Raw genomic sequence first — 111,355 nt, 5'->3', positions numbered from 1 at the left:
GAAACCCTGGGGGCCATCGTGGCGGCCGTGAAGTCGGCCCTGGAACAGTCGCCCCCCGAACTCGCCTCCGACATTGCCGAGCGTGGCCTGGTGCTCACCGGTGGCGGTGCGCTGCTGCGCGACCTGGACAAACTGATTGCCGAGGAGACCGGCCTGCCGGTGGTCGTGGCGGAAGACCCGCTGACCTGCGTGGCGCGTGGCGGTGGCAAGGCCCTGGAGATGATCGACCAGCGTACTTTCGAGCTGCTCTCCAGCGACTGACCGGGGAGGTTCCCTATCAAGCCGCTGTTCTCGCACGGATCGGTGCCCTGGGGTCGCATGCTGGTGTGTGCGATCCTCGCCATCGCCCTGATGTTCGCCGACCTGCGCTTCTCGCGCATGGATTCGGTGCGTGCGCAACTCTCCACCCTGGTGGCGCCGGTACAGTGGGTGGTCAGTCTGCCCAGCGATGTTCTCAACTGGGGCGCGCTGGTGCTCTCCGATCAACGCGAGCTGGTGGCGGAAAATCGCCGCCTGCGCGAGCAGGTACTCAGCCTCTCGCACCGGGTGCAGCGCATGGCCAGCCTGACGGCGGAAAATGTGCGTCTGCGCGAGCTGCTCTCGGCCAGCCAGGAAGACGATATTCCCTTCATAACCGGTGAGCTGCTCTCACTGGACCCCGACCCCTTCACGCACCGCATGGTGCTCGATCGTGGCCGGCGCAATGACGTCTTCGTCGGCCAGCCGGTCATGGATGCCTCGGGCCTGGTCGGTCAGGTGACATCGGTATCGGCCTACTCGAGTCGCGTGCTGCTGGTCACCGATGCCAGCCATGCGCTGCCCGTCCAGGTGAATCGCAATGGCCTGCGCTTCGTGGCGCAGGGTGCCGGGCGCGACCAGCGCCTCAATGTACTGCATGTGCCCGACACGGCCGACATCCGCGAGAATGATCTGCTGGTCACCTCTGGTCTGGCCGGCCGCTTCCCGCCGGGCTTCCCGGTGGCGCGTGTCGAAGAGGTGGTGCATGATCCGGGGGAACCCTTTGCCAGGGTTGAGGCCAACCCTCTGGCCAAGCTGCAGCGCTCGCGCCACTTCCTGTTGCTGTTTCCGCCCGAGCCGCGCAACGACGAGGGGCGCGGTGGCTGGGAGGCGACGCTGGACCCGGTCGCCGTCGAGATGGCACGCCAGGTGGCCGGTGATGTCGAGCCGGAGGAGGCCCCCTGAATGGCACGCGCGACTCCGACCCCCATGATCTGGGTATGGCTATCGATGCTGCTGGCGCTGTGCCTTCAGGTGATGCCCCTGGCCGACGGCTGGCAGATCTGGCGGCCCGACTGGCTGGGGCTGATGCTCATCTACTGGTGCATGAAGACGCCGCAACGGGTCGGGGTCGTGCATGGCTTCGTGCTGGGCATTCTGCTGGACCTCATCGAGGGCGTGCCGCTGGGTCAGAATGCGTTGCTGCTGGCCTTGCTGGCCTTTCTCTGTGCACTGGTCTATCCACGTTTCCGGGCCTATTCGCTGTTGCAGCAGGCCGTGTTGATCCTGGTGCTGCTGGGCTCCGTGCAGCTCGTGGAGCAATGGCTGCGAACCCTGCTGGGGCCCTTCTCGATCCATCTGTCCTTCCTGCTGCCCTCCTTGATCGGGGCCGTGCTGTGGCCCTGGCTGACGACCCTGTTCCGGGCGATGCGTCGCCGGGTCACCCATTCATGACGGGAGCGTGACATGACCCTGGACCCTCGGCCTTACCTGCGACTGGCGTCGGCCTCGCCGCGCCGCCGGGAATTGCTCACCAGCATCGGCGTGAGCGTCGAGGTCAGCCCTGTCGACCTGGATGAGACACCGCTACCGGGGGAGGCGCCGCGCGACCATGTCCTGCGCCTGGCTCGCGACAAGGCCGTTGCCGGCCATGCGGCGGGCGGCCCGGCGACCCTGGGTGCCGATACCGTGGTGGTCGTGGATGGCCGGGTTCTCGGCAAGCCGCGCGATGCCGGGCACGCCCGATCCATGCTGGAGACCCTGGCCGGGCGCAGCCATGAGGTGATGACCGGCGTCGCGGTGCAGGGCCCCGCCGGTCTGCTCACCCGCTGCGTGGTGAGCCGAGTGACGCTGCGGGATATCCCGGCGGCGGAGATGGCGGCCTACTGGCGTACCGGCGAGCCGCTCGACAAGGCCGGGGGCTACGCCATTCAGGGGTTCGGTAGCGTCTTCGTGACGCACCTCGAGGGTAGCTACTCGGCGGTGGTGGGACTGCCCCTGTGCGAAACCGCGGAGATCCTGCGTCGCCAGGCCGTGCCGCTGTGGAATCTTCCTGTGTCATAATGACTTGAACAACTTCGGGGTCGCTGACCGGCCGGTTTGCCAGATGCTGCGTTGCGCGGGACAAGACCCGCGAAACGGGACGCGATTCAAGGGCGGCCGTGGCACGGATGCGTCTTCAGGACTCTTCTCAAGATAAGGACTTCGCATGAGCGGTGAAGTACTCATCAATCTGACGCCGATGGAGACCCGCGTGGCCGTGGTGGAAAACGGCGTGCTTCAGGAAGCCTTCATCGAGCGGGCGCGGCGACGCGGTATTGTCGGCAACATCTACCAGGGGCGCGTGGTTCGGGTACTGCCCGGGATGCAGGCCGCCTTCATCGATATCGGGCTCGATCGGGCCGCCTTCATCCATGCGCATGAGGTCATGCCGCCGGGCACGCCGGCGGACGAGCAGGCCTCGATTTCCCAGCTGCTCCAGGAGGGGCAGTCGCTGGTGGTACAGGTCACCAAGGATCCCATCGGCTCCAAGGGAGCGCGCCTGACCACACATCTCTCGGTGCCGTCGCGCTACCTGGTCTACATGCCGGATTCACCGCACAACGGCGTCTCCCAGCGCATCGAGGACGAAGGCGAGCGCGAGCGCCTGCGTGCCCAGGTGGAGGCGGCGCTCGGCGAGCAGACCCTGGAGGTCCAGGGCGGCTTCATCGTGCGCACTGCCGCGGAAGGCGTGACCGACGAGGAACTCGCCGGCGACATGCACTTCCTGCTGCGGCTGTGGCGCAAGGTCAGCGAGCGGCGTGTCAGTGCGCCGGCGCCCAGTGTCATCTATGATGATCTGCCGCTGTTCATGCGGACCCTGCGTGATGTGATGCGCGATGACATCGAGAAGGTGCGCATCGACTCCCGCGAGAATCATGTCAAGCTGCTCGAGTTCGCCGAAGAGTTCATGCCGGACGCGCTGAATCGCATCGAGCACTATGCCGGGGAACGCCCCATCTTCGACCTGTTCAGCGTCGAGGACGAGATCCAGAAGGCGCTGGCGCGCAAGGTCCAGCTCAAGTCAGGGGGCTACCTGGTCATCGACCCGACCGAGGCGATGACCACCATCGACGTCAACACCGGCGGTTTCGTGGGCCATCGCAACCTCGAGGAAACCATCTTCAAGACCAATCTCGAGGCGGCGACGACCATTGCCCGGCAGCTGCGCCTGCGCAATCTCGGCGGCATCATCATCATCGACTTCATCGACATGGATGATACCGAGCATCAGCGCCAGGTGCTGCGCGTGCTGGAAAAGGCGCTGGAGCGCGATCACGCCAAGACCAAGTGCACCGGCGTGACCGAACTGGGCCTGGTGCAGCTGACCCGCAAGCGCACCCGCGAGAGCCTGGAGCAGACCCTGTGCGAGCCGTGCCCGGTCTGTGAGGGGCGCGGTACCCTCAAGACACCGGAGTCGGTGTGCTACGAGATCTTCCGCGAGATCCTGCGCGAGGAGCGCGCCTACAGCGCCGAGACCTATACCGTGCTGGCGGCGCAGTCGGTGGTCGACCGCCTGCTCGACGAAGAGTCGGCCGCGGTGGCGGATCTCGAGGAATTCATCGGCAAGACCATCCGCTTTCAGGTGGAGTCGCATTATTCCCAGGAGCAGTACGACATCGTACTGATGTGAACCATGTCGCCGAGTCGCCTTGTCCTCCGTTGGTCCTTGACGCTGCTGGCCCTGGCGTTGTCGCTGGTGGCCGTGCTGCTGCTGGTGCTGCGTCTGCTGCTGGGGCAGGTCGATCACTGGGCACCGGAGATCGAGTCGCAGCTCGCGTCGCGGTTTTCCAGCGAGGTGTCGCTGGCCCGGGCGCAGGGCGGGGTGGCCGGGCTCGACCCCTGGCTGGCCGTCAGCGATCTGGATTTCCGCTCGCGTCAGGGGCTCGGCAATGTGCCCCTGCTGGAGATCGAGAAAGCCCGGCTGCGGCTGGACACGGCGGCCAGCCTCGGGCAGGGCATGCCGGTCCTCGCCCAGTCGCACCTGGCCGGTATCACCCTGCATCTGTATCAGAATGAAGACCTGGGCTGGCAATGGCCGGCACCCGCCGATGTACCGCCGGAACTGATGCCCAGTGGTTCCTTCGATCTATCGCGCCTGGATTTCTGGGTCGGCGTGCTGTTACGCCAGCGGGCCTGGGCGGATGATCTGCGCGTCGTCTTGCATGGCCGCCAGCGCCAGATGGTGCTGGAGGCGCCCCGGCTGCTGGTGACCGGCGACAGTGGGCAGACGCATCTGGAAGGTGAAGTGCGTCTGCGTGATCGTCCCGGCACGGCCTTCAAGGCGGTGATGGATGTCAACTGGCAGGGCGCAGGCGGCGGGTTCGATGCTTCGCTGCAGGCCGACATGCAGCTCGACAGCCTCATCGGGGTGGCCGAGGTGATGGGTATCGATGACATCCTGCGCCTCGATGATGCCGAGGGCCAGGCACGGCTCTGGGGGCGCTGGCAGGCGGGGCGCCTGGCCGATGTGCGTGTCGATCTCGACTCGCCGCGCCTGCGCTTGAGCCGTGACAGTGCCCCGGCGGCGGATGGTGACAGTACCGGGATCGCGCTGGAAGACGTATCGCTTCAGGGCAAGTGGTTGCGTGACGACAGCGGGCAGGGCTGGGAAGCCTGGTTCGCCAGTCATGCCCGCAGCGTGGGGGCGCCGCCGCAGAGCGGCCCTCCAGTGCCGCGTTACTGGCATGCCAGCGGCGAGGGTCAGGACTGGTGGGCCAGGGGTAGCCACTTCGAGCTGGACGCCTTGACGGCCTGGCATGATCGCTTTCCCCTGCCCGAGAGCCTGACGCGCAGCGTCGAGGCGCTGTCGCCCAGTGGCCGGGTGGCGGGACTGGCGTTCGGTCACCGGGATGGCCAGTGGCGGGCTCGAGCGAGTGCCACCGATGTATCCGTCTCCCCCTGGGAGGATGCCCCCGGCGGCGGCCCGGCGGACCTCTGGCTCGAGGCCGATGGCAGCAAGGGACGCGTGCGCTTCGTGGATAGTGGCAATGCCCGGCTGTCCTTTCCTGGCATCTTCGCCGCGCCCATGCAGCTCACCAGTGCCAGCGGCGAGGTGGTCTGGTCCTTTGCCGGCCCTCGCCGCTCGGTCAGCGGCCGGAACCTGCAGGCCGTGTGGAATGGCGCCCGTGTCGAGGGCGGCTTCGGCCTGGCGATGGACGAGCAGGAGCGGGGTGGCTTCGGACTGCAGCTGGCCTTCGAGAATGTCGACGCCCTGGACCGGCCGCTGACCGACTGGCTGCCGATGCCGCTACTACGCAATGAGGTCGATGCCGAGCTGGCCGACTGGCTTGCCGGCGGAGTGGCCGGCCGCGTGCCGCAGGGTGCCCTGAGCCTGCATGTGCCCTTCGATGGCCAGCCCGATGATGCACCCGACGCGTCAGGGAAGGACGGGCCGCCGCTGCAGCTGGAACTGACGGTCGAGCAGGGCCACCTGCCCTTCGACCCGGCCTGGCCGGCGCTGGACAACGTCCAGGGGCAGCTGAGCGTGGATGGCGGAAGCCTGAGTGCCCGCCTGACGCGCGCCGAGAGCCTGGGGATCGAGACCCGCGATGCCAGTGTCAGCCTGGGCGAGGACGAGGTGCTGAACGTTGAGGCCCCCCTGGAAGCCTCGGTGGCCGCGCTGTCGCGCTATCTGGCCGCCCTGCCGGCAGCAGGCCAGGAAGCCGTCGCCGACTGGGAAGGGGAAGGCGAAATCACGGGGCAGCTGGATGTCAGTCTGCCGCTGTCGCGTCCGCAAGCCCTGTCGGCGGCCTTCGAAGGTCGGGCCTCGGTACCCCGCCTGAGTCATGTGCCGACTGGGCTGACCTTCGAATCACTGCAGGGCCCGATTGCCTGGCACCAGCAAGGAGAGGATGGGACCCCGAGCGGCGAGTTGAACGGGCGGCTGCTGGGCGGCCCCTTCAAGGCCACGATGGATAGCGATGCCGCGGGTGTCGATCTTTCGGGCAGGGTCTCGGCCGAGGCACTGCTCGCCCTGGGGGCGCCCTCCGCAGCGGGGTCCTTGATGCGGGGAGACGCCGCCTGGCGGGGGCAGATCGCGCTCGGGGAAGCGACGCCGAGTCTGTCCCTGAGCAGTGACCTGCAGGGGCTGGGGATCGACCTGCCGGCGCCCCTTGGCAAGGCGCCCGGTGAAACGCGGCCGCTGCGTCTGAACATGCAGCTCGGTGAGCCCATGCAGCTGAGCGGCAACCTGGGAGAGCGTCTCGGGTTGCGCTGGCAGGGCGGCGAGGCGCCACGCGGCCGGCTATGGGTCGGCGGCAATCCTCCTGCCGGCTGGCCATCCGAGCCGGGCTGGTCGGTGACCGCCGATCTGCCACGCTTCGCCCCGGCGACCTGGGGCAAGGCACTGTCGCCGCTGGCAGGCGCCGGCTCCGGTGCGGCCACGAGTGGTGCCAGTGCGGTGTCACGGGTCAGGGTGCAGACCGATTGCCTGCGCATCGAGGAGCGCTGCCTGGGCGCGCTGAGCCTTGACGGAGGGCCCGATGGCCAGGGCTGGCGCTTCGATCTGGATGGCAGCCTGATGGCCGGGCAGCTCGCTTATCGGCCACAGCAGCATCAGCCGCTGGAGATCGACCTGCAGCGCCTGCGTCTCGATGAGGTGGTGCCGGACAATCAGGCGGTGACGGCCTCCGGGCAGGGGAGCGGCCAGTTGCTCCAGGAGATCGATGTACCGGCACCGCCGGCCCCCATGCTGGAAGGCGTCGGACAATGGCCGGCGGGGCAGTTGAGGGTGGCGTCCCTGCACTGGCAGTCGCGGACCTTCGGGCCCTTCCAGGCCAGCTGGCGTAGCACACCGAACCAATTGACCCTGGATCCGGTCGAACTGACACTGGGCGAGATCGAGGCCCGGGGTAATCTGACCTGGGAAGCCTCGGGGCCGGAGGCCAGCCTGACGCGCTCGCGACTGAGCCTGAGCGGCGGGGATCTGGGATCTGCCCTCGAGGTCCTCGGCCAGCCCGTGGCGGTGACCAGCAGCGAAACGCGCGTCGACAGTCAGCTGGCCTGGCCGGGCGCGCCCTGGCAGTTCGCCCTGGCCCGTTCGCGGGGCGACCTGGGCGTCGAGTTGCGTGATGGTCGTTTCGCCAATCTGGAGTCGCCCTCGGCCAGGGTGGTCGGGCTGCTCAATGTGGATAACCTGCTGCGGCGGTTGCGCCTGGACTTCTCGGATGTCACCGGCAGCGGTACTGCCTTCGACAGTGTCAGCGGCGAGGCAACCCTGTATGGTGGGGTGCTGGAAACACGTGGTCCGGTAACGATCGATGGCACGGCCACCGACTTCACGCTGAACGGCAGCGTCGACCTGGTGCGTCGTGAACTCGATCAGCGACTGGGGATTACCGTGCCCGTCAGCAACAATCTACCCTTGGCGGCCGTGGTCGCCGGCGCCCCGATCGTGGGGGGCGCGCTCTTCGTCGCCGACAAGCTGTTCGGCGACACTATCGACCGTGTGACGCAAATTCATTACCGCGTGCGAGGGCCATGGACTTCGCCGCGCCTCTCTCTGGAAAGTACCGAATGACAGCACAGACGTCTTCCATGCTCGATCAAGCCCGTGAGGTATTGCTCGCGCCCGGTGGTCTCGATCTCGGCTCGCTCGATGCCGGGGTGGGGCATGCCATGGGGCCGGGCATCGATTATGCCGACCTGTATTTCCAGCGCAGCTGGCACGAGGGCTGGTCGCTCGAGGACGGCGAGGTCAAGGAGGCCAGCTACAACATCGATGGTGGTGTCGGCGTGCGCGCCATGGCCGGCGAGAAGACCGGCTTCGCCTACTCCAATCAGATCACCGCCGATGCGCTGGCCGAGACGGGGCAGACGGCCTCGCGTATCGTGCGCAGCGGTCAGCGCCAGAACACCGGGGCGGGCATTCAGGTCAGCGCCACGCCGTTCTATGCCGGTATCGACCCGCTGACGGGGCTGTCCGCCGACGACAAGATCGCCATGCTCAAGCTCGCCGATCGCGTGGCGCGTGCCGCCGACCCGGCGGTCGAGCAGGTGAGTGCCTCGCTGTCCGGCGTGCACGAAGTGGTGCTCGTGCGTGCCAGCGATGGCACCCAGGCGGTGGACATTCGCCCCCTGGTGCGCTTCAACGTCAGTGTCATCGTGGTGCGCAATGGTCGTCGTGAGCGCGGCAGTGCCGGAGGCGGCGGCCGCTACCCGATGTCGCGTCTGCGCGATGACAACGTCGCCGAACGCTTCGCCAGGGAAGCCGTGCGTCAGGCGCTGGTCAATCTCGAGGCGGTGGATGCGCCGGCCGGCCAGATGCCCGTCGTGCTCGGGGCCGGCTGGCCCGGGATCCTGCTGCACGAAGCCGTGGGCCATGGCCTGGAAGGCGACTTCAACCGCAAGGGCAGCTCGGCCTTCGCCGGCCGCATGGGCGAGCGCGTGGCGGCGCCCGGTGTCACGGTGGTCGATGATGCGACCCTGGCCGATCGGCGCGGCTCGATGAGTGTCGATGACGAGGGCACCCCGGGACAGTACACCCCCCTGATCGAGGACGGCATCCTGACCGGCTACATGCAGGACAAGCTCAACGCCCGCCTGATGGGCATGGCGCCCACCGGCAATGCCCGGCGCGAGTCCTTCGCCCACCTGCCCATGCCGCGCATGACCAATACCTACATGCAGGCCGGCGAGGATGACCCGGAAGACATCATCCGCAGTGTCGATCGCGGTATCTATGCCGTCAGCTTCGGGGGCGGTCAGGTGGATATCACCTCGGGCAAGTTCGTGTTCTCGGCCAACGAGGCCTACCTGATCGAGAACGGCCGCATCACGGCCCCGGTCAAGGGCGCTACCCTGATCGGCAACGGCCCCGAAGCCATGGGCCGAGTCTCGATGATCGGCCATGACATGGAACTGGACAGCGGCGTCGGCGTCTGCGGCAAGGAGGGACAGGGCGTCCCGGTCGGGGTGGGACAGCCGACCCTCAAGCTCGACGAACTGACCGTCGGCGGGACGGAGTCCTAGCAGAAGAGATAAGAGGGAAGAGGGAAGAGGGAAGAGAACAATAGAGGACTGGTCCGCGGCACAGGTCTTGGCGCCGGCCGCGAATTTCTTCCTTCTTCAAGGCGCGCAGCGCCGCACTTCAAGCGGCGTAGCCGCGCTCTTCCCTCTTGCAGCGGCGTAGCCGCTAGACCCCGGCTGTCTCGCGGATCAGCTTGAACAGCCGGCGGGCGCTGGTGGGGGGCTTGCCCTGGTCGCGTTCGCGGCGGGCGTTGCGGATCAACTGGCGCAGGGCCTGGCGGTCGGTGTCCGGGTAGTCCTCGATGAAGGCGGCGACGGCGTCATCCCCTTCATCGATCAGGCGGTCGCGCCATTTCTCCAGGCGATGGAAGGCGTGATCGCGCTGCAGCTGTTCGCGTTCGAGGCTGTCGAAGACCGCCTGGATGCCGTCGAGATCTTCCCGACGCATCAGCTTGCCGATGTACTGCATGTGGCGGCGGCGGGCTTCACGGCTGCGGATGCGGCCGGTTTCCTCGATGGCGGCCAGCAGTTCGTCGGAAAGGGGAAAGCGCGCGCGCTCGGCCGCCTGCATGGCGATCAACTGCTCGCCGAGGGCCTGCAGGGCATGCATCTCGCGCTTCTGCTGAGACTTGCTGGGCCGCTCGTCGGCCGGAGAATCATCCTGGGTCATGCCGTGTCCTGTATGGCGTCGGGTCGTGAAGGCAACACGCTGCGTGGCGCAAGAGAACCAGTATACCAGCCCGCCACAGCGGGATGGCAAAACACGCTATGAAGAGTGCCGGCCTGCGGGCCGGCCGAGTGAGGAGACAGATCGATGACACAGGCTTTCGATGCCGCCGCCCAGCAGGCCCTGCTGGAAACCCGGGCCGAAGCGGCCCTGGCCCTGGCACGCCGGCTGGGAGCCGATGCCTGCGAGGTCGGCGCCAGTGTCGATCAGGGGATCGGCGTCAGCGTGCGGGAGGGCGACGTGGAGACCGTCGAACTGTCCCGCGATCAGGGCATCGCGGTGACCGTCTATGTCGGCCAGCGCAAGGGCAGCGCCTCCTCGTCGGATGCCAGCGAGGCATCCGTGCGCGACGTGGTGGAAAAGGCCCTGGCCATTGCCCGCTATACCGGCGAGGACCCTGCCGCTGGTCTGGCGGACGCCGAGCTGATGGCGACCTCCTTTCCGGACCTGCAGGTGCATCACCCCTGGCCACTCACGACCGAGGAGGCCATCGAACTGGCCCTGACCTGTGAAAGCGCCGGTCGTGGTGTCGAGGGCATTCGCAGCTCGGAAGGCGCGAGCCTGTCCAGCGGCGAAGGGGTGCATGTCTACGGCAACAGCCATGGCTTTCTGGGCAGCCAGCGTGGCAGCCGGCATTCGCTGTCGTGCCTGCTGATCGCCGAGGATGCCGCCGGCATGCAGCGTGACTATGACTTCACCACGGCCCGTGATCCGCGCGCCCTGCGCGATGCCGCGGAAGTGGGCCGGAGCGCCGCGGATCGCACCCTGCGCCGGCTCGGTGCCCAGGGGCTTGCCACCGGGCGCATGCCGGTGATGTTCGATCCGTCCCTGGCCTCCGGGCTGGTGGGCCACCTGATGGGGGCCATTGCCGGCGGTGCCCAGTTCCGCCAGGCCTCCTTCCTGTGCGAGCGCCTGAACACCATGCTGTTTCCCGAGTGGTTCTCGCTAAGTGAGCGGCCCATGGAAGTCGGCGCCATGGCCAGCAGCCCCTTCGATGGGGATGGCGTCCAGACCCGGGACAATGTCTTCATCGACCAGGGGCGCCTGGCCAGCTACATGCTGTCGGCCTACAGCGCCCGTCGCCTGGGCATGTCGACCACGGGCAACGCCGGCGGCGCGCGCAACCTGCGCATCGAGGCGCCGCTTGAGTCCCAGCAGGCCCTGTTGTCACGCATGGACAAGGGCGTGCTGGTGACCGAGCTGATGGGGCAGGGCGTGAACGGCGTGACCGGCGACTACTCGCGCGGCGCCGCCGGTTTCTGGGTCGAGAACGGCCGGATTCAGCACCCGGTGGAGGAATTCACCATCGCCGGCAACCTGGAGACGATGTTCCAGGGGCTGGTGGGCATCGGCGACGACATCGATACCCGCGGCAGCATCCACACCGGCAGCTGGCTGATCGACGAGATGACCATCGCCGGCGGGTAAGCCCGAGGCGCGGCAGTGCCGCTTGAAGAGGAAAGAATGCGGCTGGCGCCGCTTGAAGAAGGAAGAACGGCGCTACGCGCCTTGAAGAGGTAAGAACGCGGCTCGCGCCGCTTGAAGAGGGAAGAAAACCCTTGACGCCACAAACCCAGGCACCAGCCTGGCTTCTTCCTTCTTCCTTCTTCCTTCTTCCTTCTTCCTTCTTCCTTCTTCCTTCTTCCTTCTTCCTTCTCAGGCTTCCTCATCGAACCGTGCGTCGAACAGTTGCTCCAGCGCGTCGAGCACCGCTTCGCCGTCTTCGCCGTCGGCTTCCAGGGTCAGTTCGGTGCCGCAGGGCGCGGCGAGCATCAGCAGCGACATGACATTGGCGGCGTCGGCGCTCTGGGCGCCGTTGGAGACCGTTACGCTGGCGTTGTAGGCCTGGCAGCATTGCACCAGTCGCGTGGCGGCGCGGGCATGCAGGCCGCGCTTGTTGGTCAGGGTGAGCTTGCGGCTGGCCACGTCCTCAGGGTTCCTTCTCGCAGTCGTCCGGTGCGGGGGCCGTTTCCGGAGAGAGACGGCTGAGTTGTATGCCCAGTTCCCGGTGGCGGAGACGCACGCCGGGATAGTGCGTGGCCAGGTCGTGGGCCAGGCGCTCGGCCAGGTAGACGGAGCGATGCTGGCCGCCGGTGCAGCCGATGGCCACGGTCAGATAGCTGCGCTGACTGGCCTGATAGCGGGGCAGCCAGCGTTCCACCCAGGCGCGGATGTCGGTCTGCATTTCCTCGACCATGGCGTAGCCGGCGAGGAAGTCGACCACATTGCGGTCGCGCCCGGTGGACTCGCGCAGCGACGGGTCCCAGTACGGGTTGGGCAGGCAGCGCGCATCGAAGACGATGTCGGCGTCCAGGGGCACGCCGCGCTTGAAGCCGAAGGATTCGACCGTCAGGGCCAGGGCCTCCGAGCCGCGATCGGCGAGCTGGTCGGCGATGCGGCTGCGCAGTTCGTGCACCGACAGGCGCGAGGTATCGATCACCAGATCGGCCAGGTCGCGAATCTCGGTCAGGGCGCTTTCTTCATGATCGATGGCCTCGGCCAGCGTCATGCGGTTGTTGCGCGTCAAGGGGTGGCGTCGGCGCGTGGCCGAGTAGCGTTCCAGCAGGATGCGCGCATCCGTGGTGAGGTAGACGACCTGGCACTGAATGTCTCGCTGGCGCAGCTCCTGCAGCAGGCTGGGGAAGCGCTGCAGGGCGTGCGGCAGGTTGCGGGCATCGATGCTCACGGCCACCGAGGGGTTGAGCTGGTCGCTGCGCAGTTCGTCGACCAGGGAGCCAAGCAGCATGGCCGGCAGGTTGTCGATGGCATAGAAGCCGAGGTCCTCGAGCGCCTGCAGGGCAATCGATTTCCCCGAGCCTGAGCGGCCACTGATGATGACGATCTGCATGGCGGTCTCCTGGAAGAGGCTTGGGGCGAGGCCGCATAGGGGGCCGTCAGGCGGAAGACTGTCGGCGGATCGCTTCGACCAGACATTCGTGAAGGGCGTGCTGACTGTCGGCACGCCGCAGGGCGTGGCGCGTATCGGCGTCGTTCATCACCGCGGCGGCCTGGCCGAGCAGTGCCAGATGGGCATCATCGGCGGCTTCGGGCACCAGCAGGACGAACACCAGGTCGACCGGCTCGCCATCCACGGCGTCGAAGTCGATGGCATCGGCCAACTTCAGGAAGCCGGCGATGGGCGCCTTGCAGTGGGGGTTCCGCGAGTGCGGAATGGCCACGCCGTGGCCGATCCCGGTACTGCCCAGGCGCTCCCGGCCGATCAGGCGGCTGAAGACCTCCTGGCTGTCCAGGCTGGGTGTATTCTGGGCGATGAAGGTGCTGAAGAATTCCAGCACCCGTTTTTTGCTCCCCCCGGGCACATCGAAGAGGGTGCGCTCGGGGGGCAGGATGGTTTCCAGAGTCATGATGGGTCAGCGCACGCTGGCGGCGCCCTGGGCGCGTGCCTGGGATTTTTCCTTGTGCTTCACCAGTTGCCTGTCGAGCTTGTCGGCCAGGGCATCGATGGCGGCATACATGTCGCTGTCCTTGGCCTCGGCGTGCAGGTCGGCGCCGGCGGCGTGAAGGGTACAGGCGGCTTGCTGGCGTTCCTTCTCCACGGAGAGTGTCACTTGTACGGTCGTGATGTTGTCGTAATGACGTTCGAGACGCGCGAGCTTCTCTTGTACATAGTCCCGCAGGGCGTCGGTCAATTCCACATGATGGCCGGTGAGGTTGACTTGCATGACACGCTCCTTGCTCCATGGGTTGTGGCTTGATTGTAACCCTTTTTGGAGTCGTGCAAACCCCCTGTCGCCCGCTGGCCGCGTACGCTGTCGTCAACGTTCAACGCAGGCGCTTGCGTTGGCTCGAGGAAGGGATGTGCATGGACTCGCGATACTTGGCCACGGTGCGTCGTGCCACCTCGATGCCTTCCTCGGCGAGGAGGCTGACCAGCTTGTTGTCGGACAGCGGCTTGCGCGGCGTCTCGTCCTGGATCAGCTTGCGGATGCGGGCGCGGATGGCGGTGCTGGAGTGGGCCTCGTCACCATCGCCGACATGACTGGAAAAGAAGTACTTGAGCTCGAAGACGCCGCGTGGGGTGTGAATGTACTTCTGGGTGGTGACCCGGGAGATCGTCGATTCGTGCATTTCCACTGTCTGGGCGATATCGGCCAGGATCAGCGGTTTCATGGCCTCCTCGCCATGCTCCAGAAAGTCGATCTGGCGCACCATGACCTCATGGCCGACCCGCAGCAGGGTGTCGTTGCGGCTGGCCAGGCTCTTGAGCAGCCAGCGGGCTTCCTGCAGGTGGTCCTTGAGGAACTGGTTGTCCTGGCTCTTGTCGGCGCGGCGGATGAGCGCCGCGTAATCGGGCTGTATGCGCAGGCGGGGCAGGGCGTCAGGATTGAGTTCGACCTGCCAGCCCTGGTCGCCGCGTCGCGCGATCAGGTCGGGAATGACATAGTCATCGCCGCCGGCGGTGAAGGCGCTCCCGGGTCGCGGGTCAAGCTCTCGAATCAGCGCGATGACCTCATCGAGCGCCGCGTCGTCCAGGCTCAGGCGGCGCTTCAGCAGGCGTCGGTCATCACTGGCCAGGGCCTCGAGAAACTGGCGGGCCAGGCGCCTGGCCTGGGGCAGATGGGGCGTATCCCGAGGCAGGGCGGCGAGCTGCAGCAGCAGGCATTCGCTAAGGTCGCGGGCGAGGACACCGGTCGGTTCGAACTGCTGTAGCCGCTGCAGCACCCTCTCCATGTCCTGGTCCGTCAGCGCGTCCAGTCCCTGGGCGCGCAATCCTTCACGGATGTCTTCCAGCGGCTGGTCGAGGTAGCCATCGTCGTTCACGGCGTCGATCAGGCTCTCGGCCACCCGTGTGTCGGGCTCCTGCATGCCGCTCATGGCGAGCTGCCAGGTCAGGTGCCCCTGCAGGCTCTGGCCGGCGGCCTGGCGTTCGAAGTCCGGCGCCTCGCCACTGCCCGTGCTGCCCAGCCCGGCATCCTGATAGGTGTCCGACCAGTCACTGTCGACGGTCAGTTGATCGGGAATTTCACTGGCCCAGTCGTCTTCCGGCGTGTCGCTCACGGCCTGTTCGCCGAAGTCTTCCTCGAGCTCCAGCATGGGGTTGGATTCCAGGGCCTGCTGGACTTCCTGGCGCAGGTCGAGTGTCGAGAGCTGCAGCAGAGCGATGGCCTGTTGCAGCTGAGGCGTCATGGTCAGCTGGGTGCCGAGCCGCAGTTGCAGAGAAGCCTTCATGGCCATAGACGAGGGGTCCGGGTGACGGTCTTGGAGCTTCTACCCTAATCCGGCGAGGTGCTTCATGCAAGACTCGGGCCAAATGGAGTGGCCCCGGTGGCTCGATTCATGATTCTTGACGATGCTGTGTTGCACGGGCGGCTGGCGATCGGGGGCCGAGCCCCGGCGTGCGGGGTCAGAGGCGGAAGTCCTGGCCCAGGTAGACGTCACGCACGCGCTGGTTGGCGAGAATCGTCTCGGCATCGCCCTCGGCAATGATCTGACCGTCGCCCACGATATAGGCGCCGTCGCAGATATCCAGTGTCTCGCGCACATTGTGGTCGGTGATCAGTACGCCGATGCCACGGGTCTTCAGCTGGCGAATGATGCCCTTGATCTCGCCCACCGAGATCGGATCCACCCCGGCGAAGGGTTCGTCCAGCAGGATGAAGTCGGGCTCGGTGGCCAGGGCGCGGGCGATCTCCACGCGGCGACGTTCGCCTCCGGACAGGCTCATGCCGGCGTTGTCGCGGATATGTGTCACGTGGAAGTCCTCGAGCAGGGACTCCAGCCGCTGGCGACGACCACTGCGGTCGAGATCCTTGCGTGTCTCGAGGATCGCCATGATGTTGTCGGCCACGCTCAGCTTGCGAAAGATCGAGGCTTCCTGGGGCAGGTAGCCGATGCCGGCGCGGGCCCGTTCGTGCATGGCGGCGTTCGACAGGTCATGGTCGTCGATGCCGACTCGGCCGGCGTCGGCACGCACCAGTCCCACGATCATGTAGAAGGAAGTGGTCTTGCCGGCCCCGTTGGGGCCGAGCAGGCCGATGACATGGCCCTGGCCGATTTCCAGGCTTATGTCGTGGACGACCCGGCGGCGCTTGTAGCTCTTGGCCAGGTGGCTAGCGTGCAGCGTCTTCATTGGCCTTCCTGCTGTTCGGGCTCCAGGGTCATGCGCACGCGCTGGTTGCCCTCCACGCCTTCCGCCGAGGAGCGCGCCTGGACGACCCGGCGGTCGAGGAAATATTCCAGATAGCCGCCATTGAAGGTGTCGTCGCCCTTGTGCAGTTCGGCCTGGTCGACCAGTTCCAGGCGGCGTTCCGCGACATGGTAGACGATGCGCCTGGCCCAGCCCTGGACGAGATCGGCATCGGGCGCCGGCTTCTGCTCGATGTAGGCCCGTCCGCCGGTGGCAATGGCCCGCGAGAGCTGACCGGCATCATTGCGGCGAATTTCCACGCGCTCACCCTGCAGTTTCATGCTGCCCTGCTGGATGCGCACCTCGCCCTGATAGACGGCCGTGCCGGCTTGATCATCGAGCTCGAGGCGGTCGGCTTCCACCTGGATAGGGGCACTGGCATCGCCCTCGAGGGCCAGTGCCTGCGGGACTGGCGTCAGCAGCAGCGTCACTGCCAGGCCCAGCAGCGGGGGCAGGGTCGGTCGCATCATGGCGCGGGGTCCTCATCGGTTGCCGGCGGATGGTGGCCGCGGACATTGTCGGTCAGTCGGGCCCGGTTGTCATCGAGCCAGACATCGAAACGTTCGGCCTGCATGCGTTGCGGCGGCTGGCGCAGGGTGACCGGCGCTTCGCTCCAGGCATGAGCCGTATCGGCATTGTAGTGCAGGACCCGGGTCGTCAGCTGCCAGCGCTCCTCGGGTGCTGCCAGGCGCACATTGCCGCTGAGCACCAGTGGCGAGCCGCCGCTTTCCAGGCGGCCCTGTTCGGCGCGTGCCGTCCAGTGGCGCCCGCTGTCATCGCGCAGCCGCAGGTCCGGGCTTTCCAGTCGGGTGACATCGTCGCCGGGCGTGTGGGACAGGCGTGGCGCCTGCAGCTGCTGATGCGGGAGTCCCTGGGCGTCATAGCGCGTCGCCTCGAGGTCCTCGATATAATAATCGGGCTCGCCGGACGTGCTCGGTGGCAGCGGTCCGTGCGAGTCGCTCTGGCGCTGGTCGAGCAGTGTCAGGCCGCCGCCCAGGGCCAGCAGCAGCACAAACAGCCAGGTTCGAAAGCCGGGTCTGGGGAGTCGCATGATGTTACCCCGGATCCTTCAGGTGGCGGGCGAGCATGGCCTCCCAGTCTCCCCGGGCCTGGAGCAGGGCATCGCAGATCTCGCGGACGGCGCCGTGGCCACCCGGGCGCTCGGTGACCCAGTCGGCATGGGCGGCGATATAGGGCGGCGCATTGGGTACGCTGATACCGACCCCGGCATGATGGATAGGGGCCAGGTCGGGCAGGTCGTCGCCACAATAGGCCACCTCGTCGAGTTCGAGCCCGAGTTCGTGGCTCAGCCGGCGCAGCACGGGCAGCTTGTGCTTGATGCCCTGATGAAGGTGCGCAATTCCCAGTGCCGTGGCCCGCTCGGTGACCATGGAAGAGTCGCGTCCGGTGATCAGGGCCACGCGCACGCCGACTTCCTGCAGCATCTTGATGCCCTGGCCGTCCAGGGTGTGAAAGGCCTTGGTTTCGCTGCCGTCGGACTGGAAGTAGAGCCGGCCATCGGACAGCACGCCATCCACGTCCAGGGCCAGCAGTCGTATCCTGGCCATGCGCTCGAGCAGGGAGGGGGAGAGGGGCGTGTCGGGCATGACAACTCCGGTGATCAGATGACGCCGCTGGCCAGCAGGTCATGCATGTGCAGGGCGCCGACCGGATGACCGTCCGGATCCACCACGGCCAGCGCGGTGATGCGGTTGTCTTCCATGATGCGCACGGCCTCGGCCGCCAGGGTGTCGGGGGAGATGCGCTTGCCGGGAGCGGTCATCACGTCGTCGACCGTCAACTGGCTCAGGTCGGCGTGATGGTCCAGGGTACGCCGCAGGTCACCGTCGGTGTAGACACCCACCAGGTAATCACTCGGGTCGACGACACAGGTGAAGCCAAGCCCCTGCCGGGTGATTTCCAGCAGGGCATCGCGCAGCGGGCTGCCGGACGCCACGCGCGGCAGGCGACTGCCGTGGTGCATCAGGTCCGATACACGCAGCAAGAGACGCTTGCCCAGGCTGCCGCCGGGGTGGGACAGGGCAAAGTCCTCTTCGGTGAAGCCGCGGGCCTCCAGCAGGGCCACGGCCAGGGCGTCACCCAGGGCCAGGGCGGCGGTCGTCGAGGAGGTGGGCGCCAGGTCCAGGGGGCAGGCCTCGCGTTCGACGCCGGCGAAGAGGTGGGCGTCGGCATGGCGACCGAGGGTCGAGTGCGGACGCCCGGTCATGCTGATCAGGGGAGTGCCCAGGCGCTTGAGCAGGGGCAGCAGGGCGGTCACCTCGGCCGTCTCGCCGGAGTGCGACAAGGCCAGGACCACATCGCCGGGCGTGATCATGCCCAGGTCGCCGTGGCTTGCCTCGCCGGGATGCACGAAGAAGGCAGGGGAGCCGGTGCTGGCCAGGGTGGCGGCAATCTTGCCGCCGATGTGGCCGGACTTGCCCATGCCGGTCACCACCACACGGCCCGAGCAGCCCAGGATGAGTTCGCAGGCGTGTTCGAAGTCGCCATCGAGATGCTCGATCAGGGCGCCGATGGCCTGCTGCTCCAGGGTCAGGGTACGTATCGCGCTGTTGCGCAGCAGGTCGGAAGGGGAGGTCGTGTCAGTCATGGTGTGATTGTTGCCTGTCCCGGGAATTCTCTCAAGGATCAAACGCCAGCGGTGATCTGCTGACTGCCCAGCCAGATCAGGTAGCCGACGTAGATGGCGGTCAGCACGGCGCCCGGCAGGCGCTTGATCTGCCCGTGACGTTGCCAGAGCAGCAGCATGCCCAGCGCCAGGGTCAGCAGCAGCATCACCGGATAGTCGCGGCCGGCCGCCGCCGGATCGGTGGCGCCCGGTCGCAGCAGGGCGGGCACCGGCAGCACGGCCAGCATGTTGAACAGGTTGGAGCCGATGACGTTGCCGATGGCCAGGTCGTGGTGGCGTTTCAGCGCGCTGGCCACGCAGGCGGCGAGTTCGGGCAGGCTGGTGCCGATGGCGACGATGGTCAGGCCGATCACCAGGTCGCTGATGCCGAAGCCGCGGGCAATCTCGCTGGCCCCCCACACCAGGGCGCGCGAGCTGGCCACCATGATCGCCAGGGTCAGGGCCAGCCACAACAGGGCGCGCACCAGCGTCATGTCGGGGATCTCGGTGTCGACATCGGCGCCGCCCGGGGTGTCGGCGCGAAATAGCCACCACAGGCTGAAGATCAGCAGGGCTACAAGCAGCAGTCCGTCCGGACGGTCCAGCTGACCATTGGCCAGCGCATACCCGGCCAGGCCGGTGGCGCCGAGCAGCAGCGGCAGCTCCTTGCGTACGATCGAGAAGCGCACCGGGATGGGCACTACCAGGGCCGTGATGCCGAGCACCAGGCCGATGTTGGCGATATTGGAGCCCAGGGCATTGCCGGTGGCGAGATTGGGCACGCCATCCAGCGAGGCCATGAGCGAGACCACGATTTCCGGTGCCGAGGTGCCGATCGAGACAATCGTCATGCCCACCAGCATGGTGCTCATGCCGGCGCGGTAGGCGGTCGCGGCGGCGGCGCCGACGAAGCGGTCGGCACTCCAGAGCAGGCCGACGAGGCCGAGGATGACGAGCAGGGCGGGAAGCAGCATGACAGCCAGGATGTCCATGGTGAAAAGTGGCCTATTGAACATGCTCCATCGACCCGGCGCAAGCGGAGCCGGTCTGTGCTGGCGCGCCGCGACCCAGTTAGGATACGATGTTCGATAATTCTCTTCAGGAACGCATACGGATGACCGACTCTCCCTTCGTGGAAGTGGAAGGCCTGCATTATGCCCGCGGCGAGACGGCGATCTTCCGCGGCATCGACATGGTCATTCCGCGTGGCAAGGTGACTGCCATCATGGGGCCCAGCGGCACCGGCAAGACCACCCTGCTCAAGCTGCTCGGCGGCCAGTTGTCACCGGATGCCGGGCGGGTGCGCATCGATGGCGAGGACGTGCACCGGCTGTCGCGCAAGGCGCTGTTCGGCCTGCGGCGGCGGATGGGCATGCTGTTCCAGAGCGGGGCACTCTTTTCGGACCTGAATGTCTACGAGAATGTCGCCTTTCCGCTGCGGGTGCATACCGACCTGCCGGAGTCGATGATTCGCGATCTGGTACTGCTCAAGCTGCAGGCCGTGGGGTTGCGCGGTGCCCGTGAACTGTCGCCCGCCGAGCTTTCCGGCGGCATGGCGCGCCGGGTGGCACTGGCGCGGGCCATTGCACTGGATCCGGAACTGATCCTGTATGACGAGCCCTTCGTCGGTCAGGACCCGATTTCCATGGGCGTACTGGTGCAGCTGATTCGACGGCTCAATGACGCCCTCGGGCTCACGGCTGTGGTGGTATCGCATGACATCAAGGAGACCCTGTCCATCGCCGATTATGTCTATGTCATCGCCGATGGCCAGGTCATGGCGCATGGCACCCCCGAGACCCTGGATGTGGACCAGGACGCGCGCGTGCGCCAGTTCGTGCATGGCGAGCCGGATGGGCCGGTGCCCTTTCACTATCCTGCCCCGGATTTCCATGCCGACCTGATGGACGCGGGAGGCCGCCAATGATCGAACGCATCAGGCGCCTCGGTCGCTGGGGCTGCACGGCCCTGGAGAGCCTCGGCGACGCCGGGATCTTCCTCGCCCAGTCGATGTTCGGCATTCCCTCTGCCGAGGGCATTCGGCTGTGGCTGCGTCAGGTTCACTTCGTCGGCGTGCTGTCGCTGGCGATCGTTCTGGTCTCGGGGCTGTTCATCGGCATGGTGCTGGCCCTGCAGGGCTATACCATCCTGGTCGACTTCGGCGCCGAGGATGCGTTGGGGCAGATGGTGGCACTCTCCCTGTTGCGGGAGCTGGCGCCGGTGGTGGCCGCCCTGCTGTTTGCCGGGCGCGCCGGTTCGGCACTGACCGCGGAAATCGGCCTGATGAAGGCCACCGAGCAGCTCACCAGCATGGAAATGATCGGCGTCGACCCCTTGCGTCGCATCGTCGCGCCGCGCCTCTGGGCCGGTTTCGTGGCCCTGCCGCTGCTGACCATCGGCTTCGGGGTGGTCGGTGTCTGGGGCGGGCAGCTGGTCGGCGTGCAGTGGCTGGGCGTGTTCGAGGGCTCCTACTGGGGCAACATGCAGGCCAGCGTCGACTTCATCGGGGATGTCGGCAACGGCTTGCTCAAGAGTCTGGTGTTTGCCCTGGTGGTCACCTGGATCGCGGTGTATCAGGGCTATGCCCTGGTGCCCACTTCTGAAGGCATTTCGCGGGCCACCACGCGCACGGTGGTATATGCCTCCCTGGCGGTTCTCGGTCTGGATTTCTTGCTGACCGCCGTCATGTTCGGAGGCTTGTCCTGATGTTCGGAGACACGCAATGAAGCGTAGCAAGACAATGGAACTCGGCGTTGGCCTCTTCATGCTGGCCGGCATCATCGGGCTGGTGTTTCTCGGTCTGAGGGTCAGCGGGCTGAGCCTGCAGACCCCGGAAAGCCGGTTCGAGCTGCAGGCCAACTTTGCCAATATCGGCGGTCTGAAACCGCGCGCCCGGGTCACCATGGCGGGCGTCACCGTGGGCCGGGTCGAGAGTATCGAGCTGGACACCGAGTGGTATGACGCCCGGGTGGTGATGGAAATCGATGGAGATCTGGAAGGCAAGTTGCCCGAGGACAGCACGGCGGCGGTACTGACCTCCGGGTTGCTGGGCGAGCAGTACATCGGCCTCTCGGTGGGCGGTGCGCCCGAGACGCTGGGAGAGGGCGATCGCATTCGTGATACCCAATCCGCACTGGTGCTGGAGGAGTTGATCCAGCAGTTTGTATCCAATATGGCTTCGGAGTGATGAAGATGCTGACTATACCCATGGCCCGGCTGCGTGCCGGCCTGTTGCTGCTGGTTGTGTCGATGGTCGTGCTGCCGGTTCAAGCGCAGCAGGCCGAGAGTCCGGAAGCCTTGATTCGCGACAGTGTCGATGCCCTGATGTCGCAGATCGAGGGACGCAAGGATTACTTCGCCCAGCATCCGGACGAACTGGCGAGCGTGGTCGAGGACAATCTGACCGAGGTGGCGGACATGCGTTATATCGGCGCCAGTGTCATGGGCCGCTATTTCGGCAATGCGACCCCTCGGCAACGCTCGCGCTTCGTCGAGACCTTTCGCCAGACGCTGATCGACACCTACTCCAGGGGGTTGGTGACCTTCGATTATCGCGAGATTCGTGTCCTCGATGATCAGGAAGGATCACGCTACGAGGATCAGGCCAGTGTCGGCATGGAAGTGGTGGGCACCGATGGCACGGTCTACCCGATCAGCTACACCATGCGACTCGATGAGGGAAGCTGGAAGGTCGTCAATGTCATCGTCAATGGCATCAACCTGGGGCTGACCTTCCGCAACCAGTTCGATCAGGCCATGCGCCAGCACAACCGTGACTATGACGCGGTCATCGAGGGCTGGGCCCCCGAGCTGGATGTCGACGAGCTGGAGGACGGTGAGTGAGTGTCCTGCTCGAGGACGGCGCCAACCGGCTGGAGGGCGAGGGCACCACGCTGCGCGTGATCGGTCGTGTCGACTTCGAGAGCGCGGCCTCGCTGGCCGCCGCCGGCCGCGAGTGGCTGGCGGGTTGCCCGTCGGGCGGCGCCGTGACCTTCGATCTGCAGGGCATCGACCGTGTCAGCAGTGCTGCGCTCAGCATGCTGCTCGAATGGTTGCGCACGGCCGAGCACAGTGGCCTCGACGTCTCCGGAGTGCGCCTTTCGGCGCCGCTGGCCAGGCTGACCGAGGTCGCGGAGCTGAACCGCCTGTTGCCTGATCCGGGCTGTGCCTCGAGCGCTTGAGGCGATGCCGGCGGCATCGCCAAGTGCCATGCTTTTCTTTACCATGTCGGCGACAATGACGCCGACATTTTTATGCGGTGCATCCACCGACGACAGCGAAACGCGAGGACTCCATGCATCCCAGTGACGTCAAGGCGCTTCTCGAGAGCCGTATCGACAATTGCGAGTTTTATATTCAGGGCGAGGGCTGCGACTTCCAGGTGACCGCCGTGGGTGAAGCCTTCGACGGGCTGTCGCGCGTCAAGCGGCAACAGCTGGTCTATGGCGCACTGTCCGACGAGATCGCCTCCGGCGCCCTCCACGCCATCACCATTCGTACTTACACCCCGCAGCAGTGGCAAGATGCTGCCGAGAGCAAGGGGGCCTGAGGGTCGACCCAAACATGGACAAGCTGATCATCACCGGGGGTGGCCCCGTCGACGGAGAAGTCTGGGCGAGCGGCGCCAAGAATGCGGCGCTGCCCATTCTGTGTGCCACCCTGCTGGCCGACGAGCCCGTGACCATCGGTAACCTGCCGCACCTGCAGGACATCACCACGACCCTCGAGCTGCTCGGGCACATGGGCGTGCAACCGGTCATGGGCGAGCGCATGAGCATTCAGCTCGATGGCGGGCAGGTCACGGACTGTCACGCGCCCTATGAGCTGGTCAAGAAGATGCGCGCCTCCATCCTGGTGCTGGGCCCCTTGCTGGCGCACTTCGGCAAGGCGGATGTATCCCTGCCGGGGGGCTGTGCCATTGGCTCGCGTCCGGTGGACCTGCATCTGCGCGGTCTCGAGGCCATGGGGGCCGAGATTCGTGTCGAGAGCGGTTATATCCGAGCACGGGTGGACGGCCGTCTGAAGGGGGCGACCATCTTCTTCGACACCGTCACCGTGACCGGCACCGAGAACCTGTTGATGGCCGCGACCCTGGCGGAGGGCACCACGGTGCTCGAGAATGCCGCCCGCGAGCCCGAGGTGGTCGACCTGGCCGAGTGCCTGATCAAGATGGGGGCCAATATCCGCGGCCACGGCTCCGACACCATTACCATCGAGGGCGTCGAGCGGTTGCATGGCGCGGTGCATGATGTCATGCCCGACCGCATCGAGACCGGCACCTTCCTGGTGGCGGCGGCGCTGTCGCGGGGCCGGGTGCGGGTGCGCAATACCCGCGCCGACCTGCTGGATGCCGTGCTCGCCAAGCTCGAGGAGGCCGGTGCCAAGGTGACGCATGGCGATGACTGGATCGCGCTGGACATGCAGGGCAAGCGGCCCAGGGCGGTCAGCATCCGCACGGCGCCCTATCCGGCCTTTCCCACCGACATGCAGGCCCAGTTCGTGGCCATGAATGCGGTGGCCGAGGGCACCTCGCGCGTGGTGGAGACGATCTTCGAGAACCGTTTCATGCACGTCCAGGAGCTCAACCGCATGGGCGCCAATATTGCGCTCGAGGGCAATACCGCGGTGATCTCGGGCGTGGAGAGCCTGTCGGGGGCGCCGGTGATGGCGACCGATCTACGTGCCTCGGCCTCGCTGGTGATCGTGGCCATGATGGCGGCCGGCGAGACACTGGTGGACCGCATCTATCACATCGATCGTGGTTATGAGTGCATCGAGGAGAAGCTGCAACTGCTGGGTGCGAAGATTCGACGCGTGCCGGGCTGAAGTCGACAACGGGCAATACCATGAGCAAGCAATTGATCCTGGCCCTTTCCAAGGGGCGTATTCTTGACGAGACTCTGCCGCTACTGGCGGATGCCGGCATCACGCCGGCGGAGGATCTCTCGTCGAGCCGCAAGCTGCTGTTCGATACCAACCTGGCGGACGTCAAGCTGGTGGTGATTCGGGCGACCGACGTGCCGACCTATGTGCAGCTGGGGGCCGCGGATGTCGGCGTGGCCGGCAAGGACGTGCTGCTGGAGCATGGTGCCGAAGGCCTGTACGAGCCGCTGGACCTGGAGATTGCCCGCTGCAAGCTGATGACGGCCGGCATGACGGGTGCCGCGCCGAGTCAGGCACGGCGGCGGGTGGCGACCAAGTTCGTCGAGGTGGCGCGTCGCTACTACGCGGAGCAGGGCGTCCAGGCCGAGGTCATCAAGCTGTACGGTGCCATGGAACTGGCTCCCCTGATGAACCTGGCCGACGAGATCGTCGATATCGTCGATACCGGCAATACCCTGCGCGCCAACGGCATGGAGCCGCGCGAACTGATCGCGCCGATCAGCACGCGTCTGGTGGTCAACAAGGCCGCCATGACCATGAAGCACGACCGTCTCAAGCCGCTGATCGCGCGCTTGAACGAGGCCGTGGCCAGTCGCCGGGAAACCCAGGACGCCTGAGGCGCCCAATCGTTGCGAGGGGAAGAATCATCATGAATGAAGCGTCTGCCGAGAGCCCGGGCATCAACCGGCTGGCCACCAGCGACGACGACTTCGACACACGACTCGAGGCCCTGCTGGCCTGGGAAGGGGTGTCCGATGCCGAGGTGCAGCAACGTGTCAGCGAGATTCTGGCGGCCGTTCAACAGCGCGGCGATGCCGCCCTGGTTGAATACAGCAACCACTTCGATCGCCTGTCCGTCGCCGGCATGGCCGAACTGACGCTCGACGCCGAGCGCCTGCGCCAGGCCCATGACAACCTGCCGGCCGAGCAGCGTGAAGCACTGGCGCATGCCGCCGAGCGGATTCGTCACTATCACGAGCAGCAGAAGCCGACCTCCTGGCAGTACACCGAGGCCGACGGGACCGTGCTGGGCCAACAGGTCATGCCGCTGGATCGCGCCGGCATCTATGTGCCCGGTGGCAAGGCGGCTTACCCCTCCTCGGTGCTGATGAACGCCATCCCGGCCCATGTCGCCGGGGTTGCCGAGATCGTCATGGTCGTGCCGACCCCGGATGGGGTGCTCAACGACCTGGTGCTGGCGGCGGCCTATCTCGCCGGTGTCGACCATGTCTTCACCATCGGCGGGGCCCAGGCGGTGGCGGCACTGGCCTACGGCACCGAGACGGTGCCGCGGGTCGACAAGATCGTCGGGCCCGGCAATATCTATGTGGCGACCGCCAAGCGGGCGGTCTTCGGCCGTGTGGGCATCGACATGATCGCCGGTCCCTCGGAGATCCTGGTGGTTTCCGACGGCCAGACCGATGCCGACTGGCTGGCCATGGATCTGTTCTCCCAGGCCGAGCATGACGAGGATGCCCAGGCGATCCTGATCAGCTGGGATGCCGAGCACCTGGAAGCGGTTGCCGAGGCCATGGCGCGTCAGTTGCCGACGCTCGAGCGTGAGGACATCGTGCGCGCCTCGCTGGCGAGCCGCGGGGCCCTGATTCACTGCCGTGACCAGGACGAGGCGCTGGCGCTGATCAATCGTGTCGCCCCCGAGCATCTGGAATTGTCGGTGGCGGAGCCGCAAGCCTGGCTGCCGCAGGTTCGCCACGCCGGTGCCATCTTCATGGGCCGCCACACTGCCGAGGCGCTGGGCGATTATTGCGCCGGACCCAACCATGTGCTGCCGACCTCGGGCACGGCACGCTTCTCGTCGCCGCTGGGGGTCTACGACTTCCAGAAGCGCTCCTCGTTGATCCAGTGTTCGCCCCAGGGGGCTTCGCGGCTCGGTGCCACGGCGTCGGTGCTGGCGCGGGGCGAGTCGCTCACCGCCCATGCGCGCAGTGCCGAGTACCGCATTCGCGATTGAGTGGTCCCTGGCTCCGCTGCCCCCTCGATGCCCCGCCTGGCGGGGCATCGTCGTTTGCGGGGTGATGAGGCCGGGCCAGGCAGTGTCTGAAAAGTCGAAGAGCGCAGGCAGTTTTCGGATAATGCCTAGGCACTGTCTGAAACGTCGACGAGCGAAGGTTAGACAAGGCGAAAAGCTGTGAAAATGCGGAGTTTACAAAGAGTAAATGAGCAATTTGAGCAGATTTTCAACGTCGTATAGCCGAGCACAGGCAGTTTTCAGACCTTGCCTAGGGCGTCTCGCCCGCCGGGGTGGCGCTGTCCTGCCGGGCCGCCGTGTTGTCGGCTTCGGCTCGATCCGTGGTCGAGTCGCTGGCCTCGTCATCGTCGCCGGTCTCCGGCGATGACGGCGGCTCCTGGCTGTCATCCGGCTCGTCAGCGTCGCGCAGCGGGCGGCTCGGGGTCGGGCGTTCGGCAACGGTGAGCGTGACCTGCCGGGTCTCGCCGCCACGCATGATGGTCACGGGGAGCTGGGTCCCCGGCGCGACGGCGGCAATGTCACTCATGGTCTGACGGGGGTCGACGATCGGCTCGCCATCGACCTTCAACAGCACGTCACCGGGCTGCAGACCGGCCCTGGCCGCCGGGCCGTTGGGGACTACCCCGGCGATGACCACGCCGCTCGGGGCCTCCAGGCCGAAGGACGCGGCCAGTTCGGCGTCGAGCTCCTGGGCCTCGATACCCAGCCAGCCGCGAATCACCCGCCCCTTGGTGACGATCTCCTTGAGGATGTTGCTGGCCAGGTTGGCGGGAATGGCGAAGCCGATGCCCTGGGAGCCACCCGAACGCGAGAAGATGGCCGTGTTGATGCCGACCAGCGCGCCCTCGGGGTTGATCAGGGCCCCGCCGGAGTTGCCCGGATTGATGGCGGCATCGGTCTGGATGAAGTCTTCGTAGGCACTCAGCCCCAGGTGGCTGCGTCCGGTGGCGCTGATGATGCCCATGGTCACGGTCTGCCCCACGCCGAAGGGGTTGCCGATGGCCAGGGAGACGTCGCCGACCGCGACGCCCTGGGAGTCGCTCAGCTCGATGACCGGGGTGTCCTGCAGGTCGATGCGCAGCACCGCCAGGTCACTCTCCGGGTCGGTCCCGACCACTTCCGCCAGGGTCTCGCGGCCGTCGCGCAGCGCCACCTGGATCTGATCGGCGCCCTGGATGACGTGGTTGTTGGTGAGCACATAGCCTTCCTCGCTGACGATGACGCCGGACCCCAGGCTCGACAGCATGCGTCGGCGACTGGGGGCGTCGTCACCGAAGAACTGGCGGAAGAAGGGGTCCGACATCAGCGGGTGGGAGTCACGCTCGACCACCCGCGAGGAGTAGATGTTGACCACCGCCGGCGCGGCACGCTCGACCGCCCGGGCATAGCTGACCGGGCCTTCATCGCGTGACAAGGGCTCGGCCTGGCGAACCTCCGGGGTCGACCTTTGCTGAGCATCCTGGCCGCCACTGTCGCTACCCGTATCACTGGCCTGGCGCCCGAGCAGCTGAGGGAAAGCATTGAGCAACACCACGGCTGCCAGCACGCCGATCAGAACGGGCCAGAGATAGGGGAGGGCGCGTCGCATGCGGGAGAAGTTCCTTATGCCTGGTCGCGGGGGGCAGTGAGCGCTGGTTACAATGTGGCGATGATAACATTTCCTCTCTCACCACGCCCGGAGGGTTCATGACGACGTGTGATGAAGTGGTCACCGCCTGTGAGCGGGAACTGGCCGCGTCAAGCTTCAAGGACTTCACTGCCAATGGCCTCCAGGTCGGCGGCCGGGCGCGAATCCAGCGGATACTGAGCGGGGTCACGGCCTGCCAGGCGCTGCTCGACGAGGCCGTGGCCTGGCAGGCCGACATGGTGCTGGTGCATCACGGCTACTTCTGGAAGAACGAGCCGGTCAATGTCGTCGGCATGAAGCGTCAGCGCCTGGCGACCCTGCTGAGGCACGACATCAATCTGCTGGCCTATCATCTGCCGCTCGATGCCCATGCGACACTCGGCAACAATGCCAGGCTGGCCGATCGACTGGGCTTCGAAGTGGTCGGCTGCCTGGATGGCGAGCTCGGGCAGGGGCTGTTGTGGCACGGTTCGCCCAGCGCGCCGCTGACGCCCGGGGAGCTGGCCCAGCATGTCGGCGAGCGGCTGGCCCGCGAGCCCCTGTTGATCGAGTCACCACAGGCCGGCGAGATTCGGCGAATCGCCTGGTGTACCGGCGGTGCCCAGGACATGATCATCCAGGCGGCCGAGGCCGGAGCCGATGCCTTCATTTCCGGCGAGATCTCCGAACGCACGACGCATCTGGCGCGGGAGATGGGCATTCATTATCTGGCCGCGGGTCACCATGCCACCGAACGCTATGGCGTTCAGGCGCTGGGCGAGTGGCTGGCGCAAGGCTTCGCTGTCGAGCATCGTTTCGTGGACATCGATAACCCGGCTTGATCCCCGTCGGCTCGCGGGCAGCACCGTTGTCGGGCCTGCGGTCGGAAGGGCAGTGCCCGGCACTGCTCCGGCCGGGCACGCCTGACGCAGGGTTCAGTAGCGGGGCGGTTGTGCGGGGGCGTTGTCGCCGGACTTCAGGCCGAAGTCCTCCGACAGGGTGCCGCGATTGCCGTCGGCATAATCGCGCGGGGCATCGACGTCCTGCTTGTCCTCATCGGCCTGCCCCAGGTCTGGCTGGCTGGGCTGTGCCGAGCCGCAGTGCGCGGCCGTGTCGTGCATCTCCTGCTGCAGGCTGCGGCCATTGGCCAGCAGGGCCGACAGAAGGTCATCGGCGCGCTCGAAGTGCTCGCTCAGCGTGCCGCGCAGCTCGGTGAGCTCGCGGTCGCGTTCGGCCAGGCGCTTGCGCAGCTTCTGGGCGCTCCGGGCGCCGCCATTGAGCAGGTGGTATCCCAATGCCCCGATACCGGCGCCGGCCAGCAGGCATGCCATGATCAGCACCCAGTTGATATTGCCTTGTTCCACGTGTGTCTCCCTGTGCGTTCGTTCGGCCTGACGATGGTGGCTGTCAGTGGAAATTCCGTTGCCATTATAGGGCGGGCGTCAGTACCGCGGTCAACGACAGCAATGCCAAGGCCAGGCGCGAAGCGTATAATCCTTTCCCTTTCGATGTCAGTCCAGAGTGGATGGTGAACCATGCCCAACAGCAATCACGGCAAGCCGCCCGAAACGCCGCCCGCGACCTCGCCGCTGGCGCGCTATCGTGCGGACCTCGAGCGTGAAGGCTTCGCACATGACCCTGCCCAGGAACGGGCTGTCGAGCACCTGCAGCGTCTTCATGACGACCTGCTGGCAACGCCGCGGGCCCGGTCCGCTGCGAGCGCAGGCGTGGCCGCGGGGTGGAAGGCGAAGGTCTCCGGGCTCTTCGGCAGAAAGGAGGCGACGCCCGAGGTCGAGATGCCGCGCGTCACGGGGCTGTACTTCTGGGGCGGCGTCGGACGCGGCAAGACCTATCTGGTCGATGCCTTCTACGAGTCGCTGCCCTTTGCCGAGAAGATGCGCACCCATTTCCACCGCTTCATGCAGCGGGTGCACAACGAACTGGAGCACTACAAGGGCAGATCCAATCCGTTGACGCTGGTGGCCGACCGCTTCGCCGACGAGGCCCGAGTGATCTGCTTCGACGAGTTCTTCGTCAAGGACATCACCGATGCGATGATCCTGGCCAATCTGCTGGAAGCCCTGTTTGCCCGCGACGTGGTGCTGGTCGCGACCTCCAACATCGAGCCGGCCGAACTCTACAAGGATGGCCTGCAGCGTGCCCGCTTTCTACCGGCCATCGACCTGCTCGAGCGCCATTGCGAGGTCGTCAATGTCGACTCGGGAGTCGACTATCGGCTGCGTACCCTGGAGCAGGCCGAGATCTTTCACTCGCCCCTGGACGATGCCGCTGAGGCCGAACTGCAGCGCAGCTTTCACTCCCTCGCGGGTGGCGAGGGCAGGCAGGGCGCGGCCATCGAGATCAACCACCGCAGCCTGACGACGCGGCGCCAGCATGAAGGCGTCGTGTGGTTCGAATTCACCGAGCTGTGCGAGGGTCCGCGCAGCCAGAATGACTATATCGAGCTGGCCCGCGAGTATCACAGCGTGCTGGTCTCCAATGTGAGCCGCATGAATGGCGCCACCGACGACACGGCACGGCGCTTCATCAACATGGTCGATGAGTTCTACGACCGCGGCGTCAAGCTGCTGATGTCCGCCGAAGCCCCGGCCGAGCAGCTGTATCAGGGCGGCAGGCTCGAATTCGAGTTTCAGCGCACCCTGTCGCGGCTGCAGGAAATGCAGTCCCACGACTACCTCGCCTTGCCGCATAAGCCCTGACCCCTCGGCCGAGTTTCGGGTCTCGGGTCTCGGGTCTCGGCGAGGTATGCTCTGCTCGCATCTCGCATCTCGCATCTCGCATCTCGCATCTCGCATCTCGCATCTCGCATCTCGCATCTCGCATCTCGCATCTCGCATCTCGCATCTCGCATCTCGCATGCTTCGCGATTGCCATGCCAGCCGCGCATCGTGTAGAATGCGCGCTCGCTCGAACGTTGTTGTCTGCTCCACGGAGCGGGTCGGCAACCAAGAAAAATAGGGATGGTCCTGTCGCGGTGCGCCGCCGGGGCTCAACGCATCAATTTGGTGATTCACCCATGAAGACGTTCACTGCCAAACCGCAGTCCGTCCAGCGCGACTGGTACGTCGTAGACGCGGCGGACAAGACGCTTGGTCGATTGGCCACTGAAATCGCTCGTCGCCTGCGCGGCAAGCACAAGCCGGAATACACCCCGCATGTCGATACCGGCGATTACATCGTCGTGATCAATGCCGAGAAGGTGAAGGTGACCGGCAACAAGGCCACCGACAAGAACTATTACCGCCATACCGGTTATCCGGGTGGCCTGCGCTCCATGAGTTTCGAACAGATGATCGATCATGCGCCTGAGCGGGTCATCGAGTTCGCGGTCAAGGGCATGCTCCCGAAGGGTCCGCTGGGTCGTGCCATGCACTCGAAGCTTAAGGTGTACGCCGGCACCGAGCATCCCCACGCCGCCCAGCAGCCGCAAGAACTGAACATCTGAGGGAGTCTTCGCCATGACACAGCAGTATTACGGCACCGGTCGCCGCAAGACCTCTACCGCACGCGTCTTTCTCAAGGCGGGTACCGGCAAGATCACCGTCAACAATCGCGAACTGAACGATTACTTCGGCCGCGTGACCGGCCACATGGTCGTGCGTCAGCCCCTCGAGCTGACCGAGACCCTGGGTCAGTTCGACGTCTACGTCACCGTCAAGGGCGGTGGTGGTTCGGCACAGGCCGGCGCCATTCGTCACGGCATCACCCGTGCGCTGATGCAGTACAACGAAGACTTCCGCAAGCCGCTGCGCGACGCGGGCTACGTGACGCGTGACGCGCGTGAAGTCGAGCGCAAGAAAATCGGTCTGCGCAAGGCGCGTCGTCGTCCGCAGTTCTCGAAGCGTTAAGTTTTCTCGCTTGCCGATACAAGCGCCCGGGCCCTGCGGCCCGGGCGCTTTTTTTATGTCGTGGGCAGTCTCGACGTAGAATTGCGTGAAACAGTCGAGTGTGGCTTCGGGGATTTTGTTGCTATGTTGTTAGCAGCAGGATGCAGCAAGACGTAGCGTCAGGATAAAAAACGGGCACCCCTGCAGCACATGACGACCGATGGCGCACGAGCCGCCGAGCCGGATCGGGCAGGATCCGTGGGCAAGCGGTGTCGTAAGTTCGCAGTGTCGTGTTCTGCACGGGCCAGTCGACGGAGAGACCTGCACATGGCTGATGAGGGCGTGAACAAGGGGAGACGCCGCTTCCTGGTGGCGGCGACCACGGTCGTCGGCGCTGCCGGAGCGGTTGCCGTGGCCGTGCCGTTCCTCTCGGCCTGGAAGCCGAGTGCCGAGGCCAGGGCGGCCGGAGCGCCGGTCAAGGCCGATATATCCAAGCTGCAGCCTGGTCAGCGCATGGTGGTCGAATGGCGCGGGCGGCCGGTGTGGATTCTCGATCGTTCAACGGAAATGATCCAGCGTACCGAGACGCTGGGCGGCGAGCGTCTTGCCGATCCGGAGTCCAGCAACCCGCAGCAGCCGGACTATGCCAGGGGGCCGTTGCGCTCCATTCGTCCGGAGATCGGGGTCTTCGTGGGCATCTGTACGCACCTGGGGTGCTCGCCGCTGTTCCGGCCCGAACCCAGCGCGGAAGGCGTCGGCGTCGATGACTGGCCGGGGGGCTTCTTCTGCCCCTGTCATGGCTCACGCTTCGACCTGGCCGGGCGGGTCTTTCGCAACGTGCCGGCGCCGCTCAACCTGGAAGTGCCGCCTTACCACTTCGAGAGCGATTCGGTCATCGTGGTGGGTGTCGGCGAAGGCGAGGAGGTTGGCTGATGGAACGCTCCGACAAGCCCAAGGCAGAACGTGGCCTGATGCGCTGGGTGGATGATCGCTTCCCGGCGACCCAGATGTTGCGCGACCACCTGACGGGATATTATGCCCCGCGCAACTTCAACTTCTGGTATTTCTTCGGTTCGCTGGCGATGCTGGTGCTGGTCAATCAGATCCTGACCGGCATCTGGTTGACCATGACCTACACGCCGACCGCGGAAGACGCTTTCGCTTCCGTCGAGACCATCATGCGCGACGTGGAATGGGGCTGGCTGATCCGCTATCTGCACACCACGGGCGCCTCGGCGTTTTTCGTGGTGATCTATCTGCACATGTTCCGCGGCCTGCTGTACGGCTCCTACAAGGCGCCACGGGAGCTGGTCTGGGTGTTCGGCATGGCCATTTATCTGGCCCTGATGGCCGAGGCCTTCATGGGCTACCTGCTGCCCTGGGGGCAGATGTCCTACTGGGGAGCCCAGGTGATCACCTCGCTGTTCTCCGCCATTCCGGCCATCGGGCCGGGGCTGGCCGAGTGGATTCGTGGTGATTACCTGGTCACCGGGATCACCCTGAACCGCTTCTTTGCCCTGCATGTCGTGGCCCTGCCCATCGTGATCCTGGCACTGGTGGTGCTGCATATCGTGGCCCTGCATGAAGTGGGCTCCAACAACCCGGACGGTATCGAGATCAAGGACAAGCTCGATGCCAATGGCAAGCCGCTCGACGGGGTGCCCTTCCACCCGTACTACACCCTCAAGGATCTGGTCGGTGTGGCGGTGTTTCTCTTCGTGTTCTGCGTGGTGGTCTTCTATTTCCCCGAGGGTGGTGGCTATTTCATCGAGAAGCCCAACTTCGAGCCGGCGGACCCGCTGCAGACGCCGGACCATATCGCCCCGGTCTGGTACTTCACGCCCTTCTACGCCATTCTGCGTGGCGTCACCTTCTCGGTGTTCGGGCTGGAGGCCAAGTTCCTCGGCGTGGTGGCCATGGGGCTGGCCATCGGCCTGCTGTTTGTCCTGCCCTGGCTGGACCGCAGCCGGGTACGTTCCATGCGCTACAAGGGCTGGATGTCACGTGCCATGCTGGGCCTTTTCGTCATCTGCTTCGTGACCCTGGGGGTGCTGGGCGTGCTGCCCTCGACCGAGACCCGCACGCTCATCGCCCAGGTGTGCACCCTGGGGTATTTTGCCTATTTTCTGTTGATGCCCCTCTACACCAGGCTGGAAACGACCAGGCCCGTGCCGGAAAGGGTGACTGACTGATGAGAAAATCACTGCTGGTATTGTGTCTCGTGTGGCTGCCGATGACGGCGATGGCGGCGGGCGGCGAGAGTGCCGGGCTGCGCAGCATGACGCCGGCCCTGCAGGACAAGGCGTCACTGCAGAACGGCATGCAGATGTTCGTCAATTACTGCATGGGATGCCATTCCCTGGAGTATCAGCGTTTCTCCAGGGCCGCCGAGGACCTCGACATCCCCAGGGAGCTGGTCGAGGACAACCTGATCTTTGCTGATGCACTGGCCTTCAATGACCAGATGCGTATCGCCATGGAAGCGACGCAGAGCGCGACCTGGTTCGGCACGCCGCCGCCTGATCTAACCCTGGTGACCCGCCTGCGCAGCAGTGACTGGGTCTATTCGTACCTGCTGGGCTTCTATCGTGACCCGGAGCGGCCGACCGGCGTGAACAACAGCGTCTTTCCCTCGGTGGCCATGCCCAATGTGCTGGAGCCCCTGCAGGGGGTTCAGGCGCAGGTCTGTCACGGCTCGGATTGCGAGCTCGAGCTGGTCGAGCCGGGCCGGCTCGAGCCCGAAGCCTTCGAAAAGGCCATGTTCGATCTGACCAACTTCCTGGTCTATGTCAGTGAGCCTTCGCGCTTGCAGGCCCGGTCGCTGGCACCCAAGGTCCTCATCTTCCTGCTCGTCTTCGCCATCCTGGCGTACATGCTGAAACGCGAATACTGGCGAGACCTGCACTGAGTCACGTTGATTCCACGCTGAGACATTCCACGGCACCCCCGGCGAGGATGGCTCGTGTTATGATGGCGTGACGAACTGATGCGAGGGTTGTTTCATGGGTGTAGTGACCAAGCGGTCATCGATGATCTTCTATTCCGGGGGCGATGATCATTGCAGTCATCGGGTGCGTATTGTGCTCGCCGAAAAGGGCGTCGCCGTGGACGTCGTCGAGGTCACCGAGGATAGTCATCCCGAGGAGCTCGCCGACCTCAATCCGTACAACAGCGTCCCCACGCTGCTTGACCGCGATCTGGTGCTGTATGAGTCCAAGGTGATGATGGAGTACCTGGACGAACGCTTCCCGCACCCCCCTCTGTTGCCCGTCTATCCGGTGGCGCGTGCCCAGAGCCGGCTGTGGATGCACCGTGTTGAACGCGAGTGGTGCCCACTGGTCGAACGCATACGCACCGCGCCCAAGAAGGAAGCCGACAAGGCACGCAAGGAACTGCGCGAGAGCCTGGTGGGCATCTCGCCGATCTTCGAGGACATGCCGTTCTTCATGAGCGAGGAGTTCACCCTGGTGGACTGCTGCCTGGCCCCGATCCTGTGGCGCCTGCCGTCGCTGGGAATCGAGCTGCCGGAGAAGCAGGTACAGCCGCTGGTGGAGTACATGGAGCGTGTCTTCGAGCGTGATGGTTTCAAGGCGGCGTTGAGCGAAGCCGAGCGCGAGATGCGCCCCTGAATTTTTTGAAGTAGCGACCCAAGAGGGCCGAATGACGATGCATTCAAGCCGTCCCTATATTGCCAGAGCCTTGTACCAATGGTTGCTCGACAACGAGCTGACCCCCTATATCGTGGTGGATGCCGAACAGGAAGGCGTCGAGGTGCCCGGGGAGTTTGTCCAGAATGGCCAGATCGTGCTCAACATGGGCGTATCGGCGATTCGTGACCTCTCCATGGAGAACGACGCCATTGCCTTTTCGGCGCGCTTCGGCGGCAAGCCGACCCAGCTGATGGTGCCCATGGAGGCACTGATTGCCATTTATGGCCGAGAGAATGGTGTCGGCATGGTCTTCGGTCACGAGCCCGAGATGCCCGAGCAGGCCGCAGACGATGAGACCCGGGACGACAGCGCCGGGCCCGCCCTGGCCAGTGTCGACGACAGTGATGAGTCGTCCGGCGGTGAAGACAGCACCGCTACCTCGGGTGAGGAAGCCCCGAAAAAAGCGCGGCCCTCGCTACGCGTCGTCAAGTGAGCACAGGATGATCGACGGCCGTCGGCCCGCCAGTGTAGCGGGCGGAGGCGCGCCGGCAACCAGCAAAACGGCAGGCCAGGCGGCCTGCCGTTTTGTCATGGTGGTGCGGTTCAGTCGAGGTAGTCGAAGACCTTGGTGATACGCTGCATGCCGCCGGCATTGGAGGCCACCGAGACGATCCGCTCGGCCTCGGCGCGGCTGACGATGCCCATCAGGTAGACGGTCGCGTTCTCGGTGACCACCAGCAGGCGGCTCTCGTCAATGGCCTCGTTGGTCGCCAGCGCGGTTCTCACCTTGGTGGTGATCCAGGTGTCGTTGATCCGCTGCGTGTTGGGCAGGTTGGCGGCAATGCTCAGCTCGTTGTGCACCTTGCGGACATTGCGCACCTGCTCGGCGATCTGGCCGGCCATGCCCTTGAGTTCCTGGCTGGGCACCTGGCCGGTCAGCAGGACGACCCCGTTGAAGGTGTCGACGTTGATACGAGCGTCATCCAGGCGTGCATCCTCGGCGCCGAGGTTGCGATCGATCTTGTCCTCGATGTTGTTGTCCTCGACCTTGGTGCCTTCGGTGCGCTGGCCGTAGTTCTCGTTGACAGGGCCCGAGTCCATGGCCGCGCAACCGGACAGGGCCATCAGGACGATCAGGGTCAGGGCGGTGCTCAGGGTCTTGTGGGTCATATCGGTTACTCGCTTGCGCCAAAGAGTTGTTCGTCGATCAGGTCGCACAGGCAGTGGATCACCAGCAGGTGGACCTCCTGAATGCGCGCGGTGGAAGTGGCCGGTACGCGAATCTCGCAATCGTCCTGGCCCAGCAGGGAAGCCATGTTGCCGCCATCTCGTCCGGTCAGTGCCACGACCGTCATCTCGCGGTCATGGGCCGCCTGGATGGCCTGGATGACATTGCCCGAGTTGCCGCTGGTGGAAATGGCCAGCAGGACGTCACCGGGCTGCCCCAGCGCACGCACCTGCTTGGAGTAGACATCGTTGTAGGTGTAGTCGTTGGCGATGGATGTCAGCGTCGAGGTGTCGGTGGTCAGGGCGACTGCCGGCAGACTGGGACGCTCACGCTCGAAGCGGTTGAGCAGCTCCGAGGAGAAGTGCTGGCAGTCACCGGCACTGCCGCCATTGCCGCAGGCCAGGATCTTGCCTTCCGTGACCAGCGCCTGAACCATCATCTGACTGGCGACCTCGATGAAGGGCGGCAGGACTTCGCTGGCATAGGTCTTGGTGTCGATGCTGGCGTTAAAGTGTCCGAGAATGCGAGTCTGGAAATCCATCTTGGCTTCCTGGTCCTTGGGTCAAAACGCTTCGAAGGCTCCCGCCACCCATTCGTACTCGAGCTCGGGAGGCGTGCCGGTCACGGCCAGCACATCGAAGCGGCAAGCACATGATAGCCCGTTGCGCTGCAGATAAAAACGCGCCGCCTGTATCAGGCGACGCTGCTTGGTCATGGTGATGGTTTCCAGGGGATGGCCGTGGCGCGAGTCGGCGCGATGCCGGACCTCGACAAACACCAGGGTGTCCCCGTCACGCATGACGATATCGAGCTCGCCGCCCTTGGCGTGCTGGTTGGTGGCGACCAGCTCGAGGCCGCGTGCCACCAGCCAGTCGCTCGCCAGGCGCTCGATGCGTGCGCCTCGGGTGCGGGCGTCAGGGCAGGGCATCGCCGAGGCTTCCCGGTGACATCATCGGCTGCGGCGTGCCTTCGCTGAAGCGGGCCCAGGGCAGCTGGCGCTGGATGCGGCCATCCTCGGCGGCCGACAGGGTACCGGTGGCACCGAAGAGCTCGCTGCCCGGTATTGCCTGGAGTTGCGGCAGGCGGCGAGCCAGCTCATAGGCATCCACGCCCATGGCCATCAGGCGAAACATGGAAGGTTCGGACTCCTCGCGCAGCTGACGATAGCTGTTCACATAGGGCAGGGCCTCTTCGCCGCCCACGGCGGCATCCGGAATCTGCCAGGGGATATCGACGAAACTCACCCCGTCGAGGTCCTTGTCCAGACGTGGCTGCGGGTGGCCTTCATACAGGTGGGACGTGGCGTAGACCGGCAGGTCGGCGGCACTGTAATAGTCCAGGGTCGGTGGTACCTGGCGGGCGTAGTCCGGCAGAGCGAGCAGGAAGAGCATGTCCGGCTGCGGCGAACGCACGGCGCGGCGCGTGCTCTCGGTGGCCGACTGCTCCGGGTTGTAGCGCTCGGTACGCACGATGTCGCCGTTGTTGGCCTGCCAGGTGTTGCGGAAGGCGGCGCCGACCCGGCGTCCCCAGTCGTTGTCGGGAATCAGCAGGGCGGCGCTCTGCATGCCGTCGATGCGTCCGCGCCGAGCGACCTGGCGGGCCTCGTTTTCGGCGGACAGGCCATACTGGAAGAGCCCTTCGGCCTGGTTGCGTTCGCTCGTGCCATAGTTGAGGGCCAGGGTCGGCAGCGGTACCTGGTCGCGCTGCTCGAGGCGCGTGACCAGATCCTTGTCGAGGGGGCCGATGACGGCCTGGGCGCCCATGCTTTCGGCCTCGGCGTAGAGCGCTTCGAGGTTGCCGTCCGCGGAATCGATGAAGCTCAGCTGGGTGCCACTGGCGCTGCGGTTGACCACTTCGAGGTGGTGGGTGCGCATGCCTTGCTCGATGGCATCGGCGACGCGCTCCAGAGGGCCGGATTCGGGCAGGAAGATGGCGATATGACGAACCTCGCTGCCGCGGAGATCCCGCAGTGCCTGGATCTTGGTGGGCAGCTGGCGGGCGGCCGGGTGGTCCGGATAGCGGCTGCGCCAGTCGTCAATGCGCTGGAAGAGACGTTCGATGTCGGCGCTGGTGTCGCGGGTCAGGTCGGTCAGAGCTAGCCATGCCCGGGTATTGGCTTCCTGGCTGTTGCGCAGCCTGTCCAGTGAAGGGCCGGGCAGGTTGGAGAGCTGGCGCCAGATCGGGTCATTGAGGCCGGTGTCGTCGTTGGCCGCCTGCAGGCGCATGAAGGCGGCGGCCGCCGGCAGTGGCTGGTCGAGTTCGGCCAGCGCCCGGCCCAGGCGGCCCAGCAGCAGATTGGTCTGCTCGCGTGGCGGTGTGTCGTCCTTGAGCAGCTGGCCGGCCTTTACCACGGCTTGCGGGTCACCCTGGGATTCGCCCAGCTCGGAAAGCAGCAGCGCCCAGCGACGCCGCTGTTCACTGGACAGCGGCGCCGGGTCGAGGTTGCGGGCGATCTCCAGTGCCTGGGGCGCGCGTCCCTGGCGTGCTAGGATATCGGCGGCCTCGAGTCGGGAGGCGGCTGCCGCGGCCGGTTCCTGCTGGTTGGCGCTCTGCAGCAGCTGATCCGGATCACTCGTCGGTTGGCGCTCAGTCACGCTCTGCTGCGTGCTGCACCCGACCAGGAGTAGTGCCAGGAGTACGGCGGCCAGCGGGCCGCGAGGCGAAATCTTCATCGATCCTTCCTTGTCGCATGGTGGCGGATAGCATCCCAGGGGGCCGAAATGTCAGACGCGATTGCAGGTTCATTGTACGTGGTCGCCACGCCGATTGGGAATCTCGAGGACCTCTCGCCGCGGGCGGCGCGTCTACTGGGCGAAGTGGCGCTCGTCGCCGCCGAGGATACCCGGCATACGTCGCGGCTGCTGCGTCACCTGGGGGTGGCCCCGGCGCTGATGTCCCTGCACGAGCATAACGAAGCCGCGCGGGTCGAGCAGATCGATCGGCGACTGGCCGCCGGCGAGGACGTGGCCCTGGTCAGTGATGCCGGCACCCCCTTGATCAGTGACCCCGGCTTCGTGCTGGTGCGCGAACTGCGCGCTCGACGGCGGCGCATCGTGCCGGTGCCCGGTGCCTGTGCACTGGTGGCGGCCCTGTCCGCCGCCGGGCTGGCCACCGATCAGTTTCTGTTCAATGGCTTTCTGCCGGCCAAGAGCGGTCCGCGGCGGTCTCGCCTCGAAGCCCTGGTCGAGCATCAGGCCAGCCTGGTGTTCTATGAGTCGCCTCATCGCATTCATGCCACCCTGGCGGACCTGGCCCGGGTCTTCGGTGAACGGCATCTGGTCCTGGCCCGCGAGCTGACCAAGACCTTCGAGACCTTCCTCGATGGCACCGCCGCTACCCTGATCGCCAGGCTCGAGGCGGATCCGGACCAGGCACGCGGTGAGTTCGTCATCATGGTCGAGGGGGCGCCGCCGCGGGAGGTCGGCGAGAGCGTCACTCTCGAGGCCGATGCGCTGCTGAGCAGCCTGCTGGCCGAGGGGGTGGGCGTCAAACAGGCGGCCGGCAGTGTGGCGCGCCTGCTCGGCGGGGCGCGCAAGACCTGGTACGCCCGGGCGCAACGCCTCAAGGACGGGGATTGAGGGGGTGTCGCGGCACTGGTATGCTTGCCCCGGGAGTTGGCCAGACAGTCGCCGCCGATCGCCGCTGGCGTGTCGGGGGAGGAAAGTCCGGGCTCCACAGGGCGGAGTGCCAGGTAACGCCTGGGCGGCGTGAGCCGATGGAAAGTGCAGCAGAGAGCAGACCGCCTACGCCTCCTGCGGGAGGCCGGTAAGGGTGAAAGGGTGCGGTAAGAGCGCACCGCGCGCCTGGCAACAGTGCGTGGCACGGTAAACCCCACTCGGAGCAAGACCAAATAGGAACCCCAAGGCGTGGCCCGCGCTGGGTTCGGGTAGGTTGCTTGAGAGCGCCGGTGACGGCGTTCCTAGACGAATGACTGTCCTCGACAGAACCCGGCTTATCGGCCGACTCCCACCCTGTTTACAGGGTTTTGCAGATTGTTGTCCATTGTTCATCTTGTCGCCGTTGCCGACGCGCACGGCCCTTCCCGAACCGCCACGAGAGCCGCATGTCGTCACCCGCTTCTGAACAATCCCCGCGCGGATTTCGCCATGCCAGCGTGCTGCTCGATGGCGCGGTCGAAACCCTGATACACCGCACCGAGGGCGCCTACCTGGACGCGACCTTCGGGCGAGGCGGACACTCGCGGGCGATTCTCGAACGCCTGGCCCCGCAGGGCCGTCTGCTGGCCATCGACCGTGACCCCCAGGCCGTCGAGGCAGCCGGCCGCATCGAGGATCCGCGCTTTGCCATCGAGCGGGGCGATTTCGCCCGCCTGGGCGCGATTGCCGACGCCCATGACCTGCATGGCGAGCTGGACGGCATCCTGCTCGACATCGGGGTGTCGTCGCCCCAGCTCGATGATCCGGAACGCGGCTTCAGCTTCCTGCGCGATGGCCCCCTGGACATGCGCATGGATCCGGATCAGGGCGAGAGTGCGGCGGACTGGATCGCGCGGGTCGAGGAAGGTGAAATGGCCCGCATCTTCAAGACCCATGGCGAGGAGCGCTTTGCGCGTCGCCTGGCGCGTGCCATCGTGGCCCGGCGTCGCGAGCGCCCCTTCACGCGCACCGCCGATCTGGCCGAGGTCATCAAGACGGCTCACCCGGCCTGGGAGAAGGGCAAGCACCCGGCAACGCGAGCCTTTCAGGCACTGCGCATCCATATCAACGGCGAGCTCGAGCAGCTCGAAGCCGCTCTGGATGCGGCCCTGGAGGCGTTGGCGCCCGGCGGTCACCTGGTGGTCATCAGCTTCCACTCGCTGGAAGACCGTCGCGTCAAGCGCTTCATTCGCGATCATGTGCGCGGCGACACGCATCTGCCGCGCGGCGTGCCGTTGCGCGATGACCAGATCCAGCGCCGTCTGGAAGCACTCGGCAAGGCGCGGCGTGCCGGTGCGGAAGAAATCGAGGCTAATCCTCGCGCTCGCAGTGCCGTCATGCGGGCGGCGCGTAAACGCTACTGAAGGAGTGGTGACATGGCACAGGGACGCAATGCCTCCACGACGACGTCAACCGGTTTCGGCTGGCCGACGCCCCGCCCGCGGCTGTCCTTGAAGCTGCTGGTCAATGCGGTACTGCTGGGGCTCTGCCTGGCCTCGGCGTTGGCGGTCATCGCCACCAGTCACGAAATCCGCGAGCGCTACGCACGCTTGCAGAAGCTCGAGAACGAACAGCAGCAACTGCAGACCGAGTGGGGTCAATTGCTGCTGGAGGAGAGCGCCTGGTCGTCACCCTCGCGCATCGAACGCCTGGCCTCGCAACGCCTGGAGATGCGGCTGCCCGATGTGGATGAGGTCGAGGTGATACGACCATGAGCAGAACGTCTTCGAATGGGGTGACGCCGCGTCGTCCGCCTCCCATGGAGCCCATGGGCCGGGCGCGCTATATCGTCATGATGACGCTGGTGCTGATCGGCCTGGGGCTGCTGGCCGGTCGCATCGTCGATCTGCATGTCTTCGATCACACCTTTCTCAAGGGCCAGGGCGACGCGCGCACCCTGCGCGTGGACGAGATCCCGGCTCACCGCGGCATGATCACCGATCGTGACGGCAACCCACTGGCGATTTCGACGCCGGTGGTCACCATCTGGGCCAACCCCCAGGACCTGCCCGATGACGGTATTCAGCGCCTGCGCCTGGCCAGGGCGCTGGATCGCGACCTCGATGCCATGAACGAGCGCATCGAGCGTTATGCCGATCGCGAGTTCATGTATCTGCAGCGTCGCATGACGCCCGGTGCGGCGCAGGAAGTGCTCGACCTGCGTGTGCCCGGCGTGCATGCGCGCAAGGAATACAAGCGCTACTACCCGGCCGGCGAGGTCGCCGCTCAATTGCTGGGCGTGACCAATATCGACGATCAGGGCCAGGAAGGGCTCGAGCTGGCCTACCAGCCCTATCTGGCCGGTGTGCCCGGCAAGCGGCGGGTGTTGAAGGATCGTCGCGGTCGCCTGGTGCGCGATCTCGAAGTGCTCAAGGAAGCCGAGCCCGGTGGTGACCTGACGCTGTCCATCGATCAGAGCCTGCAGTACATGGCGTACCGCGAGCTCAAGGCGGCGGTCGATGAAAACGAGGCCGATGGTGGCACCCTGGTGATGCTCGATGCGGACACCGGCGAAGTGCTGGCCATGGCCAACCAGCCGTCGTACAACCCCAACAATCGAGCCGGGCTCGATCCGGCGGGTCTGCGCAACCAGGCCATCGTCGATGCCTTCGAGCCCGGCTCGGTGATGAAGCCCCTGGCCATGTCGGCCCTGCTGGAGACCGGCAAGTTTCCGCCGGACACCGTGGTGGATACCTCGCCGGGCTGGATGCGCATCGACAACTACACCATTCGCGATGTGTCGAACAATGGCAAGCTGACCCTCGCCGGCATCCTGCGCAAGTCCTCCAACATCGGCATGTCCAAGCTGACCCTGCAGCTCGACGAGCCGGCGGTGCCGCAGCGTTATCGTGCACTGGGCCTGGACCGCGCTCCCGGCACCGGCTTCCCCGGTGAGGCGAGTGGCAGTGTACCGGCACCGGTGCGCTGGTCGAGCAGTCAGTGGGCCGCACTGTCCTATGGCTATGGCCTGTCGGTGTCGGCACTGCAGCTGGCCAGCGCCTATACGGCCATTGCCAATCACGGCGAGCGCCTGCCGCCATCGCTGCTGCGCCTGAATCAGGCGCCCCAGGGGGAGCCGGTCATCGACCCGGCGGTCGCCGACAGGGTGCTGGGCATGATGGACGAAGTGGTCGCACCCGGCACGGGCGCGCGGCGCGGCATGGTGCCCGGCTATCGTGTGGCGGGCAAGACCGGCACGGTACGCAAGACGGGCAGTGACGGCTACGAGGAGGACACCTATCGTGCCCTCTTCGTGGGGATTGCCCCGGTCTCCGACCCGCGCATCATCACCGTGGTGATGATCGACCATCCGCGGGGCGACGCTTACTATGGTGGTGCCATCGCGGCGCCTGTCTTTTCCCGAGTGGCCGGCAGTGCGCTGCGCATGCTGGATGTGCCCCCCGATCGACCGAGCCAGGATGAAGATGATGATGCTTGATCTGTACCCTTCACGGCCCGAGAGGCCCGCATGCGAGTAAACGCCGCACGCCTGACGGCAGTGCTGAGTCGGTACTGGCCGGAGCGGGCCGAAGCCCTCCAGGCCCTCGCATCGAGTAACGATATCCGGCTGTGCCTGGATAGCCGTGAGCTGGGCGAGGGCGATGTCTTTCTGGCCCTGCCCGGCGTGGCGGTCGATGGACGGGATTTCATCGACCCGGCCCTGTCGTCCGGTGCCCGGCTGGTACTGTCGCATCTCGAGCCCGGTGAGTCGGACGAATCATCCGCCCGAGTGCTGGGGTTGGAAGGGCTGGCCGAGCGGCTGGGCGACATCGGACGTGAGCTCTTCGAGGTGCCGGAAGACCTCGAGTTGATCGGTGTCACCGGGACCAACGGCAAGAGCTCGGTGACGCACTATATCGCCGCGCTCAGTCAGGTGCTGGGTCGCGAGGCCGGGATGATCGGCACCCTCGGGCACGGACGACCCGGAGCGCTGCAGGAAGGCCGGCTGACCACCCCCGGTCCGCTGGCGCTGCAGGCCGCCCTTGGCGAGCTGGCGCAGGACGGGGTACGACGCGTGGCCATGGAAGCTTCGTCTCACGCCCTGGAGCAGCAAAGGCTGGCGGGTTGCCGAGTGGCGGCCGCGGTGTTCACCAATCTGAGTCGCGACCATCTCGACTATCATGGCGGCATGGGGGCCTACGCCGCGGCCAAGGCGCGGCTTTTCCAGCGCCCCGAACTCCGGCTGGCGGTCGTCAATGGCGATGATCCACTGGCACGCCTGATGCTGGCGGGCCTGCCGGCTGGGGTGCGGGTGCTGGCCGTTGGTGATGATGAAGCGGTGACCCTGCGCGTGGTGGGTATCGAGCCCTTGCCCCAGGGGCAGCGTGCGGTGATTGCCACGCCGGATGGCGAGCGTGTGCTGGAAATCGGCCTGGTGGGGGGCTTCAACCTGACCAATGTGCTGTTGGCCATGGCCGTGCTGCATGGCCTGGGCGAAGACCTCGAGGCATTGTTCGCCGCGGCGGGCGAGCTGACGCCGGTGCCGGGTCGTATGCAGGTACTGGGTGATACCCGGGGTCCTAGTGTAGTCATCGACTATGCCCACACGCCGGATGCGCTGGAGAATGCGCTGGAGGCGCTGCGCCTGCATCTCCCCGACCACGGGCGCCTGTGGTGTCTGTTCGGCTGCGGCGGCGACCGCGACCCGGGCAAGCGGCCCTTGATGGCCGCCGCCGTGGAGCGCCATGCCGATGTGCCGGTGATTACCGATGACAACCCGCGCAACGAGTCGGCCGCGGCGATACGCGAGCAGGTGCTGGCCGGCCTGAGCGCGGAGGCGCGCTCCCGGGCCTGTGTTCACGAGGGCCGGGCGGCGGCCATCCGGCGCGTCGTTGCGCAAGCCGATGCCGAGGATGTCATCCTGATTGCCGGCAAGGGCCACGAGACCTACCAGGAAATCGCCGGGGTGCGCCATGCCTTCTCCGACCTGGAAGAGGCCCGGGCCGCCCTGGCCGAGCGCCATGCGGGGGACGCTCCATGACGGCGGTCGGCCTGCATTCTGTCAGCGACGTGGCGCGCGCGCTGGGAGCCGAGCCGCCGCGGCAGGATGCTGCGTTGACGTCCATCGTCACGGACACGCGACGACTCGAGCCGGGCGCCTTGTTCGTGGCACTGGTCGGCGAACGCTTCGATGCCCATCGCTTCCTGGCCGAGGCCAGAGAGGCGGGGGCCGTGGCGGCACTGGTCGAGACGCGTCAGGACGATCCGCTGGCGCAGATCGAAGTGGCCGACACCCGCCTGGCGCTGGGGCTTCTGGGGCGCGAGAGGCGGCGTGTCTGGGCCGGCCCGCTGGCGGCGGTGACCGGCAACAGCGGCAAGACCACCGTCAAGCAGATGCTGGCCGGTATCCTGTCGCGTGGTGGCGAGACGCTGGCGACCCACGGCAACCTCAACAACGATTTCGGGGCGCCCATGACGCTGCTGGGGCTGACCGCCGAGCATCGTCGGGCCGTGGTCGAGCTGGGCGCCAATCATCTCGGCGAGATCGCCTGGACGACTTCCCTGGCGCTGCCCGATGTCGCGGTGATCACCAATGTCACCGGCGCGCATGTCGGCGAGTTCGGCGGCATGGGACGTATCGCCCAGGCCAAGGGCGAGATCCTCGCTGGCCTGTCGGCGACGGGGGTGGCGGTGCTCAATCGGGATGATCCCTACTTCCCGCTGTGGGCCAGTCTGGCCGCGCCCCGCGAGGTGCTCGACTTTGGCCTGCAGGGCCAGGGGCGTCTGCGCGCCGAGACACTGGCCTGTGATGAGCAGGGGCGCTATGCTTTCACGCTGTTCTTCGACGGGCGGGAACTGGGACGCATTCAGCTGCCGTTGATCGGCCGCCACAATGTGTCCAACGCCCTGGCCGCGGCGGGGGCCGCGCTGGCGATGAACGTTGATCCGTCGGACGTGCTGGCCGGCCTGGTCGAGGTCGAGCCGGTAGCCGGGCGGATGGGCATCCTGGCCGGCCGCAACGGCGCTCGGCTGCTGGACGACACCTACAATGCCAATCCGGGCGCCGTGAAGGCGGCGCTGGATGCTCTGGCATCCCTGCCGGCACCGAGATGGTGCCTGCTGGGGGCCATGGGCGAGCTGGGCGATGCCTCGGCGGCATGGCATGCCGAGGTGGGGCATCATGCCCGCGCGCTCGGCATCGATTTTCTCGGTACCCTGGGTGAGGCGGCGCTGCCGGCCAGCCAGGCCTTCGGCGAAGCGGGGTACCATTTCAATGATAGAGAGGCGTTGACGCGCCATGTTCTCCACCATCTGCCGCCGGCGGCCAGTGTACTGGTCAAGGGCTCGCGCAGCACCGGCATGGAAGAGGTGGTGGCCGCGCTGCGCTCGGATGCATCAAGGTAACGCATTACATGCTGCTTTTTCTGGCTGACTTCCTGGCGCAGTTTCAAAGCGCCTTCAACGTCTTCGAATACCTCACCCTGAGGATGATTCTCGGCACCCTGACGGCCCTGGTGCTGTGCCTCTGGCTGGGGCCGCTGGTCATACGCCGCCTGGTGGAACGCCAGATCGGTCAGGCGGTGCGCGACGATGGCCCCCAGTCACACCTGTCCAAGGCCGGCACACCGACCATGGGCGGGGCGATGATCCTGATCGCCATCGCCATCAGTACCCTGTTGTGGGCCGACCTGACCAACCACTATGTCTGGGTCGTGCTGGCGGTCACGCTGGGCTTCGGCGCCATCGGCTGGGTCGATGACTTCCGCAAGGTGGTGGAGAAGAACCCGCGTGGCCTGCCGGCGCGCTGGAAGTACTTCTGGCAGTCGGCGATCGGCCTGGGCGCCGCCGTGATCCTGTATGTCACGGCCGCCTCGAGCGTCGAAACGAGCCTGATCGTGCCCTTGTTCAAGGAATTCGTGCTGCCGCTGGGCGTCTTCTATGTCGTGCTCACCTATCTGGTGATCGTCGGCAGCTCCAATGCCGTCAACCTGACCGACGGCCTCGACGGCTTGGCCATTATGCCTACCGTGCTGGTGGCCATGGGGCTGGCGGTCTTCGCCTATGCGAGTGGCAATGTGGTCTTCGCCGAGTACCTGCAGATCCCCATGATCCCCGGTGCCGGTGAGCTCGCCGTGTTCTGTGCGACCATCGCCGGCGCCGGCCTGGGGTTCCTGTGGTTCAATACCTATCCGGCCCAGGTCTTCATGGGCGATGTCGGTGCCCTGGCACTGGGCGCCGCCCTGGGGGTGGTCGCGGTCATCGTGCGCCAGGAAATCGTGCTGTTCATCATGGGCGGTATCTTCGTTCTCGAGACGGTCTCGGTGATGCTGCAGGTGGCTTCCTACAAGCTGACCGGGCGGCGTATCTTCCGCATGGCCCCCTTGCATCATCATTATGAGCTCAAGGGCTGGCCCGAACCCCGTGTCATCGTGCGTTTCTGGATCATCACCGTGGTCCTGGTGCTGCTCGGCCTGGCCACCCTGAAGATTCGTTGAGGCTCCCGCGCGGAGCTGTCGGTCGATCACGCGAGGAGCCGTTCATGGTCAAGGTGCCCGAGGGAGTCACGCTGGTGGTCGGGCTGGGTATCTCGGGGCGGGCCATCTGCCGCCACCTGGAACGCCTGGGCCGTCCCTTCATGGTGGCCGATACGCGTGACCTGCCGCCCGGGCTGGACGCCTTCCATGCGGCGCACCCCGGAGTCGAGGTGCATTGTGGTGCCCTGGCCGAGGTCGACATGCGCGCGGCCCGGGAAGTCGTCGTCAGCCCCGGGGTCGACCCGCGCGTCGCCGAGCTCGCCGCGCTGGATGATATCTGCAGCGAATCGGGCGAGCCCCTGGTCGTCGGCGAGATGGCCCTGTTCACCCGCGCCTGTCGAGCGCCCATCGCTGCCATCACCGGGTCGAATGCCAAGTCCACGGTCACCACCCTGCTGGCGGAAATGGCCGAGGCAGCCGGCCGCAAGGTGGCCGTCGGCGGCAACCTGGGCACCGCGGCGCTTGACCTGCTGGCCGAGCAGCCGAATGCCGAACTTTATGTGCTGGAGGTTTCGAGCTTCCAGCTCGAGACGACGCCCTGCCTGGGAGCGACCACCGCGGCCTTTCTCAACCTCTCCGAGGATCACCTCGACCGGCATGGCGACATGGACGCCTATCGCCACGCCAAGCAGGCCATCTTTCGTGGCACGCAGCATGCCGTGGTCAATGCCGAGGAACCGGCGACCTGGCCGGACAGGGCGTTGCCGTCTGTCGAACGCTTTACCACGCAACGCCCGGCGGTCGGCGAGTGGGGCATCGGCGAACACCACGAAGAGGTGGGCACCTGGCTCCTGCATGGCACCACCGGTCTGATGCCCACGGCGGCCATGCGGCTCCAGGGGCGTCACAATCAGGCCAATGCCCTGGCCGCACTGGCCATGGGACAGCACCTGGGATTGCCGATGCCCGCGATGGTGAGCGTGCTGGAACGCTTCACCGGCTTGCCGCACCGTTGCGAGTGGGTCGCCGATGTTGACGGCGTGCGCTGGATCAATGACTCCAAGGGCACCAATGTGGGGGCCACCCTGGCGGCCATCGCCGGTATCGGACCGACCCTGGAGGGCCGCCTGATCCTGCTGGCCGGCGGGGTCGGCAAGGGGGCGGATTTCTCCCCCCTGGCAACGCCACTGCAAGAGTACGGCCGTGAGGCGATCGTGTTCGGCCAGGATGCCGAGCGGCTGGCTACCAGCCTGAGCCATGCCTTGCCGACGCGGCGCGTGGACAACCTGGGTGACGCCATGCAACAGGCGGCCGCATGCGCACGGCCGGGCGACTGTGTGCTGCTGTCGCCGGCCTGTGCCAGTCTCGATCAATTCAGCGACTACCAGGCGCGCGGCGAGGCCTTCCGCGAGGCCGTGCAGCAGATGATACGCAAGGAGGCGCCATGAGCCGCTTATCCCGTCTACGCGAGCAGCTTTCGACCCGTGACCAGGCCTGCGATGGCTGGCTGCTGGTGGCGACGCTGTCACTGGTCCTGATCGGCTGGGTGATGGTCACCTCGGCGTCGACCGAGGTGGCGACCAGCCTGACCGGCAACCCCTGGTATTTCAGTATTCGTCACGGAGTGTTCGTGGTGGCCGCGGTGATCATCACCCTGGTGGTGCTGCGCATACCGCTGGCCTGGTGGAAGGCCAATGGCCCCTTGCTGTTGCTGGGCGGTCTCGTACTGCTGGTCCTGGTGCTGCTGGTCGGGCGCGAGGTCAACGGCAGCAAGCGGTGGCTCTCGCTGCCCGGCGTGCCGCTCAACGTCCAGGCGTCGGAGGTCGCCAAGCTGTGCCTGATCGTCTATCTGGCCGGCTATCTGGAGCGCTTTCTGCCTCAGGTGCGTCGCCAGTGGGGGGCTTTCCTGCGGCCGCTGGCGGTGATGGCGGTCATCGGCGTGCTGCTGATTCTCGAGCCCGACTACGGCGCCGTGGTGGTGATGACCGGCTGTGTCATGGGCATGCTGTTGATGGCCGGTGCCCCCTGGGGGCGTTTTCTGCTGCTGATGGTGCTGGTTGCCGCCCTGGGCGGCTTGCTGGCGGTGGCCGAGCCCTACCGCATGGCCCGCCTGACCAGCTTCGTCGACCCCTGGGCCGATCAGTTCGCCAGCGGTTATCAGCTGACCCAGGCGCTGATCGCCTTCGGGCGCGGCGAGTGGTTCGGCACCGGCCTCGGCAACAGCGTGCAGAAGCTGTTCTATCTCCCCGAGGCGCACACCGACTTCGTGTTCGCGGTGCTGGCCGAGGAACTCGGCATGATCGGGGCGATTGCCGTGATCGGGCTGTTTGCCCTGCTTGTGTGGCGTGCCATGGCCGTGGGGCGTCGTGCCGAGCTGGTGCAGCGGCCCTTCGCGGCTTACCTGTGTTACGGCATTGCGCTGGTGATCGGCGCCCAGGCCTTCATCAACATTGCCGTGAGCACCGGCATGTTGCCGACCAAGGGGCTGACCCTGCCGCTGCTCAGCTATGGCGGTTCGAGCCTGGTCATCAGTGCCGCCATGGTGGGCATGCTGCTGCGTGCCGATATCGAGACGCGGCAACTGGTGCGTCGACAGCAACCCACGGCACCCAAAGCCAAGGAGGCCCGCGCATGACAACACCGTCAGAGCGTCGTGTACTGGTAATGGCCGGCGGCACCGGAGGTCATGTGATTCCGGCCCTGTCGCTGGCGCGTGCCCTGGCCGAGCGCGGCGTGGAAGTTGAATGGCTGGGCAGTCCGCGCGGCATCGAGAACCAGCTGGTGCCGCAAGCCGGGTTTGCCCTGCATCGCATCGCGGTGAGCGGCCTGCGCGGTAATGGCGTGACGGGCTGGCTGGTGGCGCCCTGGCGGCTGGCCCGGGCGGTCTGCGAGGCGCGTCGGGTGGTGCGTGACTTCGATCCCCAGCTGGTGGTCGGCCTCGGCGGCTTTGCCAGTGGTCCGGGCGGCCTGGCGGCCTGGCTGACTCGCCGGCCGCTGGTCATTCATGAGCAGAATGCCGTGGCAGGCCTGACCAACCGGGTGCTGTCGCGCCTGGCCAGGCGGACCTTCGCGGCCTTCCCCCAGGCCTTTGCCGGCCGCGCCGAAGTGGTCGGTAATCCCGTGCGCGCCGATATCGCCGCGCTCGGCGAGCAGCCGCGTACGGCGGACAGCATGCGCCAGCGGCCACTGCGGCTGCTGGTGGTCGGCGGTTCCCTCGGCGCCCTGGCCCTCAATCAGCGTATGCCCGAGGCAGTGGCCCGCCTGGCTCCCGAGCAGCGCCCCGAGGTGTATCATCAGGCAGGACGCGACAAGGACGAGGCGACGCGGACGGGCTATGCGGAGCAGGGCGTGGAGGCGCGTGTCTCGGCCTTCATCGATGACATGGCAGACGCCTATGACTGGGCGGACCTGGTGGTCTGTCGCGCCGGCGCGCTGACGGTGGCCGAACTGGCAGCAGCGGCCAAGCCGGCCCTGTTCGTCCCCTTTCCGCATGCCGTGGATGACCATCAGACCGCGAATGCCGCGGCGCTGGTGGAAGAAGGCGCGGCCTCGTTGATGCCCCAGGACGAGATGAGTGCCACGGCGTTGTGCGAACGACTGGCGACGCTGCTGGACCCCGATTCATTGGCCGCCATGGCCACCCAGGCACGGCGCTGTGCGCGTCTCGATGCCATGGAGCGTCTGGCGGCAGGCTGCATGGAGACAGGTTTTGAGTGACGACAGTCAGGGACCGATTCACGGTCAGTCTCATCCCCCACGGCGAGGGCGCGGCATGGGCATGCGGCGTATCCGGCGCATTCATTTCGTCGGCATCGGTGGTGCCGGCATGTGCGGTATCGCCGAGGTGCTGTCCAACGAGGGCTATGTCGTCAGCGGCAGTGACCTCAAGGTGTCGCCGGTCGTCAGCCGCCTGCGCGAGTGTGGTATCGAGGTGGCCATCGGCCATGACGAGGCCAATATGCAGGGGGCCGATGTCGTCGTGGTCTCCACCGCCGTCGACGAGACCAACCCGGAGATCCGCTGGGCCCATGAGCATCGCGTGCCGGTGGTGCGGCGCGCGGAGATGCTTGCCGAACTGATGCGCTTTCGTCATGGCATCGCCGTGGCCGGGACGCACGGCAAGACCACCACCACCAGCCTGACCGCCACCCTGCTGGGCGAGGGCGGACTCGATCCGACCTTCGTGATCGGCGGGCGTCTGACCAGTGCCGGCGTCAACGCGCGTCTCGGCGAGGGCGAGTACCTGGTGGCCGAGGCCGACGAGTCGGATGCTTCCTTCCTGCATCTGCAGCCCCTGCTGGCCATTGTCACCAATATCGATGCCGACCACATGGCGACCTATGGCGGTGACTTCGAACGCCTCAAGTCCACCTTCGTCGAGTTCCTGCACAACCTGCCGTTCTACGGGCTGGCGGTGTTGTGCATCGACGACGCCAATGTGCGGGGGCTGATCGAGCGCATCAATCGCCAGTTCGTGACCTATGGCTTCAGCGAGGATGCCGACTATCGGCTCGAGGACTTCGTCCAGGAAGGCGGCGAGGTGCGCTTCAGCGTGCGCCGCCCGGGGCATCAGGCGCCGCTTCGGGTGCGGCTGGCCATGCCCGGGGAGCACAATGCCCTCAACGCCCTGGCGGCGATCGCCGTGGCGAGTGACGCCGGCGTGGCCGACGAGGCGATACTCCAGGGGCTGGCGAGCTTCGCCGGTGTCGGCCGACGCTTCCAGGTGCATGGTAACTTCCCGGCGCCGACGGGGCAGGGCGAGGTCATGCTGGTGGACGACTATGGCCACCATCCCCGGGAAGTGGAAATGGTCATCAAGGCCGTGCGGGATGGCTGGCCCCAGCGGCGTCTGGTGATGGTCTATCAACCGCATCGCTATTCGCGCACCCGCGAGCTCTTTGAGGATTTCGTGCGAGTACTGGCCGGCGTCGATACCCTGTTGCTGCTGGATGTCTACAGCGCCGGCGAGTCCCCATTGCCCGGCGCCGACGGGCGGACCCTGGCGGGCTCGATCCGCCAGCGCGGCGAGGTGGATCCGATCTTCGTGCAGGACAAGGCCGAACTGCCGGATCTGCTGAACAAGGTGCTGCGACCGGGAGATATTCTGATCACCCAGGGCGCCGGGGATGTGGGCGGTATTTCCCAGCAGCTCTGTGATGCCCAGCTTGTGCTTGATGAGGTGAGCCTATGACGATCGACCATGGACGGGTAGTGGTGTTGTACGGCGGCGAGTCCGCCGAGCGCGAAGTCTCGTTGAAGAGCGGCGAGGCCGTGGTGGCGGCGCTGCAGCGTCAGGGCGTGGCGCCGATTGCGTTCGACCCGGCCGAGGGCGGCCTGGCCGGGCTGGAGGCGCTGGCCCCGGACCGGGTGTTCATTGCCCTGCATGGCCGGGGTGGCGAGGATGGCACCATGCAGGGAGCCCTCGAGCTACTGGGCGTGCCCTATACCGGCAGTGGCGTACTGGCTTCGGCGCTGGGCATGGACAAGCAGCGCTCCAAGCTGGTCTGGCAGGCCATGGGACTGCCCACGCCGGAATGCGTGATGCTGTCCGAGCAGGCGGATTGGGACGCCGTCGTCGAACGGCTGGGTCTGCCGCTGATCGTCAAGCCGGTGCACGAGGGCTCGACGCTCGGCATCACCATCGTCGAGAGCGCCGAGGCCCTGGCGGCGGCGTATCGTGATGCGGCTCGCTACGACGCCCGCGTGATGGCCGAGCGCTTCGTGCGTGGCGCCGAATACACGGTGTCGGTGCTGGGCGACGTGGCCCTGCCGGCAATTCGCGTCGAAGTCCCTGGTGGCTTCTATGACTATGAAGCCAAGTACCTCTCGGATGAAACCTGTTATCACCTGCCGTGCGGCTTGTCCGAGGACGATGAGCGCAAGCTGGCCGACCTGTGTCTCGAGGCGTTCGCCGCCATCGGCTGCCAGGGCTGGGGACGAGTGGACGTCATGGGCGATGATCAGGGCCGCTTCTGGTTGCTGGAGGTCAACACCGTGCCGGGCATGACCGACCACAGCCTGGTGCCCCAGGCCGCGGCGCATGCCGGCATCGATTTCGACAGCCTGGTCATGCGGATTCTCGATACGGCCGATCGGTGCGACGGATGACACGGCACTCTTCCCTCATTGGCATCCTGCTGCTGGCCCTCCTGCTGGGCGCCGCGGGGCGCACGCTGTGGGTGTGGCTGGACCGTCCCATCGAGCGCGTCTCCATCGGCGGTGACCTGCGCCATGTCAGTCCGGACTATCTGCGTAACCAGTTGGCGCCGCTGGTGCGGGGGCAGAGCTGGTTGTCGGTGGATATCGATGACATGCGCGACAGTGCCCGGGAAATCGGTTGGCTGAAGGAGGTGCGTATCCACCGCGAGTGGCCCGATGCCCTGCGTTTCGAACTGGAAGAGCAGCAGCCGGTGGCGCGCTGGAACGATGACCGCCTGCTCAATATCCAGGGCGAGCCGTTCAAGCATGAACCGGTGTCAGCGCCCGAAGGCTTGCCCGATCTTTCCGGCCCGCCGGAGAGCGGTCCGGAAGTGCTGGCGTATCATGATGCCCTGGTGTCGCGCTTCGCTGACAGCGGCCTGGGGGTGCATCAGCTGCGTCTGGAGGCTCGGGGCGCCTGGCGCTTCCAGCTCGATGACGGCATCTGGGTGATGCTGGGGCGCACCCATCGTGATGGACGCCTGCAGCGGTTCGAGGCCGCCTGGGGCAGAGAGCTCAACGACTGGGCGTCGCATATTCGCTACATTGACCTGCGATACCCGAATGGTGTCGCGGTTGCCTGGCACGGCGAAACCGAACCGGTAGAAGAGGAATCGTCGCAGGAAGGTTGAGCGGTTTTTTTGAGTGGAGCTTGCGTCTAGCGTAGCCTGTGGGTATTCCTTTAACGTGAAAATAGCCGTATCGTTAAAGATTGTTTTTTGCAGATGGGCTGGTGAAACACCGCAGGTTGTTCCTATAATTAGCCCAGATTTTTCGCGGTAAACATGTACTCACCCTAGCGGGTCAGGCTCGAGGAGAATTCCCGGCTCATGGCAGGTCCTTCCAATGTGTCCAATATGGTAGTCGGGCTGGATATCGGAACATCCAAGGTCGTGGCGATCGTGGGTCAGCCCACCGACGATGGCGGAATCGAAATTGCCGGTATCGGCTCTCACCCCTCTCGTGGAATGAAGAAGGGCGTGGTCATCAATATTGAGTCCACTGTGCAATCCATTCAGCGGGCCGTGGAGGAAGCGGAACTCATGGCCGGCTGCGATATCCATTCCGTGTATGTCGGTATCGCCGGAAGCCATATCAGCTCGATGAATTCCGACGGTGTCGTGGCGATCAAGGAGCGCGAAGTCGCCTCCGCCGATATCGACCGCGTCATCGACTCGGCGCGTGCCCGCGCCATCTCCGAGGGGCAGCGCGTGTTGCACGTGCTGCCTCAGGAGTTTGCCATCGATACCCAGGGTGGCATTCGCGAGCCCCTGGGCATGTCGGGGGTACGCCTCGAGGCCAGGGTCCATCTGGTCACGGCGGCTCTCAATGCGGTGCAGAACATCGAGAAATGCGTGCGTCGCTGTGGGCTCGATGTGGACGCCATCATCCTCGAGCAGCTGGCATCGAGTCATGCGGTGCTGACGGAGGATGAACGCGAGCTGGGAGTCTGTGTGGTCGACATCGGTGGCGGTACCACCGATATTGCCGTGTTCACCGAAGGGGCCATTCGCCACACGGCGGTGATCCCCATCGCCGGTGACCAGGTGACCAACGATATCGCCATGGCGCTGCGCACGCCGACCCAGCATGCCGAGGAAATCAAGGTCAAGTACGCCTGTGCGCTGACCCAGATGGCCTCCGGTGATGAAATGATCAAGGTGCCGAGCGTCGGCGACCGTGCCGCTCGTGACCTCTCCAGGCAGTCCCTGGCCGAAGTCGTCGAGCCGCGCTATGAGGAACTTTTTACTCTGGTACGTGACGAACTACGGCGGAGCGGCTATGAAGACCTGGTCGCCGCCGGTGTCGTGCTGACGGGTGGAACCGCGCGCATGGAAGGCGTCGTTGAACTGGCCGAAGAGATCTTCCACATGCCCGTGCGGATCGCGTGCCCGCAGAATGTGCGCGGGCTCGCCGATGTGGTACGCAACCCGATTTATTCGACCGGCGTCGGTTTGCTACATTACGCTTTAAACGAGAACCGTCAGGGCCTCGGCCCGCAAGAGCAGGATGGCGGCCTATCGGCGCAACCGAGACGCAATGACGTCTCCCGGCGTGGACCAGAGGAAGGGACTTCAGCGCTGGTTAAGCTCAAGAGCTGGTTCAAAGGAAATTTTTGACAGGGCCGCTCCAGCGGTCCAGGAGACGGGGCAAATGTTCGAACTTGTCGATAGCGCACCTTCTAGCAGTGCGGTTATCAAGGTAGTAGGTGTCGGTGGCGGCGGTGGTAACGCCGTCAACCACATGGTCGAGAGCAGCATCGAGGGCGTCGAATTCATCTGCGCCAACACCGATGCGCAGGCGCTCAAGAGCGTCTCGGCCAAGACTGTCCTTCAGTTGGGTAGCGAAATCACCAAGGGACTGGGGGCTGGCGCCAACCCGGAAGTCGGCCGCAATGCGGCCATGGAAGATCGCGAACGCATTGCCGAGCTGTTGAGTGGTGCCGACATGGTCTTCATCACGGCCGGCATGGGCGGTGGTACCGGCACAGGTGGTGCGCCCGTCGTGGCACAGGTGGCCAAGGAGCTGGGTATCCTGACCGTGGCCGTGGTCACGCGACCCTTCCCCTTCGAGGGCCCCAAGCGGATGCGTGCCGCGGAAGAGGGCATGAAGGAGCTTTCCGAGCATGTCGACTCGCTGATCACCATTCCCAACGAGAAACTGCTCTCGGTGCTCGGCAAGAGCGCCAGCCTGTTGTCGGCCTTCAGTGCCGCCAATGATGTGCTGCTGGGAGCCGTTCAGGGTATCGCCGAACTGATCACCAGCCCGGGCATCATCAACGTCGACTTTGCCGACGTACGCACCGTGATGTCGGAGATGGGCATGGCGATGATGGGTACCGGCGGGGCGACCGGCGAGAGTCGGGCCCGCGAGGCGGCCGAGAAGGCGATCCGCAGTCCGTTGCTCGAGGATATCGACCTGCATGGTGCGCGCGGCATCCTGGTCAACATCACGGCCGGTCCGGACCTGTCCATCGGCGAGTTCAACGACGTGGGTGCCACCGTTCAGGAGTTCGCCTCCCAGGATGCCACCATCGTCGTTGGTACCTCGATCGACATGGAGATGAGCGACGAGTTGCGCGTGACCGTCGTGGCCGCCGGCCTGGATGGTCAGCGTCAGGCGCCTTCGGCGACCACGACCAGCCGCGAGAAGCCGACGGCACGTCGCAACGATGCGGCCGCCATTCGTCAGCAGGCTGCCGCCAGCCGCTCCCAGGGCCAGCAGGGCCGCACGGCCGCCGCTTCCAAGCCCGAGCCCCAGGAGTCGCAGCGTGCGCAGCCGGACAGCCGCAAGTCCCAGGAGCTCGATGACTATCTCGATATCCCGGCCTTCTTGCGTCGTCAGGCTGATTGATCCGCGCAATGCCGATGATAGGCAGTGGTTGAGGGTGATATTTTTGTTAAAACGCTCGTTCGGTGCTATAGTGAACGGTGTTTGATAATCAACGACTGCCTGGCGAACGCCCATGATCCGACAACGAACGCTCAAGAATGTCATTCGCGCCACCGGCGTCGGCCTGCATTCGGGTAAAAAGGTCTATCTGACCCTGCGCCCGGCACCCGTCGACACCGGCATCATTTTTGTGCGCACCGACCTGGAGCCGGAAGTCCAGATTCCGGCGCGTGCCGAGAACGTCACCGACACCACCCTGTGTACTGCCCTGTCTCGCGATGGTGTCAAGGTGGCCACTGTCGAGCACCTGATGTCGGCTCTGGCCGGGCTGGGCATCGACAATGCCTATGTCGATGTCAGTGCTCCCGAAGTTCCGATCATGGACGGCAGTGCCGGCCCCTTCGTGTTCCTCATTCAGTCGGCCGGCATTGCCGAGCAGCAGGCGCCCAAGCAGTTCATCCGCATCAAGCGCGAGGTCGTGGTGCGTGACGGTGACAAGGAAGCCATCTTCCTCCCGCACCAGGGCTTCAAGGTATCCTTCGCCATCGACTTCGAGCATCCGGTCTTCGAGGATCAGAAGCAGACGGCATCGGTCGACTTCTCGACCACCTCCTTCGTCAAGGAAGTCTCGCGCGCCAGGACCTTCGGCTTCATGCGCGACCTGGAGTACCTGCGCTCGAACAACCTGGCACTGGGCGGCAGCCTGGACAATGCCATCGTGGTCGATGACTACCGCATCGTGAACGAGGGCGGGCTCCGCTATAACGACGAGTTTGTCAAGCACAAGGTGCTGGATGCCATCGGTGACCTCTACCAGCTGGGGCACAGCCTGATCGGCGAGTTCCGCGGGGTAAAATCCGGGCATGCCCTCAACAACCAGCTGTGTCGCGCCCTGATCGACAACCCCCAGGCCTGGGAGCTGGTGACCTTCGAGGATGAGGCGCAAGCGGCGCCGATTTCCTACGCCGCGCCGGCCATGGCCTGAACCCGGCAGCGCTCAGGTTGTCCGCCGTCAATTGACGGGCCGCCTGGCGGTTGCATGCTGGATCCATCACGACCCCGCTGGTAGCCCTGGCGGGGTTGTTGCATGTCAGGTGGGTCATGCTGGCTTCGAGCTTCGAGCTTCGAGCTTCGAGCTTCGAGCTTCGAGCTTCGAGCTTCGAGCTTACGGCTTACGCTCGGCGTGGGAGGCGAGGCGTTCCAGCGCCTGCTTGAGACGCGGGTTGTCGACTTCTTCGGCACAGCTGGAGATTTCGTCGGCGGCGCTGGCGGGTAGCTGGCGTGTCTGGCGCAGCGGCGCCTTGGGCGGGCGCACCGGGCGTACCTTGAGATCGAAGCCGGTCACCGCCTCGAAGCCCTGCAGTTCGTGAAGGCGTTTCAACAAGCGCGGCTGCTCGTAGCGCAGGCGGGTCAGCCAGGCGGCACTATCGGTGATCAGCGTCAGGCGGCCGTTCTCGAAGCCGCCGACGAACAGGTGCTCGCCCAGTTCGCCGGATAACTGGCTTCTCAGGTGTTCCTGGGCCTGCTCGATGAGTCGTGCGGTGCGCATCAGCGTGCCCAGCTCGCCTTTGCCTTCCAGGAGCCTCGACATGGGCTGGGCTCGGAACCGCTTAACCTTTATACTCATCAGCTTGATTCTCGGGACAAACCCTGTACGGGGTGGATGATCGCCGCGCCGCTTGTCGGCGCTCAATTGACAGGCCTGAGCCTAGCACGCACGGGAGTTCCTCGACAGCATGGCGACGCTTGGAGTCGATAGCCAGAGCCCAGCAGTGTCATCGCGGCGTTCGCGCGGGGCGCCGGCGCGATGGTGGCTGGCCGGCCTGCTGGTGGGCTGCCTGCTGCCCGCCGGGCTGGCCCAGGCAGAATGGCGGCCTGTCGAGCGCGTCGTGCAGATGTGCATTCTGGCGCCGGCACTGATACGGGCCAGTTCCCAACTCCAGGCGCGGCGCCGCTCGCGTTGCCGCTGGCCGGCCCGACAGCGGAAACACCTCCGCGACACCGCGCGGCCCTTACCGGCAAGACGCTGCCTGCCGCTGCGTGCCGTGGCGGCGCATGATGTCCTGACCCGGCGTGGCCCACCAGCACTGTCACCTTCCTGAGTGATTCAGCGGTCGCCCCCGAACGGCGGCCGAATGCCATATGCTGTGACAGGACCCTTCATGATCAATAATTTGCTACGCAAGGTCGTCGGCTCCAAGAACGACCGCGAAGTCAAGCGCATGAACCGCATGGTGACGCGCATCACCGCGCTGGAGACAGAATACGAGGGGCTCGATGACGCGACCCTCAAGGCGCGCACTGCAAGCTTCCGTGAACGCCTGGACAACGGCGAGACTCTCGACGCCTTGCTTCCCGAGGCCTTCGCCACGGTACGCGAGGCGAGCAAGCGGTTCATGGGCATGCGCCATTTCGATGTTCAGATGGTCGGTGGTATCACCCTGCACAATGGCCATATCGCCGAGATGAAGACCGGTGAGGGCAAGACGCTGGTGGCCACCCTGGCCGTCTATCTCAATGCGCTGCCGGCGCGGGGCGTGCATGTCGTTACCGTCAACGACTATCTGGCCTGCCGTGATGCCGACTGGATGCGTCCGCTCTACGAGGCCATGGGACTCAGCGTGGGCACCATCTATGCCGGCCAGAGCCCGGAACAGAAGCGCCAGGCCTACGGCTGCGATATCACCTACGGCACCAACAACGAGTTCGGCTTCGATTACCTGCGCGACAACATGGCCTTCTCGCTGGAGGACAAGGTCCAGCGTGATCTGCACTTCGCGATTGTCGACGAGGTCGACTCGATCCTGATCGACGAGGCGCGCACGCCGCTGATCATCTCCGGTGCCGTGGACGAGAATACCGAGCTCTACCGGGTGGTCGACCGTCTGGCCACCAGCCTGACCCCCTGTAGCGACGAGGAAGACCCGGACAGCGGTGACTTCACCCTGGACGAGAAGCAGAAGCAGGTGGAATTGACCGAAGGGGGCCACCATCGCGTCGAGGAAGTGATGCGCGAGGAAGGCCTGCTGGGGGCCGAGGACTCGCTCTATGCCGCGCAGAACCTCAATCTGCTGCAGCACATGCATTCGGCACTGCGGGCCCGCCATCTGTACCATCGCGATGTCGATTACATCATCGATGACGGTCAGGTGGTGATCGTCGACGAGCACACCGGTCGCAGCATGCCCGGTCGGCGCTGGTCGGAAGGGCTTCACCAGGCGGTGGAAGCCAAGGAAGGTGTCACGGTACAGCGCGAGAGCCAGACACTGGCCTCGACCACCTTCCAGAACTATTTCCGCCTCTACGACAAGCTGTCCGGCATGACCGGGACGGCGGACACCGAGGCGTTCGAATTTCGCCAGATCTACGGCCTCGATGTCGTGGTCATACCCACCAACCGTCCGCTGATCCGCCAGGATCACAATGATCTGGTCTACCTGAGCGCCGAGGAAAAGTTCGACGCCATCATCGAGGACGTCAAGGAGCAGACCGCTCAGGGTCGTCCGGTGCTGGTGGGTACCGCTTCCATCGACACCTCCGAGTACCTGGCCGAACTGATGACCCGGGCGCAGCTCGACTTCAATGTGCTCAATGCCAAGCAGCACCAGAGCGAGGCCGAGGTGATCGCCCAGGCGGGTCGCCCCGGGGCCATCACCATCGCCACCAATATGGCTGGGCGTGGTACCGACATCGTGCTCGGCGGCAACTGGGAAGCCGAGGCGGCCAAGCTGGAAGCGCCCGACGCGTCGCAGATCGAGCGCCTCAAGGCCGAATGGCAGCAACGCCATGATGCCGTTCTGGAAGCCGGCGGGTTGCACGTCATCGGCTCCGAGCGCCACGAATCGCGGCGCATCGACAACCAGCTGCGTGGCCGTTCGGGGCGCCAGGGTGACCCGGGTTCCACGCGCTTCTTCCTGTCGCTGGAAGACAGCCTCATGCGCCTCTTCGGGTCAGATCGGGTACAGCGCATGATGCAGGCCATGGGCCTGGAGAAGGGCGAGGCCATCGAGCACAAGATGGTGTCCAACGCCGTCGAAAGGGCCCAGAAAAAGGTCGAGGGACGCAACTTCGATGTCCGCAAGCAGCTGCTCGAGTACGACGATGTGGCCAACGACCAGCGCAGCGTGATCTACGAGCAGCGTAACGACATTCTCGGGGCGGACGATGTCTCCGACAATGTCACGGGCATTCGCGAGGAGGTGCTGGAAGAGGCCATCAGCAGCTTCGTGCCGCCCCAGAGTCTGCCGGAGCAGTGGGATCTCCCCGGTCTCCAGGACCATCTCAAGAACGAGTTCAACCTGGATGCACCGGTCGTCGAGTGGTCGGACAACGACGAGCGGCTCAACGAGGAGCAGCTCCGCGAGCGTCTGCATACCATGCATCGCGAGGCCTATGAAGAGAAGATCGAGGTTGCCGGCCCCGAGCTGATGCGGCGCTTCGAGAAGCAGGTCATGCTGCAGGTGCTGGACACGCGCTGGAAGGAACATCTGCAGTCCATGGACCACCTGCGGCGGGGCATTCACCTGCGTGGCTATGCGCAGAAGAACCCCAAGCAGGAGTACAAGCGCGAGGCCTTCGAGCTCTTCCAGCTGCTGCTCACCAACATCAAGTCCGACGTCACGCGGATTCTCAGCCACGTCAAGGTGCGCCAGCCCGAGGAAGTCGAGGAGCTGGAACGCCAGCGTCGCGAGGCCCTGGAGCGTGAGCAGGCCGCGGCCGCCAGTCGGCGTGACGAGGCGGACGACGCCGAGGAAGCCGCCACCGCCGGCACCGAGACCGCCGAAGACGCGCGTCCGGCACGTCGCGAGGGCCCCAAGGTCGGCCGCAATGACCCCTGTCCCTGCGGATCGGGGAAGAAGTTCAAGCAGTGCTGCGGCAAGTTGAGTTAACTTTCGCGAGAGGCAAGAGGCGAGAGGCGAGAGGCGAGAGGCGAGAGGCGAGAGGCGAGAGGCGAGATACCATTGTCGACACTCGAAGCTCGAAGCTCGAAGCTCGAAGCTCGAAGCCCGTAGCTCGCAACTCGCAACTCGCAACTCGAAGCCCGTAGCTCACAACGCGCAGCTGACCAGAACATGAGGAGGCCTGAGCATGGCAGTGGGGGAGGCGTATTTCCCGGACATGCCCCGTATCGAGGGGCTTCGGCTCGGCACGGCGATGTCGGGCATCAAGACCGCCAACCGGCGGGACCTGGTGGTGATCGAGGTACCCGAAGGCGGCGCGGTGGCCGGCACCTTCACGCAGAATGCCTTTTGCGCGGCGCCGGTGACGGTCGCCAGGGAGCATCTGCAGGCATGTGCCACCCGAGGTAGCGCGCCGCGCTACCTGGTGATCAACACCGGCAACGCCAATGCCGGCACGGGTGATGTCGGGATGCGCGATGCCCGCGCCACCTGTGCCGAGCTGGCCGGCCTGGTGGAGGTCGATGAAACCTCGGTGTTGCCGTTTTCCACCGGTGTGATCGGCGAAGCGCTGCCGATGGGCCGCCTGCTGGCCGGGTTGCCCGAGGCACTGCGTGGCCTGGATGATGGCCCCCGGGGCTGGCAGGCGGCCGGCGAAGGTATCCTGACCACCGACACCCGGGCCAAGGGTGCCAGCGTGACGCTACCGATGGGCGACGAGACGGTCACCATCAATGGCATCAGCAAGGGTTCGGGGATGATCAAGCCGAACATGGCCACCATGCTCGGCTTCGTGGCCACGGACGCCGATATTGCGCCGGCGGTACTCGACGAGGTGCTGCGCGAGGCCGTGGACCACTCGTTCAACTGCATTACCGTGGATGGTGATACCTCCACCAATGATGCCTGCATGCTGATTGCCACGGGACGTGGCGCGGCGGTCCGGGATACGCAGCGTCTGGCCGCCTTCCGCGAGGGACTTCAGCGCGTCATGAACGAACTCGCCCAGGCCATCGTGCGGGATGGCGAAGGCGCGACCAAGTTCGTCACGCTGCAGGTGGATGGCGCCGTGAGCCGTGACGAAGCGCTGGATGTGGCCTTCACGGTGGCGCATTCGCCGCTGGTCAAGACGGCCCTGGCGGCCAGCGACGCCAACTGGGGTCGCATTCTCGCCGCCGTGGGCCGTGCTCCGGTGGCAGACTTCGATGTCTCGCGGGTGACCATCGACCTGGGCAGTGTCCGACTGGTCGAGCAGGGCGGGCGTGCGCCGGGTTACACCGAGGAAGCCGGCAGTGAGGTGATGGCCCAGGAAGAGATCGGGATCCGCATCGACCTGGCTCGCGGCCAGCGCGGGGCCACCGTGTGGACCACGGACCTGACTCGCGAGTACGTCGCCATCAACGCCGACTATCGCACCTGAGTGACCCGGCCGCATGCACGCCGGGCCGGCTGATAGTCGAAAGCCCCATAGCAATCCCCACCGAGCCAGGTGGCAACGTTGGATAGGTGAATGAACGCAATGGTGAAAAGAAGGGTGCATGTGGCGGCTGCCGCCATCATCAGCGCCGATGGTCGTCAAGTGCTGCTGGCCCGGCGCCCCTCCAATGTGGATCAGGGCGGTCTCTGGGAGTTTCCCGGCGGCAAGCTGGCACCTTACGAGACCGGCCTCGAGGCCCTGAAGCGTGAACTGCACGAAGAACTGGGCGTGGAGATCCGCCGTGCTCAGCCGCTGATTCGTATCCATCACGAGTACGCCGACAAGCACGTGCTGCTGGATGTCTGGCAGGTACATGACTTTGCCGGCGAGCCCTTCGGGCGTGAAGGTCAGGCGGTGCGCTGGGTGCCCATGCAGGAACTGCATGGCTATCCGTTCCCGGCGGCCAATCTGCCGATCCTGCGCGCCGTCATGCTGCCGAGCGAGTACCTGATCAGTGCCGACGAGGACGATGACGACGTCTTCCTGGAGCGTCTGGAACGCGCCATGCGCGAGGACAGGGTGCGCCTGGTTCAGCTGCGCGCCAAGAACCTGGATGACGATGCCTATGTCCGCCGTGCCGAAAAGGCCCTGGCCCTGTGTCGGCGCTACGAGGCGCGGCTGATGCTCAATGGCGAGCCACATTTGCTGGAGCGGGTCGACGCCGATGGCATTCACCTGACCAGCCAGCGCCTGATGAGCCTGGAGCGTCGGCCCGTGGGTGACGACAAGTGGCTGGCGGCCTCGACGCATGACCATGGGCAGCTGGTGCAGGCCCAGCGCATCGGCTGTGACTTCGTCACCCTGTCGCCGTTGCGCACGACCCCCTCGCACCCCGAGGTGGCGCCGATCGGCTGGCACGACTTCCAGCGTCTCGTCGAGCATGCCGGCATGCCGGTCTTCGCCCTCGGCGGCATGACTCGCCATGATGCCAACCATGCGCGTGCCGTGGGTGCGCAGGGCATCGCCTCCATCCGCGACTTCTGGCGCTAGGCCGGGGCGCGGACCAGGCGGCACGGCGTGGAATCCCGCCGGGCGGCCGATCATGCAAGGAAAGCGCAAATGTTCGGGGCGGGCGATACAGCCAGCCCCGAAACGTCTTACCATGAGCGCCCGCCGACAAGGAACGCTGATATGCTGGATCGTCTGCCACTATTGCTCGGGTTGCGTTATGTGCGTGCCAAGCGACGCAACCACTTCATTTCCTTCATCTCGCTGACCTCCATGCTGGGCCTGACCCTGGGCGTGGCGGTGCTGATTCTGGTGCTCTCGGTGATGAACGGCTTCGACCGCGAGCTGCGAACCCGCATTCTGGGCATGGTCCCGCATACCCAGATCGAGAAACCCGCCGGCATGACCGAGTGGCAGTCCCTGGCCGAGCGCCTGACCGAGCGCGAACATGTCGTCGGGGCGGCCCCCTATATCCAGCAGCAGGGGATGTTCGCCGTGGACGGTCGCAACCAGGGCGCCATGGTCAACGGCATCAAGCCCGACTGGGAGCGCCGGGTATCCATCGTCGATGACCACATGACGCAGGGCAGCCTCGATGACCTGACGCCCGGTGAATGGAACGTCGTGCTGGGCTCGGCGCTGGCTCGCCAGCTGGGGGTCGGCGTGGGCGACAGCGTGACCCTGCTGGTGCCCGAGGCATCGATCACGCCGGCCGGTGTCTTTCCGCGGCTCAAGCGCTTCACCGTCAGCGGCCTGTTCAGTGTCGGTGCCGACCTGGATGCCAACCTGGCCTATGCCAATATCGAGGACATGCAGACCCTGGCGCGCATGGGCGATGCCGTGGGTGGCCTGCGTCTGGAACTGGACGACCTGTTCAAGGCCGGCAGCGTGACCCAGTCCATCGTCGATGAGCTGGGGGCCGGCTATCGCGGCCTGGACTGGACCTACTCCCGCGGCAATCTCTTTCAGGCCATCCAGATGGAGAAGCGCATGATCGGCCTGCTGTTGACCGTGATCGTGGCGGTGGCCGCCTTCAATATCGTCTCGACCCTGGTCATGGTGGTCACCGACAAGCACGCCGACATCGCCATACTGCGCACCATCGGCGCCACGCCTCGCTCCATCATGGGAATCTTCATGGTTCAGGGGCTGACCATCGGCATCATCGGCATCCTCATCGGGGTCGGGCTAGGCGTGCTGCTGGCATTGACGGTGTCGGACCTCATCGCCTTCGTCGAGTCGACCCTGGGGATTCACTTCCTGGATGCCGGCGTCTACTTCATCAGTGACCTGCCGTCCCAGCTGCTCTGGTCCGATGTGGGCACTATCGTGCTGGCGGCCTTCGTGCTGACCTTCCTGTCGACGCTATACCCGGCCTGGCGTGCCGCCAAGGTTCAACCCGCGGAGGTACTACGCTATGAATGATCCGGCGATCAAGTCCGCTGCAGCGGCGGGCGAGGTGATGCTCGAGTGCCGAGAGCTGACGCGCACCTACCGCGAGGGCCCGCATGATCTGACGGTGCTCGACTCGCTGGAGCTCAGCGTGCGGGCCGGCGAGCGGGTGGCGGTGGTCGGCAGCTCGGGCTCCGGCAAGACGACCCTGCTCAACCTGCTGGGAGGACTGGACCGCCCCAGTCACGGCGAGGTGCGGGTTGCGGGCGAGGTGCTGCACCGCATGGGCGATGCCGCCCTGGGGCGCTTTCGCAATCAGCACATCGGCTTCGTCTACCAGTTCCACCATCTGCTGGCCGAATTCACGGCCATCGAGAACGCCGCCTTGCCGCTGATCGTGCGCGGCCAACGCAAGCGTGATGCCGAGCAGCGTGCCATGCAGATTCTCGAACGCGTCGGCATGCGTGAGCGGGCCGACCACAAGCCGGGGGAGTTGTCCGGGGGCGAGCGTCAGCGCGTGGCCATCGCCCGCGCGCTGGTCACCGACCCGAGCCTGGTGCTGATGGACGAGCCGACCGGCAATCTCGACCAGACCACGGCGGCCAGCATCCTGGCGCTGATGGACGAGCTGTCTGCCTCGGCGGCCTGTGCCTTCATTATCGTCACCCATGACCCCGGCCTCGCCGCGCACCAGGACCGCGTCCTGCGTCTGGATGGCGGACGCTTGACCGATCAGGCGGCCGGCGACTGACACATCTCTCTCAGGGCTCGCCAATCTCCGGCGGGCCCCCGCGACGCTTGTGCCGCCGCCGGGCGGCGCGGCGCCTCCAGCTGCGCACTACCTGCCAGCGCCACAGCAGCCGGATGACCAGACTGCCGGTTAGCCCGCAGACGACCGCGGCGACCAGGGAGCCGAGCGCCAGTGCCGGCAGGATGTCCAGCATCTGATCGGCGATCCAGCGCGTCGACAGGCCGTCCGGAGCCTGTCGCGCCGGTGCATCCAGCAGCCAGGCCCCCAGCCGATAATTGGCATAGAAGATGAGCGGCATGGTCAATGGGTTGGTGATCCATACCAGGGCGACCGATAACGGCAGGTTGGCACGCAGTGCCCAGGCGCCCAGAGCGGCCGAGGCCATCTGGAAGGGGATCGGCAGCAGGGCGCAGAACAGGCCGACCAGGAAGGCATTGGCCACGCTGCGTCGCGACAGCACCCAGAGGGCCGGGTTGCCGATCCAGTGACTCATGAAGCGCAGAGAGCGTTGGCGCCTGAGCGTCTCGGGATGGGGTAGATAGCGCTGCAGGAGTCGGCGCGGCATGTCGGTAGGCTCGCGGATTCGAAACAACGTCTATTATCCATACAAGGCGTATGCCTCGCCATGGCGTCCCGCGGGCGGCACGAGGCATCGGGATCACGCGTGTCATGGATGATGGAATGCGACAGGGGTGGGCCTTGCCCGTGGCGCTGGCGACGCTGGCGGGCATTCTGAGTGGCGCCCTGGCCAGTGCGAGCGTGCTGCAGCTGATTGCTGCCCTCGGTCTGGGGTGCCTGATGCAGCGCCGCTGGCGCGAGGCGTTGCTGGTCGGGCTGGTGCTGGTGGTCGCGGTGCGCGTCCTGTCGCTGATCGGCGGGGAACTGGCGCCGGGGCTGAGTCGCCAGGATGTCCGGCTCGAGGCCGAGGTGACGGCGGTCTCGCGTCAGGCGGGGATGACACGTCTGGATCTGAGGGTCGCGGATTGTCGACCGCTGAGCAAAGGCCTGCCGTCCTGCGCACGGCTGTCGCGTCTGCGCCTGAGCGTGTATCGCGGTCCGACGTTCGAGGCCGGTGAACGCTGGCGACTCACGGCGCGGTTGCGGCCGCCCTCGGGGTTCGCCAACCCCGGCAGTTTCGATTATCGCGGCTGGCTGTGGCGGGAAGGCTTTCAGGCCACGGGCTATCTGCGCTCGTCGCCGGGGCCCCGGCGGCTGGTCGCGGCTCCCTTCTCACTGCACAAGCTGGCTTTGGCGCATCTGGCGGATGCTGACCTGGAAGCGCGCCCGGCGCGCTGGCTGGCGGCCCTGACGCTGGGCGACGAACGCCAGCTGACCCGGGCCGACTGGGAACTGCTCAATGCCACCGGCACCACGCACCTGGTGGTCATTTCCGGCCTGCATATCGGCCTGGTGGCGACCTTCGTGTTGATCCTGTGCCGCGGACTGGCGCGTGGGCTGAGTCCCGGCCACTGGCGCATGGCGATCTGGCCATGGTGGTCGGCCGGTGTGGCGGCGACTGCCTATGCGCTGCTGGCCGGCCTCGAGGCTCCCGCCCTGCGGGCACTGGTCATGGCCCTGATCGGCCTGTGGGTCGCCAGTGGCCGCCATGCACCGGGCCCCTGGCAGGCCTGGTGGCTGGCGCTGGCGATCATTCTGCTGCTCGATCCGCTGGCCGCCTGGCGCCCCGGACTCTGGCTCTCCTTTGTGGCCGTGGCGCTGTTGATCCTGATCTGGCAGGGGCGGGCCAGGCCGCGCGGGGTGAAGGGCTGGTGCCTGGCCCTGTTGCGTACCCAGTGGCTGCTGGCGCCGGTCATGGCGGCGGCCGTCCTGCTGGCCTTCGGACGGCTGGCCCCGGCCGCCCCCTTGATCAACCTGGTGGCGGTGCCGCTGGTCAGCAGCCTGATGGTGCCGCTGGGCCTGGCCGGCTGGTTGCTGGCCTGGGCACCGCCGCTCGCGGCGGCCTGCTGGGCAGGTTTCGCGATGCTCAGCGAGGCGCTCGCCGGTCTGCTGGAAGCGAGTGTCACGATTCTGCCGGTGCATGAGCCGTCGGCGCCGCGGCGTTGGCCACTGGCACTGGGGCTGGGACTCATCGGCCTGGTCTGGGCCTTGCCGGGTGTGGATCGGCGCTGGCGAGCCCTGGCGAGTGTGCTGCTGTGCCTCGGCATCGTCTGGCCCGAGGAGCGCCGCTTGCCCCCCGAGCGACTCTGGATGCGCGTGCATGATGTCGGCCAGGGGCAACTGGTGGAATTGCGCACCGCGGGCTACCGCCTGCTGGTGGACACCGGGCCACGTTTCGGCTCCGGCTTCATGCCCCTCGAGACGCTCTGGCCGCCCGGCCAGCATGTCGATGATGTGCTGGTCAGCCACGGCGACCGGGATCACGCCGGCGGCCTGCAGGCTCTCGAGAAAGACCATGCGGTCGCACGCTACCTGGCCCCCGCCGAGGCCGATCTGCCGGTGCGCTTTCGGGCATGCCATGCCGGACAGGCCTGGCGGCGCGATGGCGTCGAGTTTCGCCTGCTGTGGCCGCCGGCCAGCTTGCGCGGCATGTCGAAGAATGATCGCTCCTGCGTGCTGCTGGTCAGCGTCGGGTCTCATCGACTGTTGATCCCCGGGGATGTCGGCCGCCGCGTGGAGCGCAGCTTCCTGCGTCAGCTGGAAGGGGGCATCGCCGTGCTGGTGGCGGGCCATCATGGCAGCCGTACCAGCTCGGGGCCGGCCCTGGTCGAGGCGTTGCGGCCCGGGGTCGTCATCTACAGTGCGGCTCTGGACGGGCGTTTCGAGCATCCGGCGGCGTCCGTGGTCCGGCGTTTTCGGCGCGTCGGCAGCTGTCAGTGGAACACGGCTCAGGATGGCGCCCTGACGCTCGAACTGGGGGGATCCGGTCCACCACGTATCGCTGCCGCCCGCGGTTCGCCGCGTGCGCCCGGGCCTGCCATGTCCTGGCCCCGGTGGCGCAGCGGTGTCGGGCACGACTGCCTTGCGTTAGAATCCACTCCAGTGACGCCGGCTTTATCCGTGCCCCTATCCACCCGAGCGGAGACACCGTGATCGAATACTCCGGCTGGACTCTCTACAAGCGTCTGATGGGCTATGTCAGGCCGCACTGGCGGGCCTTCTCCCTGGCGGTCGTCGGCTACATCCTGTATGCGGCTTCCAGCACGGCACTGGCCGAGATGATGAAGCGCCTGATCGATGGTATCCAGAACCCCGATGCGGCGTTCCGCATGTGGTTGCCGCTGTTCGTCGTCGGCATGTTCGCCTTTCGCGGCCTGGGTACCTTTCTCGGCACCTATTACATGACCAATGTGGCGCGCAACCTGGTCCATGCCCTGCGCTGTGATGTCTTCAACCACATGCTGCATCTGCCGGGACGCTTCTTCGACGCGCATTCTTCCGGGCACCTGATCTCGCGGGTCACCTACCACGTGGAGCAGGTGACCGGGGCGGCCACCAAGGCGATCACCATCCTGTTGCGGGAAGGCTTCTTCGTCATCGGCCTGGTGGCCTACCTGATGTGGACCAACTGGATGCTGACCCTGCTGTTTCTGGCGGTCACACCGCTGATCGGTGGCGTGGTCAGTTATGCCAGCAAGCGCTTTCGGCGAATTTCCCAGCGCATTCAGCGCTCCATGGGCGATGTCACCCATGTGGCCTCCGAGGCACTGTCCGGCTACCGTGTGGTGCGAACGCATGGCGCGGAACCCTACGAAAAGGCGCGCTTCGCCGAGGCCAGCGAAGCCAATCGCCAGCAGAGCATGAAAGAGGCCCTGACCAAGGCCACCAGCACGCCGGTCATCCAGCTGCTGGTGGCGCTGGCCCTGGCCGGCCTGGTGTGGCTTGCCATGTCACCGGCCCTGATGGCCGACATGACGCCGGGTGAGTTCGTGGCCTTCATCACGGCGGCCTCCTTGATGGCCAAGCCCGTGCGTCAGCTGACCGAGATCAATGCCACCGTGCAGAAGGGCATTGCCGCGGCGGGCGAGCTGTTTGGCCTGCTCGAGGAGCCCGCCGAGAAGGATGACGGCGAGCGACTGCCCGGACGCCTCGAAGGGCGTGTGCGCTTCGAAGGAGTGCACTTCGCCTACGGCGAGGATCAGCCTGAGGTGCTCAAGGGCATCGATCTCGAGGTCGCCGCCGGTGAAATGGTTGCCATCGTCGGTCGCTCGGGCAGTGGCAAGTCGACCCTGATGGGGCTCCTGCCGCGCTTCTATTATCCCACCCGGGGGCGCATCCTGTTCGATGAAGTGCCTCTGGAGAGCTATCAGCTGGCCCCCTTGCGGCGCTGTATCGCCCTGGTGTCGCAGCAGGTCACGCTGTTCAACGCCAGTATCGCCGACAATATCGCCTACGGGATGGACGAGGCCGACCCGGCTGCCATCGAGGTGGCCGCACGCGCCGCCCATGCGCACGAGTTCATCGCCAAACTGGCCGATGGCTATGACACCGTGGTCGGCGAAAACGGCGTGATGCTGTCCGGCGGACAGCGTCAGCGCCTGGCCATCGCGCGGGCCATCTACAAGGACTCACCGCTGCTGGTGCTGGACGAGGCGACCTCGGCACTGGATACCGAATCCGAGCGCTATATCCAGGCGGCGCTGGAAGAGGTCTGCCGTGGCCGGACTACCTTTGTCATTGCCCATCGTTTGTCGACCATCGAGCGGGCCGACCGTATCCTGGTCATGGAAGCCGGCGAAATCGTCGAGCAGGGCAGTCATGCCGAGCTGATGGCTCGGGACGGCGCCTATGCGGCCCTGCATCGGCTGCAGTTCCGTGAGGCCGCGCCGGCATGAACCGACTGGCCGAGCGCTGGCTGCAGGCCGCCTACGGGGGCGAGGCCTGGTTGGCGCTGCTGCGTCCGCTGGAGTGGCTGTATCGGCGGGTCGTGCAGCAGCGGGCGCAGGCCTATCGACACGGCCGTCGCGAGACATGGCGGGCGCCGGCGCCGGTGATCGTGGTGGGCAATATCACCCTGGGCGGCACCGGCAAGTCGCCCCTGGTGGCCTGGCTGGCGCGGCACCTCAAGGAGGCGGGCTGGACGCCGGGCATCCTGTCCCGCGGGTATGGCGGACAGGCGGCGCATTATCCGCTGCTGCTGACCCCCGAGACCCGGGTGACCGAGAGCGGCGACGAGCCGCGCATGCTGGCCGACCAGACCGGCTGCCCGGTAGTGGTCGATCCGCAACGCCCCCGCGGCGGCCGGCGCCTGCTGGAGGCCGGTTGCGATATTCTGCTCAGTGATGACGGCCTGCAGCACCTGGCCCTGGGGCGGGATCTGGAAATCGTCGTGGTCGATGGGCAGCGCGGCCTGGGCAATGGCCGTTGCCTGCCGGCCGGCCCGCTGCGCGAGCCCGTCGAACGCCTGAACAGCGTGGATGCGGTGCTGGTCACCGGCGAGACACGCCAGCCATTGCCGGTGGCGAGCCATGGCATGCCGCTCAGGCCCGTGGCCTGGCGGTCGCTGGCGGATGGTCAGCGGCGGCCCCTGCAGCCCTTGCCGTTCACCGGGCCGGTGCATGCCCTGGCGGGCATCGGCCGGCCGGCGCGCTTCTTCGCCACCCTGGAGGCGCTGGGGGTCGACTTCTCGGCCCATGCCTTCGCCGATCACCACCGGTTCACGGCCGGCGACCTGGCCTTCGCGGATCAGCGGCCCCTGGTGATGACGGCCAAGGACGCGGTCAAGTGCCGCGAACTGGCGACGGATGCCTGGAGCCTGGACGTGGAGGCCGAGCCCGATAAGGCCTTCGTCGCCTGGCTGAATGCTCGCCTGGCAAGGCGCTGAATCTGTTACCCAACCCCGTGCCATCCCCGAGAATGGCCGCAATTGCTCTGGAGGCGACGCGATGGACAAGGAACTACTGGCAATGCTGGTGTGCCCGCAGTGCAAGGGCAAACTGAAATACGACCGCGAGGCCGACGAGCTGCTGTGCCGGTATGACGGCCTGGCCTATCCGGTGCGCGACGGCATTCCGGTCATGCTGCCCGATGAGGCACGCGCCATGGATGTCGACGAAAAGCTGCCGCCGTCTGACGGACGCCGGGATGACGCCTGAGGGGGCCGAGATGCAGGATTTCATCGTCGTGATACCGTCGCGCTTCGCCTCGACACGCCTGCCGGGCAAACCCCTGCTGGAGATTGCCGGTGAGCCCATGGTCAAGCATGTCTGGCGCCGGGCCTGTGAAAGCGCGGCCACCCGGGTGGTGATTGCCACCGATGACGAACGGATTCGTGACGCCTTCGCCGGGCTGGAAGCGGAAGTGGTGATGACGCGGCCCGATCATCCCTCCGGCACGGACCGTCTGGCGGAGGTCGCCGCCACCCTGGACTTGCCCGACGACGCCGTGCTGGTCAATGTCCAGGGGGATGAGCCGCTGATTCCCCCGGCGCTCATCGATCAGGTCGCACAGCGCCTGTTCGATGACACCGGGGCCTCCATTGCCACCCTGGCCGAGCCCATTACCGATGTCGATTCGCTGTTCAATCCCAATGCGGTGAAGGTGGTCCGCCAGGCCTTGGGGAGGGCGCTCTACTTCTCGCGGGCGCCGATTCCCTGGGACCGGGAGGCCTTCGCGCAACGCCCCGAGCAGCTCGAGACCGATGCCTGGCTGCGTCATATCGGCATCTATGCCTATCGCGCGAGCTTCCTCGCCGAGTACCTCGGCTGGGCGGCGTCGCCGCTCGAGCAGCTGGAGCAACTGGAACAACTGCGCGCCCTGCATCATGGTCATGCCATCCAGGTCGGCCTCGCCCGGGAGCCCAACCCGGCCGGTGTCGACACCGCCGATGACCTCGAGCGGGTGCGCCAATGGATGCAGGATCAGGGAGCAGGCACATGATACGGGTTCTTTTCGTCTGTCTGGGCAATATCTGTCGTTCGCCGACCGCCGAGGGCATGCTGCGTCGCCGGATCCGCGAAGCGGGACTGGCCGACCGGGTCGAGATCGATTCCTGCGGTGTCGGCCCCTGGCATGTGGGCGAACCGCCGGATGCCCGGGCACGCAAGGCAGCGGCCAGGCGTGGTCTGGACATCGGCGATCTGCGTGGGCGTCAGCTGGTGGCGGCGGACTTTTCGTGCTTCGACTACCTGCTGGCCATGGATCACGACAACCTCGCGGCCCTGGAGAAGCAACGACCCGCCGACTGCCGGGCGCATGTCGGCCTCTTCCTGGCATACGCCGGGCTGGCCGACACACCCGTGCCCGATCCCTATTTCGGTGGTGAGCGTGGTTTCGAGGAGATGATGGATCTGCTCGAGAGTGCCTGCGAGGGGTTGGTGGCGAGTCTCGAGCAGCGCCTGGAGGCGTCGTCTTGAGCCTCGATGTGCGGGCCGAGCATGACCTCTCGCGTTTCAACACCCTGGGGCTGCCGTGTCGTGCCGAGCGTTTCGTGGCGCCGACTTCCGCCGGACAACTGGCCGCCGCCCTGACGCTGGCCGATGAGCAGAACCTCGAGCCCTTGCTGTTGGGCGGCGGCAGCAATGTCATCCTGCCGCCGCGCCTGCCTCGGCTGGTCATCCAGCCGGCCATGGCCGACTGGCGGTGGCTCGAGGAGGGCGAGTGTCCGCGGCTCGAGGTCGATGCCGGCGTGGTCTGGCATGACCTGGTCATGGCCCTGGCCGCTCGCGGCATCTGGGGCATCGAGAACCTGGCCCTGATTCCCGGGCATTGCGGTGCCGCCCCCATCCAGAACATCGGCGCCTATGGCGTCGAGCTGGCCGATGTGGTGGAGGCCGTGCGCGTGGTATCGCTGCATGACGGCCGGGAGTCACTGATGGACGCCGAGGCGTGTGCCTTCGGCTATCGCGACAGCATCTTCAAGCGGGAGATGGCGGGCCAGGTGGCGATTACCGGGTTGATCCTGCGGTTGTCCCGTCGGGCCGCTCCGCGTCTCGATTATGGTGACCTGGCGCAGCGGGTCGCGGCACGGCCGTCAGCCCTGGAGGTGGCCGAGGCCGTGTGTGCCACGCGCCGCGAGAAGCTGCCGGATCCGACGGTGCTCGGCAATGCCGGGAGTTTCTTCAAGAACCCGCTGGTGTCCCGTGAGCAAGCCGCTGCCCTGCGCGAGGCGCATCCCGGGATGCCGCAATTCCCCCAGGCGGCGGGCGTCAAGCTGGCCGCCGGCTGGCTGATCGATCAATGCGGCCTGAAAGGCTGGCGGCGCGGCCATTTTGGCGTGCATGAGCGTCAGGCGCTGGTCCTGGTGCATCATGGCGGCGGCAGTGCCGTGGAACTGCTGGAACTGGCCGCGGAAGTGGCCGGGCAGGTGCAGCAGCGCTTCGGCGTGCGCCTGGAACGCGAGCCGCTGCGGGTCGGTGGCGACATGTAAGGGACGCTGGCTCAGGCCGGCAGGCAGGCGCGCCAGATTCGCCGATGCCCCACAAGCAAGCGCCCGCGGCCAATTGGCCGCGGGCGCTTTTTACGTCAGGGCAGGGCCGTTCAACTTCAGCCCTGACCACCTTCCTGCTCACGCTTGCGGCGCTCGCGGGGGTCGTTGTGGGCCCGACGGCGACGCTTGGGCTCGGCGGGCTGGTCCTCGGCTGCGGGCTGAGCCGCCTTGCCGGCCGTCTCTGACCCGGCCTTGGCAGTTGCCGCTTCCGCCTTCTGCGTCTCGGACTCGGCAGTTTCCGATGCCGCCTTCGGTGCCTCGGATTCGGCCTTGGCAGTTTCCGCTTTCGCCTTCGGTGCCTCGGATTCGGCCTTGGCAGTTGCCGCTTTCGCCCTCGGTGCCTCGGATTCGGCCTTGGCAGCTGCCGCTTCCGCCTTCGGTGCCTCGGACTCGGTCTTGGCAGTTTCCGATGCCGCCTTCGGTGCCTCGGATTCGGCCTTGGCAGTTTCCGATGCCGCCTTCGGTGCCTCGGACTCGGCCTTGGCAGTTGCCGCTTTCGCCTTCGGTGCCTCGGATTCGGCCTTGTCAGCTGCCGCTTCCCCCTTCGGCGCCTCGGACTCGGCCTTGTCAGCTTCCGCTTTCGCCTGCGGCGCCTCGGACTCGGTCTTGGCAGTTTCCGATGCCGCCTTCGGTGCCTCGGACTCGGCCTTGGCAATTTCCGATGCCGCCTTCGGCGCCTCGGGTTCGGCCTTGTCAGCTGCCGCTTTCGCCTTCGGCGCCTCGGATTCGGGCTTGGCAGTTGCCGCTTCCGCCTTCGGTGCCTCGGATTCGGCCTTGTCAGCTGCTGCTTCCGCCTTCGGCGCCCCAGGTTTGGCCTTGGCAGTCTCTGCTTCCGTCTTCGGCGCCTCGGACTGGCCCTGGGCCGTCTCCGACCCGGATTTCAATGCCCTGGACTCGGTCTTCGGCGACTTGCCAGCGGCCTTCGCCGGTTTCCGGGTATCAGCAGCAGACGCGTCGCTTGCTGCGTCGTCGGTCTGCTTGGCCGCGGGTGCCGCCTTTTCTTGCGTGGCCTGCGGTGCATCAGCCTCGGCCGGGGCTTTCGGCGACACATCGGACGCTGCCTGGCTAGCCCCGGTCTCAGCCTGGGACTTGTCAGCCGCCGTCGTGGACGGGGCATCGGCCTTGTCGTCGGTCCGGGCGTTGTCCTTGCGGCGCTTGTCGGACTTCGCTTTCTCGGCCTTCGGCTGCTGGGTCTCCGCAGACCCGGCCTCGGCAGTGGCCGTTGGTGCAGACGCTGCCTGGGACGGCTGCGACGCCTCGGCCTGGTCGCCCTGCGCGGTCTCGGCCTCACCGGGCGCCGCTTCCTGCTGGGCGGCTTCTTCCTGGAGACGCTTCTGCTCGGCTTCGGCCTTGGCGTTCAGGGCGCGCTGGCGACTGCGCTGACGCGGATTGTTGCGCGTGCGCTTGGGCTTGCCGGTGTCCGCCGCGGGCTTGCCATCCTGGCCCTTGTTCTCGGCCTTGGCCGACTCGGCGGCCGGCTTGCCGGCCTCACCGGACTGGCGATTGTCCGATGCCTTGGCCTGTGGCTCCTGAGGCTTGCCGGATTGCTCCTTGTTGCCCTGGCCCTTGCCGTTCTGGCCCTTGCCTTCGGACTTGCCACGGTTGTCTGGCTTGCCGGACTTGTCCTGAGGCTTGCCGCTCTGGTTCCTGGCCTCGGTCTTGTCGCGGTTGTCAGCCGACTTCGGTGACTCCTGGGCCGCGGCGCTCTGCTTGCCGCGGTTGTCGTCCTGACGACGTCCCCGGCTGCTGCGCTGCTGGCGGCTCTGGTTGTCGGAGGCGCTGTCATCGTTGCGCGCAGCGCTCTTGCCGGCATTGTTGCCGCGACTGTTCTGGCGATTGTCCTGACGTTCGTCCTGGCGATTGCTGTCACTGCGGCCGGAAGAGGAGCCGCCACGACGATTGCGCTGGCGTCCACCACCGGAACGGTTCTGGTTGCCATCGCCCTGGCGTTGGTCGCCGCTATCGCGAGCCTGGGGCTGCTGGCCGGAGGAGCTGGTGTCGGTGCCGGAGGTCTGTGAGGTATCGGCCTCGCCGTTGATCAGGCGGGCAAAGCCCTTGATCAGGCGGCCCACCACGCCGTCGCGCTGAGCGGGAAGGGTCGGGGCGGGCGCTGGCTGGGAGGCGGCCTTGGCAGTCTCCTGAGCCGGCTGGCTGGCGGTATCCTGCTGCAGGGACGCCGGTGCCGGTGCGTTGTGCTCCACGGTGGTCACGGCCGCCTCGTCGCGCTTGACGGGCTTGCCGAAGGCCGCTTCGGGTTCGCGACCCACCTCGGTGTCCATGGAGATCTCGAAGCTGGATTGCACGCCGCCTTCTTCATCGACATGGTCGTCGCGCAGCCGCTGCACGTCGTAGTGCGGCGTATCCATGTCGGGGTGCGGCAACAGCACCACCCGCACCTGCTGGCGCTGTTCGATGTCGGCGAGCATGCCGCGCTTTTCGTTGAGCAGGTAGGTCGCCACGGGAACCGGCAGGATGGCGCGAATCTGGGCGCTGCGCTCCTTCATGGCTTCTTCTTCGATCAGGCGCATGATCGACAGCGAGATCGAGCGAACATCGCGGATCGTGCCCTGGCCGTCGCAACGCGGGCAGACCACGCCGCTGGTCTCGCCCAGGGAGGGGCGCAGGCGCTGACGCGACATTTCCATCAGGCCGAAGCGCGAGATACGCCCGATCTGTACCCGGGCGCGGTCGATCTTGAGCGCGTCGCGTACCCGGTTCTCGACCTCGCGCTGGTTGCGCGCCGGGCTCATGTCGATGAAATCGATGACCACCAGGCCGCCGATGTCGCGCAGGCGCAGCTGGCGGGCAATCTCGTCGGAGGCCTCGAGGTTGGTCTGCAGCGCGGTTTCCTCGATGTCGCTGCCCCGGGTGGCGCGTGCCGAGTTGATGTCGATGGACACCAGCGCTTCGGTGTGGTCGATGACGATGGAGCCGCCGGAGGGCAGCTTGACCTCGCGTTCGTAGGCGGTCTCGATCTGCGATTCGATCTGGAAGCGCGAGAACAGGGGGACTTCGTCCGCGTAACGCTTGATCTTCTGCTGATAGGAGGGCATGACCTGGCGGATGAAGGTCAGGGCTTCTTCATGGACCTTCTCGCTGTCGATCAGCACTTCGCCGATATCCGGACGCAAATAGTCGCGCATGGCGCGAATGATGACGTTGGACTCGCGATAGATCAGGAAGGGGGCAGGGCGCTTGCCGGCCTCGCCGGTGATCGACTCCCAGACCTGAACCAGGTAGTCCAGGTCCCACTGCAGTTCCTCGGAAGAACGGCCGATCCCCGCGGTGCGCACGATCAGACCCATCTTGTCGGGCACGGTCAGATCGGCCATGGACTCCTTGAGCTGGGCACGCTCGTCGCCCTCGATGCGACGCGAGATGCCGCCGGCACGCGGGTTGTTGGGCATCAGTACCAGGAAGCGACCCGCCAGGCTGATGAAGGTGGTCAGGGCTGCGCCCTTGTTGCCACGCTCTTCCTTGTCGACCTGGACAATGACTTCCTGGCCTTCCTTGAGGACTTCCTTGATGCTGGGACGGCCGGAAGGCTCCTTGACGAAGTAGTCGCGGGAGACTTCCTTGAGCGGCAGAAAGCCGTGGCGTTCGGCACCGAAGTCGACGAAGGCCGCTTCCAGGGAGGGTTCGACGCGGGTGATCTTGCCGCGGTAGATATTGGCTTTTTTCTGTTCCCTGGCACCGGATTCGATGTCCAGGTCGTAGAGGCGTTGTCCATCGACCAGGGCGACACGCAGCTCTTCGGGCTGGGTCGCATTGATGAGCATCCGTTTCATGGTGTCTCGCAGTATGGACGTGCCGGGGGCGCCCGGACAGCGCCAGGGGTCTGACGTCGCGCTGCGACAGGCCGGGTGTTGCGGCCGGGTGAGGGCATTCCGGGAACGGCCTGGTCGGCCGTGCCGTCATGCATCGCTCACCACGTCTCGAACCCCATGCCCCTCGCGACGACTATCAAGCCCGTGGGCTTCCTTGCTCGACGAAGGCGAACCGCTGGGTGCTGCGTGCTTGTGCTCAGCGCATGTCGCGGATGCGGAACTGCGCCCGGCCGTGTCGGTGGCGCTGTGGGCCCTGCCGGCACGGCGTGATCATGTTGAGTACTCGGCGGAGGCAGGACATGTCTCGGCGGGTCGTCGCCCAGCCGGTCCTTGCAGTCACCGCCAACACCTGGCATTCATCGATTCGCCAACGCCGCCCTCGGCACGATGTTGTACGTATCCCGTGATGTCCTCTCGCGTCATATCGAGCTTGTTCTCGAGTGCGAACGCGATCGGGCGGGCGTGGCGTTGTATCGCTTGGCTTCGTGTCACTTTACTTCGGCGGCGGGACTTCGGATTGTCGAGAGTCGTCGCGGCCTGATCTTTTCGCTCCGGCCTGCGTGTGAGTCGTGCAGGCGCTGTGCTGGGTTGAACACAACTTGGCTTTATCAACCCATTGGAGCGCTTTGGCAATATAACAGTAATGGGGGTGGCCAGCAATTGGCGCAGGAAGGCCCGGACTGCGGTAGAATACCCGCTGAATTGCAGTCTCCTGTGGAGTGAGCCGGAATGGCCGAAGGCCGCGACGTACAATGGGTGGAAGTGACCGAGGGCCAGGCTGGTCAGCGGGTCGACAATTTTCTGATGACGCGTTTGAAGGGGGCGCCGCGCTCGCTGGTCTACCGCATCGTGCGCAAGGGCGAGGTGAGGGTCAACAAGAAGCGCGTCAAGGCTGACTCACGACTCGCCGTGGGCGATGTGGTGCGTATCCCGCCGCTCAAGCTGGCGCCACGCGAGGCGGTGCGCGATGTCAGCGACAATCTGCGCAATCTGCTGGCCGGCAGCGTGCTGCTGGAGGGCCGGGACTGGCTGGTGATCAACAAGCCGTCCGGTCTGGCGGTGCATGGTGGCAGCGGCGTCAAGATCGGCCTGATCGAGGCCTTGCGTCAGGTGCGCGAGGACCTCGACTTTCTCGAACTGGTGCATCGGCTGGATCGCGATACCTCGGGGTGTCTGCTGCTGGCCAAGTCGCGCAATGCGCTGCTCACGCTCAATACGGCGCTCAAGCAGCATCACATGAACAAGCGCTACCTGGCCCTGGTGGCGGGCCGCTGGCCGGCGCGTCGCGACTTCGTCAGCGCGCGCCTGGACCGCTTCGATGCCGGCAATGGCGAGCGGCGGGTAAGGGTCGACGCCGGCGGCAAGGTGGCACGCACGCGTTTCGCGGTGCGCGAGGCCTTTGCCGGGGCCACCCTGATGGAGGCCGAACCGGTCACCGGGCGCACCCACCAGATCCGCGTGCATGCCGCCCATGCCGGCCATCCGCTGCTCGGCGATGACAAGTATGGTTCCCGAGAGTCCCAGCGCACGGCCAGCCAGTGGGAGCTGTCGCGGCTCTTTCTGCACGCCTCATCGCTGACCTTTCCGGAGCCGACCAGCGGCAAGCCGGTGCAGATTCGTGCGCCCCTCGACGACACCCTGGATGCGGTGCTGACGCGCGCCCGACGTGGCAACTGACTTGCCGAGCGAAGCGAGAGACGAGATGCGTTATCGACTGTTGATCTTCGACTGGGATGGCACCCTGATGGACTCGCTGGGGCGCATCGTGACCTGCATGCAGGCGGCCGGTCGGGATATCGGCTGGGAGCTGACCAGCGACCAGGTGCGTGACATCATCGGGCTCGGGCTGCCCGAGGCCATTGCCAGGCTGTGCCCGGGCATCGAGGCGGATCGCGCCGAGGCGCTCAAGCAACGCTACGCCCACTACTTTGTCGAGTGTGATCAGCCGCCGATGGCGTTCTACCCCGGTGTCAGCCACGGCATGCAGCAGTTGCACCGCGATGGGCGGCTGCGTCTGGCCGTGGCCACCGGCAAGAGTCGTCGCGGACTCGATCGGGCGTTTCGCGAAAGCGGCACCGGGGCATGGTTCCATGCCAGCCGGACCGCCGACGAGACGCGCTCCAAGCCGCACCCCCGCATGCTCGAGGAACTGCTCGCCGAGCTGGACGTGCCTGTCGAGGAGGCGCTGATGGTCGGCGATACCGAATATGACATGGAAATGGCCCGTGCCCTGGGCATGGACCGTGCCGCGGTCACCTACGGCGTGCACAGCCCCGAGCGCCTGGCCGCCAGCACCCCGGTATTTATCGCCCACAGCTTTCCTGGCCTGATGGAATGGCTGACAACATGAGGCAGTCTCTGGAGATGACGTCAAGATGAGCGAACGCGACGACGACTGGACCGACGGCCCGGAACTCTCGGCCGAAGAGGCGCGCCGGCGCCGCGAGGCAAGACCGCGTGGCGGCGAGGAGGCCGGACCGGAAGCGTCCGGGGAGGGCGTCGAGGAAAGTGCCGAGGCGCTGCGCGAGCGACGCCGGCTGGCCGAGCAGGCCATTCTCGATCGCTGGATCGACGGCGTGCTCGTCGAGCAGCGGCGCAGTCGGCGCTGGAAGCTGTTCTTCCGGTTCGTCCTGGCGCTGCTGGTCCTGGCGTCGCTGAGCATTACCTTCGCGGGCCTGTTCATGGCGCAGGATGTCGGTCAGGCCGAGGGGCCACACCTGGGGGTGGTGGAGGTCGAGGGCGTGATCGACCGCGAGTCGCCCGCCAGTGCCGAGCGCGTGATCGATGGCGTCCAGCGCGCCTGGGGCGCCCCGGACGCCCGGGCGGTGGTGCTGCATATCGACAGCCCCGGCGGCAGCCCGGTGCAGTCGCAGCGCATCTACAATGAAATCATGCGTCTGCGCGACAGCGGCGACAAGCCGATCATTGCCGTGGTCGAGGATATCGGGGCCAGCGGTGCCTACTATATCGCCTCGGCCGCCGACGACATCGTCGCCGCGCCGGCCAGCCTGGTCGGCTCTATCGGCGTGATTCATGCCGGCTTCGGCTTCCAGCAGGCCATCGAGCGCCTGGGCGTCGAGCGTCGTGTCTTCACGGCAGGCGAGAACAAGGACTTCCTCGACCCCTTCGCGGCCGTCGAGCCGGAGCAGCGCCGGTTCTGGCAGGAGGTCCTGACCACCACCCACCAGCAGTTCATCGAGGACGTCAAGGCCGGCCGGGGCGGTCGGCTGAGCGATGACGAACGCCTGTTCAGCGGCCTGATCTGGACCGGCGAGCAAGGCGTCGAGCTGGGGCTGGTGGATCGTCTCGGCAGCCTGGACGGTGAAGCCCGGCGCCTGCTGGACGACGTCAACCTGCACAACTACACCCCGCGCCTCGACCCCTTCGAACGCCTCTCCCGCCGCTTCGGCAATGTCATGGCCTCGGTGCTCGGACTCTCGAGCGCTGAAACGCCGGTGAGGTATCAACTGCGTTGAAGTAGTAAGAGGTAAGAAGGAAGAGGGAAGAAGGAAGAGGTAAGAAGGAAGAGGGAAGAAGCCAGGTTAAGCCCGCGGCAAGACAGGTTTTTTCCCACTTCCAGGCGCTGAGCGCCGCTCTTCATTCTTTCAGCGGCGTAGCCGCGTTCTTCCTTCTTTGGGTTAGCCCAGCGGATCCTCCCCGGCTTCTCTCAGCCACTGGCACAGGCGGATCAGCGGCAGGCCGATCAGGGTATTGGGGTCGTCGCCTTCCAGGCGTTCGAACAGCGTGATGCCGAGGCCTTCCATGCGGAAGCTGCCGGCGCTGTCCAGCGGGCATTCGCGTTCGACGTAGCGGGCGATTTCGCGGTCCTCGAGTCGGCGGAAGATGACGTCGTAGCCTTCATGGCAGACGCGGTGGCGGGCGTGACGGGTGTCGATCAGCGCCAGTCCGGTCAGGAAGCTGACGCGATGCCCGGAAAAGGCGGCGAGCTGGGCGCGGGCGGCGGCCTCATCGGCCGGTTTGCCGAGCGTCCGGCCCGCGAAGACGGCGACCTGGTCGGAGCCGATGATCAGATGTTCCGGCCAGTCGTCGGCCAGGTGTTGAGCCTTGGCGAGGGAAAGGCGGTGTACCAGGCTTTGCGGGGACTCGCCCGGGCGAGGCGTCTCGTCGATATCCGGGCTGGCCCAGGCATAGGGCATGTCCAGCCGGTCGAGCAGCTGGCGGCGAAAGCGGGAGCCGGAGGCGAGGACCAGTCGTGACATGCAAGCTCCAGTCGAAACGGGGCGATGGGGTGTGTCGGCCATTCTAACCCGAGACCACGGTGGCTTTGACAGGGGCTGGGGGAGTGCCTATCATTGCGCGCCTATGTTGACCTCACGACTACCGATCCGGGTCGAGCCTTACAAGCTCGCGGCCCATGGCGAACGCCTCGAAGGCCTGGTGTCGCTTGCCGACATGCCACGGCTGGCCGAGGCCGTCGGCGCGCAGAGCGGCGAGGCGCAGGTGTGGCTGGACTTCACCATCGACGCCCAGGGGCGCCGGGGGATAGAAGGCCATATCGAAGCCGAGATGCAGTTGCCGTGTCGGCGTTGCCTGGTGCCCATGGCGAGCGAAGTCGAGAGTGACTTCCTGCTGGGGCTGGTCACCAGTGATTCGCTGGCAGCCGAGCTGCCGAGTACCCACGAGCCGGTACTGGTGGAAAACGAACAGCTGAACCTTCTGGGGGTCGTGGAGGATGAACTCATTCTCAGCCTGCCCCAGGTGGTTTACCACGATGAGGCCGAATGCCAGGTCTCGCGCGACCAGCTGAGCAGCGGGGCGGGAGCCGTCGAGTCGGAGTCTCCCGCCGAGAGCCCCTTCGACGTGCTCAAGCACCTCAAGGGCAAACACTGATTATTCACTGATTCACTCTGGAGTGATATCTCATGGCAGTTCAACAGAACCGCAAGACCCGTTCCAAGCGCGGCATGCGTCGTAGCCACGATGGCCTGACCGGCAAGACCCTGTCCCAGGACAAGGAAACCGGCACGACCCATCTGCGTCACCATGTGGCCCCGGATGGCTACTATCGTGGACGCAAGGTCGTCGACGCGTAACGACGCCGATACCGGCCATGATGTCTGCACGCTGACATGCGAATCGCCGTTGATGCCATGGGCGGAGACCTCGGTCCCCGTGCCGCGGTAGCCGGTGCCGCCAGCGCGGTCATGGCCGACCCCGATCTCGATATCCTGCTGTTCGGCCCGGCTCGACAGCTCGATGACGAGATTTCCCGGCTGCCGCGGCCCCTGGTCGCGGCGGCGTCGTCTATGGACGTCATCGATGCCCCGGGCGTCGTCCGCCAGGATCAGCGCCCCGCTCAGGTGCTGCGCGGTGCGCAGACGACCAGCATGTCCGGCATGCTGGCGTGCCTGGCGCGGGGCGAGGCCCAGGCCGGTGTCAGTGCCGGCAATACCGGCGCCCTGATGGCGCTGGCGCGGCGGGCTCTCGGCATGGTGGCCGGGATGTCGCGTCCGGCCATCAGCACGGCGATCCCCACGCGCCGCGAAGGACGCTGCTATCTGCTGGACCTGGGCGCCAATGTCGAGGTCGAAGCGCAGCGTCTGCGCGACTTCGCCCTGATGGGCGAGGTCATGGCGCGTCGCATCGATGGGCAGGAAAGGCCGCGCGTCGGTCTGCTCAATGTCGGTGTCGAGGGCACCAAGGGCACGTTCAGCGTCCAGCACGCCGATGAGTTGCTCAGGCAGGAAACCGCGCTGGAGTACCTCGGCTTTGTCGAGGGGGACGCCATCTTCTCCGGTGACGTGGACGTGGTCGTCTGCGATGGCTTCGTCGGCAACGCCGTGCTCAAGGCCAGTGAAGGCCTGGCGCGCATGCTGGTGCGACGGGTTCAGGCGACCTTCGAGGCCCACTGGTCCAGTCGCCTGGTCGGCTGGCTGGCGCGGCCGGCACTCGCCAGGCTGCGTGGCGAGCTGGATCCGGTACGCTACAATGGTGCCAGCCTGCTGGGGCTGGATGGTATTGTCATCAAGAGTCATGGCAGTGCTGACACGGCCGGTTTTCATTACGCGGTGGCGCGTGCCGCCCGCGAAGTGACGCATGATCTGCCGGCGTGTCTGGCGCAGGAGCTGGGCAGGCGTGGATCCGTTGGCGAGCGTTCGGCACACTAGCCTCCAGCGTCTTGTCTGCTGGCGTCTCCATCGTGAACCACGGTCGAGACGCGAGTGGTTGCAGGACACCCGCCGGGTCACGAGCGTGACGTTCGGCGAAGCCAGTCAACAAGAGCAAAGGTGATCGACATGACCCAACCCCTTGCCCTCATCTTTCCCGGGCAGGGCTCCCAGCAGATCGGCATGCTGCGCGAGCTGGCCGAGCGCTACAGCGTGGTGGGCACGACCTTCGAGGAGGCCTCCGATGCGCTGGGCTACGATCTGTGGCAGGTCGTGCAGGAAGGCCCTGCCGAGGAGTTGAACGCCACGGCCTGTACTCAGCCGGCATTGTTGACCGCGAGTGTCTCGATCTGGCGGGTCTGGCAGGAGCTCGAAGGGCCGCGTCCGGCGGCCATGGCCGGCCACAGCCTGGGGGAATACAGCGCCATGGTGTGTGCCGGAGTCCTGCCGTTCGCGGAAGGGGTGCGCCTGGTGAAGCTGCGTGGTGAGGCCATGCAGGATGCCGTGCCCCAGGGGCAGGGCGCCATGGCGGCCGTGCTGGGGCTGGATGATGAGGCGGTCGAAGCCGCTTGTGCCCGGGCGGCCGAAGGCGACGTGGTGTCGGCGGTCAACTATAATGCGCCGGGCCAGGTGGTCATCGCCGGCAGCAAGGCCGCCGTCGACCGCGCCGTGGCGGCCTGCCAGGAGGCGGGTGCCAAGCGGGCCATGCCGTTGCCGGTTTCCGTGCCTTCGCACTGTGACCTGATGCGGCCGGCGGCCGAACGCCTGTCCACGGCGCTGAACGACATCGAGCTGCGTTCTCCCCGCTACACCGTGGTGCAGAATGTCGATGCCCGGTCGCATGCCGATGTGGAAACGCTGCGCACGCGCCTGGTCGAGCAGCTCCATCAGCCGGTGCGCTGGACGTCCTGCATCGAGGCGCTGTCGGGCCTGGGGGCCGAGGTCTTCATCGAGTGCGGGCCCGGCAAGGTCTTGACCGGCCTCAACAAGCGAATCGCCCGGGGCAGCAAGGGGCTGTCGGTCAATGACCCGGACAGCCTGGCGACCGCCCTGGAGCTGGCCCGCGAAGCCGCTGGCCAGTCAACGTCGGCCAACGGCTGACTCCCTCTCCGCAAGACAATGGAAGAGCGCATGACAACCGAGCGTAGAGTCGCCCTGATCACCGGGGCCAGCCGCGGCATCGGCCGCGCCATCGCCCACGAGCTGGGACGCCAGGGACGCATCGTCATCGGCACGGCCACCAGCGATTCCGGGGCCGAGCGGATCGATGCCGATCTCAAGGAACACGGCATCGAGGGCGCGGGGCGCCGTCTCGACGTCACCGATCAGCAGAGCATCGAGGCGTTGCTCAAGGCCATCGGTGACGAATTCGGGGCACCGACCATCCTGGTCAACAATGCCGGCATCACCCGGGATAACCTGCTGATGCGCATGAAGGAAGATGACTGGGACGCGGTGATGGATGCCAATCTCAAATCCGTCTATCGTGTCAGCAAGGCATGCCTGCGTGGCATGAGCCGGGCGCGCTTCGGACGCATCGTGTCGATCAGTTCGGTGGTGGCCACCATGGGCAATGCGGGGCAGGCCAACTATGCGGCGGCCAAGGCCGGCATGGAAGGCTTCACGCGAGCCCTGGCGCGCGAGGCGGCATCGCGTGACATTACGGTCAATGCGGTGGCCCCGGGATTCATCGCCACCGACATGACCGAGTCGCTGCCGGAAGCGCAGCAGGAAGCGCTGCTGGGCCAGATTCCGTTGTCACGGCTGGGTCGCCCCGAGGAGATCGCCGCGGCAGTCGGCTTTCTGACCGGCGAGTCAGCCAGCTACATTACAGGGGAAACCCTGCATGTGAACGGCGGCATGAACATGCGGTAATACCGCGACATGCGGCGGTTGCGTCGACCCCGAGCGGTCTATAAACTACCCCGCAGCTTATGCTTGCGGATTTGAACCTGCTGGTCATCAAAACGCCTAACGTGAACGACTGGAGTAAGTCATAATGAGCACCATCGAAGAGCGCGTGAAGAAGGTTGTGGCCGAGCGCCTGAACGTCAAGGAAGAAGACATCCAGAGCTCATCTTCCTTCACCGAAGATCTCGGCGCTGATTCCCTGGATACCGTCGAGCTGGTGATGGCGCTCGAAGAGGAATTCGATACCGAGATTCCCGACGAGGAAGCCGAGAAGATCACCACCGTTCAGGAAGCCATCGACTACGTCAACGCCCACCAGTAAGGGCGCGGTCGATTCCGCTTGCTGAAAGGTCCGGGTTTCCATGCCCGGAGAGAGCCGTCCTGCCAGGCAGGGCGGCTCTTGTGTTTATGCAGTGGTGTCCGGCGGAGCCCCGAGCGTGCCGCGTGTCACGCACGGATGCCCGGCGTCCTTCATCCATGGCCGTAGAGGGCGCACAGCACGCCATGAGTCGGGTATAATGCCGACAATGAATGCCCCTGGATGGGCTGCACTATCTTGAGATGTCTGGAGGAAAGCTGATGGCTCGTAGAAGGGTTGTGGTGACTGGTCTTGGCTTGGTCACGCCAGTGGGTAACACCGTCGACGAGAGCTGGCGGAACATCGTGGCCGGCAAGAGCGGTATTGCCCCGATCGAGCACTTCGATGCCAGCGCCTTCAATACGCGTTTCGGTGGCTCGGTCAAGGACTTCGATATCAGCCCCTACCTCAATCCCAAGGATGCCAGGAAGATGGACCTGTTCATCCAGTACGGGGTGGCCGCGGGCGGCCAGGCCATCAGTGATGCCGGCATCGAGTGCAACGACAGCAATGCCCATCGCATTGGCGTGGCCATCGGTTCGGGCATCGGCGGCCTGCCGATGATCGAACACAACCACAACGCCCTGCAGAAGGGCGGGGCGCGGCGTATCTCGCCATTCTTCGTGCCGGGCTCGATCATCAACATGATTTCCGGCAACCTGGCCATTCAGCATGGCTTCCGTGGCCCCAACATCGCCATCACCACGGCCTGCACCACGGGCACTCACAACATCGGTTACAGCGCACGCACCATTGCCTACGGCGATGCCGATGTCATGGTCTGCGGCGGTGCCGAGATGGCCACCACGCCGCTGGGTCTGGGCGGTTTCTCGGCTGCCCGGGCGCTGTCGACGCGCAACGATGACCCCGAAGCGGCGAGCCGCCCCTGGGATCGCGAGCGTGACGGCTTCGTGCTCTCCGACGGGGCCGGCGTCATGGTGCTGGAAGAGTACGAGCATGCCGTGGCCCGGGGCGCGACCATCTATGCCGAGCTCAGCGGCTTCGGCATGAGCGATGATGCCCACCACATGACGGCGCCCCCGGAAGACGGCAGCGGTGCCGCCTTGTCCATGAGCAACGCCATTCACGATGCCGGCATTGCCCCTGCCGCGATCGATTACATCAATGCCCACGGCACCTCCACCCAGGCCGGTGATCTGGCCGAGAGCCGCGCTGTTCAGCAGGTCATGGGGGAAGCGTCGAAAGGGGTGGCGGTCAGCTCCACCAAATCGATGATCGGCCATCTGCTGGGGGCGGCCGGGGCCGTCGAGGCCGTTTTCAGTGTGCTGGCGATTCGTGACCAGGTCGCGCCGCCGACCATCAACCTGGACAATATCCAGGAGGGCTGCGAGCTGGACTATGTGCCTCAACAGGCCCGCGAGATGAAGATCGATGTCAGCCTGTCGAACTCCTTCGGCTTCGGTGGCACCAATGGCACGCTGCTGTTCTCGAAGGTGTGACCGACACGGCCGCCAACGGGCTTCAAAGACGCTTTGCAAGTGACAGGTGAGTGGAAACAGGGTGAGCTGGCAAGCCGAGCATATCGTCGCCGATGAAGGAGTACCCTTCGATGATCGGGGCTTGTCCTACGGAGACGGCCTGTTCGAGACCATCCTGGTACGCGACGCTCGGCCCGTGCTTTGGGAAGCCCATATGGCCCGGTTGGCGAGGGGGTGCGAACGCCTTGGCATTGCCCCGGTACCACGCGCGCTGCTGGACGCGCTGCCGGACCGGGCGGGTGACGGGCTGCGGGTGCTCAAGCTGACCCTGACCCGGGGCAGCGGCGGGCGTGGCTACCGCCTGCCCGATGCCCCCGAGCCACGCCTGCGCTGGCATGCCGCCCCCTTTGCGCCCGCCGCCGAGCGTTGGACACAAGGCGTGCGGGTCCGCCACTGCCGGCTGGCGTTGGGCATTCAGCCGCAGCTGGCCGGGCTCAAGCACCTCAATCGCCTCGAGAACGTCATGGCCCGGGCCGAATGGCAGGATCCGGATATCGCCGAAGGCCTGCTCTGCGATGCCCAGGGCCGCCTCGTCGAGGCGACCTGCATGAACCTTTTCTGGCAACGCCAGGGGCAGCTGGAAACACCGCGCCTGTCGCGCTGTGGTGTGGCGGGAACCCTGCGCGATGCCTTGTGCCAACGCCTCGAAGTGCATGAAGTGGATGCCCACCCCGAGGTGCTCGAGCAGGCCGAGGCGGTCTGGCTGGGGAATAGCGTCCAGGGCATCTGGCCGGTCAAGCGGCTCGATGACGCACATGGCAACGCCCGGATGCACTGGCGGCTGGACGAACGGTATCGCGCCCTGCAGGCCGAGGCACATGCCTTGCTGGGCTATCCGCAACCGAGTGCTTCAGCCACTGACGACAACCGCCAGCAGGATGGAGATCCTTCGACATGAAACGCCTGATGAAGGCCTTGCCGCTGCTTGTCCTGGTGGTAGCGCTGGTGGCCGGGGTCGGCTATCGCTATTGGGAAACCCGCCTCGCGGCCCCGCTGACGATCGACGAGCCGGTCATCTACGAGGTTCCGGAAGGCGCCGGCTTTCATCGGGTCGTCGCCGAGCTCGGCGAGCGCGGCATCATCGCCGATGCCTGGGCCTTTCGCCTGCTGACCCGGTTCGATGCCGACGCCGTGCCGTCGCTGCGACCCGGTGAATATCGCCTGACTCCCGACATGACGGGCGAGGACATGCTCGAACGGCTGCGTCGCCACGAGATGGTGACCTACTCCGTGACCGTTCCCGAGGGCTGGACCTTCGCCCAGATGCGTGCTGCTCTGGCGGATGCCGAAAAGCTCGAACCTGTCATCCAGGGGCTGAGCGATGCCGAGGTCATGGAGCGGCTGGGCCGGGCCGGCGAGCATCCCGAGGGTCGCTTCTTTCCGGACACCTATCGCTATCGCAAGGGGGTCAGTGACCTGGAGATCCTGCGTCAGGCGATGACACGCATGGACGAGGTGCTGGCCGCGGTCTGGGAGGAGCGGGCGGCGGAGCTGCCGTTCACCACGCCCTACGAAGCCCTGATCATGGCCTCGCTGATCGAGCGCGAGACCGGTGCACCGGAGGAGCGCGAGCGCATCGCCGGTGTCTTCGTGCGCCGCCTGGAGCAGGGCATGCGCCTGCAGACCGACCCGACCGTCATCTACGGCATGGGCGATGACTACGACGGCAATATCACCCGCGCCGACCTGCGCGAGGCCACGCCCTACAACACCTATGTGATCGAGGGTATGCCGCCCACACCGATTGCCCTGCCCGGTCGGGCGTCGCTGGAGGCCGCGGTCGATCCGGCGGAAGGGGAAGCCCTGTACTTCGTTGCTCGAGGGGATGGCACGCATCACTTCTCGCGCACGCTGCGCGAGCACAACAACGCCGTCAACCGTTATATCCGCAACCGCTGAAAGGGTGTGGACCAACGCCACGCACGACCGCCAGGCGAGCGCCGTCGTTTGTCGACACCCATCGAGTGCCAGGAGGCGCTGCCATGCAACATCGAGGACGCTTCATCACCCTGGAAGGTGGCGAAGGGGTAGGCAAGTCGACCAATCTCGTCATGGTGGCCGAGTATCTGGAATCCCGGGGCCTGGAAGTGGTGCGCACCCGCGAACCCGGGGGCACCCCGCGTGCCGAGGCCATTCGCGAGCTGCTGCTCGATCCGACCAGCCAGGAACCGCTGGATGATGACGCCGAGCTGTTGCTGGTCTTCGCCGCTCGTGCCCAGCACCTGGCCCGGGTGGTGCGACCGGCCCTCGAACGTGGCGCCTGGGTAGTCTGCGATCGCTTTACCGATGCCACCTTCGCCTATCAGGGCGGCGGGCGTGGTCTCGACAAGGCACGCATCGGCGAGCTGGAAACCTTCGTCCAGCAGGGCCTGACGCCGGACCTGACCCTGCTGCTGGACATGCCCATGGCGGCATCCCGGCGGCGGCTGGAAGGGCGCTTGGATCGCGATGGTGGCCAGCGTGACCGTTTCGAGCAGGAACGCGGCGACTTCTTCGAGGCGGTGCGCGACGCCTACCTGGAACGCGCCGCGGCGGCCCCGGAGCGGGTGCAGTTGATCGATGCCGATCAGTCGCTGGACGCCGTGCGTCAGGAGCTGCGCACAGTACTCGAACGCCGTCTGGAGGCATGGGCATGAGCGAGCTGGTGCGTCCCTACCCCTGGCTGGCATCCCGCTGGCAGGACATCACGCGCCTGGCCGATGCCGGCCGCCTGCCGCATGCCCTGTTGTTCGCCGGGCCCAGCGGCATCGGCAAGCAGTCACTGGCCGAGGCCCTGATCGCTCGTACCCTCTGCGCGGCGCCGGGCGAGTTCGCCTGCGGCGAGTGCCACAGCTGCCGAATGCTCGCCGCCGGCTACCACCCGGACCTGAGGCGTGTTGCCCCGGAAGAGGGCAAGCGCCAGATCCGCATCGGGCCGATACGCGATATCAACACCTTCGTGTCGCAGACGGCCCAGCAGGGCGGCTATCGGGTCATTGTCATCGCTCCTGCCGAGGCCATGAACGTGGCCGCTTCCAATGCGTTGCTCAAGAGCCTGGAGGAACCCGGCGGGCAGACCCTGTTCGTGCTGCTCTCCGATATTCCCTCGCATCTGTTGCCGACCATTCGCTCGCGCTGCCAGCAATGGAGCCTGACCCAGGCCGACGAGGCCCAGAGTCTCGGCTGGCTCAACGACCAGCTCGGCGGTGACGAGGATGCCCGCTTCTGGTGGCGTGCCTCGGGCGGGCTGCCGTTGCGCGCCCTGGCGCTGGCCGAACCGGAGGCGCGGGCCCTGCGGCAGCAGCTCCACGAGACCTTCGATGCCCTGGTGCGTGGCGCCGAGCCCGTGGCCGAGGCGGCCCGTCTGGACCGCCAGTCCATCGACACCATCCTGTGGTACGGTATTACATGGCTGGAGGACCTGATTCGACTCGGCCTGTCCGGGCTGTCCGATGAGTTGCGTAATCCCGATCTGCTGCCGCTGTATCGTCAGGCCGTCAAGAATGCCCGGGTGCGCGACTGGTTCCGCCTGCTGGATTATGCCCGCGAGCAGCGCCGCCTGCTGACGGAAGGCAACAACCCCAACCCGCAGCTCGTGCTGGAAGCCTGGCTGGTCCGCTGGGCGGCGCTCTTGAGGTCCTGAGCAGGACGCCCCGGCCGCGCTCTTTCATTCTGATTTCAACCGGTGACGTTTTCGCATGTTTGTCGATTCACACTGCCATCTCGATCGTCTCGACTCCCGTACCCATGGCGGTGATGTGGGAGCCGCCCTGGCCGCGGCGCGGCAGCGCCATGTCAGCCAGTTTCTGGCCATCGCCACGACCCTCGAGGGTGTGCCCGGCCTCGCGGCCATCGCCCGTGAACATGACGACGTGGCGATTTCCGCCGGTGTGCATCCCTTGCACGAAGTGCCCGAGGAGCCCAGCGTCGAGGCCATCATGCACAGCGCCGATGAACATGGCGCCGTGGGCATCGGCGAGACCGGCCTCGACTATCACTACACGGCCGTGCCGCGGGAGGTTCAGCATGAACGCTTTCGTCGCCATCTTATTGCGGCACGCCAGCTCGCGCTGCCGGTGATCATTCACACCCGCGAGGCACGCGAGGATACCCTGGCGCTGATTCGCGAGCATGTCGATCCCGAGGTCGGTGGCGTGCTGCACTGTTTCACCGAGGACCTGGACATGGCACGCGAGGCCGTCGGCATGGGATTTCAGATCTCGCTGTCGGGCATCGTCACCTTTCGCAACGCCACCGCCGTGCGCGGGCTGGCGAGTCAATTGCCGCTGGACCGCATGCTGATCGAGACCGACAGCCCCTATCTGGCCCCGGTGCCGTACCGTGGCAAGCCCAATGAGCCGGCCTGGGTGGTGGAAGTCGCCGAGTGCATCGCCGAGGAGCGCGGTATCAGTGTCGACGAGGTGGCCATGCAGACCGCCGCGAACTTTTATCGCCTCTTCAAGGGTGCCAAATCCGAGGTCTCGGGGGAGATGAAGGCATCGCTGAGTCAGGCGGGCCTGACCTAGACAGGCAAGGCCTGTCTCCCGTGACGCGCCGGCTCGCGTTCCCGTAGCGCACGGCCGGCCAACGCTGTCAGGCGAAGGCCTGAAGGAGCCCAAGCATGCATCTGGATTCATTGCTGACCGATATCGACACCTCGCGCGGCATTCCGCCGGTGGATCAGTGGCACCCCGAGCATGCCGGCGAGATGGACCTGCTGATCGCCGCCGACGGCCGCTGGATCCATGAAGGCGGCGTCATTCAGCGTGCTCGGCTGGTGCGCCTGTTGTCGACCATTCTGCGCCGCGACCCGGATGGCGAATACTTCCTGGTCACCCCGGTCGAGAAGCTGCGCATCCGCGTCGAGGATCGGGCCTTCATTGCCGTGGATGCCGAGCAGGATGACAGCGGCGACTGGCAGCTCGTCACTCAGCTCGGCGATTGGGTCCGGCTCGATGCCACCCATCGGCTGAGCGTGACGCCAACACCGCGTGGCGAATGGGTACCCGAGGTGCCGATTCGCTTCGGCCTGGCCGCGCGCCTGGGGCGCAACCTCTTCTACCGACTGGTCGAGCAGGCCGAGCCCTTTACCGATGAGCAGGGCGTGGAGTGGCTCGCCTTGACCAGTGGTGGTGTCACCCAACCCCTGGGACGTGTGGATGGCGAAGCGCCATGCACCTGACGCCGGAGCAGCGCGCCGTGGTGACGCACGCCCAGGGTCATGCCCGAGTGGCGGCGGTTGCCGGGGCCGGCAAGACCACCACCATGGTGGCGCGGGTGCTCGAACTGCTGGAGCGGGGCTGTGACCCCACGCGCCTGCTGGTCCTGATGTTCAACCGCTCGGCGCGCGAGGATTTTCAGTCACGGCTCGCCGAGATGGCCGCGCCGGGTCAGCGTCTGCCGGATGTGCGCACCTTTCATTCGCTGGGGCATCGCCTCAGCCAGAGCCTGACGCGCTGGGGCGTGTTGGCCTCGCGTCAGCTGCTGACCGCCGACTGGCAGGTCGAGCGCCTGTTGCGCCAAGCCTCGTTGAACGCCCTGGACAGTGCTCATGTCAGCCGCGAAGCCGCCCTTGAGGCCGACAAGCTCGAGGCGCTCGCGCACTTCTGCGGCCTGGTCAAGGCCGAGATGAGTTCGCCCGCCGAGCTCTATCAGCGTCTCGACTTCGGCGAGAACACCGAGCACTTCGTCGAGGCCTTCGAGCAGGCCGAGACGCTGCTGGCCGAGCATGGCGTCATGACCTATGCCGACCTGATCTATCGCCCGCTGAAGGCCCTGGAAGCCGACGCCGACCTGCGCCGGCGCGTCCAGGGCTTTCTGGATCACGTCATCATCGACGAGTACCAGGACATCAATGTGGCTCAGCAGCGCCTGCTGGCGGTGCTGGCGGGCAGCGAGGCGGAGGTGATGGCGGTCGGCGATGCCAATCAGTGCATCTATGAGTGGCGCGGGGCCCACCCGGACACCATGCTCGAGAACTTTACCGCGACCTTCGGCACGGCCCGCGACTACCCGCTGTCGACCACCTTTCGGCATGGCCACGCCCTGGCGCTGGTCGCCAATCACGCCATCGATGCCAACCGTCGCCGCCCGGATCAGATCTGCCTGGCGGCGCCGGCCAACCCCGACACGCGACTCTCGGTCAATCAGGGCAGCCAAGCAGTGCTGGACGAGCTGGCCGACTGGCGTCGCCAGGGGCGCGAGCTTGCCGACGCCTGCCTGCTGGTGCGCAGCTGGGCGCTGTCGGTGCCGTTGCAGCTGGCGCTGCTGCGGGCCGGTATCCCGTTTCGACTGGCCCGCGAGGATCGCTTCGTGTTCCGTTTGCCGCTGGTCGAGGCGCTGGCGGGCTACCTGATGCTGGCGCAGGATGCCGCCCTGCTGCGCGATCCCGCCCATCTGCAGACACTGCTCTCCCAGCCCACGCCCTTCGTGCCCCGCGAGCGTCTGGCCGCGCTGGCAACGCGCCTGGCCGAGACGCAGCGCTGGCCGCCGCGTCAGGACCCGCTGCTCGAGGGCATCAAGCCCCATCAGCGGCGCACCCTCAAGCGCCGCTGGGAACTGCTCTGCGAGCTGCCACGGCTCTCCGCCTGGCCACCGGCGCGCCTGTTGCAGCATGTGATCGAGGCCGTCGAGGCCGAGAAGGTCCTCAAGCGTGCCGCTGCACGGCGCGACAAGGGCGAAGAGGATGTACGCCTGCTGGATGTGTTGATCGAGCAGGCCAATGAGGTCAGCGACCTGGCGGCCTTCACCGAGCTGTTGCGACGGCCGGTGGAGAATCGCGAGGATGGCGTCCTGATCAATACCGTGCACGGCGCCAAGGGGCTGGAATGGCCCCTGGTGGTGCTGGCCGGCGCCAACGAGGAAGACTTTCCGCACTATACCCGCGACAATCCGCTGAGCCCGTCGCGCCTCGAGGAAGAGCGTCGCCTCTTCTATGTGGCCATCACGCGGGCGCGAGAGCGGCTGGTGATGTTGCACGACGGCGGCGATCATCGCCCCAGCCGGTTTCTCGGCGAGACCGCCTGGCAGGATGGTCAGCGGGTCGCCGAGCGCCTGGCGGCCGAGGACCTGACCAGTCCGCTGGCGGTGGCCCGGCCGGATCTGGTGCGCCGTTACCTGACTGCCGCCGCGCCCCAGGCGCTGACGGCACTGGCCATCCAGGCCAGCGAGACGCCCGGGGTGGCCGAGGCGCCGCGCGACTATCAGGTGGGGCAGCAGCTCCATCATGCCGTATTCGGCCGTGGTGAAATCAGCGAAGTCGACGGTGATCCGGCCAACCCGGTGCTCGAGGTCCGCTTCGTGCAGGCCGGGCGTCGTCGACTGATTGCCAGCCGTGCGCCCATCGAACTGCTGGAAGGAGAACAGGCATGAGGGATGTTCTGATCGGTGCCGAAACGCTGCGTCGCTGGCTGGAAAACCCGGCGCAGCCATCGCCACTCGTGCTCGACTGCCGCGCGCGCCTGGCGGACTCTGACGCCGGGCTCGGCCTGTGGCGTGAAGGCCATCTGCCGAGCGCTCGGCATCTCGACCTGGAACGGGACCTGGCGTCGTCGCCCGGGGTACGCGGCCGGCATCCTCTGCCAGCTCACGACACCTTTGCCGCGACTCTGCGGCGCCTGGGGGCCACGCCGCAACGTCCGGTGGTGATCTACGATGACATGGGCGGCCAACTGGCGGCGGCGCGGGCCTGGTGGATGCTCGTGCAGTGGGCCGGGCATCCCGCGGTGCGAGTCCTGGATGGCGGCCTGCCGGCCTGGCAGGCCGCGGGCGGGGCACTGGAGGCGGAAGCCGGCAGTATCGAGCCTGACCCCAGCGACTGGTCGCCGAGCTTCGATGACACCGCCTGGGTCGAGGCCGACGAAGTGTTTTCCAGCCGGGCACTGAAGCTGGATGCGCGCTCCCGGGAGCGCTTTCGCGGCGAGGTGGAACCCATGGATGCCCTGGCCGGGCATATCCCCGGCGCACGCTGTCAGCCGAGCGCCGGCAATCTGGATGAGCAGGGGCGTTTCAAGTCGGCAGCCGAGTTGCGGTCGCTGCTGCCCGGGGCGACGGACACCATCAGCTATTGTGGATCCGGCGTCACCGCCTGCCACAACATCCTGGCGCATGCCGTTGCCGGTTTGCCGTTACCGCGGCTCTATGTCGGCTCGTGGAGCGAATGGATTCGCGATCCGGCGCGGCCCATCGCCACCGGGGACTAGGCGGAGTCGAGCAGCGACAGCTGCTTGACGGCATCCTGGCCTTCGGGACTGTGGTCGTCGGCTTCCAGGATCTTCTCGAAGCCACGCGAGTGCTGAATGGTGGCCTCATCTTCCAGCCACATCATCGCCTGGGCGTGGTCATCCGCCAGCTGGTGCTTGAGGCCCCCGTACTGGGTACCGATCTGTCCCCAGGCACGGCTGAATATCCAGTCACCGAACATGTCCTGATGGACATGGATCAGCACATAGTCATGGTCGGTTTCCCAGCGAACGATCAAGGTGGCTCCGGTTTTGGCAGGGGGCTGTCGGCGTGCATCGTCCCACGCCTCGCACGGGCCTGATATTGTAAGGCCTCGTGCTCGTTGCTCAAAGCGCTCGCTGCCGGGTGGCAGGGCCGCGGATCGAGAGGAGAAGCCCCGCATGAAGATTGTCGTCGATGCCAATGTGCCCCAGGCCCAGCGCTGTTTTGGTGAGCTGGGCGAGGTCACGCGCGTGCCCGGCCGCGAGATCGATGCCCGGACGGTCCGCGACGCCGATGCGCTGGTGGTGCGCTCCGTCACGCGGGTCGATGAAGCACTGCTGGCCGGGTCGCGGCTGCGTTTCGTGGGTACCTGCACCATCGGCACCGACCATGTCGATACCCGCGCCCTGGCGGCCCGTGGTATCGGCTTTGCCAGTGCTCCGGGATGCAATGCCGAGGCGGTGGTCGACCATGTGCTGGCCAGCCTGGCGACACAGGCCGAGCGCCAGGGCTTCACCCTCGGCGAGTGTCGGGTGGGCATTGTCGGTGTGGGGAATGTCGGCCGCCGTCTGCTGGGGCGTCTGCAGGCCATGAAGATAGCGTGCCTGGCCTGCGACCCGCCGCGTGCCGACGCCGAGGGGAGCGCAGGCTTCGAGTCGCTGGACACCCTGATCGATCACTGCGACGTGCTGTGTCTGCATACGCCGCTGGTCACGCAGGGCCCGCATGCCACCCGGCATCTGCTCGATACGCAACGCATCGCTGAACTGGCGCCGGGCACTCTGGTCGTCAATGCCGGGCGCGGCGACTGTGTCGATGGCAGGGCACTGCGCTCGCGTCTGGCGGGGCGCGGGGATATCAGTGCGGTGCTGGATGTCTGGGAAGACGAGCCGGATATCGATGCCGCCCTGAGTGACCTGGCGGCCATCGCCACGCCGCATGTGGCCGGGTACAGCCTGGACGGCAAGCTGCGCGGCACCCATCGCATCTATCGTGCCCTGGCACATCATGTCGGCCTGCCGGCGCGCCTCGACGTAGCCGATCTGCTGCCGCCGCCGCCCGTCCCGCGGCTGGTGCTCGATGCCGGTCTCGGCAGTGAGGAAGCCCTGCGCCTGTGCATGCGCGTCGTCCACGACCCCCGGCGCGACCATGACGCCCTGCGCCTGAGCGCCCGCCAACAAGGCATGGCCACCGGCTTCGACGCCTGCCGCGCCGACTACCCCCTGCGCCGCGAGTTCGCGAGCCTGACGGTCGAACTGGCCGACGCAGCGGCACACCTCGCCGAACCCCTCGCGGCAGCGGGGTTTGGGGTTAGCCGGAAGGCGGAAGCGTGAAGAGGGAAGAGGGAAGAGGGAAGAGGGAAGAGGGAAGAGGGAAGAGGGAAGAGGGGAGAGGGGAGCGTGATGACCTGGGGTCAGAAGTTGCTTCCCTCTTCGAGCGGCGTTAGCCGCGTACTTCCTTCTTCATTTCTGCAGCGGCCTCCGCCGCTGCTCAGTTCCGATATTCCGCTTCCTTGAGGGCGCGGATGCGTTCGTCCAGCGGGGGGTGACTGGCGAAGAGCTTTTCCATCAGGCGCCGTGACTGGCCGGTGGTGATGGCGAAGGCGGTCATGGTGTCGGGCATCTGGTCGGGCATTTCGGTCTCGGCCTTGAGCCGTGCCAGGGCGTTGACCATGGCGCTGCTGCCGGCGAGTCGGGCGCCGGCGGTGTCGGCGCGGTATTCGCGGAAGCGCGAGAACCAGGCGACGATGGCCGAGGCGATCAGGCCGAAGACGATCTCGGCGACGATCACCACCGCAAAGTAGCCGAAAAAGCCCAGGCCGTCGCCGTCATCCTTGCGCAGGAAGCTGTCGACCAGCTGGGCGACGATGCGGGCGAAGAACATCACGAAGGTGTTGAGCACGCCCTGGATCAGCGCCAGGGTGACCATGTCGCCGTTGGCCACGTGGCCGATCTCGTGGGCCAGGACGGCGCGGACTTCCTCCGGCTGCATGCGGTTGAGCAGGCCGGCCGAGACCGCTACCAGGGCATCGTCCTTCTTCCAGCCGGTGGCAAAGGCGTTGGACTGCTGGGCCGGGAATATGCCCACCTGCGGCGTCTTGATGCCGGCATCGCGGGCCAGTTCGGTCACGGTGTCGACCAGCCACTGCTCGGTGGCATTGGAGGGCGACTCGATGACCACGGTGCCGGTGGAACGCTTGGCCATCCACTTGGAGATGAACAGCGAGACCAGTGAGCCGGCCATGCCGAAGATGAAGCAGAAGATCAGCAGGCCGGTCATGTTCATGCCGTTGGCCGACAGATAGGACTCCACCCCCAGCAGTCGCAGGGTGATACTGGCCACCAGGATGACCGCCAGGTTGGTGCCCAGGAAGAGCAGGACTCTCATCATTGCCGAATATCTCCATCAAATGCGCACCCGGCAGGGTGTCGAGTGCGGTAAGACTGGGGCGCCTGCACCGGTTGAGCGGGGCGTGGCGCCCTCCAGAGGCTGAATTGTTAGATACGGCCTGTTGTGACAAGTTTCAAGCTAAACAGCGGCTGAGTCTGCTTATTGTCGATAGCGTGACAGGAAGCGTGCGAAGCGATCCAGGGCGTCATCCAGCTGGTCGGCCCAGGGCAGGGTGACGATGCGCACGTGGTCCGGCTCCGGCCAGTTGAAGGCGGTGCCCTGGACCAGGAGGATCTTCTCCTCGAGCAGCAGGTCGAGGACCAGTTGCTGGTCGTCCCGGATGTTGTAGACCTTGGGATCCAGTTTCGGAAAAGCGTAGAGCGCGCCCTTGGGTTTGGTGCAACTGACGCCGGGGATGGCGTTGAGCTTCTCGTGGGTGATGTCGCGCTGGGCCAGCAGTCGGCCGCCGGGCAGGACCAGATCATTGATCGACTGATAGCCACCCAGCGCCGTCTGGATGGCGTGCTGGGCCGGCACATTGGCGCACAGTCGCATCGAGGCGAGCATGGTCAGCCCCTGAATGAAGTCGCTGGCACGCTTCTTGGCCACTGTGCCGGAGAGTGTCATCCAGCCACTGCGAAAGCCGGCGCAGCGATAGCTCTTGGAGAGGCCGTTGAGCGTCACCACGAGCTGCTCTTCCGAGGCCAGGGACCCCGTGGCGACATGCTCGGTGCCGTCATAGAGGATCTTGTCGTAGATCTCGTCGGAGAACACCACCAGGTTGTGCTCGCGGGCGATGGCCAGCATTTCCTCGAGCACTTCCGGCGGGTAGACGGCCCCGGTCGGATTGTTGGGGTTGATGATGACCATGGCCCGGGTGTGGCTGGTGATCTTGGCCCGCAGGTCGGCCATGTCCGGGGCCCAGTCGGCCTGTTCGTCGCACATGTAATGCACCGCCCGGCCGCCGGAGAGGTTGGCGGCCGCCGTCCACAGCGGGTAATCCGGTGCCGGGATGAGCAGTTCGTCACCGTCGTTGAGCAGGGCCTGCAGGGCCATCACGATCAGCTCGGAAACCCCGTTGCCGATGTAGATGTCCTCGATGCCGACGCCGGGGATCCGCTTGCGCTGACACTCCTGCATGATGGCCTTGCGCGCCGAGTACAGTCCCTTGGAATCACAGTACCCCTGAGCGGTGGACAGGTTGCGCATGACGTCCTGAAGGATTTCCTCCGGGGCCTCGAAGCCGAATGGCGCCGGGTTGCCGATATTGAGCTTGAGGATACGTTGTCCCTCGTCCTCCAGGCGCTTGGCGTGTTCGAGCACCGGGCCGCGGATGTCGTAGCAGACGCTTTCCAGCTTGTGCGATTTTTCGAGTGGGGCTGTGTCCATGTCTCGCTTCCAGAGATAGTCAAGAGTCGGTGTCGAAGTGTGGCAGCCGGGCCTCAGTCGTCACTGGCCCGGGGCGTTGCGTCTGCCGAAGAGGCTTCCGCGACAGCCTCGTCCTCGGCCTCGGGAATGTCGGCCGGGGTTTCCAGCGTAAGCCGCCCCAGCTTGCCATCCCGCAACTCGTGAAGCAGCACCTCGGCGCCGCGATGCAGGTCGATCTCGCCACCGGCACGCAGACCGCCACGCTTGCCGGCGATGCTCGACACAATGGCCTGGCCGTCGAAACCGGCCCGGGCGAGAAGATCCGGCCCCGGGTCGCCATCCGCCTCGGTGCGCTCGGCCTCCGGGTTGGGCTGAAAGGGCGGCAGCTCCTTGAGCTTGTAGCGTGTCGAGAGCGCCTCCGGATAGCGTTTGGCCAGTTCGGCGGCGGTGACGATGGCCACATCCACATAGTCGATGGCGGTATCGCGAATGGCGCCACTGGCGGCCAGGCGATAGGCACTGGCCTGATCCTCGATCTTCGGCCACAGCACCCCGGGCGTGTCGATCAGCGCGACCTGGCCGTTGATCCGCACCTTCTGTTGCCGCTTGGTCACGGCCGGTTCGTTGCCGGTTCTGGCAATGCTGCGTCCGGCCAGGCCATTGATCAGGGTCGACTTGCCCACATTGGGAATGCCCATGACCATGACCCGCACATCCCGGTCGGCGCGTACCTGGCCGGCCAGTTCGTGGCACAGTTTGGGCACCCGCTTGAGATCACGCGCCTGGGTGGTGGTGACCGCCAGGGCCCGGGTAGCGGGCTGGGCATCGAAATGGCGCGTCCACTCGCGGGTCTGTTGCGGATCGGCCAGGTCGGCGCGGGACAGCACCTTGAGCACCGGCTTGTGGCGGGTCAGCTCGGCCAGCATGGGGTTGGCGCTGGAGTAGGGGAGGCGGGCGTCGAGTACTTCGATCACCACGTCTATTTCCGGCAGCGCCTCGAGAATCTGGCGGCGCGCCTTGTTCATGTGTCCCGGGTACCAGCCGAGCATCGACCCCTCCTGCTTGTGTCGTGCGATGTCTGATCGCGACGTGAAAAAGAAACGGCCGACCATCATAGCAGATGGCCGGCCGTCGCAGGGGGCGGAGACTTACTCGCCGGCGTGGAAGTTCAAGGCCACCGAGTTGATGCAGAAGCGTTGGCCGGTGGTCTCCGGCGGACCATCGGGGAATACATGGCCCAGATGGGCATTGCATCGGGCACAGGTGACTTCGATGCGCCGCATGCCGTGGCTGTTGTCGGTGTTTTCCGCCACGCACTCGGAGGAGAGGGGGCGGTCGAAGCTCGGCCAGCCACAGCCGGCATCGAACTTGTGCTCGTTCTCGAACAGTGCCGCATGGCAGCACACGCAGTGGTAGATGCCATGCTCTTCCGTCACCCGGTAGTCACCGGTGAAGGGTCGCTCGGTTCCCTTTTCGCGAGTCACGCGATACTGCTCGTCGGTGAGCTGCTCGCGCCACTCGGCATCCGTCTTCTCGATCTTCTTGCGCATGGGCGTTCTCCTCGTCTGGCCTGCACCCTGTATGACAGTCTAGCCGCTCGATGTTCCCGTTTCGTCCCGCGTGCGTTTCTCAGCATCGCCAAGACGAGCTGGATTATCAATGAGATGCGGAAAGGGTTGACGGATCCCGAAGGCGTGAGTAATATACGCGCCATCTCGACGAGGCGAGCAACTGCGTCCCATTCGTCTAGTGGTCCAGGACACCGCCCTTTCACGGCGGTAACAGGGGTTCGAACCCCCTATGGGACGCCACTCGGCTCATTGAGATAACGGAGTGCGGGAATAGCTCAGTGGTAGAGCATCGCCTTGCCAAGGCGAGGGTCGCGAGTTCGAATCTCGTTTCCCGCTCCATCTTTTGAAAAAAAGATGGTCCAACAGGATGGGTAGTGAGGGTCGCGAGCTGGTGCGCCAGCCCGGTCGAATCTCGTTTCCCGCTCCACTGCGTCCCATTCGTCTAGTGGTCCAGGACACCGCCCTTTCACGGCGGTAACAGGGGTTCGAACCCCCTATGGGACGCCACTTCGTTACACCTCAAAAAGCGGGAATAGCTCAGTGGTAGAGCATCGCCTTGCCAAGGCGAGGGTCGCGAGTTCGAATCTCGTTTCCCGCTCCAGATTATCTCCTCGATAGATCTCCTTTGATGCGCTGACACTCTTTGTGTCGGGTCGTGCTCCTGCGTGTTGTCATATTGGCTTCGAGCTTCGAGCTTCGAGCTTCGAGCTTCGAGCTTCGAGCTTCGAGCTTCGAGCTTCGAGCTTCGAGCTTCGAGCTTCGAGCTTCGAGCTTCCGTCAGTGATATGGTTTGCGGGCTACTTGAATAGTCGGTGGTCTGCCCCAATATGCGAGGGTCTTGGCGTTAACGCCCAATCTTTCAAAATCGAACTTCCAAGGATCGCTCATGGCCGAACCGGCGCTGTCCATCCGTGGCCTGACCAAGGTCTACGGCAATGGTTTTGAGGCCCTCAAGGGCATCGACCTCGATGTGGCCCAGGGGGATTTCTACGCCTTGTTGGGTCCCAACGGGGCTGGCAAGTCGACCACTCTGGGGGTGGTGTGCTCGCTGGTGCAGAAGACGGCCGGCCGGGTCTCGATCTTCGGCATCGATATCGACACCGACTTCGCTCGCGCCAAGTACCATCTCGGCGTGGTGCCCCAGGAATTCAATTTCAACCAGTTCGAGAAGGTCATCGACATCGTCCTGGCGCAGGCCGGGTACTACGGCATGTCGCGTCGCGAGGCCGTGCCGCGTGCCGAGCAGCTGCTGAAGGATCTGGGACTCTGGGATAAGCGCAACGGCAGCGCGCGCATGCTCTCGGGCGGCATGAAGCGTCGCCTGATGATCGCCCGGGCACTGATGCATCGTCCCCGGCTGCTGATTCTCGACGAACCCACCGCCGGCGTGGATATCGAACTGCGCCGCAGCATGTGGGAATACATGCGTCACATCAATGAGGTGGAAGGCACCACCATCATTCTGACCACGCATTATCTGGAAGAGGCCGAGAGCCTGTGCCGCCACGTCGGCATCATCAATAATGGCCATATCGTGCGCGATACCAGCGTGCGCAACCTGCTCGCCGAGCTCAACACCGAAACCTTCCTGCTGGATCTGGCGCATCCGGTCGAGCAGCCTCCGCAGGTGGAAGGCTTCGACGTGCGCCAGGTCGATGACGCCCAGCTGTCCGTGATGGTGCAACGCGGTCAGCGGCTCAATGATGTCTTCACCGCCTTGAGCGAGCAGGGCATCCAGGTCATGTCGATGCGCAACAGCGCCAACCGGCTGGAGGAAATGTTCGTTTCCATGGTGGAAGAGAGTCAGGCTGACGCGGATCACAACACGGAGGCAAGCGCATGAACGCCACACAGATCGCCATCGCGCTCTGGACCCTGGTGGTCAAGGAAATCAAGCGCTTCACGCGCATCTGGCCGCAGACGCTGTTGCCACCGTCGATCACCATGGCGATGTACTTCATCATCTTCGGCAACCTGATCGGCTCGCGTATCGGCCAGATGGATGGCTATACCTACATGGACTTCATCGTCCCCGGGCTGATCATGATGTCGGTGATCACCAATAGCTATTCCAACGTGGCCTCGAGCTTCTTCTCCAACAAGTTCCAGCGCAGCGTGGAAGAAATGATGGTCTCGCCGATGCCTAACTGGGTGATCCTGGCCGGTTTCATCATGGGCGGCATGGCGCGCGGCCTGGGTGTCGGGCTGATCGTCACCATCGTCTCGCTGTTCTTCTCGCAGGTCGAGGTGGCTCATCCGGTGTTGACGCTGGTCGTGGTGGTACTGACCGCGGCACTCTTCGCCACTGGTGGCTTCATCAACGCCCTGCTGGGCAAGAAGTTCGATGATATCTCCATCGTGCCGACCTTCGTGCTGACGCCGCTGACCTACCTGGGCGGGGTCTTCTATTCGATCTCGCTACTGCCGGCCTTCTGGCAGGGCGCATCGATGCTCAATCCCATCCTCTACATGGTCAATGTCTTCCGCTATGGCTTCCTCGGGGTCTCGGATATCCCCGTGGGCTGGGCGCTGGCGGCCATCATCGGCTTCATCGTGGTGCTGTTCGGCATCGCGCTGTGGATGCTGGAGAATGGCAAGGGGATCCGTAGCTGATGAACGACCGTCCCGACTCCCTGGCCTATGCGCCCCTGGGGCGTGAGTCCGCCTATCCGGAGCAGTATGATGCCGGGCTGCTGTATCCCATCGAACGGGCGGTGAACCGGGCGCCACTGGGCATCGAGGCGGGCGCCCTGCCATTCGTCGGCGAGGATGAGTGGCATGCCTTCGAGCTCTCCTGGCTGAATGCCCGCGGCAAGCCGCGGGTGGCGGTGGCACGTTTCCGGCTGCCGGCCGAGTCGCCGCGACTCATCGAGTCCAAGTCCTGGAAACTCTATCTCAACAGCTATAACCAGAGCCGTTTCGCGAGCCCGGCGGCGGTGCGCGAACAACTGGAGATAGACCTGGCCGAGGCCGCCGGTGCCCCGGTCAGCGTCGAGCTGTTCGACGTCGACGCCAGCGAGCTGATGCCGCAGCGCCTGCTCGGCGAGTGTATCGACGAGCTGGACATTGCCATCGATGACTACACGCCCAGCGCCGAGCCTCTGGTGGTGGGTGACGAGATCGTCGAGGAGACGCTGCACTCCCATCTGCTCAAGTCCAACTGCCCGGTGACCGGCCAGCCCGACTGGGGCAGTGTACTGATCCGCTATCGTGGACCGCGTATCGACCGTGAGGGGCTGTTGCGTTATCTGGTCGGCTATCGCCAGCATCAGGACTTCCACGAGCATTGCGTCGAGCATATCTTCTGCGATCTGATGGCGCGTGCCCGGCCCGAGTGCCTGCTGGTGCTGGCGCGCTACGTACGTCGCGGCGGGCTCGATATCAGCCCCTGGCGGGGCACGCCCGGCGAGATACCGCCCGTGCCGCTGCGGTTGGCGCGCCAGTAGAGCAGGGCCCGCGCCCGGCACCGACCATACCGAGGAGGACCGCGTGATGGACGCACTCACGCTACTGCATGAACGCAGCTCCATGGGCAAGCTCATGGGGCCAGCGCCCAGCGCCGAGCAGCTCGAGGCCATGTATCGGGCCGCCCTGCGCGCGCCCGACCACAAGGAACTGCGCCCCTGGCGCTTCATCGAGTTTTCCGGCGCCGGGCTGGAGCGCCTGGGCGAGCTCTTCGCCCAAGCCGAGCTCCGCGAGGAGCCGCATGCCGAGGAAGCCCGGCTCAACGGCGCGCGCAAGAAGCCTCAGCGAGCGCCCATGGTCATCGCCGTGATTGCCCGGGTAACGCCCGACGAGCCCAAGGTGCCGCAGGTGGAGCAGATCCTCTCCGCCGGCTGTGCCGCCCACTCCCTGCTTCTGGCAGCCCATGCCCAGGGCCTGGGGGCCATGTGGCGTACCGGCCAGTATGCCTTCGACCCCACCGTGCATGAGGGGCTGGGGCTCGCCGAGGAGGATGCCCTGGTCGGCTTCATCTACCTGGGACAGCCCGGTGGCCGCCCGCGTCGACTGCCCGAGCATGATACGGCCGACTTCGTGGAGCGCTGGACGTGATCGAGCGCGGGGTCGGCGAAGCGCACCCGCGCCTGCCACTGCCGGCCAGCGGTCAGGAAGACGATCCGCTCGCCTTCCTTGCCTGGCTTCATGATGCCATTCCGCTGGCCGGGCAACTGGGGATTCGCGACATGCATCGCCAGGGCGACAGCCTGACCTGGCAGCTCGCCTTGACGCCCAACCTGAACGACAAGGGCACCGGCTTCGGCGGCTCGCTGACCGCCCAGACGACGCTGCTCGGCTGGTGCTGGGTCACGCTCTGGCTGCGTCGTCAGGGCATCGAGCGTGACGTGGTGGTCGCCGAGTCCCGGCAGCGTTTTCTCGCCCCGGTGACCGGCGACTATCGGCTGACCTGTACGCCTGAGGACGAGCAGGGCAGGGCGACGCTCGCCGCCAGCCTGCAGAAAGGCGGCAAGGGCCGCATCGCCCTCGTGCAGCAGCTCTGGTGCGGCGATACTCTCTGCCTCGAGGCCCGCGACGACTACGCCGTGCTGCCCGAGAAGCCCGCCTGACGCCGAAAAATCCGACTCAAGGCAAAAATCTGCTTGCATTCGCGGACTTAAGTCGCTATCGTGTGCGCCGTTCTCGAGACAAAGAGGCCGCCATGCGCAAACCTGGCGCCACTCGTTTCGGGAATCACAATGCGGAGGGGTGTCCGAGTGGTCGAAGGAGCACGCCTGGAAAGTGTGTAAGTCGAAAGGCTTCGAGGGTTCGAATCCCTCCCCCTCCGCCAGAACAGCAGAAAAAGCCGCCCATCGAGGCGGCTTTTTTGTGTCTGGGCCCCGCCATTGGTGATTTTTCCTGTCCTGGAGCCGTTGCCGCCTCCTTCGCCCAGGATGGGGCTTGGTGGGGTAGCTGGCATCGTGGCTGTCCTGGGACGAGACGGTGCGCCTACGCAAGCGTTCACGTCACCGAAATCTGACCCTCGGTTTGCGATGGTGCCGACCTTCCGTGAAGATGATGCTGTCCGTTGTGGAAAGACAAGCGTGCCGGCCAAGCCTTGGCTCTTGAAGTCGGGCCGCGCCTGGTCGGCATGCCTTGGGAGAGCACACCATGGCAAACAATACGCACAACACCCATGCCTTCGACTATATCGTGGTGGGGGCCGGTACTGCCGGGTGCCTGCTGGCCAACCGACTCAGCGCCGATCCGGCGAATCGGGTCCTGTTGATCGAGGCCGGTGGCCGAGACAATTATCACTGGATCCATATTCCGATCGGCTATCTGTACTGCATCAACAATCCGCGTACCGATTGGTGTTTGCGTACCGAGCCTGATCCTGGGTTGAACGGGCGCTCGCTGATTTATCCGCGAGGCAAGACATTGGGTGGCTGTTCCAGCATCAATGGCATGCTGTATATGCGGGGTCAGGCCCGTGATTATGATGGCTGGGCCGAGTTGACCGGGGACGCCGCCTGGCGCTGGGAGAACTGCCTGCCCGACTTCATGAAGCACGAGGATCATTATCGTCTGGATGAAGGAGGTGATGCCGATGATGTGCATCGTGACTTTCACGGCCATGGCGGTGAGTGGCGTGTCGAAAAGCAGCGCCTGAAATGGCAGGTGTTGGATGATTTTGCCACCGCCGCCGTGGAAGCCGGCATCCCCCGCATCCGCGACTTCAACCGCGGAGACAACGAGGGGGTGGACTATTTCGAGGTCAATCAGCGTTCGGGCTGGCGCTGGAACACGTCCAAGGCCTTCCTGCGGGGCGTCGAGCAGCGCGGCAACCTGACGGTCTGGCACTCCACCCAGGTGCTGGGACTCGAGGTTTCGACGAACGATGGCGCCAAGCCCCGCTGTGGCGGCGTCACGGTCGAGCGTGCGGGGGAGAAGGTCGTGGTGACGGCGAGTCGCGAGGTGGTGCTCTCCGCTGGTGCCATTGGTTCGCCGCAGCTGCTGCAACTCTCAGGGATAGGCCCGGCGGCGCTGCTTGCCGAGCATGAAATCCCGGTGATGACCGATCTTCCCGGCGTGGGGGAGAATCTGCAGGACCATCTGCAGATTCGCGCGGTCTACCGAGTGAAGGGGGCCAGCACCCTCAACACCCTGGCCGGCTCCTGGCTGGGCAAGGCGAGAATCGCCCTGGAATATGGCCTCAAACGCTCGGGCCCCATGAGCATGGCGCCTTCACAGCTGTGTGCGTTCACGCGCAGCGCCGAGAGCTACGAGCATCCCAACCTCGAATACCACGTTCAGCCCCTGAGCCTCGAGGCCTTCGGCCAGCCGCTGCATGATTTTCCGGCGATTACCGCCAGTGTCTGTAACCTCAATCCAACCAGCCGGGGGAGGGTACGCATCAAGAGCCGCGATCCTCGCCAGGCGCCGGCCATCTCCCCCAACTACCTGAGCACGTCGGAGGATCGCCAGGTCGCCGCCGACTCGCTGAGGGTCACGCGCCACATTGCCGCTCAGCCGGCCTTCGCCAAGTACGCGCCCGAGGAGGTCAAGCCGGGGGTGCAGTATCAGAGCGACGACGATCTGGCACGGCTGGCCGGCGATATCGGCACGACCATCTTTCACCCGGTAGGAACGGCGCGGATGGGGCATGAGGATGATCCCATGGCCGTGGTGGATTCCCGCCTGCGGGTCAGAGGCGTTCAGGGATTGCGCGTCGTGGACGCCAGCATCATGCCGACCATCACCAGCGGCAATACCAACTCGCCGACGTTGATGATTGCCGAGAAGGCCGCTGGCTGGATACTGGATGAAGCCTGAGCGGACAGTCCAGGTCACGCGTTGCCATGTTGCCCGAGGTGATAGCTGCTGGACAGCCGACCCTCCGCGGCTCAGCATGGTCTATCCGGCCACAAGGTAGGTGGCACCTTGCCCATTGCGTCAGGAGAACGTCGTTGACTGCGACCCGGACACCCCCCGATCAGCGACGGACCATCTCGATGCTGGCGCGAATGGGTTATGCCTCACGTGGAGTGGTCTATCTGCTGGTGGGTGGCCTCGCTGCGCTGGCGGCCTGTGGTCAGGGCGGGCAGGCGGAAGGCAGTCGTGGTGCATTGCAGAGTCTGCTCGGCGCCCCCTTTGGCAAGGTATTGCTGGGCATCATCGCGCTGGGGTTGCTGAGCTACTCCATGTGGCGTGCCATCCAGGCGCTCAAGGATGCGGATCATCATGGCAAGAGCGCGAAGGGGTTGGCGATTCGTGGAGGCTTGCTTGTCAGTGCGGTCACGCATACCTTGCTGGCTTTCTATGCCGTCAGTCTGATGTTTCGTCTGAGCGGTTCTGCCGGCCAGGGCGGGGGATCCAGTGGCCTTGTCAGCTGGCTGTTGCAGCAGCCTCTGGGGCGCTGGTTGGTAGGCGTGATTGGCTTGGCGATCATCGGAGCGGGTCTGGCGCACGTCATCAAGGGCGTCAAAGCCAAGTTCGACAAGCATTTTCGCATGCCGTCGGCCGTTCAAGTGTGGGCCTATCCAGTCTGCCGCTTCGGACTGGTGGTACGTGGTGTGGTGTTCGTGATTGTGGGGTGTTTCTTCCTGATGGCGGCTTACCAGATCAGTCCCAGTGAGGCGGGGGGCACGGAAGAGGTCTTCAACACGCTGCGCGCGCAGGTGTTCGGTCAGTGGTTGCTGGGATTTGTGGCGACAGGATTGTTTGCCTTCGGCATTTATAGTGTATTGGCGTCCATTTATCGTCGTATCAACCCAGCCCTCTAGGTGTTCCTTGCATGGCCATTGCATCAAGACGAGCCAGGCTCTGGTTCGAGCAGCTCAACGCCTCGAATCACATGCTCTGGCTGCTGGGGACGCTGTCGTTTCTGGAAACCATCATTCTGCCGGTACCGCTGGAGCTCATCCTGATTCCGCTCATGGCGGCCAACAGGGCGCGCATCTGGACACTGGCAACGGTGACCACAGCGGGGTGTCTGCTGGCGTCCTTGCTGGGTTATGGCGTGGGCATGCTGCTGTTCCAGTCAGTGGGTGTCTGGTTCATCGAGTTCATGGGCATTCAGCAGGGCTTCGAGACCTTTCAGGCCTTCTTCGATCAGTACGGTTTCGCGGCGATTCTGGCCCTTGGCATCCTGCCCATTCCGTTTCAGATTGCCATGATCACGGCCGGCCTGTCGGGCTACCCGGTGCTGCTGTTCGTGCTGGCGGCGCTGATTGCCCGGGGGCTGCGTTACTTCGGACTGGCCTGGCTGGTCAGCCGTTTCGGTCGTCGGGTCGAGCAGATGTGGCGACATCACGCGCTCATCACCAGCCTGGCCGGCGGGGCGCTGGTATTGGGTGTGGTGCTGGGACTGCAGAGGCTGGCGGGGCTGGTGATGTAACCTCATCTGGCGCTTCGCCGGTCAGGCCTTGACCTGCCGTAGCTCCTGCCACTGTGTGGTCCAGCGTGGCGAGCGGTGCG

109 protein-coding genes, 5 tRNA genes and 1 other RNA gene (1 of these 115 cut by a window edge) are annotated in these 111,355 nt (G+C 65.8%); 88 read left to right on the top strand and 27 right to left on the bottom strand.

Annotation, left to right across the window (positions count from 1 at the left end; genetic code table 11):
• The 7 genes from QWY79_RS09715 to tldD all read left to right on the top strand — a co-directional run.
• On the top strand, window positions 1-261 hold the 3' end of the coding sequence (locus tag QWY79_RS09715; protein ID WP_141318613.1) for a rod shape-determining protein. It extends 777 nt beyond the left edge of the window; the window shows 261 of its 1,038 coding nt (coding positions 778-1,038); its start codon lies off the left edge, out of view; it ends in the stop codon at window positions 259-261.
• 57 nt (window positions 262-318) lie between these two features.
• Window positions 319-1,203: a rod shape-determining protein MreC gene (mreC, locus tag QWY79_RS09710; RefSeq protein WP_290272226.1), complete on the top strand. Its 885-nt coding sequence runs from the start codon at window positions 319-321 to the stop codon at window positions 1,201-1,203.
• Window positions 1,204-1,692, top strand: a complete 489-nt coding sequence (mreD, locus tag QWY79_RS09705) for a rod shape-determining protein MreD (RefSeq protein ID WP_290272224.1) — start codon at window positions 1,204-1,206, stop codon at window positions 1,690-1,692.
• Between the two features lie 12 nt (window positions 1,693-1,704).
• On the top strand, window positions 1,705-2,301 hold the full coding sequence (locus QWY79_RS09700; protein ID WP_290272222.1) for a Maf family protein: 597 nt from the start codon (window positions 1,705-1,707) through the stop codon (window positions 2,299-2,301).
• A gap of 145 nt (window positions 2,302-2,446) precedes the next feature.
• Window positions 2,447-3,910 (top strand): ribonuclease G, encoded by a 1,464-nt coding sequence (gene rng / locus QWY79_RS09695; RefSeq protein ID WP_290272219.1) that lies wholly within the window; start codon window positions 2,447-2,449, stop codon window positions 3,908-3,910.
• A 3-nt stretch (window positions 3,911-3,913) separates the two neighbouring features.
• Window positions 3,914-7,798 (top strand): YhdP family protein, encoded by a 3,885-nt coding sequence (locus QWY79_RS09690; protein ID WP_290272217.1) that lies wholly within the window; start codon window positions 3,914-3,916, stop codon window positions 7,796-7,798.
• On the top strand, window positions 7,795-9,249 hold the full coding sequence (tldD, locus tag QWY79_RS09685) for a metalloprotease TldD (RefSeq protein ID WP_290272215.1): 1,455 nt from the start codon (window positions 7,795-7,797) through the stop codon (window positions 9,247-9,249). Before QWY79_RS09690 ends, tldD begins: the two co-directional genes overlap by 4 nt.
• A 163-nt stretch (window positions 9,250-9,412) precedes the next feature.
• On the opposite strand, the gene yjgA is transcribed toward tldD, so the two are convergent.
• Window positions 9,413-9,916 (bottom strand): ribosome biogenesis factor YjgA, encoded by a 504-nt coding sequence (gene yjgA, locus QWY79_RS09680; RefSeq protein ID WP_290272212.1) that lies wholly within the window; start codon window positions 9,914-9,916, stop codon window positions 9,413-9,415.
• A gap of 144 nt (window positions 9,917-10,060) precedes the next feature.
• On the opposite strand from yjgA, the gene pmbA reads away from it, so the two are divergent.
• The gene (pmbA, locus tag QWY79_RS09675; protein WP_290272210.1) at window positions 10,061-11,401 is read left to right on the top strand and encodes a metalloprotease PmbA; all 1,341 of its coding nucleotides are present in this window, start codon (window positions 10,061-10,063) and stop codon (window positions 11,399-11,401) included.
• Between the two features lie 228 nt (window positions 11,402-11,629).
• Here pmbA and QWY79_RS09670 read toward each other — a convergent pair whose 3' ends face one another.
• The 11 genes from QWY79_RS09670 to QWY79_RS09620 form a co-directional block, all read right to left on the bottom strand.
• Window positions 11,630-11,899: an HPr family phosphocarrier protein gene (locus QWY79_RS09670; RefSeq protein ID WP_290272208.1), complete on the bottom strand. Its 270-nt coding sequence runs from the start codon at window positions 11,897-11,899 to the stop codon at window positions 11,630-11,632.
• Between the two features lie 4 nt (window positions 11,900-11,903).
• Window positions 11,904-12,821 (bottom strand): RNase adapter RapZ, encoded by a 918-nt coding sequence (rapZ, locus tag QWY79_RS09665; RefSeq protein WP_290272207.1) that lies wholly within the window; start codon window positions 12,819-12,821, stop codon window positions 11,904-11,906.
• 46 nt (window positions 12,822-12,867) lie between these two features.
• Window positions 12,868-13,338, bottom strand: a complete 471-nt coding sequence (locus tag QWY79_RS09660) for a PTS sugar transporter subunit IIA (RefSeq protein WP_290272205.1) — start codon at window positions 13,336-13,338, stop codon at window positions 12,868-12,870.
• Window positions 13,339-13,344: 6 nt separating this feature from the next.
• A complete protein-coding gene (hpf, locus tag QWY79_RS09655) occupies window positions 13,345-13,656 on the bottom strand; it encodes a ribosome hibernation-promoting factor, HPF/YfiA family (RefSeq protein ID WP_290272203.1) in 312 nt (103 codons plus the stop codon).
• Window positions 13,657-13,756: 100 nt separating this feature from the next.
• The gene (locus tag QWY79_RS09650) at window positions 13,757-15,169 is read right to left on the bottom strand and encodes an RNA polymerase factor sigma-54 (protein ID WP_290272201.1); all 1,413 of its coding nucleotides are present in this window, start codon (window positions 15,167-15,169) and stop codon (window positions 13,757-13,759) included.
• A 169-nt stretch (window positions 15,170-15,338) separates the two neighbouring features.
• Window positions 15,339-16,064 carry an LPS export ABC transporter ATP-binding protein gene (gene lptB / locus QWY79_RS09645; RefSeq protein ID WP_290272199.1) on the bottom strand — a complete coding sequence of 242 codons (726 nt, stop codon included), beginning with the start codon at window positions 16,062-16,064 and terminating at the stop codon, window positions 15,339-15,341.
• On the bottom strand, window positions 16,061-16,591 hold the full coding sequence (gene lptA, locus QWY79_RS09640; protein ID WP_290272197.1) for a lipopolysaccharide transport periplasmic protein LptA: 531 nt from the start codon (window positions 16,589-16,591) through the stop codon (window positions 16,061-16,063). Before lptA ends, lptB begins: the two co-directional genes overlap by 4 nt.
• Window positions 16,588-17,172: an LPS export ABC transporter periplasmic protein LptC gene (lptC, locus tag QWY79_RS09635; protein WP_290272195.1), complete on the bottom strand. Its 585-nt coding sequence runs from the start codon at window positions 17,170-17,172 to the stop codon at window positions 16,588-16,590. The genes lptA and lptC overlap by 4 nt, the downstream gene beginning before the upstream one ends.
• 4 nt (window positions 17,173-17,176) lie before the next feature.
• Complete coding sequence (locus QWY79_RS09630) at window positions 17,177-17,728, bottom strand: KdsC family phosphatase (protein ID WP_290272193.1); 552 nt, start codon at window positions 17,726-17,728, stop codon at window positions 17,177-17,179.
• Between the two features lie 14 nt (window positions 17,729-17,742).
• Complete coding sequence (locus QWY79_RS09625; protein WP_290272190.1) at window positions 17,743-18,729, bottom strand: KpsF/GutQ family sugar-phosphate isomerase; 987 nt, start codon at window positions 18,727-18,729, stop codon at window positions 17,743-17,745.
• 38 nt (window positions 18,730-18,767) lie between these two features.
• On the bottom strand, window positions 18,768-19,739 hold the full coding sequence (locus tag QWY79_RS09620; protein WP_290272189.1) for a calcium/sodium antiporter: 972 nt from the start codon (window positions 19,737-19,739) through the stop codon (window positions 18,768-18,770).
• Window positions 19,740-19,861: 122 nt separating this feature from the next.
• Between QWY79_RS09620 and QWY79_RS09615 the strand changes: the two genes are divergently transcribed.
• From QWY79_RS09615 to hisD, 9 genes are all read left to right on the top strand, one after another.
• Entirely contained in the window at window positions 19,862-20,674 is an 813-nt protein-coding gene (locus tag QWY79_RS09615; RefSeq protein WP_290272187.1) for an ABC transporter ATP-binding protein, read from the top strand.
• Window positions 20,671-21,453, top strand: a complete 783-nt coding sequence (gene mlaE, locus QWY79_RS09610) for a lipid asymmetry maintenance ABC transporter permease subunit MlaE (protein WP_290272184.1) — start codon at window positions 20,671-20,673, stop codon at window positions 21,451-21,453. Before QWY79_RS09615 ends, mlaE begins: the two co-directional genes overlap by 4 nt.
• Window positions 21,454-21,469: 16 nt before the next feature.
• Window positions 21,470-21,934 (top strand): outer membrane lipid asymmetry maintenance protein MlaD, encoded by a 465-nt coding sequence (gene mlaD / locus QWY79_RS09605; RefSeq protein ID WP_290272183.1) that lies wholly within the window; start codon window positions 21,470-21,472, stop codon window positions 21,932-21,934.
• Complete coding sequence (locus QWY79_RS09600; protein WP_290272181.1) at window positions 21,934-22,590, top strand: MlaC/ttg2D family ABC transporter substrate-binding protein; 657 nt, start codon at window positions 21,934-21,936, stop codon at window positions 22,588-22,590. The genes mlaD and QWY79_RS09600 overlap by 1 nt, the downstream gene beginning before the upstream one ends.
• Entirely contained in the window at window positions 22,587-22,928 is a 342-nt protein-coding gene (locus QWY79_RS09595; protein WP_290272178.1) for an STAS domain-containing protein, read from the top strand. The genes QWY79_RS09600 and QWY79_RS09595 overlap by 4 nt, the downstream gene beginning before the upstream one ends.
• 113 nt (window positions 22,929-23,041) lie before the next feature.
• Window positions 23,042-23,296 carry a BolA family protein gene (locus tag QWY79_RS09590; RefSeq protein ID WP_290272176.1) on the top strand — a complete coding sequence of 85 codons (255 nt, stop codon included), beginning with the start codon at window positions 23,042-23,044 and terminating at the stop codon, window positions 23,294-23,296.
• A gap of 14 nt (window positions 23,297-23,310) precedes the next feature.
• Entirely contained in the window at window positions 23,311-24,573 is a 1,263-nt protein-coding gene (gene murA / locus QWY79_RS09585) for a UDP-N-acetylglucosamine 1-carboxyvinyltransferase (RefSeq protein ID WP_290272174.1), read from the top strand.
• A gap of 20 nt (window positions 24,574-24,593) precedes the next feature.
• Window positions 24,594-25,247, top strand: a complete 654-nt coding sequence (gene hisG, locus QWY79_RS09580; RefSeq protein WP_290272172.1) for an ATP phosphoribosyltransferase — start codon at window positions 24,594-24,596, stop codon at window positions 25,245-25,247.
• A gap of 32 nt (window positions 25,248-25,279) precedes the next feature.
• Window positions 25,280-26,602: a histidinol dehydrogenase gene (gene hisD, locus QWY79_RS09575; RefSeq protein ID WP_290272171.1), complete on the top strand. Its 1,323-nt coding sequence runs from the start codon at window positions 25,280-25,282 to the stop codon at window positions 26,600-26,602.
• A 268-nt stretch (window positions 26,603-26,870) separates the two neighbouring features.
• Here the strand turns inward: hisD and QWY79_RS09570 are convergent, their stop codons facing one another.
• Entirely contained in the window at window positions 26,871-28,208 is a 1,338-nt protein-coding gene (locus QWY79_RS09570) for a Do family serine endopeptidase (RefSeq protein WP_290272169.1), read from the bottom strand.
• A 98-nt stretch (window positions 28,209-28,306) separates the two neighbouring features.
• Here QWY79_RS09570 and QWY79_RS09565 point away from each other — a divergent pair, with 98 nt between their 5' ends.
• Window positions 28,307-29,068 carry a Nif3-like dinuclear metal center hexameric protein gene (locus QWY79_RS09565; protein WP_290272167.1) on the top strand — a complete coding sequence of 254 codons (762 nt, stop codon included), beginning with the start codon at window positions 28,307-28,309 and terminating at the stop codon, window positions 29,066-29,068.
• Window positions 29,069-29,161: 93 nt separating this feature from the next.
• Here QWY79_RS09565 and QWY79_RS09560 read toward each other — a convergent pair whose 3' ends face one another.
• The gene (locus tag QWY79_RS09560) at window positions 29,162-29,590 is read right to left on the bottom strand and encodes a Z-ring associated ZapG family protein (protein ID WP_290272165.1); all 429 of its coding nucleotides are present in this window, start codon (window positions 29,588-29,590) and stop codon (window positions 29,162-29,164) included.
• 171 nt (window positions 29,591-29,761) lie between these two features.
• Between QWY79_RS09560 and zapE the strand changes: the two genes are divergently transcribed.
• The 8 genes from zapE to QWY79_RS09520 all read left to right on the top strand — a co-directional run bounded on the left by zapE (window position 29,762) and on the right by QWY79_RS09520 (window position 36,217).
• Window positions 29,762-30,946, top strand: coding sequence for a cell division protein ZapE (gene zapE, locus QWY79_RS09555; protein ID WP_290272163.1), 1,185 nt, complete (start codon window positions 29,762-29,764; stop codon window positions 30,944-30,946).
• Window positions 30,947-31,263: 317 nt separating this feature from the next.
• Window positions 31,264-31,692: a 50S ribosomal protein L13 gene (gene rplM / locus QWY79_RS09550; RefSeq protein WP_141318679.1), complete on the top strand. Its 429-nt coding sequence runs from the start codon at window positions 31,264-31,266 to the stop codon at window positions 31,690-31,692.
• A gap of 13 nt (window positions 31,693-31,705) precedes the next feature.
• On the top strand, window positions 31,706-32,095 hold the full coding sequence (gene rpsI / locus QWY79_RS09545; RefSeq protein ID WP_141318681.1) for a 30S ribosomal protein S9: 390 nt from the start codon (window positions 31,706-31,708) through the stop codon (window positions 32,093-32,095).
• Between the two features lie 306 nt (window positions 32,096-32,401).
• A complete protein-coding gene (petA, locus tag QWY79_RS09540; protein ID WP_290272159.1) occupies window positions 32,402-33,007 on the top strand; it encodes a ubiquinol-cytochrome c reductase iron-sulfur subunit in 606 nt (201 codons plus the stop codon).
• Entirely contained in the window at window positions 33,007-34,266 is a 1,260-nt protein-coding gene (locus tag QWY79_RS09535) for a cytochrome b (RefSeq protein WP_290272157.1), read from the top strand. Before petA ends, QWY79_RS09535 begins: the two co-directional genes overlap by 1 nt.
• Complete coding sequence (locus QWY79_RS09530) at window positions 34,266-34,982, top strand: cytochrome c1 (protein ID WP_290272155.1); 717 nt, start codon at window positions 34,266-34,268, stop codon at window positions 34,980-34,982. Before QWY79_RS09535 ends, QWY79_RS09530 begins: the two co-directional genes overlap by 1 nt.
• Before the next feature lie 94 nt (window positions 34,983-35,076).
• The gene (gene sspA / locus QWY79_RS09525) at window positions 35,077-35,703 is read left to right on the top strand and encodes a stringent starvation protein SspA (protein WP_290272153.1); all 627 of its coding nucleotides are present in this window, start codon (window positions 35,077-35,079) and stop codon (window positions 35,701-35,703) included.
• Window positions 35,704-35,740: 37 nt separating this feature from the next.
• Window positions 35,741-36,217, top strand: coding sequence for a ClpXP protease specificity-enhancing factor (locus QWY79_RS09520; RefSeq protein ID WP_290272549.1), 477 nt, complete (start codon window positions 35,741-35,743; stop codon window positions 36,215-36,217).
• A 110-nt stretch (window positions 36,218-36,327) separates the two neighbouring features.
• Here the strand turns inward: QWY79_RS09520 and QWY79_RS09515 are convergent, their stop codons facing one another.
• Genes QWY79_RS09515 through QWY79_RS09500 form a run of 4 tightly spaced genes read right to left on the bottom strand, consistent with a single transcriptional unit; the run spans window position 36,328 to window position 39,624 of the window.
• On the bottom strand, window positions 36,328-36,894 hold the full coding sequence (locus QWY79_RS09515) for a BON domain-containing protein (protein WP_290272151.1): 567 nt from the start codon (window positions 36,892-36,894) through the stop codon (window positions 36,328-36,330).
• Window positions 36,895-36,899: 5 nt separating this feature from the next.
• On the bottom strand, window positions 36,900-37,493 hold the full coding sequence (locus QWY79_RS09510) for a phosphoheptose isomerase (protein ID WP_141318693.1): 594 nt from the start codon (window positions 37,491-37,493) through the stop codon (window positions 36,900-36,902).
• Window positions 37,494-37,514: 21 nt separating this feature from the next.
• On the bottom strand, window positions 37,515-37,880 hold the full coding sequence (locus tag QWY79_RS09505; protein ID WP_141318695.1) for a YraN family protein: 366 nt from the start codon (window positions 37,878-37,880) through the stop codon (window positions 37,515-37,517).
• Window positions 37,867-39,624 (bottom strand): penicillin-binding protein activator, encoded by a 1,758-nt coding sequence (locus QWY79_RS09500; RefSeq protein WP_290272146.1) that lies wholly within the window; start codon window positions 39,622-39,624, stop codon window positions 37,867-37,869. The genes QWY79_RS09505 and QWY79_RS09500 overlap by 14 nt, the downstream gene beginning before the upstream one ends.
• A gap of 48 nt (window positions 39,625-39,672) precedes the next feature.
• Here QWY79_RS09500 and rsmI point away from each other — a divergent pair, with 48 nt between their 5' ends.
• The 17 genes from rsmI to lpxC all read left to right on the top strand — a co-directional run bounded on the left by rsmI (window position 39,673) and on the right by lpxC (window position 58,599).
• The gene (gene rsmI / locus QWY79_RS09495; RefSeq protein ID WP_290272144.1) at window positions 39,673-40,530 is read left to right on the top strand and encodes a 16S rRNA (cytidine(1402)-2'-O)-methyltransferase; all 858 of its coding nucleotides are present in this window, start codon (window positions 39,673-39,675) and stop codon (window positions 40,528-40,530) included.
• Window positions 40,531-40,562: 32 nt separating this feature from the next.
• An RNA gene (gene rnpB / locus QWY79_RS09490) (RNase P RNA component class A) lies at window positions 40,563-40,923 on the top strand.
• 92 nt (window positions 40,924-41,015) lie between these two features.
• The gene (gene rsmH / locus QWY79_RS09485) at window positions 41,016-41,972 is read left to right on the top strand and encodes a 16S rRNA (cytosine(1402)-N(4))-methyltransferase RsmH (RefSeq protein WP_290272141.1); all 957 of its coding nucleotides are present in this window, start codon (window positions 41,016-41,018) and stop codon (window positions 41,970-41,972) included.
• Between the two features lie 12 nt (window positions 41,973-41,984).
• Entirely contained in the window at window positions 41,985-42,323 is a 339-nt protein-coding gene (gene ftsL / locus QWY79_RS09480; RefSeq protein ID WP_290272139.1) for a cell division protein FtsL, read from the top strand.
• Complete coding sequence (locus QWY79_RS09475) at window positions 42,320-44,047, top strand: peptidoglycan D,D-transpeptidase FtsI family protein (RefSeq protein ID WP_290272137.1); 1,728 nt, start codon at window positions 42,320-42,322, stop codon at window positions 44,045-44,047. Before ftsL ends, QWY79_RS09475 begins: the two co-directional genes overlap by 4 nt.
• 30 nt (window positions 44,048-44,077) lie before the next feature.
• Window positions 44,078-45,589 carry a UDP-N-acetylmuramoyl-L-alanyl-D-glutamate--2,6-diaminopimelate ligase gene (locus tag QWY79_RS09470; protein ID WP_290272135.1) on the top strand — a complete coding sequence of 504 codons (1,512 nt, stop codon included), beginning with the start codon at window positions 44,078-44,080 and terminating at the stop codon, window positions 45,587-45,589.
• Window positions 45,586-46,953, top strand: coding sequence for a UDP-N-acetylmuramoyl-tripeptide--D-alanyl-D-alanine ligase (locus tag QWY79_RS09465; RefSeq protein ID WP_290272133.1), 1,368 nt, complete (start codon window positions 45,586-45,588; stop codon window positions 46,951-46,953). The genes QWY79_RS09470 and QWY79_RS09465 overlap by 4 nt, the downstream gene beginning before the upstream one ends.
• Window positions 46,954-46,961: 8 nt before the next feature.
• The gene (gene mraY / locus QWY79_RS09460) at window positions 46,962-48,044 is read left to right on the top strand and encodes a phospho-N-acetylmuramoyl-pentapeptide-transferase (protein WP_290272131.1); all 1,083 of its coding nucleotides are present in this window, start codon (window positions 46,962-46,964) and stop codon (window positions 48,042-48,044) included.
• 44 nt (window positions 48,045-48,088) lie between these two features.
• Window positions 48,089-49,471 carry a UDP-N-acetylmuramoyl-L-alanine--D-glutamate ligase gene (murD, locus tag QWY79_RS09455; RefSeq protein ID WP_290272128.1) on the top strand — a complete coding sequence of 461 codons (1,383 nt, stop codon included), beginning with the start codon at window positions 48,089-48,091 and terminating at the stop codon, window positions 49,469-49,471.
• Window positions 49,468-50,658 carry a putative lipid II flippase FtsW gene (gene ftsW / locus QWY79_RS09450; protein ID WP_290272126.1) on the top strand — a complete coding sequence of 397 codons (1,191 nt, stop codon included), beginning with the start codon at window positions 49,468-49,470 and terminating at the stop codon, window positions 50,656-50,658. The genes murD and ftsW overlap by 4 nt, the downstream gene beginning before the upstream one ends.
• Window positions 50,655-51,740: an undecaprenyldiphospho-muramoylpentapeptide beta-N-acetylglucosaminyltransferase gene (murG, locus tag QWY79_RS09445; protein ID WP_290272124.1), complete on the top strand. Its 1,086-nt coding sequence runs from the start codon at window positions 50,655-50,657 to the stop codon at window positions 51,738-51,740. Before ftsW ends, murG begins: the two co-directional genes overlap by 4 nt.
• A 55-nt stretch (window positions 51,741-51,795) precedes the next feature.
• Window positions 51,796-53,214 carry a UDP-N-acetylmuramate--L-alanine ligase gene (gene murC, locus QWY79_RS09440; RefSeq protein WP_290272547.1) on the top strand — a complete coding sequence of 473 codons (1,419 nt, stop codon included), beginning with the start codon at window positions 51,796-51,798 and terminating at the stop codon, window positions 53,212-53,214.
• Entirely contained in the window at window positions 53,211-54,131 is a 921-nt protein-coding gene (locus QWY79_RS09435; protein ID WP_290272122.1) for a D-alanine--D-alanine ligase, read from the top strand. The genes murC and QWY79_RS09435 overlap by 4 nt, the downstream gene beginning before the upstream one ends.
• The gene (locus QWY79_RS09430) at window positions 54,128-54,853 is read left to right on the top strand and encodes a cell division protein FtsQ/DivIB (RefSeq protein WP_290272120.1); all 726 of its coding nucleotides are present in this window, start codon (window positions 54,128-54,130) and stop codon (window positions 54,851-54,853) included. Before QWY79_RS09435 ends, QWY79_RS09430 begins: the two co-directional genes overlap by 4 nt.
• A 198-nt stretch (window positions 54,854-55,051) precedes the next feature.
• Window positions 55,052-56,341, top strand: a complete 1,290-nt coding sequence (ftsA, locus tag QWY79_RS09425; RefSeq protein WP_141318724.1) for a cell division protein FtsA — start codon at window positions 55,052-55,054, stop codon at window positions 56,339-56,341.
• Window positions 56,342-56,375: 34 nt separating this feature from the next.
• Complete coding sequence (ftsZ, locus tag QWY79_RS09420) at window positions 56,376-57,575, top strand: cell division protein FtsZ (protein ID WP_290272117.1); 1,200 nt, start codon at window positions 56,376-56,378, stop codon at window positions 57,573-57,575.
• Window positions 57,576-57,687: 112 nt separating this feature from the next.
• Window positions 57,688-58,599 (top strand): UDP-3-O-acyl-N-acetylglucosamine deacetylase, encoded by a 912-nt coding sequence (lpxC, locus tag QWY79_RS09415; protein WP_141318727.1) that lies wholly within the window; start codon window positions 57,688-57,690, stop codon window positions 58,597-58,599.
• Between the two features lie 180 nt (window positions 58,600-58,779).
• Here the strand turns inward: lpxC and QWY79_RS09410 are convergent, their stop codons facing one another.
• Window positions 58,780-59,205: a DUF721 domain-containing protein gene (locus tag QWY79_RS09410; protein WP_290272115.1), complete on the bottom strand. Its 426-nt coding sequence runs from the start codon at window positions 59,203-59,205 to the stop codon at window positions 58,780-58,782.
• A 145-nt stretch (window positions 59,206-59,350) separates the two neighbouring features.
• Here QWY79_RS09410 and QWY79_RS09405 point away from each other — a divergent pair, with 145 nt between their 5' ends.
• The 6 genes from QWY79_RS09405 to QWY79_RS09380 all read left to right on the top strand — a co-directional run bounded on the left by QWY79_RS09405 (window position 59,351) and on the right by QWY79_RS09380 (window position 67,080).
• A complete protein-coding gene (locus tag QWY79_RS09405; RefSeq protein ID WP_290272113.1) occupies window positions 59,351-59,716 on the top strand; it encodes a hypothetical protein in 366 nt (121 codons plus the stop codon).
• A 60-nt stretch (window positions 59,717-59,776) separates the two neighbouring features.
• Window positions 59,777-62,503 carry a preprotein translocase subunit SecA gene (gene secA, locus QWY79_RS09400; RefSeq protein WP_290272111.1) on the top strand — a complete coding sequence of 909 codons (2,727 nt, stop codon included), beginning with the start codon at window positions 59,777-59,779 and terminating at the stop codon, window positions 62,501-62,503.
• A gap of 199 nt (window positions 62,504-62,702) precedes the next feature.
• Entirely contained in the window at window positions 62,703-63,932 is a 1,230-nt protein-coding gene (argJ, locus tag QWY79_RS09395) for a bifunctional glutamate N-acetyltransferase/amino-acid acetyltransferase ArgJ (protein WP_290272109.1), read from the top strand.
• Between the two features lie 99 nt (window positions 63,933-64,031).
• Window positions 64,032-64,979 carry a Nudix family hydrolase gene (locus QWY79_RS09390; RefSeq protein WP_290272545.1) on the top strand — a complete coding sequence of 316 codons (948 nt, stop codon included), beginning with the start codon at window positions 64,032-64,034 and terminating at the stop codon, window positions 64,977-64,979.
• Window positions 64,980-65,120: 141 nt separating this feature from the next.
• Entirely contained in the window at window positions 65,121-66,362 is a 1,242-nt protein-coding gene (locus QWY79_RS09385) for a lipoprotein-releasing ABC transporter permease subunit (RefSeq protein WP_290272107.1), read from the top strand.
• On the top strand, window positions 66,355-67,080 hold the full coding sequence (locus QWY79_RS09380) for an ABC transporter ATP-binding protein (RefSeq protein WP_290272105.1): 726 nt from the start codon (window positions 66,355-66,357) through the stop codon (window positions 67,078-67,080). The genes QWY79_RS09385 and QWY79_RS09380 overlap by 8 nt, the downstream gene beginning before the upstream one ends.
• 10 nt (window positions 67,081-67,090) lie before the next feature.
• Here QWY79_RS09380 and QWY79_RS09375 read toward each other — a convergent pair whose 3' ends face one another.
• Window positions 67,091-67,645, bottom strand: coding sequence for a DUF2062 domain-containing protein (locus tag QWY79_RS09375; RefSeq protein WP_290272104.1), 555 nt, complete (start codon window positions 67,643-67,645; stop codon window positions 67,091-67,093).
• Between the two features lie 116 nt (window positions 67,646-67,761).
• Between QWY79_RS09375 and QWY79_RS09370 the strand changes: the two genes are divergently transcribed.
• The 7 genes from QWY79_RS09370 (at window position 67,762) to murB (ending at window position 75,406) form a co-directional block, all read left to right on the top strand.
• A complete protein-coding gene (locus QWY79_RS09370) occupies window positions 67,762-70,131 on the top strand; it encodes a DNA internalization-related competence protein ComEC/Rec2 (protein ID WP_290272102.1) in 2,370 nt (789 codons plus the stop codon).
• Between the two features lie 35 nt (window positions 70,132-70,166).
• Window positions 70,167-71,873, top strand: a complete 1,707-nt coding sequence (gene msbA, locus QWY79_RS09365) for a lipid A export permease/ATP-binding protein MsbA (RefSeq protein WP_290272543.1) — start codon at window positions 70,167-70,169, stop codon at window positions 71,871-71,873.
• Window positions 71,870-72,862, top strand: a complete 993-nt coding sequence (gene lpxK, locus QWY79_RS09360; RefSeq protein ID WP_290272100.1) for a tetraacyldisaccharide 4'-kinase — start codon at window positions 71,870-71,872, stop codon at window positions 72,860-72,862. Before msbA ends, lpxK begins: the two co-directional genes overlap by 4 nt.
• 61 nt (window positions 72,863-72,923) lie before the next feature.
• Window positions 72,924-73,133, top strand: coding sequence for a Trm112 family protein (locus QWY79_RS09355; RefSeq protein WP_141318745.1), 210 nt, complete (start codon window positions 72,924-72,926; stop codon window positions 73,131-73,133).
• 10 nt (window positions 73,134-73,143) lie between these two features.
• On the top strand, window positions 73,144-73,917 hold the full coding sequence (gene kdsB / locus QWY79_RS09350; RefSeq protein WP_290272541.1) for a 3-deoxy-manno-octulosonate cytidylyltransferase: 774 nt from the start codon (window positions 73,144-73,146) through the stop codon (window positions 73,915-73,917).
• A complete protein-coding gene (locus QWY79_RS09345) occupies window positions 73,914-74,393 on the top strand; it encodes a low molecular weight protein-tyrosine-phosphatase (RefSeq protein WP_290272097.1) in 480 nt (159 codons plus the stop codon). The genes kdsB and QWY79_RS09345 overlap by 4 nt, the downstream gene beginning before the upstream one ends.
• A complete protein-coding gene (gene murB, locus QWY79_RS09340; RefSeq protein ID WP_290272095.1) occupies window positions 74,390-75,406 on the top strand; it encodes a UDP-N-acetylmuramate dehydrogenase in 1,017 nt (338 codons plus the stop codon). The genes QWY79_RS09345 and murB overlap by 4 nt, the downstream gene beginning before the upstream one ends.
• 116 nt (window positions 75,407-75,522) lie before the next feature.
• Here the strand turns inward: murB and rne are convergent, their stop codons facing one another.
• Window positions 75,523-79,254 carry a ribonuclease E gene (rne, locus tag QWY79_RS09335; protein WP_290272093.1) on the bottom strand — a complete coding sequence of 1,244 codons (3,732 nt, stop codon included), beginning with the start codon at window positions 79,252-79,254 and terminating at the stop codon, window positions 75,523-75,525.
• Between the two features lie 768 nt (window positions 79,255-80,022).
• Here rne and QWY79_RS09330 point away from each other — a divergent pair.
• The 3 genes from QWY79_RS09330 to sppA are packed head-to-tail and all read left to right on the top strand — an operon-like array spanning window position 80,023 to window position 82,769.
• Window positions 80,023-80,970 (top strand): RluA family pseudouridine synthase, encoded by a 948-nt coding sequence (locus tag QWY79_RS09330; protein WP_290272090.1) that lies wholly within the window; start codon window positions 80,023-80,025, stop codon window positions 80,968-80,970.
• Window positions 80,971-80,995: 25 nt separating this feature from the next.
• The gene (locus tag QWY79_RS09325) at window positions 80,996-81,643 is read left to right on the top strand and encodes an HAD family hydrolase (protein ID WP_290272088.1); all 648 of its coding nucleotides are present in this window, start codon (window positions 80,996-80,998) and stop codon (window positions 81,641-81,643) included.
• Between the two features lie 25 nt (window positions 81,644-81,668).
• Window positions 81,669-82,769: a signal peptide peptidase SppA gene (gene sppA / locus QWY79_RS09320; protein ID WP_290272085.1), complete on the top strand. Its 1,101-nt coding sequence runs from the start codon at window positions 81,669-81,671 to the stop codon at window positions 82,767-82,769.
• Between the two features lie 162 nt (window positions 82,770-82,931).
• On the opposite strand, the gene QWY79_RS09315 is transcribed toward sppA, so the two are convergent.
• Window positions 82,932-83,513 (bottom strand): Maf family protein, encoded by a 582-nt coding sequence (locus QWY79_RS09315; protein WP_290272083.1) that lies wholly within the window; start codon window positions 83,511-83,513, stop codon window positions 82,932-82,934.
• Window positions 83,514-83,616: 103 nt separating this feature from the next.
• Here QWY79_RS09315 and QWY79_RS09310 point away from each other — a divergent pair, with 103 nt between their 5' ends.
• From QWY79_RS09310 to QWY79_RS09240, 15 genes are all read left to right on the top strand, one after another.
• Window positions 83,617-84,144, top strand: coding sequence for a YceD family protein (locus QWY79_RS09310; protein ID WP_290272081.1), 528 nt, complete (start codon window positions 83,617-83,619; stop codon window positions 84,142-84,144).
• Between the two features lie 32 nt (window positions 84,145-84,176).
• Window positions 84,177-84,347, top strand: coding sequence for a 50S ribosomal protein L32 (gene rpmF, locus QWY79_RS09305; RefSeq protein ID WP_141318763.1), 171 nt, complete (start codon window positions 84,177-84,179; stop codon window positions 84,345-84,347).
• Between the two features lie 36 nt (window positions 84,348-84,383).
• Window positions 84,384-85,421, top strand: coding sequence for a phosphate acyltransferase PlsX (gene plsX / locus QWY79_RS09300; RefSeq protein ID WP_290272078.1), 1,038 nt, complete (start codon window positions 84,384-84,386; stop codon window positions 85,419-85,421).
• 129 nt (window positions 85,422-85,550) lie between these two features.
• A complete protein-coding gene (gene fabD / locus QWY79_RS09295) occupies window positions 85,551-86,522 on the top strand; it encodes an ACP S-malonyltransferase (RefSeq protein ID WP_290272076.1) in 972 nt (323 codons plus the stop codon).
• A gap of 30 nt (window positions 86,523-86,552) precedes the next feature.
• Window positions 86,553-87,296 (top strand): 3-oxoacyl-ACP reductase FabG, encoded by a 744-nt coding sequence (fabG, locus tag QWY79_RS09290; protein WP_290272074.1) that lies wholly within the window; start codon window positions 86,553-86,555, stop codon window positions 87,294-87,296.
• Between the two features lie 124 nt (window positions 87,297-87,420).
• On the top strand, window positions 87,421-87,654 hold the full coding sequence (gene acpP / locus QWY79_RS09285) for an acyl carrier protein (protein ID WP_013331755.1): 234 nt from the start codon (window positions 87,421-87,423) through the stop codon (window positions 87,652-87,654).
• Between the two features lie 257 nt (window positions 87,655-87,911).
• Entirely contained in the window at window positions 87,912-89,150 is a 1,239-nt protein-coding gene (gene fabF / locus QWY79_RS09280) for a beta-ketoacyl-ACP synthase II (RefSeq protein ID WP_290272069.1), read from the top strand.
• A 61-nt stretch (window positions 89,151-89,211) separates the two neighbouring features.
• Window positions 89,212-90,087 carry an aminodeoxychorismate lyase gene (gene pabC, locus QWY79_RS09275; RefSeq protein WP_290272067.1) on the top strand — a complete coding sequence of 292 codons (876 nt, stop codon included), beginning with the start codon at window positions 89,212-89,214 and terminating at the stop codon, window positions 90,085-90,087.
• Window positions 90,084-91,088, top strand: a complete 1,005-nt coding sequence (gene mltG, locus QWY79_RS09270; RefSeq protein ID WP_290272066.1) for an endolytic transglycosylase MltG — start codon at window positions 90,084-90,086, stop codon at window positions 91,086-91,088. Before pabC ends, mltG begins: the two co-directional genes overlap by 4 nt.
• 83 nt (window positions 91,089-91,171) lie before the next feature.
• Entirely contained in the window at window positions 91,172-91,825 is a 654-nt protein-coding gene (gene tmk, locus QWY79_RS09265) for a dTMP kinase (protein ID WP_290272064.1), read from the top strand.
• On the top strand, window positions 91,822-92,811 hold the full coding sequence (locus QWY79_RS09260; RefSeq protein ID WP_290272062.1) for a DNA polymerase III subunit delta': 990 nt from the start codon (window positions 91,822-91,824) through the stop codon (window positions 92,809-92,811). The genes tmk and QWY79_RS09260 overlap by 4 nt, the downstream gene beginning before the upstream one ends.
• Before the next feature lie 55 nt (window positions 92,812-92,866).
• Window positions 92,867-93,694, top strand: coding sequence for a TatD family hydrolase (locus QWY79_RS09255; RefSeq protein WP_290272060.1), 828 nt, complete (start codon window positions 92,867-92,869; stop codon window positions 93,692-93,694).
• Window positions 93,695-93,789: 95 nt separating this feature from the next.
• A complete protein-coding gene (locus tag QWY79_RS09250) occupies window positions 93,790-94,350 on the top strand; it encodes a DUF1285 domain-containing protein (protein ID WP_290272059.1) in 561 nt (186 codons plus the stop codon).
• Complete coding sequence (locus QWY79_RS09245; protein ID WP_290272057.1) at window positions 94,341-96,539, top strand: ATP-dependent helicase; 2,199 nt, start codon at window positions 94,341-94,343, stop codon at window positions 96,537-96,539. Before QWY79_RS09250 ends, QWY79_RS09245 begins: the two co-directional genes overlap by 10 nt.
• The gene (locus QWY79_RS09240) at window positions 96,536-97,369 is read left to right on the top strand and encodes a sulfurtransferase (protein ID WP_290272055.1); all 834 of its coding nucleotides are present in this window, start codon (window positions 96,536-96,538) and stop codon (window positions 97,367-97,369) included. Before QWY79_RS09245 ends, QWY79_RS09240 begins: the two co-directional genes overlap by 4 nt.
• On the opposite strand, the gene QWY79_RS09235 is transcribed toward QWY79_RS09240, so the two are convergent.
• The gene (locus tag QWY79_RS09235) at window positions 97,366-97,647 is read right to left on the bottom strand and encodes a hypothetical protein (protein WP_141318785.1); all 282 of its coding nucleotides are present in this window, start codon (window positions 97,645-97,647) and stop codon (window positions 97,366-97,368) included. The two genes, QWY79_RS09240 and QWY79_RS09235, sit on opposite strands and share 4 nt — an antisense overlap.
• A 142-nt stretch (window positions 97,648-97,789) precedes the next feature.
• Here QWY79_RS09235 and pdxB point away from each other — a divergent pair, with 142 nt between their 5' ends.
• Complete coding sequence (pdxB, locus tag QWY79_RS09230; protein WP_290272053.1) at window positions 97,790-98,944, top strand: 4-phosphoerythronate dehydrogenase PdxB; 1,155 nt, start codon at window positions 97,790-97,792, stop codon at window positions 98,942-98,944.
• 157 nt (window positions 98,945-99,101) lie between these two features.
• Here pdxB and htpX read toward each other — a convergent pair whose 3' ends face one another.
• The 4 genes from htpX to msrB all read right to left on the bottom strand — a co-directional run bounded on the left by htpX (window position 99,102) and on the right by msrB (window position 102,919).
• On the bottom strand, window positions 99,102-100,001 hold the full coding sequence (gene htpX, locus QWY79_RS09225; protein WP_290272050.1) for a protease HtpX: 900 nt from the start codon (window positions 99,999-100,001) through the stop codon (window positions 99,102-99,104).
• A gap of 159 nt (window positions 100,002-100,160) precedes the next feature.
• Complete coding sequence (locus QWY79_RS09220) at window positions 100,161-101,390, bottom strand: pyridoxal phosphate-dependent aminotransferase (protein ID WP_141318791.1); 1,230 nt, start codon at window positions 101,388-101,390, stop codon at window positions 100,161-100,163.
• 53 nt (window positions 101,391-101,443) lie between these two features.
• Window positions 101,444-102,418 carry a ribosome biogenesis GTPase YlqF gene (ylqF, locus tag QWY79_RS09215; protein ID WP_290272046.1) on the bottom strand — a complete coding sequence of 325 codons (975 nt, stop codon included), beginning with the start codon at window positions 102,416-102,418 and terminating at the stop codon, window positions 101,444-101,446.
• 99 nt (window positions 102,419-102,517) lie between these two features.
• The gene (gene msrB / locus QWY79_RS09210; RefSeq protein ID WP_141318795.1) at window positions 102,518-102,919 is read right to left on the bottom strand and encodes a peptide-methionine (R)-S-oxide reductase MsrB; all 402 of its coding nucleotides are present in this window, start codon (window positions 102,917-102,919) and stop codon (window positions 102,518-102,520) included.
• A gap of 185 nt (window positions 102,920-103,104) precedes the next feature.
• Here msrB and QWY79_RS09205 point away from each other — a divergent pair.
• The 13 genes from QWY79_RS09205 (at window position 103,105) to QWY79_RS09145 (ending at window position 111,275) form a co-directional block, all read left to right on the top strand.
• A tRNA-Glu gene (locus tag QWY79_RS09205) sits at window positions 103,105-103,180 on the top strand.
• Between the two features lie 24 nt (window positions 103,181-103,204).
• Window positions 103,205-103,279 (top strand) — tRNA-Gly (locus QWY79_RS09200).
• Between the two features lie 92 nt (window positions 103,280-103,371).
• Window positions 103,372-103,447 (top strand) — tRNA-Glu (locus QWY79_RS09195).
• Between the two features lie 19 nt (window positions 103,448-103,466).
• Window positions 103,467-103,541 (top strand) — tRNA-Gly (locus QWY79_RS09190).
• A gap of 285 nt (window positions 103,542-103,826) precedes the next feature.
• Window positions 103,827-104,783, top strand: a complete 957-nt coding sequence (locus QWY79_RS09185; protein ID WP_290272042.1) for an ABC transporter ATP-binding protein — start codon at window positions 103,827-103,829, stop codon at window positions 104,781-104,783.
• Entirely contained in the window at window positions 104,780-105,553 is a 774-nt protein-coding gene (locus tag QWY79_RS09180) for an ABC transporter permease (protein ID WP_290272040.1), read from the top strand. The genes QWY79_RS09185 and QWY79_RS09180 overlap by 4 nt, the downstream gene beginning before the upstream one ends.
• Window positions 105,553-106,386, top strand: coding sequence for an NADPH-dependent 7-cyano-7-deazaguanine reductase QueF (gene queF, locus QWY79_RS09175; protein WP_290272038.1), 834 nt, complete (start codon window positions 105,553-105,555; stop codon window positions 106,384-106,386). Before QWY79_RS09180 ends, queF begins: the two co-directional genes overlap by 1 nt.
• 46 nt (window positions 106,387-106,432) lie before the next feature.
• Window positions 106,433-106,993: a nitroreductase family protein gene (locus QWY79_RS09170; RefSeq protein WP_290272539.1), complete on the top strand. Its 561-nt coding sequence runs from the start codon at window positions 106,433-106,435 to the stop codon at window positions 106,991-106,993.
• Window positions 106,990-107,505 carry a YiiD C-terminal domain-containing protein gene (locus QWY79_RS09165; RefSeq protein ID WP_290272036.1) on the top strand — a complete coding sequence of 172 codons (516 nt, stop codon included), beginning with the start codon at window positions 106,990-106,992 and terminating at the stop codon, window positions 107,503-107,505. The genes QWY79_RS09170 and QWY79_RS09165 overlap by 4 nt, the downstream gene beginning before the upstream one ends.
• Window positions 107,506-107,638: 133 nt before the next feature.
• A tRNA-Ser gene (locus tag QWY79_RS09160) sits at window positions 107,639-107,726 on the top strand.
• 320 nt (window positions 107,727-108,046) lie between these two features.
• Window positions 108,047-109,711: a GMC family oxidoreductase gene (locus QWY79_RS09155; RefSeq protein ID WP_290272034.1), complete on the top strand. Its 1,665-nt coding sequence runs from the start codon at window positions 108,047-108,049 to the stop codon at window positions 109,709-109,711.
• Between the two features lie 179 nt (window positions 109,712-109,890).
• Window positions 109,891-110,661: a DUF1206 domain-containing protein gene (locus QWY79_RS09150; protein ID WP_290272033.1), complete on the top strand. Its 771-nt coding sequence runs from the start codon at window positions 109,891-109,893 to the stop codon at window positions 110,659-110,661.
• An 11-nt stretch (window positions 110,662-110,672) separates the two neighbouring features.
• Window positions 110,673-111,275, top strand: coding sequence for a YqaA family protein (locus QWY79_RS09145; protein WP_290272031.1), 603 nt, complete (start codon window positions 110,673-110,675; stop codon window positions 111,273-111,275).
• The last annotated feature ends 80 nt before the right edge of the window (window positions 111,276-111,355 follow it).

Origin of the sequence: Halomonas sabkhae, assembly GCF_030409265.1 — a bacterium.
Classification (GTDB): domain Bacteria; phylum Pseudomonadota; class Gammaproteobacteria; order Pseudomonadales; family Halomonadaceae; genus Halomonas; species Halomonas halmophila.
This window is presented reverse-complemented; position numbering and strand designations above follow the sequence as displayed.

Bases quoted from the DNA above. Each gene is read 5' to 3' on its own strand.
- mreC (WP_290272226.1), top strand. From the start codon at position 319: ATGCTGGTGTGTGCGATCCTCGCCATCGCCCTGATGTTCGCCGACCTG.
- mreD (WP_290272224.1), top strand. From the start codon at position 1,204: ATGGCACGCGCGACTCCGACCCCCATGATCTGGGTATGGCTATCGATG.
- QWY79_RS09700 (WP_290272222.1), top strand. From the start codon at position 1,705: ATGACCCTGGACCCTCGGCCTTACCTGCGACTGGCGTCGGCCTCGCCG.
- rng (WP_290272219.1), top strand. From the start codon at position 2,447: ATGAGCGGTGAAGTACTCATCAATCTGACGCCGATGGAGACCCGCGTG.
- QWY79_RS09690 (WP_290272217.1), top strand. From the start codon at position 3,914: ATGTCGCCGAGTCGCCTTGTCCTCCGTTGGTCCTTGACGCTGCTGGCC.
- tldD (WP_290272215.1), top strand. From the start codon at position 7,795: ATGACAGCACAGACGTCTTCCATGCTCGATCAAGCCCGTGAGGTATTG.
- yjgA (WP_290272212.1), bottom strand. From the start codon at position 9,916: ATGACCCAGGATGATTCTCCGGCCGACGAGCGGCCCAGCAAGTCTCAG.
- pmbA (WP_290272210.1), top strand. From the start codon at position 10,061: ATGACACAGGCTTTCGATGCCGCCGCCCAGCAGGCCCTGCTGGAAACC.
- rapZ (WP_290272207.1), bottom strand. From the start codon at position 12,821: ATGCAGATCGTCATCATCAGTGGCCGCTCAGGCTCGGGGAAATCGATT.
- QWY79_RS09660 (WP_290272205.1), bottom strand. From the start codon at position 13,338: ATGACTCTGGAAACCATCCTGCCCCCCGAGCGCACCCTCTTCGATGTG.
- hpf (WP_290272203.1), bottom strand. From the start codon at position 13,656: ATGCAAGTCAACCTCACCGGCCATCATGTGGAATTGACCGACGCCCTG.
- QWY79_RS09650 (WP_290272201.1), bottom strand. From the start codon at position 15,169: ATGGCCATGAAGGCTTCTCTGCAACTGCGGCTCGGCACCCAGCTGACC.
- lptB (WP_290272199.1), bottom strand. From the start codon at position 16,064: ATGAAGACGCTGCACGCTAGCCACCTGGCCAAGAGCTACAAGCGCCGC.
- lptA (WP_290272197.1), bottom strand. From the start codon at position 16,591: ATGATGCGACCGACCCTGCCCCCGCTGCTGGGCCTGGCAGTGACGCTG.
- lptC (WP_290272195.1), bottom strand. From the start codon at position 17,172: ATGCGACTCCCCAGACCCGGCTTTCGAACCTGGCTGTTTGTGCTGCTG.
- QWY79_RS09630 (WP_290272193.1), bottom strand. From the start codon at position 17,728: ATGCCCGACACGCCCCTCTCCCCCTCCCTGCTCGAGCGCATGGCCAGG.
- QWY79_RS09625 (WP_290272190.1), bottom strand. From the start codon at position 18,729: ATGACTGACACGACCTCCCCTTCCGACCTGCTGCGCAACAGCGCGATA.
- QWY79_RS09620 (WP_290272189.1), bottom strand. From the start codon at position 19,739: ATGGACATCCTGGCTGTCATGCTGCTTCCCGCCCTGCTCGTCATCCTC.
- QWY79_RS09615 (WP_290272187.1), top strand. From the start codon at position 19,862: ATGACCGACTCTCCCTTCGTGGAAGTGGAAGGCCTGCATTATGCCCGC.
- mlaE (WP_290272184.1), top strand. From the start codon at position 20,671: ATGATCGAACGCATCAGGCGCCTCGGTCGCTGGGGCTGCACGGCCCTG.
- mlaD (WP_290272183.1), top strand. From the start codon at position 21,470: ATGAAGCGTAGCAAGACAATGGAACTCGGCGTTGGCCTCTTCATGCTG.
- QWY79_RS09600 (WP_290272181.1), top strand. From the start codon at position 21,934: ATGAAGATGCTGACTATACCCATGGCCCGGCTGCGTGCCGGCCTGTTG.
- QWY79_RS09590 (WP_290272176.1), top strand. From the start codon at position 23,042: ATGCATCCCAGTGACGTCAAGGCGCTTCTCGAGAGCCGTATCGACAAT.
- murA (WP_290272174.1), top strand. From the start codon at position 23,311: ATGGACAAGCTGATCATCACCGGGGGTGGCCCCGTCGACGGAGAAGTC.
- hisG (WP_290272172.1), top strand. From the start codon at position 24,594: ATGAGCAAGCAATTGATCCTGGCCCTTTCCAAGGGGCGTATTCTTGAC.
- hisD (WP_290272171.1), top strand. From the start codon at position 25,280: ATGAATGAAGCGTCTGCCGAGAGCCCGGGCATCAACCGGCTGGCCACC.
- QWY79_RS09570 (WP_290272169.1), bottom strand. From the start codon at position 28,208: ATGCGACGCGCCCTCCCCTATCTCTGGCCCGTTCTGATCGGCGTGCTG.
- QWY79_RS09565 (WP_290272167.1), top strand. From the start codon at position 28,307: ATGACGACGTGTGATGAAGTGGTCACCGCCTGTGAGCGGGAACTGGCC.
- zapE (WP_290272163.1), top strand. From the start codon at position 29,762: ATGCCCAACAGCAATCACGGCAAGCCGCCCGAAACGCCGCCCGCGACC.
- rplM (WP_141318679.1), top strand. From the start codon at position 31,264: ATGAAGACGTTCACTGCCAAACCGCAGTCCGTCCAGCGCGACTGGTAC.
- rpsI (WP_141318681.1), top strand. From the start codon at position 31,706: ATGACACAGCAGTATTACGGCACCGGTCGCCGCAAGACCTCTACCGCA.
- petA (WP_290272159.1), top strand. From the start codon at position 32,402: ATGGCTGATGAGGGCGTGAACAAGGGGAGACGCCGCTTCCTGGTGGCG.
- QWY79_RS09535 (WP_290272157.1), top strand. From the start codon at position 33,007: ATGGAACGCTCCGACAAGCCCAAGGCAGAACGTGGCCTGATGCGCTGG.
- QWY79_RS09530 (WP_290272155.1), top strand. From the start codon at position 34,266: ATGAGAAAATCACTGCTGGTATTGTGTCTCGTGTGGCTGCCGATGACG.
- sspA (WP_290272153.1), top strand. From the start codon at position 35,077: ATGGGTGTAGTGACCAAGCGGTCATCGATGATCTTCTATTCCGGGGGC.
- QWY79_RS09520 (WP_290272549.1), top strand. From the start codon at position 35,741: ATGCATTCAAGCCGTCCCTATATTGCCAGAGCCTTGTACCAATGGTTG.
- QWY79_RS09515 (WP_290272151.1), bottom strand. From the start codon at position 36,894: ATGACCCACAAGACCCTGAGCACCGCCCTGACCCTGATCGTCCTGATG.
- QWY79_RS09510 (WP_141318693.1), bottom strand. From the start codon at position 37,493: ATGGATTTCCAGACTCGCATTCTCGGACACTTTAACGCCAGCATCGAC.
- QWY79_RS09505 (WP_141318695.1), bottom strand. From the start codon at position 37,880: ATGCCCTGCCCTGACGCCCGCACCCGAGGCGCACGCATCGAGCGCCTG.
- QWY79_RS09500 (WP_290272146.1), bottom strand. From the start codon at position 39,624: ATGAAGATTTCGCCTCGCGGCCCGCTGGCCGCCGTACTCCTGGCACTA.
- rsmI (WP_290272144.1), top strand. From the start codon at position 39,673: ATGTCAGACGCGATTGCAGGTTCATTGTACGTGGTCGCCACGCCGATT.
- rsmH (WP_290272141.1), top strand. From the start codon at position 41,016: ATGTCGTCACCCGCTTCTGAACAATCCCCGCGCGGATTTCGCCATGCC.
- ftsL (WP_290272139.1), top strand. From the start codon at position 41,985: ATGGCACAGGGACGCAATGCCTCCACGACGACGTCAACCGGTTTCGGC.
- QWY79_RS09475 (WP_290272137.1), top strand. From the start codon at position 42,320: ATGAGCAGAACGTCTTCGAATGGGGTGACGCCGCGTCGTCCGCCTCCC.
- QWY79_RS09470 (WP_290272135.1), top strand. From the start codon at position 44,078: ATGCGAGTAAACGCCGCACGCCTGACGGCAGTGCTGAGTCGGTACTGG.
- QWY79_RS09465 (WP_290272133.1), top strand. From the start codon at position 45,586: ATGACGGCGGTCGGCCTGCATTCTGTCAGCGACGTGGCGCGCGCGCTG.
- mraY (WP_290272131.1), top strand. From the start codon at position 46,962: ATGCTGCTTTTTCTGGCTGACTTCCTGGCGCAGTTTCAAAGCGCCTTC.
- murD (WP_290272128.1), top strand. From the start codon at position 48,089: ATGGTCAAGGTGCCCGAGGGAGTCACGCTGGTGGTCGGGCTGGGTATC.
- ftsW (WP_290272126.1), top strand. From the start codon at position 49,468: ATGAGCCGCTTATCCCGTCTACGCGAGCAGCTTTCGACCCGTGACCAG.
- murG (WP_290272124.1), top strand. From the start codon at position 50,655: ATGACAACACCGTCAGAGCGTCGTGTACTGGTAATGGCCGGCGGCACC.
- murC (WP_290272547.1), top strand. From the start codon at position 51,796: ATGGGCATGCGGCGTATCCGGCGCATTCATTTCGTCGGCATCGGTGGT.
- QWY79_RS09435 (WP_290272122.1), top strand. From the start codon at position 53,211: ATGACGATCGACCATGGACGGGTAGTGGTGTTGTACGGCGGCGAGTCC.
- QWY79_RS09430 (WP_290272120.1), top strand. From the start codon at position 54,128: ATGACACGGCACTCTTCCCTCATTGGCATCCTGCTGCTGGCCCTCCTG.
- ftsA (WP_141318724.1), top strand. From the start codon at position 55,052: ATGGCAGGTCCTTCCAATGTGTCCAATATGGTAGTCGGGCTGGATATC.
- ftsZ (WP_290272117.1), top strand. From the start codon at position 56,376: ATGTTCGAACTTGTCGATAGCGCACCTTCTAGCAGTGCGGTTATCAAG.
- lpxC (WP_141318727.1), top strand. From the start codon at position 57,688: ATGATCCGACAACGAACGCTCAAGAATGTCATTCGCGCCACCGGCGTC.
- QWY79_RS09410 (WP_290272115.1), bottom strand. From the start codon at position 59,205: ATGTCGAGGCTCCTGGAAGGCAAAGGCGAGCTGGGCACGCTGATGCGC.
- QWY79_RS09405 (WP_290272113.1), top strand. From the start codon at position 59,351: ATGGCGACGCTTGGAGTCGATAGCCAGAGCCCAGCAGTGTCATCGCGG.
- secA (WP_290272111.1), top strand. From the start codon at position 59,777: ATGATCAATAATTTGCTACGCAAGGTCGTCGGCTCCAAGAACGACCGC.
- argJ (WP_290272109.1), top strand. From the start codon at position 62,703: ATGGCAGTGGGGGAGGCGTATTTCCCGGACATGCCCCGTATCGAGGGG.
- QWY79_RS09390 (WP_290272545.1), top strand. From the start codon at position 64,032: ATGGTGAAAAGAAGGGTGCATGTGGCGGCTGCCGCCATCATCAGCGCC.
- QWY79_RS09385 (WP_290272107.1), top strand. From the start codon at position 65,121: ATGCTGGATCGTCTGCCACTATTGCTCGGGTTGCGTTATGTGCGTGCC.
- QWY79_RS09380 (WP_290272105.1), top strand. From the start codon at position 66,355: ATGAATGATCCGGCGATCAAGTCCGCTGCAGCGGCGGGCGAGGTGATG.
- QWY79_RS09375 (WP_290272104.1), bottom strand. From the start codon at position 67,645: ATGCCGCGCCGACTCCTGCAGCGCTATCTACCCCATCCCGAGACGCTC.
- QWY79_RS09370 (WP_290272102.1), top strand. From the start codon at position 67,762: ATGCGACAGGGGTGGGCCTTGCCCGTGGCGCTGGCGACGCTGGCGGGC.
- msbA (WP_290272543.1), top strand. From the start codon at position 70,167: ATGGGCTATGTCAGGCCGCACTGGCGGGCCTTCTCCCTGGCGGTCGTC.
- lpxK (WP_290272100.1), top strand. From the start codon at position 71,870: ATGAACCGACTGGCCGAGCGCTGGCTGCAGGCCGCCTACGGGGGCGAG.
- QWY79_RS09355 (WP_141318745.1), top strand. From the start codon at position 72,924: ATGGACAAGGAACTACTGGCAATGCTGGTGTGCCCGCAGTGCAAGGGC.
- kdsB (WP_290272541.1), top strand. From the start codon at position 73,144: ATGCAGGATTTCATCGTCGTGATACCGTCGCGCTTCGCCTCGACACGC.
- QWY79_RS09345 (WP_290272097.1), top strand. From the start codon at position 73,914: ATGATACGGGTTCTTTTCGTCTGTCTGGGCAATATCTGTCGTTCGCCG.
- rne (WP_290272093.1), bottom strand. From the start codon at position 79,254: ATGAAACGGATGCTCATCAATGCGACCCAGCCCGAAGAGCTGCGTGTC.
- QWY79_RS09330 (WP_290272090.1), top strand. From the start codon at position 80,023: ATGGCCGAAGGCCGCGACGTACAATGGGTGGAAGTGACCGAGGGCCAG.
- QWY79_RS09325 (WP_290272088.1), top strand. From the start codon at position 80,996: ATGCGTTATCGACTGTTGATCTTCGACTGGGATGGCACCCTGATGGAC.
- sppA (WP_290272085.1), top strand. From the start codon at position 81,669: ATGAGCGAACGCGACGACGACTGGACCGACGGCCCGGAACTCTCGGCC.
- QWY79_RS09315 (WP_290272083.1), bottom strand. From the start codon at position 83,513: ATGTCACGACTGGTCCTCGCCTCCGGCTCCCGCTTTCGCCGCCAGCTG.
- QWY79_RS09310 (WP_290272081.1), top strand. From the start codon at position 83,617: ATGTTGACCTCACGACTACCGATCCGGGTCGAGCCTTACAAGCTCGCG.
- rpmF (WP_141318763.1), top strand. From the start codon at position 84,177: ATGGCAGTTCAACAGAACCGCAAGACCCGTTCCAAGCGCGGCATGCGT.
- plsX (WP_290272078.1), top strand. From the start codon at position 84,384: ATGCGAATCGCCGTTGATGCCATGGGCGGAGACCTCGGTCCCCGTGCC.
- fabD (WP_290272076.1), top strand. From the start codon at position 85,551: ATGACCCAACCCCTTGCCCTCATCTTTCCCGGGCAGGGCTCCCAGCAG.
- fabG (WP_290272074.1), top strand. From the start codon at position 86,553: ATGACAACCGAGCGTAGAGTCGCCCTGATCACCGGGGCCAGCCGCGGC.
- acpP (WP_013331755.1), top strand. From the start codon at position 87,421: ATGAGCACCATCGAAGAGCGCGTGAAGAAGGTTGTGGCCGAGCGCCTG.
- fabF (WP_290272069.1), top strand. From the start codon at position 87,912: ATGGCTCGTAGAAGGGTTGTGGTGACTGGTCTTGGCTTGGTCACGCCA.
- mltG (WP_290272066.1), top strand. From the start codon at position 90,084: ATGAAACGCCTGATGAAGGCCTTGCCGCTGCTTGTCCTGGTGGTAGCG.
- tmk (WP_290272064.1), top strand. From the start codon at position 91,172: ATGCAACATCGAGGACGCTTCATCACCCTGGAAGGTGGCGAAGGGGTA.
- QWY79_RS09260 (WP_290272062.1), top strand. From the start codon at position 91,822: ATGAGCGAGCTGGTGCGTCCCTACCCCTGGCTGGCATCCCGCTGGCAG.
- QWY79_RS09255 (WP_290272060.1), top strand. From the start codon at position 92,867: ATGTTTGTCGATTCACACTGCCATCTCGATCGTCTCGACTCCCGTACC.
- QWY79_RS09250 (WP_290272059.1), top strand. From the start codon at position 93,790: ATGCATCTGGATTCATTGCTGACCGATATCGACACCTCGCGCGGCATT.
- QWY79_RS09245 (WP_290272057.1), top strand. From the start codon at position 94,341: ATGCACCTGACGCCGGAGCAGCGCGCCGTGGTGACGCACGCCCAGGGT.
- QWY79_RS09240 (WP_290272055.1), top strand. From the start codon at position 96,536: ATGAGGGATGTTCTGATCGGTGCCGAAACGCTGCGTCGCTGGCTGGAA.
- pdxB (WP_290272053.1), top strand. From the start codon at position 97,790: ATGAAGATTGTCGTCGATGCCAATGTGCCCCAGGCCCAGCGCTGTTTT.
- htpX (WP_290272050.1), bottom strand. From the start codon at position 100,001: ATGATGAGAGTCCTGCTCTTCCTGGGCACCAACCTGGCGGTCATCCTG.
- QWY79_RS09220 (WP_141318791.1), bottom strand. From the start codon at position 101,390: ATGGACACAGCCCCACTCGAAAAATCGCACAAGCTGGAAAGCGTCTGC.
- ylqF (WP_290272046.1), bottom strand. From the start codon at position 102,418: ATGCTCGGCTGGTACCCGGGACACATGAACAAGGCGCGCCGCCAGATT.
- msrB (WP_141318795.1), bottom strand. From the start codon at position 102,919: ATGCGCAAGAAGATCGAGAAGACGGATGCCGAGTGGCGCGAGCAGCTC.
- QWY79_RS09185 (WP_290272042.1), top strand. From the start codon at position 103,827: ATGGCCGAACCGGCGCTGTCCATCCGTGGCCTGACCAAGGTCTACGGC.
- QWY79_RS09180 (WP_290272040.1), top strand. From the start codon at position 104,780: ATGAACGCCACACAGATCGCCATCGCGCTCTGGACCCTGGTGGTCAAG.
- queF (WP_290272038.1), top strand. From the start codon at position 105,553: ATGAACGACCGTCCCGACTCCCTGGCCTATGCGCCCCTGGGGCGTGAG.
- QWY79_RS09170 (WP_290272539.1), top strand. From the start codon at position 106,433: ATGGACGCACTCACGCTACTGCATGAACGCAGCTCCATGGGCAAGCTC.
- QWY79_RS09155 (WP_290272034.1), top strand. From the start codon at position 108,047: ATGGCAAACAATACGCACAACACCCATGCCTTCGACTATATCGTGGTG.
- QWY79_RS09150 (WP_290272033.1), top strand. From the start codon at position 109,891: ATGCTGGCGCGAATGGGTTATGCCTCACGTGGAGTGGTCTATCTGCTG.
- QWY79_RS09145 (WP_290272031.1), top strand. From the start codon at position 110,673: ATGGCCATTGCATCAAGACGAGCCAGGCTCTGGTTCGAGCAGCTCAAC.